Raw genomic sequence first — 115,343 nt, 5'->3', positions numbered from 1 at the left:
AGGTGCCATTATCGATTCCCTCGTGAAAGTGCGGCGCGGTAGGATAGCTCGTGTAACGCGGCACGGCGCCCGAATATTTGCGAAGAAGTTCGGTTTTCATCCCCGGATTTGCCTTTTATCAAGAAAATGTCGATTTCCTCCCCTTGAGTAACGGCTGCGACAGTTTGCAACTTTGACTTCAATCAAATTGCACCTTAAGTTCTTGCTAAAGTAGACGCGGGGGCGACGACTACGCGGCGCAAGCCTTCGAAAAGACCGGATTTTACACCTGCGGTCGCATTCGTCCCTTAAAGCCAGCATCGGAAAAGGCTGATGGACACGCTACAGAAGACCATCCACAATTCGGAATATCCCGTCGTATGCCGCTCCTGCGAGGCGCGTCACGGTGGTCTTTGCAGCACGTTGACGCCGCAGCAGCTCTGCGACCTCAACCGTCATTCCAGCCGTAAGAAGCTGGAAGCGGGCAACGAGCTGCTTGCCCAGGGGGAGCTCGTCAGCTCCTACGGCAACATTCTCAACGGCGTGGTGAAGCTCTCGAAGATGATGTCGGATGGCCGCCAGCAGATCGTCGGCCTGCAATTTGCACCGGATTTTCTCGGCCGCCCGTTCATGGCGGAAAGCAAGATGACGGCGGAAGCCGCAACCGATGTGGAAATCTGCCTGTTCCCGCGCCGCATCGTCGACCGCATGGTTTCCGAAGTGCCGGATATGGAACGCAAGCTTCACAGCCAGTCTCTGAAGGAACTGGATGAGGCGCGCGACTGGATGCTGACACTTGGCCGAAAATCGGCACAGGAAAAGGTTGCCAGCTTCCTTTATATGATCGCCACGCATATCGATCCGGAAAAGGACGATAAATCAACGTTCGACCTGCCGCTATCGCGCGCAGATATAGCCGATTTCCTTGGTCTCACCATCGAAACAGTTAGCCGGCAAATGACTAAGCTGCGCAAGGAAGGCACGATCAGCATCGAGAACAACCGTCATATTACAGTGCCGGACCTCGATATGCTCAGCGAAGCCGCCGGAAACGACTGACCGGCGTCTTTCAACTTTTCATCGTCCCTGCGGCGCTGACGTTCCGATGTTGATGTACGGCGCCCGCGCCTGCGCGGGTGCGAGCGCAAAACCGGCAAGAACCAGCAAAGCAGCGATGCATCTCATGATATTTCACCCTGTCTACCGCTTTTTCAGCGGCCTGTTTGTTATGACCGCATCATAAGCGGCAAAGCGCATCCATCCGCTTAACATCTTCAGTAAGCATATGGTTCAAAGGCAGGGTAAATAAGGGGTTATGAGAGCGGCTTGGTAATAGAATGAAGCACAAGGATTGCCGTTATCCTCGGCCTTGTGCCGAGCGAATCTCGAGATCCACAGGTTGTCGATTCTCGGTAAAGGCCCCAGAACGACGAACGGAAAACCTCACTGCGTGACAGGCGTCGCAACTGGCTTCTGGTTTTCGCCAAGCGCCCGCAATTCCGCGACTCGGCGTTTGTATTCAGCTTCCGAAATCTGGCCGTTGCGGCGTGCAGCACCCAGGCGCGACAGGTTCGATTCCATTTTGGACGCCTCGTCATCCCCCATCTGGCTGCCGGCAGCCGTAATCGGCGCTGAAAAGCTTGGATAGGTGCCGGTATCGCGTCTCTGGCTCACCACATTGTCGCTGACGGGGCGCGGGCCGACGATTTGGGCTTGCGGGTGGGGCATATGGGCCGGTGCGACGATCGGTGCCGGGGTCTTGCAGGCGGCAAGTACTGTAACGAGCGTGGCGCCGGAAAGCGAAAGAAGGGCGATCCTTCCAGCGTTTTCCGCAAATCTTCCCCATGTACCCATGTGCTTGCCCATCGTCATGTTCCGCCTGTAAGGATATCGCCGATATCGAATTCGACTGCGGTTCGGCTCTTCGTGGCCTCCCCTTGCTGGTGGAACTTGTATTCGTTTTCATGCAGAATGTGCAAACACAAATTTGGTGGAGGACAGCGCATGGCAGGTGTTGACGGCGGGGCAGAGAAAAAGGGTGGCAAAACGCCCGGTTTCGACGCTACATCCGCCGAGGCTTACCTGATCCGCGACCCGGAAGCCTTTGCGGTCAACATCGCCCGCGCGCTGGAAAACCTCGGCAAAGCCGCGTCCGAATGGCTGGCACCCCGCGAACGCGGTGAAATTCCGCAGACCAGCGCCGATCCGATGACCGACATCGTCAAGACGCTGTCCGACGTCGCCGAATATTGGATGGCTGAACCGAAGCGCTCGCTCGAAGCGCAGACCTATCTGCTTTCCAGCTATTACGATCTGTGGACAAAATCGGTGGCGCAGTTTTCGGAAGATGCCGATTCCCGCTCGGAAAAAGCCGCGGAGACCGGCCCGGCAGAGCGAAAGAACAGGCGTTTTGCCGACGCGGACTGGCAGGCCAATCCATTTTTCGATTTTCTCCTCAAAGCCTATCAGACCACCGTCGGTTTTGCCGACCGGATGGTTATGGAAGCCGAAGGGCTGGACGAGCACACCCGCACCAAGGCGTTGTTTTACATGCGCCAGGTGACGGAAGCCCTCTCGCCGGCCAACTTCGTCTTCACCAATCCGCAGGTCTTCCGCGAGACGGTCGCGTCCAGCGGCGCCAATCTCGTCAAGGGCATGGCACAGCTTGCCGAAGATGTCGCGGCCGGCCACGGCCATCTGAAACTGCGCCAGACCGATTACAGCAAATTCGTCATCGGCCAGAACATCGCCATCACACCAGGCAAGGTGGTTGCCAAAAGCCCGCTCTGCGAGATCATCCATTACGCGCCGACGACGAAAAAGGCCTTCAAACGGCCGCTGCTCATCGTGCCGCCGTGGATCAACAAATTTTATATCCTCGATCTCAACCCACAGAAATCCTTCGTTAAATGGTGTCTCGATCAGGGTCACAGCGTGTTCATGGTCTCGTGGATCAACCCGGACGCCAGGCTGGCCGACAAGGGTTGGGAGGACTATATCCGCGAAGGTATCGATTTTGCCCTCGACACGATCGAGGAGCAAACCGACGAAAAGGAGATCAATGCCATCGGCTATTGCGTCGGCGGCACGCTTTTGTCTTCGGCCCTGGCATTGCATGCGCAGGAAGGCAATGAGCGCATTCGCAGCGCCACACTTCTCGCCGCCCAGACGGATTTCATCCACGCGGGCGACCTCAAGGTCTTCATCGACGAAGGCCAGCTCGCCGCGCTCGACAGGCACATGCAGGCCGTCGGTTATCTCGATGGCTCGATCATGGCCACAGTCTTCAACATGCTGCGCGCCTCCGATCTCATCTGGCCCTATATGGTCGATAATTATCTGCGCGGCACGGAACCCCTGCCCTTCGATCTCCTCTACTGGAATTCCGATTCGACCCGGGTGACCGCTGCCTGCCATTCCTTCTATCTGCGCAATTGTTATCTCGACAACAATCTCGCCCGCGGGCTGATGCGCGTGGCGGACAAGCGGATCAACCTCGGCGACATAAAAATCCCCGTCTATGATCTCGCCACMCGCGACGACCATATCGCGCCAGCGAAATCGGTCTTCAAGGGGGCGGCACTGTTCGGCGGCCCCGTGGAATTCGTGCTCGGCGCTTCCGGCCACATAGCCGGTGTGGTCAATCCGCCGCAATCCGAAAAATACCAATATTGGACAGGCGCATCACCATCCGGAGACTTCGATGCCTGGCAGGCCGCAGCTACGGCGCACAAGGGATCATGGTGGGTGCACTGGCAAAACTGGATCGAAAGCCAGAATGGCGAGAAGGTAAAGGCAAGGGCCCCGGGAGACGGCAAGCGACCAGTGCTCGGCGATGCACCCGGAACCTACGTCCTGTCCTGACCCCGCCCCCACCTCTCACCTTTCAGGCCACATGCTCTTCACGCCCCCACTCGTACCCGCAACGCTGATCGCCCGCTACAAGCGTTTCCTCTTCGACGCCGTTCTGGAGGACGGCACGGCGATTACAGGCTCCTGCCCCAATACCGGCTCCATGCGCGGATTGACCACGCCCGGCTCGCGTATCTGGATGTCCGAGCATGACAGCCCAACCCGCAAGTACCGGCATATGCTGGAAATGGTCGAGGCCGATGGCACCGTGGTCGGCATCAATACCGGCATGCCGAACCGGCTGGCGGAAGAAGCGATCCTCAATGGCCGCATCCCGCAGCTTGCCGGCTATTCGACGATCCGGCGCGAGCAGAAATACGGCCGCAATTCCCGCATCGATTTCCTGCTTTCCGAAATTGGGCGGCCGGATGCCTACGTGGAAGTAAAAAACGTGCATTTCATGCGCGAAAAAGGTCTGGCCGAATTCCCTGATACCGCCACCAAACGCGGCGCCAAACATCTGGAGGAGCTGGGCGACGCAGCAGAGGCCGGTCACCGGGCGGTGATGCTCTATCTCATTCAGCGCAACGATTGCGACCAGATGCGCATCTGCGATGATCTGGATCCAGTCTATGCGCTGGCGTTTCAGCGGGCCACGTCGCGCGGCGTGGAGGCCTATGCGGTGAAATGCGACGTTTCCCCGGCACAAATTTCAGTCACAGGAACGGTTAAGATGGACGAATGGCGTCCGGCTGTTTTATGAACAGGGACGTAAAGAGACAGAAAGCACTATGATGGTCACCTATATCGACGCAGCCTCCGCCCCCCTCAAGAATACCGGCGTCATCCGCCTTTATACCCCTGAGGATTTCGACGGGATGCGCAAGGCGTGCCAGCTGACGGCGCGTTGCCTCGACGAACTGGCGGCAATCGTCAAGCCGGGTGTGACGACTGATGCCATCGACCGTTTCGTCTTCGAGTTCGGCGCCGACCATGGCGCTTTGCCGGCAACACTGAATTACCGCGGTTATACGAAATCCGTCTGCACCTCTATCAACCATGTGGTCTGCCACGGCATTCCGGACGCAAAGCCGCTGCGCGAAGGCGAAATCGTCAATATCGACGTGACCTATATTCTGGACGGCTGGCACGGCGATTCGAGCCGCATGTATCCGGTTGGCACGATCAAGCGCGCAGCTGAACGTCTGATGGAAGTGACCTATGAATGCCTGATGCTCGGCATCGCGGCAGTGAAACCGGGTGCGCGCACCGGCGCGATCGGCGCGGCTATTCAGGCCTATGCCGAGGCGGAACGCTGCTCGGTGGTGCGTGATTTCTGCGGCCACGGCGTTGGACGCCTGTTCCACGACACCCCCAATATCCTGCACTACGGCCGCCCGGACGAAGGCCCGGAGATTCGCGAGGGAATGATCTTCACCATCGAACCGATGATCAACCTCGGCAAGCCGCATGTGAAGGTACTTTCCGATGGCTGGACGGCAGTAACGCGCGACCGCTCCCTTTCCGCACAATACGAACATGCGGTCGGCGTAACCGCGACCGGTTGCGAAATCTTCACACTGTCGCCGGGCGGCTTTGACCGTCCGGGCCTGCCGCCACTCGCATAAGGCCAGACCGCCATGGCAAAACGCCCTGCCCCGCCTTCCGCCGATCTTCCATCGACCTCCGGCTTTCAGGCGGGAAACGGCGATCTGTTCGACGGAACGGATGAGCGCGGCTTCTTTGCCGAACCGCGAAGTGCGGTGAAGAAGACCTCGGAACACCCCGCAGCCGTTGCGGAGCCGGAAGCGGAGATCGCACACTATCACGGCCATCGGGACAGGTTGCGGGCGCGTTATCGCGACGGCGGCGATACCGCCCTTGCCGATTACGAACTGCTGGAGCTTCTGCTTTTCCGGCTGATACCGAGGCGTGATACCAAACCCATCGCCAAAGCGTTGATCGCCCGCTTTGGTACTCTTGGCGGTGTGCTTGGCGCGCCGCTGCCGCTGTTGCAGGAGGTGAAGGGCGTGGGTGAGGCCGTGGCGCTCGATCTGAAGCTCGTCGCCTCCGTTTCCCAGCGCATGCTGAAGGGCGAAATCCGCAACAAGCAGATTCTCGGCTCCTGGTCTTCGGTCATCGACTATTGCCATGCCGCCATGGCCCATGAAACCCGTGAGCAATTCCGCATCCTGTTCCTCGACAAGCGCAACGTCCTGATCGCTGACGAGGTGCAGGGTCAGGGAACCGTGGACCACACGCCGGTTTACCCGCGCGAAGTGGTGCGCCGCGCCCTTGAACTTTCCTCTACGGCTTTGATTTTAATACATAATCATCCGAGTGGAGACCCTACCCCCTCGCGTGCCGATATCGAGATGACCAAAACCATCATCGATACGGCAAAGCCGCTGGGGATAGCGGTGCACGACCACATCATCATCGGCAAAGACGGCCACGCCAGCTTCAAAGGGCTTCGGCTGATCTGAAATCCATGGGTATCAACGCGAAGGCTTTTCCTGGCCTGCAACCCATAAGAGCGACATCAATACAAAATTAACACCTATAAATTAGCATTTCCGAAAATAAGAATAAAGGCATCTGACTTTGGTGCCTGAAGAAACGGGGGTGCTTTATGCGTAATGGAGTGCATTTCCTTCGTGATCGATCCGGCTCGTCCGCTGTCGAGTTCGCCATCGTCGCGCCGATTTTCTTTCTCGTCCTGCTGACCATGATTGCCTACGGTATCTACCTGATGGCCGCCTATTCTGTGCAGCAGATCGCCGCCGACGCGGCAAGGACGGCTGTTGCCGGACTGAATACGACCGAGCGCCAGCAGTTGGCCCGTGATTTCGTCACCAAAAGTGACCTCAGCTACGCCTTCATGGACAAGACGCGTTTCACGGTCAATGTCGCCACCGATCCCGCCAATGCCAACCAGTTCACGGTCAAGGTGGAATATGACGCCCGTGATCTGCCGATCTGGAGCCTCTACAGCTACACCCTGCCCGAGCCGGTCATCCGGCGTTTTTCCACAATCCGGATCGGAGGAGCATGACATGCAAAATATCTCTTCTTTGCTTCCCCGTTTCCTGAAGGATCGCACAGGCAACATCGCCATCTCGGCCGGGCTTACCGCACCGCTTTTCATCGGCATATTGGCGCTTGGCGTCGATTATGGCTATCTGACCCTGCAGAAGCGGCAATTGCAGCAGACCGCCGATCTTGCGGCCATATCAGCGGCGGCCAATGCCGCTGATCCCGAAAAGGCGGTCCAGCAATATTTCGCCCTCAACGGCATGAATCTCGGGGTCAAGACACCGAATGGCCTCTTGACCGTGGACGGTCTTCAACCTTTCGACCCCTTGAACGAATTTGCCAAGAGCAACGGTTATGCCGAAGTCGTCAAAGGTCACTATGAGCCGGACGCGACCCTGCCTGTCGGCCAGCGTTTCGTCGAAAATGCACTTCCCACCAATGCGATGAAAGTGAATATCGTCGAAAAGGGCCAGATATTCTTTGCCTCCGCCTTCACCACGCCGCCCAAGATTTCCGCGGCCGGAACGGCCTCATCCCAAAAGATCGCGGCATTTTCGGTGGGCTCGCGACTGGCGAGCCTCGATGAAGGCGTTTTGAACAGCCTGCTCGGCGGCCTGCTCGGCACCACGGTCTCGCTCAAGGTTATGGATTACCAGGCGCTTGTGGCTGCTGATGTCAACGCGCTGCATGTCGTCGAAGCGCTGGCTGTCGATCTCAACCTGACAGCCGGCACCTACAAGGATGTCCTGAAGACGGAAATCACCTACGGCAAATTCCTGGACGCGCTGACGAAGACCACCGGCCTGCAGCCGGCTGTGGCCAACATTCTGAAGACGCTGGCAAAAACCGCTAACAAGAGCAACATCAAGCTCAAGCTTGAAGAAATCCTCAATCTCGGCCCGTTCTCGGACAAGCTGATCGGTAGCGGCGAAAACCTCAAGGTCACCGCAGGCGTCTTCGATCTTCTCAACGCCGCCGCCGTGGCAGGCAATGGCGGCAACCAGCTGGCGCTCAACCTCAACGCCAATCTCCTCGGTCTCGCCTCGGTCAAGACGACGCTCGCCATCGGTGAGCCACCCGTCGAAACGCCGTMGCTTGCCGTCGGCGGCCAGGGCACCGTGGTGCGCACCGCACAAACCCGGCTGGCGGTCAGTGTCGTGGTTGACGGGCTTCAGGCGATTGCCGGTCTGAAGGTCAATATTCCGCTCTATGTGGAAGTCGCCCATGCCGAAGCGCGGCTCGCCGACATTCGCTGCACGGGCGGCGGACAGGGTACGGTCGATGTCGAAGTCGTTCCCGGCGTCGCAGAAATCGCGCTTGGCAATGTCGATACCACGGCCTTTGCCAATTTCGGCAAGGATCCGCGCGTCACCAAGACCGCGATCGTGGATTCGGCCCTGCTCGCCATCAATGGCAGCGCCCTCATCAATGCCACGAACATGACGAAGACCAAGCTGACCTTCACCCAGTCGGATATCACCCAGGCCAAGATCAAGAGTGTTTCCACCAAGGATACCGTTACCACTCTTGTCAGTTCACTGCTGAAGAACCTCAATCTGGATATCAGGCTTCTCTTCCTAAACATCGATCTGGGAGGTCTGGCGGGCATCCAGTCAGCGCTTGCCAACACGCTCGCGGCAGTCACGGCGCCCGTGGATCAGCTGCTCTACAACGTGCTGCTGGTACTCGGCGTCAAGATCGGCGAAGCCGATGTGCGCGTCACCGACGTTCGCTGCCAGCAGCCGGCACTCGTCCAGTAATCAGGCCGACAACCATAAAAAAAGCCGCCGGCAGTATCCGGCGGCTTTTTTGTTTTATCTGCCTCTGTCAGGCACTAGCAATTGCCAGACGCTTCTCGTCCCGGCCGCTCTTCATGCGCTCGGACAGAAGGAAAGCCAGCTCCAGTGCCTGATCGGCGTTGAGACGCGGATCGCAATGGGTGTGGTAACGATCCGACAGCGAATCCGCCGTCACGGCGCGCGCGCCGCCGGTGCACTCGGTCACGTCCTTGCCGGTCATCTCGATGTGGATGCCGCCCGGATGTGTGCCTTCGGCACGGTGGATCTGGAAGAAGCTTTCGACTTCCGACAGGATGCGCTCGAACGGACGCGTCTTGTAGTGGTTGAGCGTGATGGTGTTGCCATGCATCGGATCGCACGACCAGACGACCTTGCGGCCCTCTTTCTCCACGGCACGGATGAGCTTCGGCAGGCTGTCGGCAACCTTGTCGTGGCCGAAACGGCAGATCAGCGTCAGACGACCGGCCTCGTTTGCCGGGTTCAGCGCGTCGATCAGCTCGATCAGATTATCAGGCGTCAGCGATGGTCCGCACTTCAGGCCGATCGGGTTCTTGATGCCGCGGAAATATTCCACATGCGCATGGTCGAGCTGACGCGTGCGGTCGCCGATCCAGATCATGTGGCCAGACGTGGCATACCAGTCACCGGAGGTCGAATCGACGCGGGTCAGCGCCTCTTCGTAACCGAGCAGCAGAGCCTCGTGGCTGGTGAAGAAATCGGTTTCGCGCAGGCTAGGATTGTTTTCTGCGCTGATGCCGATTGCCTGCATGAAGTTCATGGTCTCGGAAATCCGGTCAGCCAGCTTGCGGTAACGATCCGCCTGCGGGCTGTCCTTGATGAAGCCGAGCATCCACTGGTGAACGTTTTCAAGGTTGGCGTAGCCGCCCATTGCGAAAGCGCGCAGCAGGTTAAGCGTCGCCGCCGACTGGCGGTACGCGTCGAGCTGTCGCTCGGGGTTCGGCACACGCGAGGTCTCATTGAACTCGATGCCGTTGATGATGTCGCCGCGGTAGGACGGCAGCGTCACCCCATCGAGCACTTCCACGTTGGAAGAGCGCGGCTTGGCGAACTGACCGGCAATACGACCGACCTTCACCACCGGCAGCTGCGCACCATAGGTCAGGACGACAGCCATCTGCAGGAAAGCGCGGAAGAAGTCGCGGATATTATCCGCGCCATGCTCGAGGAAGCTTTCGGCGCAATCGCCGCCCTGCAACAGAAAGGCGTTGCCGTCTGCCACATTGGCAAGCTGCTTTTTCAGGCGGCGGGCTTCACCGGCAAAAACCAGCGGCGGATAGGTCGCAAGCGTGGCTTCCGTCGCCGCAAGCGCTGCCGCGTCAGGATATTCGGGAACCTGCTGGATCGGTTTCTGCCGCCAACTGCCGGGTGTCCAATTCTGTGCCATGTCCTTACCCTTTTCTCGCCCGCGCATTTGTGCACGACCGCCTCGAAAAATTGAGCGGCTTATAGCTCCAAGCACAGGCTTTGCATAGCCGATGTCAGGGCCATCGGGCCCATTCCGCCCGTTTTGGGCGTTTAACGTGCATAAAAGTCAATTCAAACGATTTAACAAACCCGCCACCACCCGGAAAACAACGGTTTTCAAGTGGTGGCGAGCCAAGCGGAGACGTGATCACGTCGCGCAAGCGACGGCGTTACACGCGCTCGCCGTTCACCACGCGGTAGCTTGGCGAATACATCGTCACCAGTTCCTCGGCCGCTGTTGGATGAACAGCCATGGTGCGATCGAAATCGTCCTTGGTGCATCCGGCCTTCAGCGTGATGCCGAGAAGCTGCGCCATTTCGCCCGCCTCGTGGCCGAGAATATGCGCGCCGACGACCTTACGGTCGGCGGCATTGACGATCAGCTTCATGATCGTCTTCTCCTGACGCCCGGACAGCGTTGCCTTCATCGGACGGAACTGCGCGCGATAGACTTCCAGTTCCGGGTATTTCTTGCCCGCTTCCTCTTCAGAAAGTCCAACCGTGCCGATTTCCGGCTGCGAGAACACCGCAGTGGCAATAAGCTCGTGGTCCGGCTTGGTCGGGTTGTTCTTGTACTCGGTTTCGATGAAGCACATGGCCTCGTGGATCGCCACCGGCGTCAGCTGTACCCGATCGGTGACGTCGCCCAGTGCGAAGATACTAGGAACGTTCGTGCGCGAATACTCATCGACGATGATTGCGCCGCGCGCATCCACCTTCACACCGGCATTTTCAAGGCCTAGACCAGGCGTATTCGGATCGCGACCGAGCGCCAGCATCACCAAGCCGACATGCAGCGAGTTGCCCTGCTTCGTCCGTGCCACAAAGCCGCCCGCACCGTCCTTGCTCACTTCCTGAATGACGTCTTCAAGAATGATACGAATGCCCTTGGCTTCCATCGCTTCATGAAGGCCCTTGCGCATATCGTGATCGAAGCGCGAAAGGATTTCCTTGCCGCGATAGATCAGCGTCGTTTCGACACCGAGTCCGTGGAAGATATTGGCGAATTCCACGGCGATGTAACCACCGCCAGCGATCAGGATCGATTTCGGCAGCTCTTCCAGGTCGAAAGCCTCGTTGGAGGAGATCGTCAGCTCGTGGCCGGGCAGCGCCTTGTGTTCGTTCGGCGTACCGCCAACGGCAATCACGATACGCTCGGCCGTGAAGGTCTCACCAGTCTTCGTCAGCTTCACGGTATGCGCATCGACAAGCTCTGCACGGCTGTCGAAAATATCGGCCTTGGCGTTATCCAGACCCTTGCGGTACAGCCCTTCGAGACGGGTGATTTCCCTGTCTTTCGCTTCAATCAGTTTTTTCCAGTCGAAACGACGCTCGCCAACGCTCCAGCCGAAACCTTCGGCATCCTCGAAATGCTCCGGAAATTGCGAGGCATAAACGAACAGCTTCTTCGGCACGCAACCACGGATGACGCAGGTTCCGCCGTAACGGTATTCCTCGGCAATTCCCACACGCTTGCCGAGTGAGGCGGCAACGCGAGCGCTGCGAACGCCGCCCGAGCCGCCACCGATAACGAAAAGATCGTAGTCATAAGCTGTCATAGTCAAAACCCCTGATCAAAACCACGTGCCATCGGCCTCAAGGCGGGCTGTGGCGTATTCATGGCACATATAGGTGCTGCGACGCACAAATGAAAAGCCCGACCTTGCGGCCGGGCTTTGAATATTTCTGAACGTGAGCTTTGGGACCCGACGCTCTATCTATTTCACTCAGGGCTTGTGAGCCGGAGCGCCACCGGTGTTGCCCTGATCGGCCGGAAGCGGCTTCAGATCAGCGCCGGCCACCTTCTGCAATTCGGTCATGCTGGAGGTGTTCAGATCGCGGTTGATGCCCGCGGCCCAGATGTCGGCAGCCTTCATCAGTTCGCGCGTGGCGATAGGGCCGTCCTTCAGAAGCTTCTTGCCGGCTTCGCTGCTGTAGAAGGTGGAGATGGCGTTCAGCTCTTCGACGGAGAAGGCGCGCGCGTAGGTGAGTGCTGCCTCGCGTTCCAGATCGGCGCGGCGCGGCGCAAGCTCAAGTGCCTTGGCGTCGACAGTCGCGGTGATCGCGTCCTGCACATTCGGCGATGCCTGAATGAGTTCGGCCTTCAGACGTTCTGCCAGACCCGGCAGGATATCATCGAAACGGTCAGTAACGCCAAGAGAGGCGATCGCCTGCCGTGCGGCGGCGATATGCGCTTCCGAAATTTCCTGAGCGCGTGCGGCAGTACCGAACACGATGCCGGAAATGAGGATCGAAGCAGCGGCAGCTTTGCCCAGTCCCGCTAGTTTGATCATGAAAATCTCGCTCCTGTTATACTGCCTGCATCACGCGGGCGCCTTCAGGACCCGCAATGATGGCAAGCGATGCCAAATTTATGAAAAGTCCGTGCTCGACAACACCGGGGATAGTGTTCAGCTCGCGTGCAAGCGCTTCTGCATCAGGAATACGGCCAAAAGATGCGTCGAGAATGAGGTGTCCACCATCCGTCATGAAGGCGCCGTCGCCCGACGAACGCATCGTCAGGTCGCCCGACAGGCCGGACCGCGCCGCCAGTTTCTCGATGGCTATCTGTGTTGCCACCTGACCGAACGGATTGATTTCGATGGGAAGCGGAAAGGCGCCAAGCGTCTCCACAACCTTGCTCTGGTCGGCGATGACGATCATGCGGGCGGATGCCGCCGCCACGATCTTTTCGCGCAGAAGCGCACCGCCACCACCCTTGACGAGTCGCAGGCCGTGATCCACTTCGTCCGCGCCATCGATGGTAAGGTCCAGTTCCGGCAACTCATCGAGGGATTTCAGCGGCACACCAAGCTCCACGCAAAGGCGCGCAGTACGCTCGGATGTCGGCACGCCTTCGACCTTCAGGCCTGCAGCAACCTTTTCCGCAAGAAGCCTGACGAATTCCTCAGCTGTAGAGCCCGTGCCGATACCAAGTCGCATCCCGTCTTGCACATGGGACAATGCGGCCTCGGCGGCCTTGATCTTCATCTGGCGGGCATCCATGTGCCTGAAACTCCGGTAGCTTTGTCGTCGCCGTGCTGTTTACACGGGTCGAAAGCCAAACGAAAGCATTTTTGCAGGCAACGAACAGAACGTTGTGGCGCGGTTGCAAAGACAAAGCCGTTTGCCTAGGCTTGGCCACAACGAACGCACCGATATCATCGCCAAAAGCATTCTCTCAAGAGGCCAGTTCCCGTGACATCCCGCCCGCTCTCCCCGCTCGCCATCTTCGACCTCGATGGTACGCTCGTCGACACCGCCGCCGATCTCGTTTCGAGCCTCAACCACACCATCGCCGCAGCTGGTCTTGCCCCCGTTACCTATGACGACCTGACGCATCTCGTCGGCCAGGGCGCGCGCGTGATGATCAAGCGGGCCTTCGCGCTGCGTCAGGTAGAATTGCCGGAAGCCGAACTGGAGCCGCTGTACGAGCGTTTCATTGACCATTATCGCGCGGAAATGCCCGGCGACAGCCGCCCCTACCCCGGCATCGTCAGCGTACTGGATGCGCTTTCGTCAGCTGGCATCACGCTCGCGGTCTGCACCAACAAGACCGAAATCCTCGCGCTCCCGCTGCTCGAAAAACTGGATCTCACCCGATATTTCGCCGCCATCACCTGTGGCGACACCTTCCCCTTCCGCAAGCCCGATGCGCGCCATATTCTCGGCACCATCGAAAAGGCTGGCGGCGACCCGCAGCGCTCGATCATGGTGGGTGACAGCATCAACGACATTCTCGCCGCCAAAAATGCGGCCGTCCCATCGATCGGCGTCACCTTCGGTTATTCGGATGTGCCGATGGCCGAACTCGAACCGGATGTCGTGATAGATGATTTTGCAACGCTAACGCCAGATCTGGTGGGAAGGCTGCTGACAGAACGCAACGCCGCTGCATAAATCGGAACACTCACAGGCTCGTCATGGTCGATCGCAATTTCCTTTTCCCTCGCACCGCCGTCGGCATTGTCGCTGTCGGCGATTCTGGCGAGGCCCTGCTTTTGAGGGCAATGCTGGAAAGCCTAGGCGCATCGGTAAGGCTTTATCTCCCCGGCACGCCGGAAGACATTCTGGTCTGCTTGAAACAGCCCGATAACCCGCCGCCCTACCTCATCATCAGCGGTCATGGCGATGAAAACGGCCTAGTCGTCGGCGAGTGCGACCCGGAGATAACCCGAACAGAACTGAAAGACGGCAGCATGCACGCCGACATTCTCTCTGGTAACATCGACCTACGGGACACAGTGGTGTTCAGCACCGCCTGCTGCACGGGTTCGCAGGATTTCGCCAAAGTATTCATCGAAGGTCGAGCACACGCCTACATAGCCTCACACGGCTATCCCGATGGTGCGGCAACGCCGCTTTTCGTTCATCTATTCTTTTACCAACTCCTCATCCGCAAATCATCGCTGGAAGATGCGCTGTTGAGCGCAAACGTGCTCGACGGCGATGGCGAACTGGCATTCAAGCTTTTTACGGCATCGTCGCTACGATAGTAACTGGCAGTCGCAGAAACAAAAAAAGCGCCGTTTCCGGCGCTTTCTTTTTCTCAATGAGATTTCTATCAAATCGACGCGGCCCGCGCCTTCGTCGTTACCGCGAACGCCTTCTGGACGTAGCTGTCACGGTCGTAGACGTCGTCGAAGAACTGCACCTTGCCGGCCTTGTCCGGCCAGGCGGTAAAATAGGCCACGTAGACCGGTATCTTCACCGGCACCTGCACGGCGCGGTTCTTGCCCGCTGCAATCTGCTCGTTGACCTTGTCGACGCTGGTGCCAAGAACCGCCGCCGCCATGCGGCGCGGGTCGACCAGACGGATACAGCCGTGGCTCAGCGCCCGCATGTCGCGGTTGAAGAAGCTCTTGGCAGGCGTATCATGCATGTAAATGGCATGCGCATTCGGGAACAGGATTTTCAGGTCGCCCAGTGCATTGTCGCTGCTTGGCGGCTGACGCACCGAAACGGCATTGGTCGAGCCGAACCAGTTGACGCTGGTGGAAGAAACCGCACGTCCACCCACCTGTACCTCATAACCAAGTCGGTCGAGATAGGACGGATCGCGGCGCAGCTTCGGCAGCATCTCGTTGACGATGATCGACTGCGGAACGCCCCAATAGGGGTTGAATTCGACGGTCTGGATTTCGTCCTGAAAGAAGTAGGTCTGGTTGGCCTTGGAGCCGACCACCACCTTCATGCCGAACTGTTCCTGTCCGTCATTGTGGTAATAGGCCATGAAGGCGGGCTGGTTGATCAAGACGTAGCGCTGGCCGAGATCGGCCGGCAGCCAGCGGATCTGCTCCATCGCCACCTGCACCTTGGCAATCCGGGCGTCGTTGCTTTCGCCGACCATGGCACGCACGGTCGCGCGGCCGATGACGCCGTCGGCCTTCAGGCCGTTTTCGCTCTGGAATGCCTTCACCAGATCAACGAGATCAGGCGTATAATCCGGCGTCTGCTGGTAGCCGGAAATGATCGCCGCATGTTCCGCCTTGAAGGCAGGCGAAGCGCGATGTTCGATTGCCTTGACGACGCTCGCCATGTCGCCGCTGCTGTTGCCGGGTTTCAGCACCAGATCGGCGGGGACCTTGACCGTGTTGGCCGCATCACCCTCGCTGCGCAACCGGGCCAGTTCGGCCTTCAGCGCCAGATATTCGGCGTTCGAAGGTTCACGGCTGCGCAGATAGGCTGCGATATCCGGGCTGAGGCCTGCAAGCTTCAGCACGGGCGCAAGGTTCACCGTCTTGCGCTTGAAATCGTGGTAACCGGACAGCCGGTTCGGATCGACACGACCACGCGTCGTATCCTGCACATAGGCCAGGACCTTGGCGGAAAGCGCAAGCTCGAACTGCATCTGCGCGCGCTGATAGGCGTCGGAGGTCGATGCGGAAGCCACTTCCACCGGCGTGCCGGATGCGTTCGCGCCGGCGCTGATGCTGGCGGTTACGTCCTTTGCGGGTACTGAAATGCTGTAATCGGCCGGATCGAGGCCGCTTTCGCCAACAGTCTCCAAAAACGCCATGACGGCGTTCGCGCGGGCAGTCAGCTCGCCTTCCGAAACCCAGAGCGCCTTGCCGCCGGCACCGTAATAGGCTTCCAGAGCCTTGCCGATTTCGGGGGTGGCGCTGAACTTCACATTGGCAAGACCCTCGCCGAAATTGGCGGTGTTCACAGCGCGTGCGGTATCAGCCTTGTAATCGTAATAACGTGGACCGGAAACACGCGGCAGAGGCTCGGGATCGGATGCATCGGCGCTCGGTCCGACCGTCGGCGGCGAGGTGACGATACCGGCTGGCGGCATTTCACCGCGATCGCGCGCAACCTTGCCAGGCCCGCCACGCAAAAGGTCCATCAGCGTTACCGCGCCGGCACTGCCGGGAAGAGCGGTGGAAACGGAAAGACCGAGAGCCAGCACCAGCGCTGCCGATGTTTTTCCAGATGTGACTTGCAATTTGATCCTCGTAGCACCCAGCGCCGCCAACGAAGACGGAGCATCCAGTTTCATGCTTGTCTAGCCGATAGACGGCCCGTTGAAAAGAAAACGCCGAAGTCCAGAACGCACCCGAAATGAACCTCATATTACGGCCAAAACCGTAAAAACGTAATTTCCAGAATTGGCGAGAATGGTTAAATTTGTATTTATTTCATTCACTTTGCCGTGGTTGGCCAAGCTGTTCCAAGCCGATGAAACCCCGGTTTTCCGGGCTTTCATCGACGTAGTAAAAATGACACGCCAAGGTCTTTTTCTTAACCGGGCAGGATGAGCGCCAAAATCGCCCTGTCCCAAGGGAAATATCTGCCAGGCATGCCTCGCAACGCTTTCATTGCCAGCGCGATGATTCTATATATCGGCGCGCGCAAGGCGGGCGAAGTGCCGTTTTGGCGGAGGAAAACGAGTAAAAAGGCAAGATTGATGACAGCCACACGGACGGAAACCGATACATTTGGACCCATTGAAGTTCAGGCCGATCGCTATTGGGGCGCGCAGGCGCAGCGCTCGCTCGGCAACTTCAAGATCGGCTGGGAAAAGCAGCCCGCCTCTGTCGTTCGCGCGCTCGGCATCGTCAAGCAGGCCGCCGCCCGTGCGAACATGGCGCTTGCAGGCCTCGACAACAAGGTAGGCGACGCCATCATCGCAGCTGCACAGGAAGTCATCGACGGCAAGCTGACCGAGCATTTCCCGCTGGTCGTCTGGCAGACCGGTTCCGGCACGCAATCCAACATGAATGCCAATGAGGTGATTTCCAACCGCGCAATCGAGATGCTCGGCGGCGAAATGGGCACCAAGAAGCCGGTTCACCCCAACGACCACGTCAATATGAGCCAGTCCTCGAACGACACCTATCCGACGGCGATGCACATCGCCTGCGTGGAAGAGATCGTTCACCACCTGCTGCCGGCCCTCAAGCACCTGCACACGGCGCTGGAAGCCAAGGTCAAGCAGTTCGAAAAGATCATCAAGATCGGCCGCACCCACACGCAGGATGCCACGCCGCTGACGCTCGGCCAGGAGTTTTCCGGTTATGCCGCGCAGGTCGCCTCGGCGATTGCCAATATCGAACTCACCCTGCCTGCACTTTCCAAGCTTGCCCAGGGCGGCACGGCGGTCGGCACGGGCCTGAACGCCCCCGTCGGTTTCGCTGAAAAGGTTGCCGAAGAGATTTCCAAGATCACCGGCCTGCCGTTCGTGACGGCGCCGAACAAGTTCGAAGCGCTTGCCTCGCACGATTCCATGGTGTTCTCGCATGGCGCGATCAATGCCGCAGCAGCAGCCCTGTTCAAGATCGCCAACGACATCCGCTTCCTCGGCTCCGGCCCGCGCGCCGGTCTTGGCGAATTGTCGCTGCCGGAAAACGAACCCGGCTCATCGATCATGCCGGGCAAGGTGAACCCAACGCAGTCGGAAGCGCTGACGCAGGTTTGCGCCCACATCTTCGGCAACAATGCAGCGCTCTCCTTCGCAGGCTCGCAGGGGCACTTCGAACTGAACGTCTATAATCCGATGATGGCCTACAACTTCCTGCAGTCGGTCCAGCTTCTGGGCGATGCCGCCGTCTCCTTCACCGACAACTGCGTCGTCGGCATCGAAGCCCGCGAAGACAACATCAGGAAGGGCGTTGAGAACTCGCTGATGCTCGTCACGGCTCTCAACAGCAAGCTCGGCTACGACATCTGCGCCAAGATCGCCAAGACCGCGCACAAGAACGGCACGACACTGCGCGACGAGGCCGTCGGCGGCGGATACCTCACGAACGAGGAATTCGACCAGTATGTGCGCCCGGAAAACATGATCGGCCCGAAGTAAGCCGGTCGAGATTATCGCTGGAATAGAGAACGGGCCTTCGGGCCCGTTTTTTGTTTGTTCGATTGGTCATAGCATTGGGATGTCCCGGTACTGACCACTCTTGGTGTTTTTAAATCGTCCCCGTAAGCTGTTCTTCCGGAGAGAATGCCGAAACCAGGTGCACGATTGAGGATGACATCATGATCTGCCGCCGCAGCCTGCTTCTTGGTGGTGCCTTCCTCGCCACGGCCATGAAAGTCCCAAGTCTGTTTGCGCAAGGCGATCGGCAATGGATTTCGCTTTGGCCCGGCCCGCCTCCGGGAGGCGGTGGTCCGAACGGCGTCCCGGATATAAGCAAAAAAGGCGCTGTCACCAACATTGCCGTACCGAGCCTGGAGGTTTTCGCTCCCGCAAAGCCAAATGGTTCCGCAATGATCATTGCAGGTGGCGGTGGATATAAACGCATCGAGGAAGGCAAGGAGTCCTATCCCGCCGCACGCTGGCTCGCGGCCAGAGGCATTTATGCTTTTGTCCTCACCTATCGTCTGCCGATTGAAGGATGGGCTGCTGGACCGCTGGCACCGCTTCAGGATGCGCAGCGCGCATTTCGTCTGGTGCGTGCACGCGCTTCGGACCGGCAGATCGATCCGCACAGGATCGGCGCACTTGGTTTTTCTGCGGGCGGGCACTTGATGGGGTTGGCCGCCGCTCGCTCGGCTTTTGCGTCTTACGAAGCAGTCGATGACATCGACAGGCAATCAGCCCGGCCGGATGTTGCGGCTCTGATCTATCCGGTCATCACGCTTGCAGCGCCCTATGACCACACATCGACCCGGAGGTCACTTATCGGCAGGCACCCGACAGAGGAGGCAACACGAGAGTGGTCAGTGGAAAGCCATGTGAGCAAAGATTGCCCTCCGGTCTTCCTCACGCAGGCGGATGACGACCGGATTTCCAATCCCGCCAATAGCCGTATCATGCAGCAGGCGTGCGATAAGGCGGATGTGGATGTCGAATTTCACCCAATCATTTCTGGCGGCCACGGCTTCGGCATGGGCAAGCCCGGAACCCCCACGCAAGAATGGCCTAGATGGTATGAGGCATGGCTGAGGAAGCACAACCTTCTGGCCTGACGCTTTCTGTGCGCACCCCAATAAAAAAGGGCCGCAAAAGCGGCCCTCTTCATCTCATTCAAACCGTCAAACCAGCCGGCTCTGCTCCACCGCCGCTTCGACGAAGCTGGCAAAAAGCGGATGCGGATCGAGCGGGCGGCTCTTGAGTTCCGGGTGGTATTGCACACCGATGAACCAGGGATGGTCAGGATATTCCACCGTTTCCGGCAGCACACCATCAGGAGACATGCCCGAGAAGACGAGGCCGCACTCTTCCAGCCGGTCCTTATAGTCCACATTCACCTCGTAGCGGTGGCGGTGGCGCTCGGAAATATCCGTGGAACCGTAGATTTCGGAGATCTTCGTGTCTTTCTTCAGCGCTGCCTTGTAAGCGCCGAGACGCATGGTGCCGCCGAGATCGCCCTTGGTGGAGCGCTTCTCCAGCTCGTTGCCCTTTACCCACTCGGTCATCAGGCCAACGACGGGTTCAGCCGTCGGACCGAATTCGGTGGAGGAGGCATTCTCGATGCCGGCCAGATGACGCGCCGCTTCCACGACTGCCATCTGCATGCCAAAGCAGATCCCGAAATAGGGCACGTTGCGCTCACGGGCGAACTGCGCCGCCATGATCTTGCCTTCCGAACCGCGCTCGCCGAAACCGCCCGGCACCAGAATGCCGTTGACCTTTTCGAGATAGGGCGTCGGATCTTCCTTTTCGAAGACTTCCGACTCGATCCACTCCAGCTTGACCTTGACGCGGTTGGCAAAACCACCGTGATGCAGCGCCTCGATCAGCGACTTGTAGGCGTCCTTGAGGCCGGTATATTTGCCGACGATCGCAATCGTTACCTCGCCTTCCGGCGTGCGGATACGGTTGCAGACCTCTTCCCACTGTTCCAGACGCGGCTTCGGCGCCGGTTCGATACCAAAAGCGGCCAGCACTTCCGAATCGAGACCTTCATTGTGGTAGGCGATCGGAACGTCATAGATGTTGGCAACATCCAACGCCTGAATGACGGCGGAAGGACGCACGTTGCAGAACAGCGAAAGCTTGCGGCGTTCCGCTTCCGGGATTTCCCGGTCGGCGCGCACCAGCAGAATGTCGGGATGAATGCCAAGCGCCTGCAGTTCCTTCACGGAATGCTGGGTCGGCTTGGTCTTCAATTCGCCGGCCGCCGGAATGTAAGGCATCAGCGTCAGGTGAACATAGATTGCGGTGCCGCGCGGCAGGTCGTTGCCGAGCTGGCGGATCGCCTCCATGAACGGCATCGCCTCGATATCACCCACCGTGCCGCCGATTTCACAGATGACGAAGTCGTAATCGTCATTGCCTTCGGTCACGAAATCCTTGATCTCGTTGGTGACATGCGGAATGACCTGAACGGTCGCGCCGAGATAGTCGCCGCGGCGTTCCTTGTCGATGATGTTCTTGTAGATGCGGCCAGTGGTGATGTTGTCGGTCTTGGTCGCAGAACGCCCCGTAAAGCGTTCATAGTGGCCAAGGTCGAGGTCCGTCTCGGCACCGTCGTCCGTCACAAACACTTCACCGTGCTGTGTCGGGCTCATCGTGCCGGGATCGACGTTCAAATAGGGGTCAAGTTTGCGAAGCCGCACCCGATAACCACGGGATTGCAGCAATGCTCCGAGTGCCGCAGCTGCGATGCCCTTACCGAGAGAGGAGACCACGCCGCCTGTGATGAATACATATCGCGCCATGGGATTCACCGGATACCTTTTTACCTCTGATTCCGCCAGCCCAAATTTCATGCTGTTGCAAATTCGCTGTTGACGAATTGGCAATGGGATGTGTCGAAATGCGAACAAAAGAAAACCGGCAGGCTTTTGGCCTGCCGGAGCGTTAAATCATAACCGGGCTTATTGACCGGTCGGAACTGCGTTCGGATCGGCGGGCTTGGCCGGCGCCGGAGCGGCTTCACCAGCAGTGGCCGGTGCAGGCGTGGTCTGCGCAGGTGCTGCAGCGCCGCTGTTGGTCGGAACGCCATTCTCAGCCGGAGCCGGCGTTGCCGGCGTCTGTGCCGGGCCGAGCGTGTCGAGAATGCCGTTGCCCTGACCCTGCGTGGCCGGAATACGGTTCAGAATATCCGTCGGGCGCGATTCGTACCGGGTCAGAAGACCAAGTCCGAGCGACGTCACGAAGAACAGCGCGGCAAGGATACCCGTCGTGCGGGTCAGCGCATTGGCCGTTCCGCGCGCGGACATGAAGCCCGAACCGCCGCCGATGCCGAGGCCGCCGCCTTCGGAACGCTGGATCAGAACCAAGCCGACAAGCGCCAGCACGATCATGAGGTGAATAACAATCAAAACGGTCTGCATGACAATCCATTCCATGCCCCGCGCGGAGCACTACAAAGAAGGTTTCGCGGCTCTTTACATGAGGCGAAGGCTTATTCCAAGCCCCTTTCCCGCCACTGTGGCAGGAAAGCGTGTCTCAAGCCGTCAGTTGCTCGTATGCCGCATAGATGGAAAGGAAGTCGGAGGCTTTCAAGCTCGCGCCGCCGATCAGTGCGCCGTCGACATTCTCGACACCCATCAGTTCCAGCGCATTGGCAGGCTTCACCGAGCCGCCGTAAAGAATCCGCATGGTCTTGCCTTCATCACCAAAGCGCTTGACCAGCTCGTCGCGCATGAAGGCATGGGCCTCGCGCACATCCTGCGTGGTCGGCGTCAGACCCGTGCCGATGGCCCAGACCGGTTCATAAGCGATGACGGTGTTTTCGGCGGTTGCCTCGTCCGGAAGCGATCCGGCGAGCTGGCGCTTGAGGATATCGAGCGTCTGGCCCGCCTTGCGCTCATCCGCCGTCTCGCCAATGCAGACGATCGCGATAAGATCGGCCTGATGGGCGGCAACGGCCTTGGCACGGACCAGATGATCCGTCTCGGCATGGTCGGTGCGACGTTCGGAGTGGCCGACGATGACATGGGTGCCGAAGCAATCGGCAATCATCTCGGCGGAAATGTCACCCGTATGCGCGCCGGAAACATTCTGGTGGCAATCCTGTCCGCCAATCATCAGCGGGCTGTCGTCGCAGAGCGCGGTTGCCACATAAAGAAGCGTCGATGGCGGGCAGATCAGCGCATCCACCTTTTCGGAAAGCGCGCCCTTGACGCCCTCTGCCATGGCCTTGATCTGATCGAGCGACGAACGGGTGCCGTTCATCTTCCAGTTTCCGGCTACAAGCGGTCGAACATTCGGCGTCATGCGTATCCCATTCCCTTTGTCTCGGAGAGCCGCTTGCGCGAACACCCCTTACCTCAGCCGCCAAGCGGCCCCTAATCGCGACAGAAACCCTGCCGGAAATCCCGGAATATTTCCTTAAACGCAGCTGATGACAATTGGTACAAAAAAGCAGTCATAAGCTTCAAAACGTCGGTCAATTTGCCGAAATTCGCGCCTGTCGAACCAAAACTGGACCTCATCGGCTCAAAATCCAGTTCAAAACCGCCCGCCAGTCGGTCATGCGCACCGGCGTTCCATGCGTGCCTGTCTCAAAAAGCGTGAAGCGCGCCGGCTCTCCCGCCTTCAGCAAGGTGCGGAAGATGGTCGCCTGACTGTCGGCGGAATAGACCTTGTCGGCGCTGCCATGGGTGAACCACACCGGCTTTTTGGCTTTCGCAAAGGCGCTCTTCGGAAAATCGGGATCGACCGCGCCGCCAAGGATCGCCATGCCCTTGAGATTGCCGACCGTCGCCTTGTCGCGGCTGATGCCGTAGCAGATGAAGCTGCCCATGGAGGCGCAGGCCAACACCACCGGCTTGCCGCCGGATTTGCTAGCAGCATAGGCGATCAGCGCGGAAACGTCGGCAACGCCATTGGCATCGAAGGATCGTACGCTCGGCACATAATAGGTGCCGCCATTGGCGACAGCCAGATTTTTCAGCCGGTTGAAATTGCCACCGAACGTATAGTCGTTCATGCCAAGCCGCCGGTCGCCGCCGCGCCCGTGAATGAAGATCACGGTGAAGGCCTGCCCGGATGATGGCCCGACGCGGCCCACCTCAAGCGCCCTGCCCTCAACCGCCACGGATTCCATCGCCTGCGCTGTCTTGGGCGCCATATCCACATATTGCCGCTTCACCCGGCGTTCCGGTACCTCGTCGCGGCCGTTGATATCGCGCATCTCCTGATAATCGATCACCTCAGATGCGCCGCCATCGGCCGTGGAAAGCACTGTCTGGTTGGAAAACAGCTCGTCCTTGAACGGCCGCAGCGGCCCGTCCGCCGCCCCGGCACCGCCCGGCATCGCCGCAACAGTCAGGCAGAAAAGAGTACAAAACGTGAAATGAGCTGTGGACATGACTTGGTTAACCGTTCATTCGTGGCTGCGAGACTTGCCATTGCCAGGGCGGCAGCGCAATCCTCCTGTTGCGAAACCCTGACATAGTCGTGGCATAGGGTGCGCCGCGTTAGGCCACACGCCCTGCACGTTTGGCGCTATACTCGCCCCTATTGGCATACTGATTCGCTTGGCGAAATTCTGACGACACGCTTTTTTGAACCTTGGACATGATGGACGATAGCAACGATCTCTTCTCCGGTCTTCCGGTGGCACCAAACAGCGAAACGGAAAAGAACGAGGACACGGCAAAACCCGTGAAGGCCCCGGTGTCCGCAGCCGCGAACGTGAACGTGCAGCCGAAACCAGCAGCCGTTGCGGCCGTCACGACGCCCCCAACGCCCGTGTCCCCCTCCGGTGACGATTACGGTGCCTCGTCGATCCGCGTGCTCGAAGGGCTGGAACCGGTGCGCATGCGACCCGGCATGTATATTGGCGGCACCGACGAGAAGGCGCTGCACCACCTCTTTGCCGAAGTCATCGACAACTCCATGGACGAGGCCGTCGCAGGCCACGCCAATTTCATCGAGGTCCATCTCGATACCGAGGGTTTCCTGACCGTGACCGATAACGGACGCGGCATTCCCGTGGAAAACCATCCGCAGGTTCCGGGCAAGTCGACGCTCGAAGTCATCATGACCAAGCTGCATGCCGGCGGCAAGTTCGATGGCAAGGCCTATGAAACCTCCGGCGGCCTGCACGGCGTCGGCGTTTCCGTGGTCAATGCGCTGTCCGATCTTCTGGAAGTGGAAGTCGCCCGTAACCGCAAGCTTTACCGCCAGCGCTTTTCGCGCGGCGCGCCGATCGGCGGTCTCGAAGAACTGGGTGACGTGCACAACCGTCGTGGCACCCGCGTGCGTTTCCATCCGGACCCGCAGATCTTCGGCGATCACGCGAAATTCGAACCGGCCCGTATTTTCCGCATGGCCCGCTCCAAGGCCTATCTCTTCGGCGGCGTCGAAATCCGCTGGAGCTGCGATCCCGGCATGGTGCCCGCCGGTGGCGAAATCCCCGAAAAGGCCGTTTTCCATTTCCCCGGTGGTCTGAAGGACTACCTGGCCGCCACGCTCGGCAAGGAATTCACTGTCACCCGCGAGATTTTCTCCGGCCGCACCGAAAAGACCGGTGGCCACGGCGCGCTGGAATGGGCTGTGACCTGGTATGGCGGCGACACGCAGATCCATTCCTATTGCAACACCATCCCGACGCCTGAAGGCGGTACGCATGAGGCCGGTTTCCGCATCGCGCTCACCAAGGGCCTGAAGAACTATGCGGAGCTGACCCAGAACAAGCGCGCTAGGGAAATCACCACCGATGACGTGATGATCTCGGCAGCGGGCATGCTCTCCGTCTTCATCCGCGAGCCGGAATTCGTCGGCCAGACCAAGGACAAGCTCGCGACCGTCGAAGCCCAGCGCATCGTCGAAAACGCGCTACGCGATCCCTTTGACCATTATCTCACCGGCAATCCGGGCGAAGCGGCGAAGCTGCTGGACTGGGTGATCGAGCGCGCCGAAGAACGCCTGCGCCGCCGCAAGGAAAAGGAAGTCAACCGCAAGACGGCGGTGCGCAAGCTGCGCCTGCCCGGCAAGCTGGCGGACTGCTCGCAGAACACGGCTGAGAATGCCGAGCTTTTCATCGTTGAGGGTGACTCGGCTGGCGGCTCGGCCAAGCAGGCGCGCAACCGCGCCAATCAGGCCATCCTGCCGCTGCGCGGCAAGATCCTCAACGTCGGCAGCGCAAGCCGTGAAAAACTCTCCGCCAACCAGCAGATCGCCGATCTCATCCAGGCGCTGGGCTGCGGCACGCGCACCAAGTACCGCGAAGAGGATCTGCGTTACGAACGCATCATCATCATGACGGATGCCGACGTCGATGGCGCCCATATCGCCTCGCTGCTCATCACCTTCTTCTATCAGGAAATGCCGGAACTCATTCGTGGCAACCACCTCTATCTCGCGGTGCCGCCGCTCTACGTCATCCGTCAGGGTGCCAAGAGCGCCTATGCCCGTGACGACGCCCACCGCGCCGAATTGATGGAAACCGTCTTCAAGGGCAAGAAGGTCGAAATCGGCCGCTTCAAAGGCCTTGGCGAAATGATGGCGGCCCAGTTGAAGGAAACCACCATGGATCCCGAAAAGCGCACCCTGCTGCGCGTCGAGATCGACGACGTGGATTTCGAAGGCACCCGCGAAGCGGTGGACAATCTGATGGGCACCAAGGCGGATGCCCGCTTCCGATTCATTCAGGAACGCGCTGCCTTCGCGGATAATCTGGATATCTGATCAACCGTCCCGGCCAGCCATGCGCCAACCGGGACGATTTGAGTCATGCCGCCGCCACATCTTCGCGAACGTCCAGAACGCGGTCGATCAAACCCCATTCCAGTGCCTCTTCCACCGTCATGAAACGGTCGCGATCCATTGCCGCTTCAAACTCGTCATAGCTGCGTTTGCAATGCTCGGCATAAAGCCGCGTCATTCGGTGCTTTGTCTGCCTGATTTCTTCAGCATGGATGAGCATATCCGACGCCTGCCCCTGAAACCCGCCGGACGGCTGGTGAATGAGGATGCTGGCGTTGGGCAATGCCGCCCGCGCGCCCGGTTCGCCCGCCATAAGCAGGAACGAGCCCATCGAACGGGCGGTCCCCATGCACAGAGTATGAACCGGCGCGCGGATGTAGCGCATGGTGTCATACATTGCGAGACCGCTGGTCACGACGCCGCCTGGAGAATTGATGTAGAGATGGATCGGCTTTTTCGGGTTTTCCGCCTCCAGAAACAGCAGTTGCGCGCAGACAAGCGCGGAAACAGCGTCGTTGACCTCACCGTTGAGAAAGATGATCCTTTCCCGCAACAGCCGGGAATAGATGTCGAAGGACCTTTCTCCCCTTGCGGATTGTTCAACTACCATAGGGACGAGTTGCATCGCTTCGCGCATCGGCGAACTCCTGTCGTTTGAAAATGTAAGGAAATGTGGTGGATCAGGCGGCGAGCTTGATGGGCGAACGGTTGTGGTTTGCGGCGGCCTTTGTCATCCGACCGGAACTGGTGATGGGCAACTCATGAATGACCCGCAGGCTGGTGCCGCCGCTCGCGTTGGGTGCAATCCTGAAGGTGACGGTGCTTTCCAGAAATGGCGGAACGTCATCCCGCATCCTGTAACAGACCTCCTTCCCCGGGGTGATCCTAATCGCCTCGGGTTCAGCTAAAGCCTCCTTCGGCAACCAGTGTTCACGGAAGGCCGGAATGCTGATCGCACGCCAGACTTTTTGCGGCGGCTCATCGAGATCATATTCCAGCTCGATACCGGGTTTCGGTGCTGCGGGCAGTTCCCTGTTCATTGATCCATATCCTTCAGCAAGAGCTTCAGTGCTTCTACGCGCTGCGGCCAGTAGGCGCGGTATTTGCCAAGCCATGTCGCAATCCGTGTCAGCCCATCCGGATCGACCTCGTAATTGACGAAACGACCCTGCCGCCGTTCGACGACCAGCCCCGCCCCCCGCAGCACAGCAAGATGCTGCGACATGGCCGGCTGGCTGATATCGATACCCTCACGCAAGGTGGAAGCGTTCTGGGCACCATCCGCGAGCTTTTCGAAAATAGCGCGTCGTGTCGGATCGGCCAGCGCCCGGAAAATATCATTCTCTGTCATGACAACAGATAAGCATAGACTTATGTGATTCACAAGTCCCGCCTCCTGCATTCGCTTCGCAAGGCAGGCTTTTTCGCTCCCGCACCCTCTTCTGCCGTGAACGCTTTATGTGCTCGCGCGTTTTCACCCGGCCTGATAACCTTCAGGCCGGGAGTGATCAAAACAAGTGACTGCATTTACGGTCTTTATCGCCATGGTGCTGCTGGTCGTCGGACCAGCCCTGTTTGTTGTCATCAGCAAGCAGCGGGAAAAGGCCATTCCCAAACGCCCCTCAACTGCCCTGCCCGTTGCCGAGGATGCGACCGGGCTCGACCGCCACTGGCAGTCAATAAGGAACGGCTGGAACGAGAAAAACGCGCTCTGCCTGCTACATTCCAATCTGGATGCCTTTGCAGTGCGCATGGCAGCGGCGCGGGCGGCCGGACGCAGCCTTGATCTGATGTATTACATGTGGAACGCCGATCTGACCGGTCGGCTGATGATGCGCGAGGTCATTGCCGCGGCAGATCGCGGCGTGCGCGTGAGGCTGCTTCTGGACGATCTCGGCGTCTCGATGTCTGACCGCATTTTCCACGCCATCGACAGCCATCCCAATATCGAGTTGCGGCTGTTCAACCCAACCAGGGCGCGGGAAAACATCTTGTATCGAAGCCTGGAACTGGTCCTCCGGTTCCGAAGCGTCAACCGGCGCATGCACAACAAGGCGTGGATTGCCGACGGACGCGCCGCGATCGTTGGCGGCCGTAATATTGGCGACGCCTATTTCGATGCCGCCGAACGGGCCAATTTCCACGATTTCGACATTCTCGGTTTCGGCAGGATCGTTGCGGATGCCACCGAAATCTTCGACGACTACTGGAACAGCGCCGTTTCCGTTCCCGTGCGCTCGCTTCTGGCTCGCAGGCCGAGCAAGCTTGCCAGGTTAAGGCGCGAGCTTGCTGCGCTGCCGAAAAGCGAGGCTGCCAAACCCTATCTCGAGCGCGTCGAAAACCAATATGGCAGCGGTCATTTCCTGATGTCGGACCGCCTGCATTGGGTCGATGAAGCCGACGTGCTTGCCGACCCGCCGGAAAAAGCAGCGGGAAAACGCCGCAACGGCCACAACTTCCTGATGGAGAGCCTGCTGCCGCTGATGCAGGCGGCAAATGACAGCCTGCACATCACCTCCCCTTATTTCATTCCCGGCAAACAGGGCTTGGACATTTTTGCAAACCTTGCCGAGCGCGGCGTCTCGGTTGCCATTCTCACCAACTCGCTGGCTGCAACAGATGTTGCCGCCGTTCACGCCGGTTACGCACGGTATCGAAAGCCGCTTCTGCTGGGCGGGGTGCGACTGCATGAACTGCGTGCACAGGCGGACCAGCCAAGCTTTACGCTTCGCGGTTCAGGACAGGCGAGCCTCCACACCAAGGCTTTTTCCCGCGACGGCAAGACCGGCTATATCGGCTCGCTCAATTTCGATCCGCGCTCTGCTTCTCTCAATACGGAAATGGGCGTCGTTTTCACCTCAGCCCCGCTGGTTGCGCGCATGGACGAGATATTCAGCGAAGAGATCCGCCGCTCAATGAGCTTCGAGCTGGATATAGACAACGGCAATCGCATCGTCTGGATGACCGAAGAACACGGCCAGCCGAAGACATACAGGCGTGAACCGGACGCTGCCATCAGCCGCCGGATCGTCGCGGGCATCATGCGTTTCCTGCCGCTCGAGTCTCAGCTTTGACTTATCGCGGCTTTGACAACGAAAAGTCCGGTCAGGCCGCCGGTCTCACGCCAGCCTTGGCCAGCTGTATCTGCACCAGCGTGTCGAGGTTCTGGTTGACGCGGCAATAAAATTCCTCGTCGATGAAGGGCCGCAGCATGAAATCGTTGCCACCCGCCTTCAGGAACCGCGCCGACAAAAGCCGGTTGGTGGAAGAGGAAACGCCGATGATGCGCAACTCGTGCGAACCGCGTACGGTGCGGATGCGCCGTGTCAGTTCGAAACCGTCAATATCGGGCATATTGTAGTCGGTCACCACCAGCCCGATATCGGGATTGGCCTTCAGGATTTCGAGCGCCTTCGCACCGCTATCGGCAAGGCTGACGCGGAAATTATAACGCTTGAGGCGGCTGGAAAGCAGCGCCCGCGCCGTTGGGCTGTCATCCACGATCAGCACATGGTGGCGGTGGTTGGTGAGGAACCGACAGATGGATTCCGTCAGCATGTCCACGGCAAAGATATTGTCTTTCAGAATGTAGTCGACCACATTCTTGGCGATCAGCGTTTCGCGGGTCGCCTCATGGAACGTGCTGGTGAAAACGATGGTCGGGATCGAAAGATCGATCAGATATTCCAGCGCCTCGCCATTTTCCGCCCCCGGAAGATTGATGTTGGAAATCGCAAGCGTCACGGGTTCGGCCGAGTGTTCGTAGCACGCCTGCAACTCCTCGAAGTTGCGGCACACCTCCACGGAAACGCCCAGCAATTCTTTCAGGCGCATGCTCACCATCTGGGTGAACACATTGGTATCTTCCGCAAGCAAAATGCGGCAATTGGTAAATGGCACACCCGAATATTGCATGCCCGTGATGCCCAGAAAATTCATTTTGTCCCAGTCCCCCGTCGTCTTTCACGGGAAATTAGCAGGCGTATTTTTCAGAATGATTAATAACACTTTTGCCCGAAAATAGTCGGCATACATGCTTACCCAAAAGAAAACACGGCCCCCGAGGGAGGGCCGTGTTTCGAATGCTTCCAGGAAAATCCCTCAGGCGCGCAGCAGCGCGTTTTCCGTATCGAAGGGGCTTTCTTCCACCACCTCGGCGTCATAAAGCGTGCCAAGAATGCGGATTTTCAGCTTTGTGCCAATCGTGGCATATTCGGGTTTCAGCATGGCAAGCGCAATCGATTTTCCGATACGCCAGCCAAAGCCGCCGCTCGTCACACGGCCGGCAAGTGCGCCATCTGCATCGAAGATAGCTTCAGAACCACGGGCATCGACATCCGTATTGCCCGAAACGGTCAGCGTCGAGAATACCGATTTCAAGCCGGCTTCCTTGTATGCCACCAGCGCGTCGCGGCCGATGAAGTTTTTCTCCGGACGCAGGAAACGGTCGAGACCGGATTCATAGGCGTTATATTCGACCGAAAGCTCGCGGCCCATGTTGCGATACGACTTTTCAAGCGACATCGACACCATCGCACGAATACCGAATGGCTTGATGCCAAATTCGGCGCCCGCTTCCATCAGCCGGTCGAAGATGTAGTTCTGCATTTCGATAGGATGGTGCAACTCCCAGCCCAGTTCACCGACGAAGTTGACGCGCAGCGCATGCGCCGTCGCCACACCCACGGAGATCTGCTTCGCCGTCAGCCACGGGAAATCCTTGTTCTCGAGGCTGGTACGGGTCAGCTTCTTCAGGAGATCGCGCGACTTCGGACCGGCAAGCACCAGCACGCCGTATTTCTGGGTGATGGGCTGCAGCACGACGGAACCGTCGGTGGGCGCAAGCCGCTGGAGCACGTCATGATCGTGCGCCTCAAGACCACCGGCGGACACCAGATAGAACCGGCCCGGTGCCCATTCATAGACGGTGAACTCCACCTTCACGCCGCCATTCGGCGTCAGAAGGTGCGTCAGCGCAATACGGCCGCGCTTCTTCGGCACGATATTGGCGAGAATGCTGTCCAGCCAGGCGCGCGCGCCTGGACCGGAGACTTCCATCTTGGCGAAGGCCGACATGTCAAGCACGCCGACATTCTGGGTGACGTTCTTCACCTCGTTGCCGACATGTTCGAAATAGTTCGAGCGGCGGAACGACCACTTCTCAACGATACGGCCATCATCCAGTGGCGGCGCATAGTTGTGGCTGGTGATGACATCCGCACCGACGCCGAGGTCCTCTTCGCGCAGCGCATAACCTTCCGGCGCATACCAGTTGGCACGTTCCCAGCCGTAAACGGAACCGAACACGCCGCCAAGCTTCTTCAGACGGTCGTAAACCGGCGTCGTCTTCAGCGGACGGGCAGCGGAACGTTCTTCATCAGGGTAATGCATGGTGAAGACGTTGGCATAGGCTTCCTCATTCTTGGCAATGAGGTAACCTTCCGTAGCGTGAGGGCCGAAGCGGCGCGGATCGACACCCATCAGATCGAGTGTCGGCTCACCATCGACGATCCATTCGGCAAGCTGCCAGCCAGCACCACCGGCAGCGGTGATGCCGAACGAGTGGCCTTCATTCAGCCAGAAATTCTTCAGGCCCGGTGCCGGACCGACGATCGGGTTGCCATCAGGCGTATAGGCGATAGCGCCGTTATAGACCTTCTTGATACCGACTTCACCGAAAGCCGGAACGCGCACCATCGCCGTTTCGATATGCGGCATAAGGCGGTCGAGTTCCTCCTGGAACAGCTCATATTCGCTATCGTCAGAGGGACCGTCGACATAACAGACCGGAGCGCCGACTTCGTAAGGGCCGAGGATCAGACCGCCGGCCTCCTCGCGCATGTACCAGGCCGAATCCGATTCACGCAGAACGCCCATTTCCGGCAGACCCTGACGGCGGCGCTCCAGAATGGCCGGGTGCGGCTCGGTGACGATATATTGGTGCTCAACCGGGATGACCGGAATATTGATGCCGACCATCTCGCCGGTCTTGCGGGCAAAGGAGCCGGTGCAGGAAATGATATGTTCGGCGATGATCTCGCCCTTATCCGTCGTCACCTTCCAGTGACCGTCTTCCAGCTGCTCGATGGCGGTGACGGTGGTGTTGCGATAGATGGTGGCGCCACGGTCGCGCGCGCCCTTCGCCAGCGCCTGCGTCAGGTCGGCGGGCTGGATATAACCATCATCGGGGTGCTGGATGGCGCCCAGCAGGCCGTCCGTCTCGCAAAGCGGCCAGATTTCCTTAACCTGCTCCGGCGTCAGCATGTTGACCCGCACACCGATGGTCTCGGCAATGCCGGCATAATACATATATTCGTCCCAGCGATCCTTGGTGCGGGCGAGACGAATGTTCGAGACCTTGGAGAAACCGACATTCATGCCGGTCTCTTCCTGAAGCTCCTCGTAGAACTTCACCGAATACTTGTGGATCTGGCCGACCGAGTAGCTCATGTTGAACAGCGGCAAAAGACCGGCTGCGTGCCAGGTGGAACCGGAGGTCAGTTCCTTGCGCTCGATAAGGACGCTGTCGCTCCAGCCCTTCTTGGCAAGATGATAAAGCGTCGAAACGCCGACGACGCCGCCACCGATCACCACCGCCCGTGCATGTGTCTTCATTTACAGAACCCCTAAAAAGCGCCGGCATTGCCTGTCGTGCTGCCAAATCGATGGGATGGAATATGAAGCGCCCGGCGGCCGTTCAGCCGCCTGATTGCGACATGGCCATAGGGTGCTGCGACAGGGGAGAAAATGCCGTCGCTGGAGGCGGGTTTCAAACCACAGTCGCCTTTTGAAGACGACGGTGGCGCACATATCCTGCGCATTTGCCAGAAACGGAAAAAACATACCGAAGAGAAAAATAGCCAGTCTCATTTCGCAACCACCTGCGAAGATGCACAAATCTTGGCGCGGTCTTTTACGTCCTTGCCAGCGGCAGCTTTTGCCGCGGCGTCCAGCCATGCGGGCGTGCTGTTGCGCATACCGATGGAAACGCTGTTGAAGCCTATGACGAGCGGCCTCGCAAACTGGCTATCGGAAAAGAGGCCGGAACTGTTCGTGCTGCGAATGGTGTTGTCATTGCCGGCCATGTTTTCGGCCGCCGGCTGCTGGCCCTGCGGGCCTGTGGTCGCGGCAACGTCCGCACCATCCACAGTCTTCTGGACGTCGCGTTTGTTTCCCCCCGGCGTCTCATCCGCCACAATGCAAATCGGGCGCGAGGATAACTCCCCGCGCCCGTCAATGCCCGTATCGGCTGCGTCGCCGCAGCCGCGGTAGCCGCAGATTAACTGTCCTTGCCGGCCGCCTTCAACGTCGCCTTCGGCTCCACCACGGTTTTGTCACCCGCCTTGCCCGGATCCTTTTCCGGTGCAGTTGCCGCGGCAGGCGCCGCCGCGCCAGTATGCGCCGCCACCGCCTTGTCACCCTCTTCCGAAAGCAGCGCCGCCAGCATTTGCGGATTTGCATCACCTTCCACGTGGATGTTGAGGTTACGCTGCGGGAACGGGATGGCGATCCCCTCTTCGCGGAAGCGTTTCAGGATTGCGATCCTCAGCGCGTTTTTCACGCCAAGCCCATTCGAAAGATCGGCGAGGTGGAAACGCAATTCGAAATCCAGCGAGAAGTCGCCGAAACGAAGGAATTCCACGTGCGGTTCGGGGTTGCGCAGTACGGGCGGCTGGGTGCGCACCAGTTCCAGCAGAATATCCATCACCTGCTGCGGATCGGATTCATAGGCAACGGAGACGGGAATTTCCGCTCGCATGATACGGTTGCGGTGTGTCCAGTTGCCGACCGAGGAATTGATGAATTCCGAGTTCGGTACGATGATCGACTGGCCGCGGAAGGTTTCAATCTCGGTCGCGCGCACCGAAAGCCGCTTGACGGTGCCTTCCGTCGTGCCTGTCACCACCCAGTCACCCACCTTGAAGGGACGCTCGACCAGCAGGATGAGGCCGGAGACGAAGTTCGAGACGATGTTCTGAAGGCCGAAACCGATACCGACCGAAAGGGCAGACGCCACCAGCGCCAGGCTGGAGAGGTTAAGACCGGCGGAAGAGACGCCGAAAATGGCCGCAACCGCGATGCCGAGATAACCGATACCGGTCTTGACCGAGTTGCGCACGCCCGCATCCACCTGCCCGCGCGCCATGACGTTGTTGTCCAGCCACTTCTGGAACCAGCGTGTGATGATGTAGCCTATGGCAAACACAAGGACGCCGCCGAACAGGCCGATCAGCGAGATGGAGGCATTGCCGACAGTGATGCCGGTCAGCAGACGATAGGCCCAGCTTTCGATATCGCCCGGCTGGAACCCCCAGGAAAACAGGATGAGCGGCACGCCGAAGGCGAGTGCGATGACATAGATGCCGAGCCCCGCCGCAAGACCGGCCTGATCCAGCGCAACCGGGCCGAGACCGTAGCGCCGCCCGAGATAACGACCGGCCAGGGATTCGGAAAAGGCGCCCTGTCGCGAAATCGCCTTGCCCGAAAGAATGCCGATATACATTGTTGCGAGCACCGCACCGGTGGCGACGATCTGCGTGGCAAGGAACCGCGCCAGCCCCACATAACCCGTCAGGCAGGCACCGATGAGAACAAGCCCGCCGACCCTGAGCAGAATGACCAGCCAGCGCGGCAGGCGCTGGTTGCCGGTCTCGTAGTCCTGCCCCTCACCGATCACCGGGCGCAGGAACGACACGGTGAGCAGGATGATGCCAATGATGATGGAGGCAATGAAGCTTTTGGCAACGGTGACGATCAGCGGCGAATAGAGCGTCTCGCTGATCGTGCCGAACAGATAATCGAGACCGTTGACGAGCGCCATCAAAAGCACGGCGGAGGACAGCGTGTGCGCTCCGCGATTGGAAACCTGCAACAGACGCCATTCCGGCTGCGTCGGCGCAAAGATAGCGTAGCTCAGCCGCGACACAAAATAGACGAAGCCCGTAACTGCCATGGCCCCGAACAGGATCGGCGCGATATCGGAACGAAGCACGTTGAAATTATCGAGGAAAAACGCCGAGGTCACCAGAAAGAGGAAAAGCGACAGCGACTGCACCATGGTTGACCAGAAGGCCACCGAAAGCCGCCGCAGATAGGAAGGCTCGCCGGTAAAGGCCCGCCTTTCCATGCGGCTGCCGAAAAAGCGATAACCGCCCACCAGAAACAGCAGCGCCGCCATGATCGACAGCATCACCGCCCCGAACATCGGCAGGCGTTTGTAGTTCCAGACGAAACCCGCCCAGCTGCTGAAGGCGTTGTTGAGATTGGTCAGCTCGCTCACGAAGGCGGAAGAGGCGTCGCCCAGCGTCTGGGAAGAGACTTCGGTGCGCTTGAACAGGGTCGCGGCAAAAAGCGCCCGGCGAACTGCCGTTATGTTGTTGGAAATCTGCGCGGCGTTGGTGGCAGTGCTCTCCACCTCGCCGGCAATGGCATTCACCTCGGCACGCTCCGCCGTCAGCCGGGAGCGCTCCTCCGTCACCATGCTCGCTTCGGGTGGCTGTCCTTCCGCCGGGGCAGCGCCAAGCGCGTCGAGACGCGTCTTTATCTGGTCCAGGCGGGTCCGCAGCTTGGTGTTGGCGGCGGCAGCATCGGCTGCAATGGTATCGGCGCGTCCCTTCAGGTCCACCAGCTGCACGTCATCGCTGCCGCCCGCCTCCACCTGTTTGGCGATTGCCGAAATGTCGGCCTTCCACTTTTCCAGATCCGTGCGCGCCTGCTCGACGATGGAAGCCTGGATAGCGACTGGTGCGGCCGCTGGCGCATCCTGCGCCGACGCCAAGGTTACGGACGACAGAAAGCTGCCAAGGAGGGAGAATACCGCGACCATTATCGCAGCCATGGCGGCCTTTCGCCGCCGGCCGGATAAAGGCCCGCCGAACATCCGCCTACCGTCAATCATTCCGCCAAACATCAACCGCACATCCATGCCTTTCATATCTTCACCCAGCATCAGGCTATTTATCGCCTGCCGCGCGGAAATCCACCCGCAAAAAGCGAGGTTTTCGGGAGTTTACCTTGCTTTTCACCCGGAGAATCATCACCTTCAATAGTGCAGCAATCATGGGAGGAAATCATGGAATCTGCTGGTATTGGCTGGATCGCAGCTATCATCATCGGTGGTGTCGCCGGGTGGCTCGCCGAACAATTCATGAAAAGCAATATGGGTGTTTTCATGAACATCCTACTTGGAATCGTCGGCGCCATCGTCGCCAACGCCATTCTCTCGGTATTCGGAATCGTTTTGACCGGATGGATCGGTTATCTCATCGCCGGCTTCATCGGCGCCTGCATCCTCATCGTTATCGGCAGAGCCTTCCGGCGAGGATAGCAAAAGGAAAAAATCCGTAAAATCCCGGATTTCCAGCCTTTTCCAGCGCGACTGAAATTTTTTCGTCACAAAAATCGAAGAAATTTCATTTCCGCGCTGGACAAGCCGAAACTTCCCCTTTATAGCCCCCCTCACACCGCCACACGGTGTCGGTCGGGTGATTAGCTCAGTTGGTAGAGCAGCTGACTCTTAATCAGCGGGTCGTAGGTTCGAGCCCTACATCACCCACCAAATTCTTCAAAAATGACAAGACGTTGCGGTGCTAAGTTAAAGCATCGCCTTCGGCGCCGGGCACTGAAAAAATAGTTCGCATTCGGCGAGCCTGAACATGCGGCCGCGACAGCGGACCTAACTCTCAAGAAAACCTACAACTTCGTTTCGGGTATGATTTTTGTCCCGATAAAACGTGGCCCCAAGGGCCGCCCGGCAATACGGCTTGCGAATTCCTCGGTAAAAGGAACAGGCGTTGCCCGCTTCACCGCGTCGATGGCGGAATCGATAAAGGCTTGCCGTCTTGGACTGTCTTCCTGCGGGCGCGCGGCTGTGACGACCACTTTACCCCTTATCTGCCCATCCTTATGCAGAATGAACTGCAGCGTCACGACAAGCCCCTCCGTGTCTTCCGGCGGCACCCAGCATGCGTAAATCGCATCGAACATTTCTTTGAGGTTGCTGACCGGAGCAGGATCGTTGCAGACCCGCGACTGGCCCAAAGCCTGCGTCAGAAAACCCGCGTACAGGGTGGCCAGTGCCACGATAGCCGGCAGCTTGAGGCCGCAGAAGAATAAAAACGAACGCTTGATCAAATCCATTATCCTCTGTCGGAAAGCGATCAGCCTGGCCCATCCACCAATTAACGTCATTTTTTGAAAGAATATTTTTGTCAGTAAAAACTCTTCTCTGATTCAGCAATCGATATATACAAAATAATAAAGTCCACGACACACACAGAAAAATCATAAATAAATCAAAATAAAACTCAAAATAAATGAAAAAACAATTTAAAATAATAAAATAGTTTCAAAATAGAAAAATAATATATTTGTTTCATAAAAATAAAATTACAAATAAAGGCAAAAATTCGAAATATTTATTTATATATATTTGTAATATTTAAAATATACTGGATATCTCGAAAATTTACCCATAACGAACCCTTCGCAATTTAACCAAAACCCGCAGTTTGCATTGCAAGCCACTGGTTTGGTTGTATGCATTGCCCAGCCAGAACGATGGCGCAAAAGGGGGATATCATGAAATCAAAATGGGTAACGGCGGTATTTTTCGGGGCTACGTTGACGGTTGCGGGTGCAGCGCAGGCGGACGACCTCGTCTTTTCGCTGAAGAACGGAACGAACTCCGTTCTCAATGCCTTCTACACCTCGCCGGTCGGCGTCGATGACTGGGAAGACGACGTTTTCGGAAAGAAGGCGCTTGGTCCGGGCGAAACGATGGAGATCACCATCGCCGATGGCCGCCGCGTGTGCAAATACGACATGCGTTTCGAATTCCAGGGCGATGAGCTGGAAGACCTCGAGGATACGCAGAACCTGTGCGAACTCGGCGAGTATACCATCACCGAGTAAGAATCCGGCAATAATGGCCCTGCCCGATCATGGCGGGGCCTGCACCAACAAGCGGCCTTCAAAAAAATCAGCCGCTCCCGCAACGCCGGTTTTGCAACACATCTACTGAAACAACGAAATATCAGCGCGGCAGTGCCACCCGCTCCGCAAAGCGGTCTTAATCATGCCTATGATTGTCGTGATGAGATTGATCGTCAACATATTGCTTTTCGCCCTCGGCGCAGTCGGAAGCGGCGTATGTGCGTTTCTATTGTCGGGGACGCTTGCCGATTCCGGATTTCTCGGTTCCTGTTTCGAGGGAAGTTGTGCCTATGCGGCGCTTTTCATGGTGCTGCCAGTCACATGGTTCGTGCTTTTTGCGCTTTATGTCATGGCATTGCTGGTCTGGAGACGAAAACCTTTCCGGAACGGAAGGCTCTGAAATAGGTAAGACGGCGCCGTCACTACCGGACGTTCGTTGACAGCCATCGAGACTTGCCGTTAACGTCCCGCCTGCTGGGGGATTCGCTGCCATTGATATACGGGCCTGCCCGATATCATAGGCCTCTGAATGTGCATGTTTCCGATTTGCGCGTCGCTTAACGACGTGCATGGCGGAAAACAGGGAGACCAAACGATGCGGGCCGCAATTAATTCTCCATCGCTTTCTATCGATACCATGGACTATCAGGCCGAGTGCCAGTTCGCGCTGGAGCCCTCCATTCAAGGGCTGATCGAAAAAGCGGAAGACGCTGGCTGGAACCGCCAGCAGGCCGCGCTTGCCATCGTCGCGATCGCCAGTGAACATCTGAGTGACCTGCTTCCAGGCGTCACCGTACCCGATCAACGCCCCCTGTCCTGACAGCCTCCCGCCCGCCGGAGCTGATCAGCACCCGGCATGATTGCCAAAGCATCCCGAAAATTGATTGAGCAGGCCGGAGTATCCCCCGTCGCGCCCGCACGGGCCTTCGATGCTCCGTCGCAAGCGCGAGGGGAGAAAACGCTCCAGGCAGAGCCCTACCCCCCTCAACGCAGCCCGTAGTGTCCCCGTCACAGACCATCTCCAGTGCATTTTAGCTGCCCTTTGAGTATCGCTGCCACAGTGTTGACATAAGTGACCGATAATGAGAACATAAAGTGAACATTATGGAGGTCAGCGATGAACGCAGCAGACGCAACCATAGAAAATGCCCTGTCCGTGGTCGCCCGCTCCCGCGATATGCGCGAGCGCGCGCTTGAAAGGCGACGGGAATTGCAGCGGCGAACGGAAGTCATCATCGCCCGGCCGCTCTACGTGCTGAAAAAGAATGAAGGCCCGAAGCAATTGTCGCTGAAACTCGACAGCTAGATGGCAAAAAGCAAATCCCGTGCGGATTACCTCACACACGGGATTTTCAGAATGAAACGATCATTGTCTTGTCTTATTGCATGCGTTGCATTGCGGCTTCGGGTTCGCCAGTCGTCGCAACCGTTGCCGCCGGAAGGCGATCGGTCTTTTTCAGTATGACGATGGGCTTGTCCACCGGATCCGTCGGCGGAACGATGCTTGCAGTTTTGAATTCACGGTCGACAGCAGGAACGGAAGCGTTGATCTTTTCATGACCTGCGCACTCCGCCAACGCTGCACTGGCGGAAAAACCAAGTACAGCGGCGATAATGAGAACTGATTTCATGTCATTCTCCCTTCGCTTTCGTGGCGATCTCCCAATCTAAGGGGAGACGGTCCGGATTGAAAATCACACTTTAGAGACATCTAAAGCTCTCTGTCATTGCGGCAGTCGTCATCGGTGGGCCATGGGGCAATGGGTCAGGCGTGCCGCTTTATTTTTTCCGCAGATCCAGCGGATTTTGGCAAAGCGGCCTACGGAATATCATCGCCACATAACTTCCCTTCAGGGAAATGAGGCTAGGCTTGTAAGTTGTGGCCTGTGCCGCGTTGGCGGCCTTTATCGTTCGTCCATCTGGAGAATTATGCTGCATGGCACGCCTCCTTCCATGAGCGATAACGAAAAAACAGCGGTCTTGTTCCGCAGCGGCGAAACGGCGGACAATTGAAAAGATAAGGCACCGCCGCGTGCTTCGTCTCCACGCCGGTGATACGGTGGCACGAATAGTCGCATGAAGGCGAAGTCTCGCCGCATAGCTCCGGCCTCGCCGCCTCATCCCGCTCCCGCTGAGAAGAGCGCTCCCAAACCCAACCATGACCCAAGGCTTGAAATTTTGCCCGAAACCGCTATATGGCTTTGCGAGAGGACGACCTCGGCCATTATGGCGACAGCATGCGGGACGGCCCGGTCACATACCGGAGAATAAATTGCGTTCCCTGCCCGATCGTATCCGCCACGCTCTCAGCTTCGAAATCATCGGCCTTCTGCTGGTCGTGCCGCTGGGTGCATTCGTATTTCACATGCCCATGGAAGATATCGGCATTGTCGGTCTGGTCAGCGCCACGCTCGCCACCGCCTGGAACTATCTTTACAATCTCGGCTTCGACCATGCCATGCAGCGCCTGAAAGGCACGACGCTGAAGACGCCCGCTATCCGCGTCGCCCATGCCCTGCTGTTCGAACTGGGTCTGCTGATCGTGCTGATGCCCTTCATCGCCTGGTATCTCAGCATCAGCCTTGCCCAGGCGCTGGTGATGGATATTTCATTTGCGCTATTCTACGTAGTCTATGCCTTCGTCTTCAACTGGGGCTACGACCGGCTTTTCCCGCTGCCGGAATGGCGGTCGCAGGACGCCGTCTGATCGACGGCGGCACCGGCGTGTGCGTCAGGGTAGCGAAGCCGTGAAAAAGCGGATGACTTCGCTGTTCAGTCGACGATGAAACTCCGCCCGGTCAAACCCCGGAATATCGCCGCATATCTCGGCCAGGGCTTTTTCCATCTCGGCGGGGCAAGGTGTTATGAACGAAAAATGCCCTGCCCCTTTCACCGTCTGATAGTCCGGTTTTGCCGGTAGGTCGTCGCGCAGCCCTAAAATATCCTCCGGCGCCACACCGTCGCCGCCGCGCTCTGAACTCCAGAGCTGAACGGGGATTTTGATATCTCGCAGATCGGCCCGCCCTGGAAAGGCGTTGAGGGGGTCTGCAACAACCACAGCCTTCACCCGCGCATCGTAGACCCGGTCCTCAGGCGAAGCAGACCTTTCCAGCATCTGAGCACACACCGCCGCCTGCCCATCAGGGCACGGCAATCCGGTATTTGGAAAATCCGGAACGCCGCCGGCAAGTACCAGCGCCGTATAACCACCGCGTGAAAATCCGAACACCCCGATCCTTCCAGCATCGATAAAACGGGCATCGTTCCAGTTCGCCAGCATATGGTCGAGCAGGCGGACGATATCGGCCGGTCGTTCGGTCAGCGCGGAAAGATCGCCTGCCCGCTTCATGTCAATGGCGTTATCGCCGGGATGATTGATCGCCGCGACGATGAAGCCGGTATCCGCCAGCGCCGCCGCGGTATCCCGATGGCTGAAATACGTACCGCCGAAACCGTGGGAGATGATGACGAGCGGATATTGCCCATCGACAACAGGGCAATCACGCACCGCTTGCAGAGCGAAGGGGCCGATGCGGGTCTCCACCGGAGTCGCCGCGCAGGGCGACCACACCGCCGCCCTCATGGAAGGCTTGCCGCCTGCCGAGGGAATCTCGATCAACCGAAGACCGGCTGCCAGAACGGTGCCCGTTCCGCACATGGCGGAAACAAGGGAAAGGCAAAGCAACACCAGAAATCGCATGACGGACCCGCGGATCGGAAACATTGAATGCAACGCCGTCACCAACAGGCCTCGCCCGCAACATAGAGCAATCTCTTGTAGCGGAAATGACCGTCGTCAGACTTAGAGCGACTTCAGCGTCCAGGCCACGATTTCGCGGGTGGCGGCGGCGAAAGCCTGGTCGAGCGCTTTGACGAAATTGGCATTTCCGGAACCGCTGACGCGTGCGCTGGCGCGGAATACTTCCTGCGCCTTTACCGTGCCGTTGCGATCGTTCAAGAGCTTCACCGAAATCTCGATATCGGCGGTGTTTTTTGCCGTATCGATTTCGAAGGTGCGAATATCGCTGACCACCTGGTAATCGATCGCCAGCCCCTGCCCCGGCCGGCCGACGCCACCGAGCTTGCCGGTATCCTCGAATGCTTGCACCAGCTTGGATTGCACCATGCGCGGCAGGCGGTCGCTCCATTGCGAATTGCCGAGATATTGCACTTCCGAGCCGGAAAGGCGCACCACGATGTTTTCGCTATCAAGCGCTTTCAGCGCCGTCGGATCGGCGATCAGCAATTGCCGGCCTTTGAGCGACGGCCCCTGCGTTACAGTCGCCGAAGAGACGGAAAGGTCGAACGTATCGTTCGATGGGGTTCCCGCACAGCCCGCCATCGCAACCGCAAGCAGCGGAGCCAAAAGCAGGGCACGGCGCTTATGGCCGTTCATCAATCGTGTCATTGGCCCATACCCCTTTTAGCGCCTTGTTCTGCCGTCATATTGTTTCACGGTTTCGCCGCCGAAAATCAACCGCTGCGGATCGCGGTCGATATTGGTGATCGCATTGTTGAGATTGTCGACCGTCTGCCGCGTGCTGCCGATAAGCGCCTGGAAATCCTTCAGGCCCGAACTGGAGAAGCGCGTTAGATTGTCTGCAATCGGCCCGATTCGGGCATTGAGATTGTCGGCTACGGCCTTGAACGAGGTCAAAGTCTCGCGCGCCTTTGCAAACAGCGAATTGGCATCGTCGGTTCCAAGCATCCCGTCCACCTTGGCAAGAATGCCATCGACACGGCTTGAGGCAAGGTTCAGCTTGCGGCCCATGTCGGTGAAATCGGAGACCGCCTGGTCGATATCGGCCCGGCGCGCACCGACATCGTCGGCAATTCGCTTGAAGTTCGCCACGGCATCACGCGCATCGGCAGTCGCTGCGGAAACATCACCCACCACGGTGCTGACCTTTGCGGGATCGACCGACGCCAAAAGCTCATCCGCGCGCTTCACCACCGTCTGCACTTCCATGCTCGCCGCCTCGAAGTTGCGCGCCGTGCTCTGCACCGTTTCCATGATGCCCTGAATATCGCTCGAAGCGGAAGCGACGTCCTTCGTCACCTTGTCGACATTAGACAGGATGGAATCGATCTTGCCGGCATCCACCGCCTTCACCAGATCTTCGACAGCAGTCAGTGTGCCGTCCAGGCGTACCGAGACCGATTGAACGGTGGTGGAAAGCGAACTGAGGCTGGCGATGAAACTCTTGATACCATCGGAATTTGCGGCCAGCGCATCGGAGAATTTCTCGGCGTTACGCACCGTCTGCGTCAGCGGCCCGCGGGCATCCTGCACGAAGCCCTGCAATTCGCCGATGGCGCCATCGGCGCGTTTCAGGATCTTGTCGGCGGTGGCAAGAAGGTTGGTGACGCTGGAAAGATCGGCCGTCAGCTCGGCGGGAACGCCGCTTTCGACGGATTTCTGCAGAATGCGCTCACCATCCTTGTTGCCGCCGGAGAGCTCGATATAGGCAGCGCCCGTCAGGCCCTGAATTTCAAGCACGGCGCGGGTGGAGGGGAAAACCGGCGCGTCCGCCTGCACTTCAGTAAAGGCGATGGAATAGGCCGGATCGTCGCGGTCGATCGCAAGACCGCGCACCGTGCCGACAGGAATGCCGTTGAAGCGTACCGGAGAGCCGACGGAAAGGCCGTTTGCCGAGCCGGGAATACGCACCACGAGCTGCGCCGTCGGTCCACCCCGGCCGAATTCTGCCATCCAGTAAACGAAGCCGAATGCGGCGGCGATCACGATCAGCGTGAAAATTCCGACTATGGTGTAGTTCGCCTTGGTTTCCATGCTTCTTGTTACTCCACCGGATTTTCGTGTCTGTCGTCCGGAAGAACGACAGAGCGCGCCCGTTTGCCACGGAAATAGGACTGCACCCAGGGGTCGTCACAGGCAAACATGTCCTGCAAGGTCCCTTCCACCAGCACCTTCTTCTGCCCTAGCACCGCAATGCGGTCGCAGACGGAGAACAGGCTGTCGAGGTCGTGCGTCACCATATACACGGTCAAACCGAGCGAATCGCGCAAGCGCGCGATCAGCATATCAAATTCCGCCGCCCCGATGGGATCGAGGCCGGATGTCGGCTCATCGAGGAAGACAAGGTCGGGATCGAGCGACAGCGCGCGCGCAAGCGCCGCACGCTTGATCATGCCGCCGGAAAGCTCCGACGGGTATTTGTCACCCGCATCGGGCTTCAGGCCCACCATCTCGATCTTGAGATAGGCAAGCTCGTCCATCAGCTTTTTCGGCAGGTCCAGATATTCCCGCATCGGCAGCTGGATGTTTTCTTTCACCGTCAGGCCGGAAAACAGCGCCCCCTGCTGGAACAGCACGCCGAGCCGCTGGTCTAGCATCATGCGGTCGTCTTCGCTGGCCTTGTCGTAATCGGTGCCGAGAATGCGGATTGCACCCGCCTGGCGTGGCAAAAGCCTCAAGATCGCACGCATCAGGACGGATTTACCCGCGCCGGATGGGCCGATGAAGCCAAGGATTTCACCGCGATAGACATCCAGATCGAGATTCTCAAGCACGTTCCTGCCGTTGAAACCGACAGTCACACCCTCGACGGAAAGAACCGTCTCACGGCCGTCCTTAGCAGTTTTTGTCTCTTGCGGCTTCTGGTCCAAAGTTTCCAACGCGCCCTCCTTAAAAATCGATGGCTGCGTAGAAGATGGCAAAAAGGCCATCCACCAGAATGACGACGAAGATCGATTTGACCACCGACGACGTGACGTGTTTGCCGAGCGATTCCGCCGAACCGCCGACCTTCATACCCTCAACCGCCGCAACGATGCCGATGATCAGCGCCATGAACGGCGCCTTGATCATGCCGGCGGCGATGGTCGATTCCTCAACCGCGCCATGCAGACGCGACAGAAACACTTCGAAGGTGATGCCGGAATAGAGAAGTGTGACGATGGCGGCGCCGAAAAGTGCGGCGAAATTGGCAAGGATGGTCAGAAGCGGCAGTGCGATTGTCAGCGCCACGAGACGCGGAAACACCAGCACGCCAACGGGGTTGAGACCGATCACCTTCAGCGCGTCGATTTCCTCGCGCATCTTCATCGAGCCGATTTCCGCCGTGATCGCACTGCCGGAGCGACCGGCGATCATGATCGCGGTCAGAAGCACGCCGATTTCTCGCAATTGCAGAATGCCGACGAGATCGACGACGAAAACTTCCGCGCCGAAATACCGCAGCTGGAAGGCGCCCTGCTGGGCGATGATGGCGCCGATCAAAAACGACATCAGCATGATGATCGGCACGGCGCGCACGCCCATATGGTCGATCTGGTTGACGATGGCCGCCGGCGAGACGCCACGGCCGCGCCCGAGCTTCATCTGCGCGCCGCGCACGGCAGAACCCAGAATATACATGCCCGCGAGGAAATCCGCACCATTCTGGACGACAGCTTGTCCGATCGGCGAGAAGAAGCGTTCGGCAAGTCCCACCTTGGCGGCAGGCTCACCCTCCATCGCCGCTTTATCCGGCAATTGGCCGATCAGATCCTCGATTCGCTCGTTTCCGGTAAGCGTGACGGTAACGCCCTTCGCTTCCATATCTTCGCGCAATCGCCGGATGACCCAGGCGCCGGTCGTGTCGATTGCCTCCACCGAGGAAAGATCGATCTCCACCGGACCGGCAGGGCCGCTTTTCTCGATGTTTTCGAGGCGTGCAAAAATGCCGGAAAGATTGCTGTTACGCCAGGAACCGCTCAAGGCATACCGCTGGCCGCCGCCGGAGACGGCGTCGTCTTCGGTGATTGCGGCCGGGTTCGCCTGTTGCCGTATATCCTGTTCTTGCATAATGCTCCGAGCGAGTGCAGCCGTCACGAGATTCTTAAAGGTTTCATAACGGTTTGGCCTTCGGCAAGCCACAGTGACAGCCGACAATTCGCGATAAATTTGGCGTCATGTGTCTTTTAACGCCTGTCAGGAAGTGAAAAAACATGCCCCGTTACCTTCAAGCCACAACAGAACGTTTCGCCGTTGCTGGCAGCTTCACTATTTCACGCGGCACTCGCACACATGCGGATGTCGTAACGTGCACCATCCGCGATGGTTCCTTTACCGGCAGAGGTGAATGTGTGCCCTACCCGCGTTATGGCGAAAGCATCGAAGGCGTTATCGCCGATATCGAAGCAATGGCTGAGCAGATTGCCAGCGGCCTGACACGGCATGAATTGCAGCAGGTGATGAAACCCGGCGCCGCCCGCAATGCAGTGGATTGCGCACTATGGGACCTCGAAGCCAAGATGAGTGGCAAAAGTGCTGCCGAACATAGTCTCGGACACGCGGCAAAACCGCTCGTTACCGCCTATACCATCTCGCTTGCCGACCCCGAGACCATGGCGGCTAAAACGGCGGAAAACGCTGGCCGCCCGCTGCTGAAGATCAAGACAGGAACGGCGGATGACGAGGCGCGCCTGCGGGCCGTGCGCACCGCAGCACCTGACGCGCGCATCATCATCGACGCCAATGAGGGCTGGAACGACGATAATATCGAATATTATCTGAAACTCGCAGCGGAACTGAACATCGCACTCATCGAACAGCCGCTTCCCGCCGGCAAGGACGCCATCCTGGCCCGCATCGACCACCCGGTCCCCATCTGCGCCGATGAAAGCGTGCATTCCACCAAGGACCTCGCCGACCTGCGCGACCGTTACGATGCGATCAACATCAAGCTGGACAAGACTGGCGGTCTCACGGAAGCACTTGTCATGAAGGCAGAGGCGGAGCGGCTAGGCTTCATCATCATGGTCGGCTGCATGCTCGGCACCTCGCTTGGCATGGCCCCCGCCGTTCTGGCCGCCCAGGGAGCCGCCTTCTCCGATCTCGACGGCCCGCTGATTCTCAGGCAGGACCGGCAGCCGGGCCTCGTTTACGAGGGTTCGCTGGTTTATCCGCCGCAGCCGGCGTTGTGGGGATAAGAGCCGTCGTTCGGGTTTCGTGTGAAAGCACTACGCCGCACATCGCAATAGTCTTTGCAGTATCACGTAAACTGTATGACCAGCCTTGCCTCACACTCGGCGTCATCCTCGGGCTTGTCCCGAGGATCTATCCACGTCGCGCGAAATCAATCGGTTGCAGATCCTTGAGACAAGCCCAAGGATGACGACAGAGAGCTGAACCATCCCGCGCTTAGGGATCGGCCTGCCTGTTGAACAAACCCCAATCAGGCCGCGTGCTTGCCAATCAGACCTGGAATATCCACCGGCTCCATCTCGTCCGATGTCTGCGAAGGGACATCGCTCGTCTGCATCCAGGTGATCAGCTCGAAAGTGCCATCGGCATTTTCGGCAATCGCCGTGCAGCTTTCCACCCAGTCGCCGGTGTTGATGTAGCGGATGCCGTCCATGTCTTCCATCACGGCGTGGTGGATATGGCCACAGATCACACCATCCACATTGTTGCGGCGCGCCTCGTCGGCCACTACGCGCTGGAACTCGCCGATGAAGTTGACGGCGTGTTTGACCTGCAATTTAGCCCAGGCCGAGAACGACCAGTAAGGCAGGCCGATGCGGCGGCGCACCGCAGCAAGGACGATGTTGATCGCAATCGCCGCGTCATAGGCCCAGTCTCCGAGATAGGCGAGAAGGCGGGCATTGCGCACCACCACATCGAACTCGTCGCCATGGATGATGAGGTATTTCTTGCCGTCTGCCGCCTCGTGGATCATGCGCTCGGCCACTTCGATACCGCCGAAATGCATGCCCGGAAACTCGCGCAGAAATTCATCGTGGTTGCCGGGAATGTAAACGATGCGCGTTCCCTTGCGGGCCTTGCGCAACAACTTCTGCACCACGTCGTTGCAGCCCTGCGGCCAGTACCAGCTGCGGCGCAGGCGCCAGCCGTCGATGATGTCACCGACCAGGATGATCGTATCGGCCTCGTGATGTTTCAGGAAGTCGAGCAAAAAATCCGTCTTGGCCGCCTTGGAACCGAGATGGACATCCGAAATGAAAAGCGTTCTGAACTGTCTGGTTTCAATTTGACCGGCCACGGATTTAATCCCCTTGTTCGGTTGCGTCCCTGCGGCTTTCTTCCCTCTCAGAACCAGACTCGTGTTGCAGCAACATGACAGTGGCCGGTTTTTGTATGGAATATGACTGATGGCATCACGAAAACGCGAATAAGCCATGCCCGCATTTGCATAAGGGGGCGGCAAATAACGGCTGTACCACGGGAAAGTTTGTTGTATTCAGAGGGCCGGAATTGAACCAGACATGACGGTGGAAGACATGACCTCTCACGATAAGAACAACACGCCCGCCAACACGGCAAAGGCCGACATCGAGGAACAGGCGCTCTTTTTCCACCGCTACCCGCGCCCCGGCAAGCTGGAAATCCAGGCCACCAAGCCCCTTGGCAACCAGCGCGATCTGGCGCTTGCCTACTCGCCGGGTGTCGCCGCCCCCTGCCTCGCCATCCATGAAAATCCGGAAATGGCAGCGGAATATACCGCCCGCGCCAATCTCGTTGCAGTGATTTCCAACGGTACGGCAGTGCTTGGCCTTGGAAATATCGGCCCGCTTGCGTCCAAGCCTGTTATGGAGGGCAAGGCTGTCCTCTTCAAGAAATTCGCCGGCATCGACGTTTTCGATATCGAGATCGATGCGCCCGGCATCAACGACATGGTCTCCACCATCGCAGCGCTGGAACCCACCTTCGGCGGCATCAACCTTGAAGACATCAAGGCGCCCGAATGTTTCGAGGTGGAGCGCCAGCTGCGCGAGAAGATGAACATCCCGGTCTTCCACGACGATCAGCACGGCACGGCGATCATCGTCGCCGCCGCCGTCACCAACGCGCTGGAACTGGCCGGAAAATCGCTTTCGAGCGTCAAGATCGTTGCGTCAGGCGCCGGTGCGGCAGCCCTTGCCTGCCTCAATCTGCTTGTCGCCATGGGCGCAAAGAAAGAAAACATTTGGGTCCACGATATCGAGGGCCTCGTTTATGACGGACGCAACTCGCTGATGGACGAGTGGAAGGAAGTTTACGCGCAAAAGACCGACAAGCGGGTTCTGGCCGACTCGATCGACGGCGCGGATGTCTTCCTCGGTCTTTCGGCGGCAGGCGTGCTGAAGCCGGAACTTCTGGAGCGCATGGCGGAAAATCCGCTGATCCTGGCGCTTGCCAACCCCAATCCGGAAATCATGCCGGAAGTGGCCCGCGCTGCCCGCCCGGATGCGATGATCTGCACCGGCCGTTCGGATTTCCCGAACCAGGTCAACAACGTGCTCTGCTTCCCCTATATCTTCCGCGGCGCGCTGGATTGCGGCGCAACCACGATCAACGAGGAAATGAAGATGGCCGCCGTGCAGGCCATCGCCGAGCTTGCCCGCGAGGAAGTCTCGGAAGTCGCCGCCAAGGCCTATAGCGGCGAAACGCCGATCTTCGGCCCGAACTACCTCATTCCCTCGCCTTTCGATCCGCGCCTCATCCTTCGCATCGCGCCGGCCGTTGCCCGTGCTGCCGCCGCAAGCGGCGTCGCCGCCCGGCCGATCAGCGATTTCGAAGCCTATCTCGACCAGCTGAACCGCTTCGTCTGGCGTTCCGGCTTCATCATGAAACCGGTCTTCAACGCCGCCAAGGTTGCCGAAAAGAAGCGCATCATCTTTGCTGAAGGCGAAGACGAGCGCGTGCTGCGCGCCGCCCAGGTGCTTCTGGAAGAAGGCACCGGCATCCCGATCCTCATCGGTCGCCCGCAGATCATCGAAACGCGCCTGAAGCGCTTCGGCCTGCGTATCCGCCCGAATACCGATTTTGCGGTGGTCAATCCCGAAGACGATCCGCGTTACCGCGACTACGTCGATGATTATTTCGCCCTCGTCGGCCGCGCTGGCATCAACCCGGAGGCGGCCCGCACCATCGTGCGCACCAACTCCACGGTCATCGGCGCGCTGTCGGTGAAGCGTGGTGAGGCGGATGCGCTGATCTGCGGTCTGGAAGGCCGTTACGACCGGCACCTGCGCGACGTGAACCAGATCATCGGCAAGCAGGAAAGCGTTCGCTCTTTCGCAGGCCTCAGCCTGCTCATCACCCAGCAGGGCGCGCTGTTCCTCACCGACACCTTCGTCAACAACGATCCGACCTCCGAAGAAGTGGCTGAAATGGCCATTCTCGCGGCAAAGGAAATCCGCCGCTTCGGCATCACGCCGAAGATCGCGCTCGCCAGCCACTCCAATTTCGGGTCGCGCGATTCGGAAAGCGCCCGCAAGATGCGCCGCGCCCTGAAGATCGTGCAGGCAGCGGCACCCGAATTGGAAGTGGACGGCGAAATGCAGGGCGGCTCGGCACTTTCGGAAGCGCTGCGCAAGCGCGCCATGCCCAACAGCGTGCTGACCGGCGAAGCGAACCTGCTGGTCTTCCCGAACCTCGATGCCGCAAACATCACGCTCGGCGTCACCCGCACGCTGACGGAGGGCCTGCATGTCGGCCCCATCCTGCTTGGCACGGCTCTTCCCGCCCATATCCTGTCGCCCAGCGTCACCTCGCGCGGCGTTGTCAACATGGCGGCCTTTGCCGTCGTGCAGGCATCGCACCCTTCGGTGTGATGAAGGCGTATTAACGCAGTTTTGAACATGCTGTTGCCGCATTGCGGCAACAGCTTATGTTATCTTCCTGAAACACGGATTTCCCGAAGCATAACACCCTCGCCACCGGCCGGGGACATCGAACGGATCGCACCATTGACCCGGCGCCGCAGCATTATCGGCCTCCTGCTTCCCCTTGTTTTCATCGCCCCGGCCGCTGCTTTCGCGGATCAGGTCTGCGATACGCTTTATGCGCAGCTGCGCGAACCGCCGCGTGTCATCGGCAACACAGCCGAGGTGCGGCGTTACGCCAATGCGCTCACCCGCCAGAACATCGAGATCCGCAGGATCAGGAACGATCTGCGCCGTTACGGCTGTTCATCCGCAAGCGTCACCGTTTATGGCAGCCCGAATGCCGAACTCTGCGCGGAAATCAGCGACGCGATGGCGGATGCGCAGAGCGAACGCGATGCCATCATCCGTGACCGCGACTATGCCATGGCGGCCCAGGGCAACGTTGATGGCGACATCAGACGCCAGCGCATTCTCGCCGCCCTTGACGCCAATGGCTGCAGCGCCATTCCGGAAACGGAAGCGCGCCAGCCGACGGCCCCCGATGTGGCACGTTACCCCGACGCCTTCGGCCAACAGAGCAATCCGCCGGGACAGGCAGGGCTTTCGCCCTACCCCAATGCCGCTGCGGAAGGCGGGCTCAGGACGCTGTGCGTGCGCACCTGCGACGGCTCGTTTTTCCCCATCGCTTCCAATGCCTCGCCGCTCGATTTCCGTGCGCAGGCCGAACAATGCCAGAAAATGTGCCCGGGTACGCAGACGGAGCTTTATTTCCACTCCATGACGGAGCAGGAAACGGCTGACATGGTCTCGGCTGAAACAGGAAAGCCCTACAAGGACCTGCCGACCGCCTTTGCTTATCGAAATGCCTCAACAAAAGCCCCAGGCTGCGCCTGCAACATGGCCGCCTATCACGAGGAGATGAAGCAGCAGGAGGCTGCGCGGCCGGAAGCTGAGAAACCCTATTCCAGCATCACGACCATTCCATCACCGCAAGGTGACACCCCCAAAAAACCCACCGAACTGCAGCAGGCCGCAAAGCCGCCGGAACAACCGGTTCCGGAACGCGACTATGACCCGAACAACAGCAGGGTCCGCGTCATCGGCCCTAAATTCCTGCCCGACCAGACAGGCCGGATCGACCTGAAGAACCCGGCGCTGAAGGGCATTCAGCCGCAGCAATAGCTCCCATCAAGCACGCGGTATGGAGTTGGCAACGCTCTATCTCACTCACAAGGCGGTCGCGTGTTCTCTTTACCGCCCGCCCCAGCGATTGCGAAACACCAGCTCCTCCAGCGGCACGCGCTGGCGCCACCCCTTCACCGCCAGTTCCGGCTCGGTATAAAGTGTATCGACGCGGCCGAGGCATAGCCAGGCGACGATCTCGATGTGGTCGGGGATCTCCAGAATGGTGCGAATGTCGCTATCGTGGAAAATGCTGACCCAGCCGACGCCGATGCCTTCGGCGCGCGCTGCAAGCCAGAGGTTCTGGATGGCGCAGACGGTGGAATAGACATCGGTGCGCGGATTGTGGGTACGGCCCAGCACCACCTTGCCGCCACGCGTCGGATCGCAGGTGACGCAGATGCTGAGCGGCGCCTTGCGGATGCCCTCGAGCTTGAGGCTGCGGTAAAGCGCCTGCTGCTCCCCCTCGAACATCGCCGCCGCCTCGCCATTGGCGCGGCTGAAGGCAACCCAGGCTGCCTGCCTGACCGCACCGTCAGTGACGAGCGTGAAATTCCACGGCTGCATGAAACCGACCGAGGGCGCGGAATGCGCCGCCTTCAGCAAGCGCTCGACCACATCTTCCGGCAATGGATCCGGAAGGAACTGGTCGCGCACATCACGGCGGGTTTCGATGGCACGGTAGATCGCCTCTCGCTCTCCCTCGGAAAACGGGTAGGCGGGCGAAAGCGCGTGATCGAATGCATTGGCGTCGAGCGAACTGGTCGCGAGTGGATCGGTCGGCATCGTCTATCCCCAACAATGCTGGCGCGCCGCCACGAAAACCGGCTCCGGTTTTCACCTGCACGACGCGCTGCTGCAACAACCTGCCGCCGTCCACGCGGTCTGGTCTATCCTGTCAGGCCGGTCTTCTGACTCGGCTTCATCCGCCCACTTTCGCCTTCCCGAATGGATTCAGTGGCATCAAGAAAAAGGGCATCCGCCTCACAGCGCTGGGCACGTTCCGGTCTTGCACCGGATTCCCGATTCTCCCGCCGTAAAGGGCGGGCACCTGACGAAGAAGCTTATGAGCAACAAAGATTGCAAATACAAGTATCTTGCGCAGCGATGCGGCAATGTGACCGTGGCCACCTCACCTGCGTATTGCGGCCTTCAGCCGCCTCGCAGACGCGCGCCGGCTGAAGCACCCCCTACCGCATCACCCAACGGGAAGATACCGCACATAAGCGAACTCATCCCCGTCCGGTGACCAGTTGGGCGAATTCATCGTTCCCTGCCCGCCGAAAAGGTCAAACAGCGTTTCGGCATTGCCGCCATCCATATCCATCAGCCGCACGCGCACGTTGAGGTCGCGCGGATGGTCGAAGACATCGGCGTCGTAGGAGACGAAGACGACTTTGTCACCGCTGGGAGACGGATGCGGGAACCAGTCGCCATAGACGCTGTCGGTGATACGCTCGACGGCCGAGCCATCCACCCGCACGCGCCAGATCTGCATCTGGCCGGTGCGGCTGGAGTTGAAATAGATCCATTCTCCATCCGGCGAATAATCCGGCCCGTCATTGCGGCCCTCACCATGGGTAAGGCGTGTCTCAACGCCGCTGTCTATGTCCATGGAATAAATATCGAAAACCTGATCGCGAATGCCGCAATAGGCGAAACCTTTCCCGTCCGGTGACCAGCCGTGCCAGTAGGACGGAAGGTTCCTAGTCATCAGACGCGGCGTTCCGCCCGTCGAAGGCAGCAGATAGATGGCACTCTTGCCGAACTCCACCTTGTCGGAAATGGCATAAAGCGAACCGTCAGGCGAAATGCCGTGGTCATTGTTGCAGATTGTCGCAAAGCCGGTATCGACCTTGTCCGGCGAAGGGTCGCCGGCAAGTGACAGGCGGTAAAGCAGGCCATCGCAGTTCAGAAGCAGGTATTTCCCGTCCGGCGACCAGTTCGGAGCCTCGAACAGCTCCGGCGTCTGCCAGACCACCCGCATCTGCCGAGTGCGGATGTTGAAGATTTCGATGGAACTGCGCATGCTGCCTCCCGGGCCTGTCGATCGTCTGGCGTGGAGCGTTGAATGGCACAAACATTCCGTTTGCATCCGCCACCGCCGTGATTATGATCCTATTGCCGCAGGCACCGCCCTGCAAATTCAAATAGGAAAAAACAGCAGCGTTCCGGCACCGCCCGCACCCCTGCCCGTTTCTCCCAGATCCGAGGTTCCGCGATGAACAACATCGCCGATCACGGCATCCGCTTCGGTCGGATCGCCGCAATGCTTCCTGTCAAGAATATCGAGAAGGCCCATGACTTTTATGTCCGTGTGCTGGGCTTCGAAAAGACCTTCGAAAACGGCAACCCTGTCGGTTTCCTGATCCTGAAACAAGGTAATGCAGAGTTGCACCTGACATTGCAGTCGACGCACAAACCGGCCCCCTTCAATGTGGCGCATATGCTGGTCAGCGACGCCGACGCGCTGCACGCGCTTTGCAAAAGCCACGGGCTTCGCATCATCAAAAGTCTGCAGGACAAGGATTATGGCCTGCGGGCCTTCGTTTTCGAAGACCCGGATGGCAACCGCATCGATGTGGGGCAGGTTATTTAACGAGATAGGGAAACGGCGCGGCGTGTCCGCGCCGTTGGAGGAAAAGGATGCTTCTTTGACATCGATATATGGCGAAGTCGCAGCATCTGCACTCCGTCACCCCGAACTAGATTCGGGGTCCAGCAAGCTCCCCCATGCCCTCCTTCGACTACCTGTCCCTGAACCGGTTGGTAATCGGATAACGGCGATCGCGGCCGAAGTTCTTCTTGGTGATCTTCACCCCGGGCGCGGATTGGCGGCGTTTGTATTCGGCGAGATAGAGCAGATGCTCGATCCGGTGCACCGTCGCGATATCATGGCCACGCGCGAGGATTTCCTCGACCGACATTTCCTTTTCCACCAGGCACTCCAGAATATCGTCCAGCACCGGATAGGGCGGTAGCGAATCCTGGTCTGTCTGGTTGGGTCGCAATTCAGCGGATGGCGCCTTGGAGATGATATTGGCGGGGATCACTTCGCCGGATGGCCCGAGCGCGCCCGGCGGCACATGGGAATTGCGCCAACTGGAGATGGCGTAGACCTGCATCTTGTAGAGGTCCTTGATGGGATTGAAACCGCCATTCATGTCGCCATAAAGCGTCGCATACCCCACCGACATTTCCGACTTGTTGCCTGTTGTCACCACCATCGAGCCGAACTTGTTGGAAACAGCCATGAGAATGGTACCGCGTGTACGGCTCTGCAGGTTTTCTTCGGTAATGCCTTCTTCCGTGCCTTCGAACATTTCCGAAAGCGACGACAGGAACCCATCCACCGGTTCGGCAATGGGCACGATATCGTAACGGCAGCCAAGTGCCTTGGCGCAATCGGCTGCGTCCTTCAGCGAATCCTCGGAGGTGTAACGATAGGGCAGCATGATGCAGCGCACCCGCTCTTCGCCCAGCGCATCAACAGCAAGCGCAGCGCAGATCGCCGAATCGATACCGCCGGAAAGGCCGAGAACCACGCTCTTGAAGCCGTTCTTGTTGACGTAATCGCGAAAGCCCAGCATGCAGGCCCGGTAATCCGCCTCCTCGCCTTCAGGGATTTTCGAGAAAGGACCGCTCTCGCAGCGCCAGCCTTCTGCGGTGCGTTTCCAATCGGTGACGGCAAGGGTCGCCTCGAACTGGCTCATCTGGAAGGCAAGGGTCTTGTCGGCATTGAAACCGAAGCTCGCGCCGTCGAAAACCAGCTCGTCCTGCCCGCCAAGCTGATTGGCGAAGACCAGCGGCAAGCCGCTTTCGATTACTTGCTTCAGCGCCACCTGATGGCGCACATCCAGCTTGCCGCGATAATAGGGCGAACCATTCGGCACCAGCAGGATTTCCGCCCCGCTTTCGGCAAGCGTTTCGCACACACCCATGTCGTTCCAGATTTCCTCGCAGATCGGAATGCCGATCCTGACACCGCGGAAATTATAGGGACCGGAGATCGAACCTTCGGCGAAAACACGTTTTTCATCGAACTCGCCGTAATTCGGCAGGTCAATCTTGTCACGCAGCGCGATGATCCTGCCGCCATCCAGAAGCGCAACCGAATTGTGCCGGCCCGTTTCACCCTGACGCGGAAAACCGATGACGACGCCCGGCCCGCCATCGGCGGTTTCCGCCGCCAGTTCTTCCACGGCCTTCAGGCACGCTTTCAGAAAAGCCGGCTTCAATACCAGGTCTTCCGGCGGATAGCCGGATATGAACAGCTCGGTCAGAAGCAGGAGATCGGCACCCTGCGTCGCCGCATCGGCCCGTGCTTCACGCGCCCTGGCGAGATTGCCCGCCACGTCGCCAACAGTCGGATTGAACTGCCCGACGGCAATTCGAAGATGGTTTTTGATGTCGTGTCTGTCGCTCATGGCTTTTCAATACCGCGCCCGTGCCCGCTCCGCAACGCGGCAATTGCATGCCGCACCACCTTGATAGGATGAAGCCGCAACCGGCATTCACGCTAAGGTTATCACCGCACCGGCCACACTCCGCAAAGTTCATGTCGCGTTCATCGCGCTTATGTGACAGTTACATGACAGTTTTGCGACGCCCCGATTCACCTCCCCGAATTGCGCGGTGTCGCCTCGTAATACCGGAGTATGAGTTTGAGAAATTCGGCGCCAAAAACAACGGCTTCCGAAAAGGCTGATTTTGTCTTTTCGCCTGCATGGACGCGGAGCCTTTCCAAGCTTTCGGGTAAGGCCTACACGCTTGCCAATCTGACATTTTCGTCGGTCGTGCTTGTCGTCGCGCTGGAATGGATCGCCCGCGGTTCGCTAGTTGATGTCGGCACCTTCCTCACCTCATCCGCCCGCCCCGGCATGACCACCATCGCCGCCGTGCTGCTGCTGCTCGTAGCGCTGGATTCCATCCTCGGCCGCCGTTACCTGTCGCTCATCGCCGTTGCGCCGCTTTGCGCGCTGACAGGGCTGATTTCCGCGCAGAAACAGACCTATCTCTCCGATCCGCTTTATCCCTCCGACCTGCTGTTCGGCCGGCAGATCCTCGAGCTTCTGCCCACCATGCTGAAAGCCCAGCCGCTGACGGCCGTGCTGGTCGGCCTTGGCCTTTGCGCCACGGTTGCGGCCCTTTCCACCCTGTGGCTGCTGGCGCGGCGTTATTCGCCGGGCTTGAGCTGGCGCGAACGCGCCGCAGGTCTTGTGCTGGCGCTGCCGCTTCTGGCCGGCCTCGCCTCGCTCATGGACTATTCGCATTATTCGTGGGTGCGCGATCGTCTCAACATCATCCCCATGATGTGGGATCAACAGGAGAATTACCGCCATAACGGTTTCCTGATGGCCTTTGCCTTCAATATTCCCATGGCCAACGTCTCGGCGCCGCAGGGTTACGGCCAAAACAGCATCGCAGACCTGACCTCGGAACCCGCCGCCTTTGCCGCCAACACGGGCGATTACCCTGATGTCATCATGTTGATGAGCGAATCGCTGTGGGATCCGACACGGCTTGAAAACGTGAAGCTCTCTGCCGATCCGATGCCCAACATCCGCGCCAAGCAATCCGGCAACGTGTTCTCGCCGGAATTCGGCGGCATGACGGCGAATGTGGAATTCGAGGCGCTGACCGGCTTTTCCAACGCCTTCCTGCCCTATGGCAGCATTCCCTACCAGCAATATATCCGCCGCCCGGTGCCCTCGCTTGCCAGCTTCTTCCGTGGCGAAGGGTATTCGGCAATCGCCATGCATCCGTTTCAGGAATGGTTCTGGAACCGCAAGGAAGTTTACAGGAATTTCGGCTTCGAGGAGTTCCGCTCGGAAGAGACATTGCCGCCCATGGAAAAGCGCGGCAACTTCGCCTCCGACGACGCGCTGATGGACCAGATCATGGTGGCCGCGGACGATGCGCGCAACCCGCTCTTCCTCTTCGCCGTCACCCTGCAGGGACACGGACCTTACGAGGCGGGCCGTTATGCCAGCGACACCATCGGCGTAGAGGGCGATCTTTCCGCTTCCGCATCGCAGGCGCTTGGTACCTATGCGCAGGGCGTGGCGGAGGCCGACGACGCCCTTCTGAAGCTGATGCGCTGGGCAAAAAAGCGCGAGCGCGAAACCATCATCGTGCTCTTCGGCGATCACCTGCCGCCGCTTGGCCAGACATTCGTGGAAAGCGGCTACATGCCGGGCATGGTGGCCAGCCGCCGCGCGCCGCTGGAAGTCATGAAAAAGGAACACGAGACGCCGCTCGTCGTCTGGTCCTCGAAGACGGGCGTGCGCAAGAATATCGGCACCATCAGCCCGGCGCTGTTGCCCTATCACGTACTGAAAACAGCCGGTTTCTCAGACCCCTTCTATACGGGGACTTTGGGTGAAGTGCAGGATGCGTTTTCCGTCGTCGACCGGCATATGCTCGTGGCAACGGATGGCAAGGCCCTGCCCGACTGGTCGATTTCACCCAATTCCATTCCGGACGTGGTGCGCAATTATCGCCTGCTGCAATTCGACATGATGTTCGGCGAGCAATATGGCCGAGAGCGCTTCTTCCCCGGCTTCAACTGGGTAAATGACGCTACACCCTCCGTCTGATGGGGCTGGATGTCTAAACGGCATGGCAGCGGAAATCGTTTGAATTCCTTTGCCATGCGGGTTTATCTCGACAGGGCCGTAACGAACCATCAGCACCACGAGAAGCACCGTGTCAGACATCTCCGACTATATCGTTTCGCACTTCAAGCGCTCCTCCCGGGAAATCGGCGAGGTCGAGCGTCGTATTCTGGAACTGTCGCACCAGAAAAAGCTGGTCTCGACCGACACCAATGCGGAATTTTCCGCCGGGGCAAACCTGGGCGACAGGCTGGCCGACAGCATTGCAAGGGTTGGCGGCTCCTGGGGATTTATCCTCAGCTTCTGCTTTTTCCTGGTGTTCTGGGCAATCATCAACACCATCGTGCTGACGACGCGGGCCTTCGACCCCTACCCCTTCATCTTCCTCAATCTTCTGCTCTCCATGCTCGCGGCCATTCAGGCGCCGATCATCATGATGTCGCAGAACCGGCAGGCCGCCCGCGACCGCTTCGAGGCCGCCAAGGATTATGAGGTGAACCTGAAAGCCGAGCTTGAGGTGCTGTCTCTGCACGAAAAGATCGACGTGAAGGTACTGGCCGAACTGGCAGCACTCAGGCAGGACCTCGCTGCCCTTCACCGCCATGTGACCCGGAAAGGAGACTGACGAGAAAGAACCGGCGCGCGAAAATCCATCCCCGCTTTTCCCCGCCCCGCCTTACCCTGTTATCTTGAATGCAGTCCTGCCGGGTAGACGCCAGACGTGGCGTAAACCGAAGGACGGTCCTGGTGGTGGGAACGGTGGCACGTTCATGGTGACAGGACCATTTCGCAAAAGGCCGTGCACTGCCTCTTGCGAAATACGGCTTTCTGGAATGCCCGGTCGCGCAAGCATCCGTCCACTCCAACCCCAATCAGCGCGTGACCGGGCAAAACCCGTCTGAAACTACGAAAACCCGACGGCGAAGGCCGTGCCGGGCGCAAAGGCGCATCTTTGCGTCGCAAAACGACAAGCGGGCAAAACGGTTACGAATCCGTCAGATTATTGCGCTACAGATTGACGCAGGCGTTTGTTGCATTGCACTCTCGTGTGCAAGGCTGACAAGGGAATCACTTCCCCTGGTCAAAATGGCATCACGACCATTTCGCGGCAGCGCCATCCCGGATGCGACATCCGGTCATTGCAATACATTCTGTTCCGGGGTTTTCATGTACCAGTTCGATCTGATTGTTATCGGCAGCGGTCCGGCGGGAAGACGCGCCGCCATCCAGGCCGCCAAGCTCGAAAAGAGGGTTCTGGTCATCGAGAAGGGCAGCCGCGTCGGCGGCGTTTCGGTGCACACAGGTACCATCCCTTCCAAGACATTGCGCGAAACCGCGCTCAATCTCACCGGCTGGCGCGAACGCGGTTTTTATGGCCGCTCCTACCGCGTCAAGCAGGAGATCGACGCGGACGATCTGCGCCGCCGCCTGCTGATCACGCTCGACCACGAGGTCGAGGTGCTGGAACACCAGTTCGCCCGCAACCGCGTGCAGCACATTCGCGGCACGGCAAGCTTCGTCGATGCCAACACGGTGAAGGTGGTGAAGAACGACGGTGAAGTCATGAACGTCACCGGCGCTTCCATTCTGCTCGCCATCGGCACGCGGCCCTACCGGCCACCGCATATTCCCTTCGACGGCGCGGCAGTGCTCGATTCGGACGAGATACTCGAGATCAAGGAACTGCCGCGCTCCATGGTCGTTGTCGGCGCGGGCGTCATCGGCATCGAATATGCCACGATCTTCAGTGCGCTCGACACGCAGGTAACGGTGGTTGAACCGCGCGAAACCATGCTGGAATTCATCGACAAGGAAATCGTCGAGGACTTCACCTATCAGTTGCGCGACCGTAACATGAAGCTGGTCTTCGGCCAGAAAGCGGAAAAGGTGGAGCGCGACGACAGCGGCAAGTGCCTCGTTTCGCTCAGCAACGGCCGCGTCCTTAAAGCCGAGACGGTGTTGTTCGCCGCCGGACGCGTCGGCGCAACCGATACGCTCAATCTTTCCGCCTGTGGGCTGGAAGCCGACAGCCGCGGCCGCCTGAAGGTCAATCCCGAGACCTTCCAGACAACAGTGCCGAACATTTACGCCGCCGGCGATATCATCGGTTTCCCGAGCCTCGCCTCCACCTCGATGGAACAGGGCCGTATCGCCGCCCGCCACGCGGTCGGTGCACCGGCCGGTGAACCGCCGCAGTTCTTCCCTTACGGCATCTATGCCGTTCCGGAAATCTCCACCTGCGGCCTGACGGAAGAAGAAGTCACTGAACGCCACATTCCCTATGAATGCGGCATCGCCCATTTCCGTGAAACCTCACGCGGCCATATCATGGGTCTCGACAGCGGGTTGCTGAAGATGATCTTCTCGCTGAAAACCCGCCGTCTGCTCGGCGTCCACATCGTCGGCGAAGGTGCCACCGAACTGGTGCATATCGGCCAGGCGGTGCTGAACCTGAAGGGTACGGTGGAGTATTTCGTCGAGAACACCTTCAACTATCCCACGCTTGCCGAGGCCTACAAGATTGCCGGTCTCGACGCGTGGAACCGCATGGGTGAGCTGAAGAAGGATTGAGGTTGGCTGTTGCGGGTGGAGATCGTTTGCAATGTGCGCAAACCTCTCCTCCGTCATGCTCGGGCCTGCCCCGAGCCTCTGCAACGTCGCGATTTTATGCGACGTGATTAGATCCATGGGACAAGCCCAAGGATGACGCCGAATGCGACGCAAGAACGTCCATCACTTTCTGCTCATCCATACGATAACCGGTGACGCCCCTCACCACCGAATACTATACCGCGCACTCACACCCGGCCGAAAATGATCCGCATATCCCTGATCGAGCGTTCCGCGCACTGTCAGGTGATCGCCGATCTTCTGCTCCACGGCCACGCCGCTGCTGAACTCGTTGAAGCTGTTGCGGCTTGCCCCCGTCAGCACGAAAGCCGTGCCGGTTTCCGAGCGGGAAAGACGCAGCGACTGCGATACATCCAGGCCGTTCCATTGCTGCGCCGTGCCGTCATAACGCACCGTGAAATTTCGGTTGGCCTCGATATCCAGTTCCGGCGTAACGATGCGTTTCTGTCGCGACGTCATGGAAACGCTGCTCGACCCCGTCAACGCGTTGAAGAGGACACCGACATCACGGGCAAGCGAAACACCGGGCAGCTGCTCCGCCAGCAGCGTGACATTGCCCCACAACCTTACTGGCGTATCCACCACCTGCCCCGTCCTGGAGGCATTCATGCCCATTTCCAGCCCCGCCCGGATCGGCGTCTCGACCGGCAGCTTCGCGCCGATACGCGCCGTATAGGAACGATCGGAATTCTTGACCGGCTTCCAGATCAAACCAGCCTCATCGGCATGGGCGTTGGTGCCAATCGCGGCGAACAGAGAGAACAACAGGGCGAAGCCCGTTCGTGGCGACATATCTTGTCCCCTGGCAAATTAAGGGCGCACCGGGTGAACCCGGCAGGCACGGTAAAAGCTTAAGGCCAAAGGTTTTGGCAGCGATGATAGCCGCGCGTTGGCGGCCATGTTTCCTTGACGGCTGCACAGGCAGCCAAGGCAAATCATGCTGCGCAGGGTGCCAGATGAACGGGAGATGAACAAGAGCAGATGCAGCAAAAAATCATGCTGCACTGCATTGTGATCAAAACGAAGGTGACGGGAAGATCAGCGTCTTAATTTCCTGCCTTCGGAACATTGCAACGAGCCAGAATATCATCCACCACCACTCCCAAAGACCTCGATGAATCAATGGCAGATGCACGGACTGGAAGGTCTTCTTTCGTTGCGTGGAGTTGCAGGACAAATTGTCTTTCGGCCAGATTGCCACCGAACTCATCCTCGGGCCTGGCAGCCAGCCGTCTTTGTAAGGTCGCTGCATCGACATCCAGAACGAAGACCTCATCGAACAGATCTACAAAGCGTCGAAAATTTCTCGATCCGCCACAGAAGAAGGTGACCGCGTGCTCTTGATCAGCCACAAGCTGCCGAACTTTTTCGACATTCCAGATGTGATGTCGGTGACGGAAGGCGATTTTTGTGTCGTCGCTCTGAAACAGCGCGACATCCATGGGTTCGCCCGTTTCGGGGTCGCCTTTGTAAGCCAGTTCACGGTCGCCGTGAATCACATGAAAGCCGCGTTGCTGAAGTTCCGTTGCAACCGAGGTTTTACCAGCCCCGGAGACACCCTCGATCAAATAATTTCTTCTGCCCATCGCCGCGACTGCCCAACGCCCTGTCATGCCTTCTGAAGATAATAGTCGAGAAAGACTTGAAGATGTCGGAGTGTCGAATTCTCCGGTTCATGTAATGCGAAATTGCGGTCGCTTGACGACTCAACGTTTTCCCACTGATAGTGACAAAAAGGCGAAGCCTGCGCCTAACCTCCCAGACCTTCCCCAGCATGGTCTTGAACGGAGGCAAAGGGACTGTCGTTGTCTCAGGCTACTGTCTTGGTCCGATCGTTTCGGGCGGGTTGCTGGGGAATCGCGTCCGGGACGTGAAAGGCCTGATCATGACGCAAAATAATAATTTCAAACGCCGCGTAAGAGCTCGTGCAGCGAAAACCGGCGAGTCCTATACGGCGGCGCTCAAGCATATCCGCCGAACTCCCGACATGCCAGTTAGCCCTTCTTTACGAATGGCTGTCGCGCAAACGTCGCTGGTCGACGACCCTCGTATGGTTTCGGCACTGAAAGCAGCCGGGCAAGAAATACGTCGCCTCATGTGCGATGCCCATAAGGCCGGCGCCCGTCTCATCCATTTCCCGGAAGGGGCAACGTGCTGGCCCAATAAACGCATCATGTCCGAAACTGGGCCGAGAGAAATCGGGCCTTCCGACTGGACGCGCTTTGAGTGGGAAACTCTGCGCAGAGAACTGGAAGCGAGCAGAAAACTGGCGCGAAGGCTGAAGCTTTGGACGATTCTCGGGTCCGTCCATCAGCTTACTGCGCCACATCGACCGTATAACAGCCTGTACGTCATCTCCGATCGCGGGAAGCTTATAACTCGCTACGATGAGCGCCTGCTGTCGAACACCAAAATCTCGTTCATGTACTCGCCGGGAACTGTACCGGTGACGTTTGAAATCGATGGCTTCCGTTTTGGTTGCGCGCTCGGCATGGAGGCGCACTACCCAGAAATATTCATGGAATACGAGACGCTGAACGTCGATTGCGTGCTGTTTTCCACCGCAGGTGATGGCCCGTCCAATGCCCCGGCATTTGCAGCCGAAATATTGGGGCATGCGGTGAGCAACACCTATTGGGCCAGCTATTCCACCCTGGCGGCTCAGAGTACAGCTGCTCCCTCGGGAATCGCCGCACCGGATGGCCGTTGGGTGGCGCAATGCCCGATGAACGGTTTACCGGCTATCGCAATAGCAGACATTGCTATCGATCGTGAAAATCCCGCACGACCATGGCGGCGAAAAGCCCGCAGCGATCTATATGCGCCTCATCAGGTGAATAATGATCCCAGAAGCGATAGCCGGGAGCAATTTTAACAGGCGAGATCGGTCAGCGGCGCGGTTTGGGCCCGCTGGCCACCGCGCAAGGCGGATGGACCGCATCGCCCAGACGAAACAAAAAAGGCCGCAGCTTTCGCCACGGCCCTTCCATTCATTCAGCTTTCGCCAGCCAAGATTATTCGGCGTCGGCCTCAGTGGCCTTCTTCTTGGCCGGAGCCTTCTTCTTCGGAGCGGCTTCTTCGCCTTCAGCGGCGTCGTCAGCCTTGGCAGCAGCCTTTTTCTTGGCAGGCGCCTTCTTCTTGGTTTCAGTTGCTTCTTCGCCGTCGTCAGCCAGAAGCTCTTCCTTGGAAACGGTCTTGTCCGTTACCGAGATTTCGGTGAGCAGCTTGTCTATGACCTTTTCTTCGAAGATCGGAGCGCGCAGCGAAGCGGAAGCGCCGGGGGTGTTGCGGAAGAAATCGAGGATTTCCTTCTGCTGGCCGGGGAACTGCTGCAGCTGCTGGAACAGCGCGCGCTGCATTTCTTCTTCGGTCACTTCGACGCCGGCCTTTTCGCCGATTTCGGAGAGAACGAGGCCGAGACGAACGCGGCGTTCAGCGAGCTTGCGATATTCTTCGCGGGCTTCTTCTTCCGTGGTGTCTTCGTCAGCGAAGGTCTTGCCGGACTGGGCAAGATCGGTGTTGATCTGGCGCCAGATGTTGTCGAATTCGGCATCGACGAGGCCAGCCGGCGTGTCGAACTTGTACATTTCGTCGAGCTGGTCGAGAATCTGACGCTTGACCTTCTGGCGGGTTACGTTGCCGTACTGGCTTTCGATCTGGCCGCGAACGATTTCCTTCAGCTTTTCAGCCGATTCCAGACCGAGCTTTTCCGCCAGTTCGTCGTTGATTTCAACAGCAGCGGCAGCAGCAACTTCCTTGACGGTGATGTCGAAGTTGGCTTCCTTGCCTGCGAGGTTCGCAGCCGGGTAGTCGGCCGGGAAAGTCACGGTGATGGTCTTTTCGTCGCCGGCCTTGACGCCAACGAGCTGGTCTTCGAAGCCGGGGATGAAGCGGCCAGAACCGAGAACCAGTTCAGCGTCTTCAGCAGCGCCGCCATCGAAGGCTTCGCCGTCAACCTTGCCGAGATAGTTCATGGTGACGCGGTCGCCCTCGGCGGCTTTGCCCTTCTTGGCTTCAAAGGTACGGGCGCTCTCAGCGATCTTGAGGATCTGCTCGTTGATTTCGTCTTCGGAGACTTCAACAACTTCGCGGGTAACCTTGATGCCGTCATTGGCCTTCAGTTCGATGGCCGGAATGATTTCGTAGGCAACGGTGAATTCGAAATCGGTTTCAGCCGAAAGGATCTTTTCGGCTTCCTGCTCGTCTTCGGTCATGGAGATGGCCGGCTGCGTTGCAGACTTCTCACCGCGGCTGGAAAGGATTTCGGAAGGCTTTTCACGAACCAGCTCGTTGACGAGGTCGGCCATGATGGACTTGCCGTACATCTTCTTCAGATGGCCCATCGGCACCTTGCCGGGACGGAAACCGTTGATGCGAACCTTGTCCTTGGCGTCAACCAGGCGCTCGTCCAGACGGGCCTTCATGTCGGCAGCCGGGATAACGACCTTGAGTTCGCGCTTCAGGCCTTCAGCCAGCGTTTCGATAACCTGCATTTTCTCAAACCTTCACATCATGGCGGCGGTGCTCAGACAGCCGTTGGTTTACTTTCGAGCACTGCGCCGGAAACGTCGTTCCCCGGCCGTGGCTTCCATTATTTCTTCACACAAGCGCCTGCCGGACAAAATTGCGCTCGCGCCGGAGACAAGGGCGCGAAGGGGATGATGAACCCCAAAGCTCCCTGCATCACTAAGGATGCACTCTGGCACAAGCGTGGCACAGCCATGCTTTACTTGTGGTGCGGGTAGAGAGACTCGAACTCCCACGCCGAAGCGTTGGTACCTAAAACCAATGCGTCTACCAATTCCGCCATACCCGCACGTTGGGCGGCGGTATGTCACAATGTTCTGGAAGGGTCAAGCACGCCTTATCGCCGCGTCCCGTTTCGCCCGGACTTTTCTTGGGTCCCCGCCCCAGCCGCAAAAGCCGGCCGGTACGTTCTTGTCGTTTCGTGCCCGCACGAAAGGGAACGGCGCGCCCGCAGACGATGACACGAGGGGCCGCAAAGCTGCGCACGCCGTCTCACTCTTTCCCGTCCGGCTTCACATGTTCCGACAGGAAAAACGCGCAACATTTATGCGGCTACAGGACATTATATATAGGACACGCCGCCCGTCATTTTACGAGAATGCGCGCCTCCAGCCGAATCCCTTATACGAACGACCTTTGCATCCCCATCCTTGCCTCTGCCCTGCCCGACCCCTGGTATTCAGCCGGACCGCACGGCTTGGCAGCGACAGATGCCGCCAAGTTCACTAAAAGCACACAAATTGGTCACAAATTATGCAGTAGCCGCCGCAATTGGGGTCATTTGTCGGTTTGCTTTGCGTTCCATGCATAGGTGGCATCTTGCTTTGTCTGTTTTTGTTTTTATTAAACCGATTATATTCATGGTCATACAGAGATCGAGTTCAGCCCCGAGCCTAATCCTCCCAAGACGGGCCGGAAATGCTGGACAGCACGAAGAGGAAGATGACAATGAACATTACACGCTCGCTCACCAACTGGCGCAAGTATCGTCAGACCGTAACCGAACTCGGCCGCATGACCGACCGCGAACTGAATGACCTCGGCATTGGCCGTCAGGACATCCGTCGCGTCGCACGCACCGCCGTCGGCATCTAATACGCTCCGCCGCTTGAAGCGGCGGATGCGAGACGACCCTCCCAAAAGGCCAGAGGCTCCCGCCTCCGGCCTTTTTTTCGTTCTGGCACCCTCTCGGGATCGAGCCGCGCCGCCCACCGGCATGTGCGCGTGACAAACAGATGAAAAATGCATCGACTAGGCGGCTGCATCCGGCATGTCTGGAGAGCCCGAACGCCCTTCAAGCACCGCTGAGGGGAGCAAAAACCCTGTCCAACACCGCCAATGGCCGCAAACCCCTTCAAAACCGCCCGAAAGACAGGCATTTCCGCTCATATTTTGCTCATACGGTAGTCAAAGCCGCAAATTTAGCCGACATAGTGCACAAATGCATGGCAGTCGCCTAAATTCTGCACTGCACAACATGGCTCAATGTCTATATATAAAACCTCAACAGCCGAGAGCACAGAAACACTGAGCCGGCCGACGAAATCAAAGAAAGATTGAGGAAACGATCATGAACCCTATCCGCATCGCAAAGAACTGGATCTCCTACCGTCGCACGATCAACGAACTTGGCAGCCTGTCCAACCAGGCCCTGAGCGACATCGGCCTGACACGTTACGACATCCGTAACGTAGCTTCCCGTTCGTTCCGCTAAGGCGTAAAAGATCGTCCCGCTGCCCGACCTCCAGGGCGCGACGATTGAGCGACAGGTAAAAGAAAGCGGCGCCTCTGGCGCCGTTTTTGATTCTGGCGGTATTCGCCGGAGATTTTTGCCTTACAAGCATAGAGACCACATTCCCTCCGCCCCTATCGTCCCACCCGCAAAAACATTTGGCTGTCGCAGCCATGCATGGTAGTGCATCGCCCTGAAAAACGCGTCCTTCGGGACCCGCGCGGAACAATCACTCGAAAGACAGCCGCCGGAGGGGAGCTTTTGCCCCCACGCGGCCTATGGGCGCCAGCATGCAAGACAAGACCTATTCTCCCATTCACGTCGTGGGCGGCGGACTGGCCGGTTCGGAAGCCGCCTGGCAGATCGCTGAAAGCGGCGTTCCAGTCATCCTGCACGAAATGCGCGGCGTGCGCGGCACGGAAGCGCACAAGGGCGATACTCTCGCGGAACTGGTCTGTTCCAACTCCTTCCGCTCCGACGATGCGACCGCCAATGCAGTGGGCGTCATCCATGCGGAAATGCGGCTTGCCGGCTCGTTGATCATGGCCTGCGCCGACAGGCATCAGGTACCTGCCGGCGGCGCGCTTGCCGTCGATCGCGACGGATTTTCTCAGGCCGTAACAGACCGGCTCGAAAGTCACCCACTGGTGACGATCCTGCGCGAAGAGGTTTCCGGCCTGCCGCCGAAGGAATGGGGCAGCAGCATCATCGCCACCGGCCCGCTCACCTCGCCGGATCTGGCGGCGGCGGTTCAGGCCGAGACGGGTGAGGATGCCCTGGCATTCTTTGACGCCATTGCCCCCATCGTGCACCGCGACAGCATCAACATGGATATCTGCTGGTACCAGTCGCGTTACGACAAGGTTGGCCCCGGCGGCACAGGCAAGGACTACATCAACTGCCCGATGAACGAGGAGCAGTACAACGCCTTCATCGACGCGCTGATCGCCGGCGACACGGTGGGTTTCAAGGAATGGGAAGGCACACCCTATTTCGACGGCTGCCTGCCAATCGAGATCATGGCTGAACGCGGCCGCCAGACGCTGCGCCACGGCCCTATGAAACCGATGGGCCTGACCAACGCCCACAACCCCACCGTCAAGGCCTATGCCGTGGTCCAGCTTCGCCAGGACAATGCGCTCGGCACGCTTTACAACATGGTGGGTTTCCAGACCAAACTGAAATACGGCGCGCAGGCGGATGTATTCCGCATGATCCCGGGTCTAGAAAATGCGGAATTCGCCCGTTTGGGCGGCCTGCACCGCAACACCTATATCGATTCCCCCATCCTGCTCGATCCATCGCTGAAGCTGAAATCCCGGCCTGACCTGCGTTTTGCAGGCCAGATCACCGGCTGCGAAGGGTATGTGGAAAGCGCCTCCGTCGGACTTCTGGCCGGACGCTTCGCTGCCGCCGAACGGAAAGGCGAGACCCCGAGCCTGCCGCCCGCAACGACAGCCCTCGGCTCACTTCTCAACCACATCACCGGCGGGCATCTTTCCTCGAATGATGAGCCGGGCAAACGTTCCTTCCAGCCGATGAACATCAATTTCGGCCTCTTCCCGGAACTGGAGCCAGGCTCCATCGTCAAGCCGGAAGGCGTGAAACGTTTTCGCGGCAAGGACAAGACAATCATGAAACGCCAGCTCGTTGCAGCGCGGGCGTTGAGGGATTGTGCAACGTGGTTGAACGGGGGCGAGGTCATCCTAGAAACCGTCACCGATCATTATCGCTGAAACGCCACGGCATTGGCTAGGGTGAAGCCCCTGACCAATGCCGTCAGCGAACATTCCAGAAAAGCCAGTCCGACTTTCCCTTCTGATATTTGTAGTGTCGGGAGAAATACGGGTTTACCGCCGTCACGTATTCGAACTCGATATCCGTATTGCCCAGCAACGAAATGAGCGGGCGGTATTTGTAACGCCCCGAAATTACGATTACCGCTTCTTCGGTCTTGAAGTTTCCTTGCGTCAATATCTTGTCCCACTTCACGTTTTCGGCGTTGCCAAAAAAATTGTATGGGGCGAACTCGGTCACGGCGACCCCACCCACAAGCTTGGCGCTTCTGAGCGTCAGATCAAGCTTTTCAGATTCGAGCGGGCGCCCGGCAGCCATGACAAAGGATTTGACGCCCGTCCTGACGCGCTCCTCAAATTCCGGGAATCGGGCCGACCAACGGGCCGTATTGTCCACAACTGTTACGAAACGGTCATAGCTCATCCAGCCACGCCCGATTTCGATCACCATCGCCAGTACTAGAATGAGCAAAGGCATCAATAGCGCTAATTCCACCGCGGCAACGCCAGAGCGCGAACTTATCAGCGAGATGGATAGATATTTCAATCTCTTACCAATCATTCCGTCACCCGAACTGCGGTGATCGCCAGAGAGAGATTTTGCAATTGCGGCTTGCCCCCGGAACTGGGAACGAGCAGATGGGTGGTGGGAAGAATGAATTTCCAGTCATACCCCAGCGCCAGAAGATATTGCCCGGCGGCCTTGCTTGGCGCCTCGAATTTGTTCTCGACCGGAAATGTCACCGGTGTAGTAGCAAGGTTGGCATCAGCAATGGCAATGAGCGATATTTTCAGATCATCTTCAGTTGTCGCGAGCAGGAAATTCGAGGCAATAACCTTCCTGAACTCCGCCGCGGTGACGGACGTTCGGCCAGCCGCCGCCTTGCGCAGATATTCAGTCCCGGCAGTGGCCGCCGTCGACATATTGAGGCTGAAGAAAAGCACGAGACTAACTTCGATGATACCGAAGATCAGCAGGAGATAGACCGGCAAAAGCAAACCAAACTCAACGGCGGTAGCCGCACGGATATCCGTGGCAAGCGACCGGATGAGACTGGGGAAGTCACGATGCGATATCTTAAAACGAGTCAAGATAAGTGACCTCGAATGCCGTTATGATGCCACCCAGACTGTCGCTCGTTCCAGCGGCGGCGATCGACAGCTTGTACAGCGAATAAGTATCGACAGTGACCTCGTAGCTTCGGCGCTCCCATCGAATTTCATTCGCCTTCTGGCTCATCTGGATAATTTTTTTCTCTACACCCATTTGGGGCCGCAACACCTGCAGCGAAATATCGATGTCGTTCGAGCCTTCGTAACTTTGGTTTCGCCCGTTGTACCAGACCGAGATTTCGTATTTGCCGGGATGCATTTCCACATATTTGAAGATCGAGCTGTTGGCGTCGCGTCTTTTTTGCCCTTCCCAGTGACTGTCAAGTTCGACAGCGTAGCGGGTTGGCGGTATTCGCTCATTTTGGCCGTTGCGCATCGAGGGCGTGTTGTTCTTCTCTTCTGTAGTACACTGCTGCTCCTGCTCGGAATTCAAGGCGTCCTTGCCATCCGTTTGCGCCTTGCTGCCGTTTTTCGAATCGTTGTTTTCTTTGGGAAGAGTAGCCTGTGACTTTGGGGTGCATGTCATCCCGGCGCTTGTCTCTTTCTCCTTTTCCTGATCCCCGTAGCCCTGCCAGCCATAGTTCTTCCGGCAATCCGCATTGCTCCAATCCTGAAGTTCGATGCCCGGCCCCGTACCGCCATCCCACCCCAGTTCGGCATAGGTATAAACACCCCAGCAACCGTTGGGTGTTTTGGCGGTTCTGCCGTTTTTCAGCATACGTTCCGTGCCGTTCAGCGTCTTTTCGAAGGTGTTGTTGACAACGACCTCACCGTCATGTGGATAAGGCGGTATACCGCCACAACGGTACGACAGCTGATAGTCCAGTTTTTCCGCCCCGAACATGCCAGCGAACACGGTTTTGTAGCTGAACTTTGCGTCTATATCCGTCGTCAGCCAGTCGATTTTAACATCGCGACTGACCACATCTTGTTTGGTGGAACGGATCAGTGCGTCGAACGTGTCGAGCACGTTTTTACGGCGCACCTCATCCAGGGGTACGTTCGTGCGCGTCGGTTTTGTCGAACGCTCACAGGCCTGTGCAACCACCCGCTTCGACTGGCTATAATATGCCAAAGCCCGGCCGCCTTCGAAAAGAAACCCGAAAAAAAGCAGGAAAACCGGCAACAGCAACGCCGTCATAATGGCGAAACTGGCCCTTCGGTCGTGCAAAAACGCCCCGAAAATCTCCGCCAGACCGTGCAGTTTTGTCTTAAAATTCAACATTTGAAAATGCCGTTTCATGAAATTGGCTATCACCCGCCTTAAAATAAATCGCCCAGTTTCCCTCCACGCATCCGGACAGACACAACGCCACAGCCGGAGGGAATATTGGGGCAGCAGCAAACAAACTCAGCAAAGGCTGATGCACCGCGATCATGGCGGCACGCGGCAAATGAGCCGAACCACTTGCAAGCAAGAGATGCAAAAACTAATAACAGCCGCCGAAATACAGCGCCGACTGCGGGTTATGCTCCATTCGAAATTCTATAGTGTGGTATAAACACCAAATTTGTAAATTAATGGTCACCTTTATTCCGAAAAATATATGTAAAAACATACACTTAAATCACGTATTCATAATTTAGAATAGCTGAAGTAAACCATATAAAGACAACGCGAAACATTGCCCTGATGGCAGGCCCGCGACGACGCGCAAATTCCTCACAGGTGTGAGGGGCATTGCCGTCTTTTGAACACGGCAAGACGGATTTGTACCTTGCCCCTGCCGCCAAGCTCGGGCAAAACAGCCCTTTCCAATCACGAGACCATGCCAGGAGATAGAATATGGACGTTCGCGCCGCAGTTGCCATTCAGGCAGGAAAACCGCTTGAGGTCATGACCGTTCAACTCGAAGGTCCCCGCGCTGGCGAAGTGCTGGTCGAGGTCAAGGCGACAGGTATCTGCCACACCGATGATTTCACTCTCTCCGGTGCCGATCCCGAAGGTCTGTTTCCGGCCATCCTCGGCCATGAGGGTGCAGGCATCGTCGTTGATGTCGGTCCCGGCGTCACCTCGGTCAAGAAGGGCGATCATGTCATCCCGCTTTACACGCCGGAATGCCGCGAGTGCTATTCCTGCACATCGCGCAAGACCAATCTCTGCACCTCCATCCGCGCCACCCAGGGCCAGGGCGTGATGCCTGACGGCACCTCGCGCTTCTCGATCGGCAAGGACAAGATCCACCACTATATGGGCTGCTCGACCTTCTCGAACTTCACCGTCCTGCCCGAGATCGCCCTTGCCAAGATCAATCCCGATGCGCCCTTCGACAAGGTCTGCTACATCGGCTGTGGTGTGACGACCGGCATCGGCGCCGTCATCAACACCGCCAAGGTGGAGATCGGCTCGACGGCAATCGTCTTCGGTCTCGGCGGCATTGGTCTCAACGTTCTGCAAGGCCTGCGTCTTGCCGGCGCTGACATGATCATCGGTGTCGATATCAACAATGACCGCAAGGCCTGGGGCGAGAAGTTCGGCATGACCCACTTCGTCAACCCGAAGGAAGTGGGCGACGACATCGTGCCCTATCTCGTCAACATGACGAAGCGCAATGGCGACCTGATCGGCGGCGCGGATTATACGTTCGACTGCACGGGCAATACCAAGGTCATGCGCCAGGCGCTGGAATCTTCGCATCGCGGCTGGGGCAAGTCTGTCATCATCGGCGTTGCCGGTGCGGGCCAGGAAATCTCCACGCGTCCGTTCCAGCTGGTCACCGGCCGCAACTGGATGGGCACGGCCTTCGGCGGCGCGCGCGGCCGCACAGACGTGCCGAAGATCGTCGACTGGTACATGGAAGGCAAGATCCAGATCGATCCGATGATCACCCACACGATGCCGCTCGAAGACATCAACAAGGGCTTTGACCTGATGCACAAGGGCGAGAGCATCCGCGGCGTCGTGGTCTATTGATCGGCTGACAAAATGGCAGGCGCGCACCGCGCGTCTGCCATATGAATTGACCGACCTTTCCGCTTACAGCCGTGCCGATTAACGGGACGGTAAATCTATCATCGTATGCCGATATTGCGCGGTGGAGTTGAAAAATCCCTCCCTGCCCGAAACGACGCCAGATAGCGGGAGCGACCTCTGAAAACCGTACCGATCGACAACGGAAACCGCGTCGCTGCCGTTGCACTTCTGGCGAAAGGTTTTCCGGAAAAGAGCGAGGCTTTCTGGGCGCTCGGCGTTTCCCTTATAAGCGACCATCATCAGCGGCAGGATCTCGGCCCCATCGGGCAATTGCTGATGAAGGGCGACGATGCCGTTGGCGTTCTTCTGACGATACGAAGCCGCCTGGCCGAGACCGGCAGGACAGTCGTCAACCTGTCCAGCTGGTATGTCGAACCTTCCAGCCGCTGGTTTGCACCGCGTATGCTGCAAATGGCGACATCCTCCGAAGAAGACATCTTCACCGATCTCACCCCGTCTCCAGAAGCCTGCAAGCTGAACGAGAGACTGGGGTTCACAACGATAACGAATTGCACGCTTTTTTATCCCCTGCCTTTAAAGGCATTCGGCCCGGCCAGGGTGCGGCTGCGCCCGCTTGCCGAAGTGCCCCAGGGCACGCTGTCTACCGCCACGCGCGACATGCTGGAAGATCATGCGCGTTTCGGCTGCATCGTGGCAGTCATGGAGGCGGATGGAAGCCATTATCCGCTGGTGTTTTTAAAAACCATAACCAAAAGGCTGCCCTCCGCCCGCCTCATCTATTGCGAGGACAGGCAAGTCGCCCAGAGGCACATTTCGGCAATTGCCCGCCATCTTCTGGGCAAAGGCCGGCTTGCATTGACCATGGCGGCTTCCGATGAGAAGCGAGACGCCGGCGGATTTGCCATACTCAAATCCTCGCCAATACAAGTAAAGGGAGCATGGAACCCACGGTTTATTAACGAAACATATTCAGAATTGGTGTTATTGCCACCCTGGGTATTGGGACGCTCTTAAAAGACGCGCGCTTAAACCTTGCCTGAAAAGAAGAAAATGCGCTTCGGCCGAGACTAGTCCCGACTGCGCGAACGAGCGGAGAATAAGCATGCTTTCAGCGAAACCCAGGGAAGTCGATGTCTCCGAGACCATCTATTCCTACCTCTCGCAGCGTTTCCCGGCTCATGCCCCGTTTTCCGCAGATACGCAATTGCTCGAAGGCGGCGTGATCGATTCGCTCGGTTTTCTCGAACTGATGATCTTTCTCGGCGAAGGTTTCGGCATCGTTCTCAATGATGAACATTTCACCCCGGAAAATCTCAGCACGCCGGCCGATCTGATTGCCTTCGTCACGCAGGAACGGCGCAGATGACAACCCACATCCTGCTGCACCACCTGCTCACCGCGCGGGCGGAAAGCGGCGATGAGGCGCTTGTCTACAAAGAAAAATCACTGAGCTATCGCGAATTTTCCGAAGCGGCCGCACGTTGTGCGGCGGCATTGCAGGAGGCCGGAACGGAGCGCGGCGACCGTGTCGTCATCTTCCTGCCGCGCGGCATCGAGGAATGCTGGTCGATCTTCGGCGTGAGCATGGCTTCCTGCGTCTTCGTGCCAGTCAATGCGCTTTTGAAGGCGCAGCAAATCCGCCATATCGTCGCGGATTGCGGCGCAAAAATCGTCATCAGCAGTGCTACGATGATGGATGAGCTGAACGCGGCTGTGGAAGACCTGCCCGAGGTCACTGTACTGCTGGCGGAACAAATCGACCGCCGCCCGCCCGTGCCTGCCAAAGTCTCCCCATCAATTGGCGAGGACCTTGCAGCAATCCTCTACACATCCGGCTCCACCGGCTCGCCCAAGGGCGTGATGCTGTCGCACCGTAATCTTCTGGCCGGAGCGCGCATCGTGCGCACCTATCTGGAGATCACCGGAAAAGACCGCCTTCTCTCCATTTTGCCCTTCAGTTTCGATTACGGCCTGAACCAGTTGCTGACGGCGGTTGAGCAGGGTGTGACCATTGTTATCTCCACCTTCAGGCTCGGCGACGACATTGTCAGGGACTTGCGCGACCATGCCATTACCGGGCTTGCCGGCGTACCAACCGTTTGGGCTATCCTGACGAGGGCCGCGCCGTTGCTGGCGAAAACGCCGTTGCCGCGGTTGCGTTACATCACAAACTCCGGCGGACGCGTGCCGCAGGAAACCGTGAGGGCGCTGCGCGAAAAGCTGCCGGACACCAAAATCTATCTGATGTATGGCCTGACCGAAGCCTTCCGATCCACCTTCCTGCCGCCTGATGAAATCGACCGCCGCCCGACTTCCATCGGCAAGGCAATCCCGGAATGTGAAATCTTCATCGTCACCGCCGAGGGACAGAGGGCAAAACCGGGTGAGCCCGGCATTCTCGTCCATCGCGGCCCGACCGTGTCGCTGGGTTACTGGAACCGGCCGGAAGATACCGCCAAGGTGCTGCGCCCTCACCCTTTCATTCCGGCTGCACGCGGCGGCGAGACCGTGTGTTATTCCGGCGATCTGGCGGTTGAAGACGAGGACGGCTTTTTCAGTTTCGTTGCCCGCAACGATGCGATGATCAAATCCTCAGGCTATCGCATCAGCCCGACCGAGGTGGAGGAAAGCCTGATGTCGACTGGCCTTTTCCAGCAGGTCGCCGTCATCGGCCTGCCGGACCCCTTTGCAGGCGAGAAGGTGCATGCCGTGGCAACCGCCGCCAACGAGAATATCGATACCTCGGCAGCTCTCAAAAAAGCTGCCGAAATGCTTGCCCCCTTCATGATTCCGCGCGCCATCGAACTGGTCGACCGGCTTCCGGTCACGGCCAATGGCAAGGTGGATTACCGCGCGCTGGTGCGCGAACGGACGGACAATGGCGCCCACGGATAAACCCCAAAGCCACGGCCCTGCCCTTGCCGCCGCGCAATTCGCAGTCGACGAAAACAATCTTGTCATCGGCGGCCTTGCCGTGCGCGATATCGTCGCTGAGACCGGAACGCCGTGCTTCCTCTATGATGCCAGCGCCATGCGCCGCGCCTATCGCGATCTCGCAACCGCGCTCAGTGGTTTTGCCGATATCTACTATTCGGTGAAAGCCAATCCCCTGCCCGCCATCATCTCGCTTTTCCGTGAAGAAGGCGCTGGCGCAGAAATCGCCTCCGTCGGTGAATATCGCGCCGCCATCAAGGCAGGTGTGCCACCGGAAAAGATCATCTTTGCCGGTCCCGGCAAGCGCCAAGCTGAATTGCTTGAGGTGATCGAGAGCGGTATCGGCGAAATCCATATCGAGAGCGCCGAGGAAATTGCCCGCATCGAGGCGATCGGCAAACCGGTCAAGGCTTCGATCCGCATCAATCCGGTGCCGGATGCGCAGGCAGGCGCCATGCGCATGGGTGGCAAGGCCACCGCCTTCGGTTTCGACGAGGAAGAACTCGAAAACGTCCTGCCGCTGTTCAGGGACATCAGGCATATCAATCTCGTCGGTGTCCATATTTACGGTGGCACGCAAATCCTCGATGCCGACATGCTTGTCTCCCAATGGAGACACTCCATTTTGCTTGCCGCACGCATGGCCGAAATGCTCGGCAGGCCCCTTGAAACCATCGATCTCGGCGGCGGTCTCGGCATCCCCTATTTCGACGGGGAGACGCCGCTCGATCTTGCAGCGGTCAGTGCCGCCATTCCCGACCTCAAGGCCTTGGTGCAGGCACATCCGCTGATCGCCGATGCCCATATCATTGTCGAACCCGGCCGCTTCCTCGCCGGTCCCGGCGGCATCTATGTGGCGGAAGTCAATTCGGTAAAGACCTCGCGCGGCACCACCTTCGTGGTGACGGATGGTGGCATGCATCACCATCTGGCAGCCTCCGGCAATCTCGGCCAGATCGTCAAGCGCAACTACCCCATCGTCGCACCGGCCATGATGCAAGCAGACTATGAGGAAACTGCAACCATAGTCGGCCCGCTCTGCACACCGCTCGACACGCTGGCACGCAATGCGGCCCTGCCGAAGCTGAAGGCTGGTGATCTCCTGGCAATCCTGCAATCGGGCGCCTATGGCGCCACCGCCAGCCCTTCGGGTTTTCTCAGCCATCCGGCGGCGAAGGAAGTGCTGATCGAGGATGGTGACATCGCCATTGTCACGTCGGCTCGAGATAGGGCTGGAGACAATATTGCTACCCTCACATCCGAAAATCCCCATCAAACACTAAGAATTTATGACATTCGCGAGGGCGTAATTGCAGCCGATCTTTACGATCTCCTTCATCTCCTCGCACCGGCCTCTCAAACGGCAACTTGGGTCGTTTCCACGGTCAAGTCTCTGCAATCCGCCGATGAATGGTTTGAGGTGGTGGGTGAGTCGCGAGATGACCTCGAGTTGTTGGCCCAGAAAGATGCGCGTATTTCAGGCGCCGTTCTGGCCGACCTCGCGAAGAAGGCAAAACAAGTGATATGGGGGCAGTTTACTGCCTTGTCGCCAGCCTTGGATCAGGAATGGGTGACCATTCGGGCAATCGACAGTAGCTTCTACGAAGTAACGACGCCTGACGGGAATGTGCAGGATAAAATTAAATCGTTCTTTCGGGATGTCCGACCTACAGATTCGCAATACCGGTAAACTGAGATGCAACGCACGGGATAATCACCCCCGTAACAGCCTGTCCCCAACCGCAAACTTGGATTTCAGCAGACACTCATCATATTCCGCCTCGGCATCGGAATCGAACACAATACCGCCGCCAACATTGAAGATCGCGCGGCCGCCATCGAACAGGGTCAGCGTGCGGATCGCCACCGAAAAACGCATTTCACCAGCTGGAGACATGAAGCCGATCGCGCCGCAATAGGCGTCGCGCGGCGTCTGTTCCAGTTCGCGCAGGATCTTCATCGCCCACATTTTCGGCGCGCCGGTCACCGAACCGCAGGGAAAAAGCGCCGCGAAAATATCCTCCACCGTCACATCAGGCAAAAGCTTCGCGCGCACATGGCTGACCATCTGGTGCACGGTGGGATAGGTCTCGATATCGAACAGTCGCGGCACATGGAGGCTGCCGACCTCGGTGATGCGGGAAATATCGTTGCGCAGGAGATCGACGATCATGCGGTTTTCGGCAAGCGTCTTTTCATCCTCAAGCATCGCCGCGATGATCGCCCGGTCCTCTTGCGCATTCGCACCGCGCGGCGTCGTTCCCTTCATCGGATGGGTTTCAATGAAACCTTGCCCGTCCACCGAGAAAAACAGTTCCGGTGAGCGCGACAGGATCACCGGTCCACCGAGATCGACCAGCGCGCCATATTTAACCGGCTGGCGCTCAACCAATGACCAGAAAGCCGTGAGCGGATCGCCGCTCCAGCGAGCATGAACGGGCATCGTCAGATTACCCTGATAACAGTCGCCGCGACGCAGATGCCCGTGCAGCCGCTCGAAGCGCTGGCAATAGTCTTCAAGGCTCCATACGGGCGCGGGATCGGACAGAAACGCATCGGCATCCGGCAGACTTTCGGGCCGCGCAAATCGCCCCTCATCCGGTTGTGGGCCGGAAAAGACGCCGAAGCGAAGGAACGGCACGTTGCGAGGCTCGGCAGCAAAGTCCGCAAGTTTCGGCTCGAACAGGAAACCCGCCTCGTAGGACATATAGCCGGCAAGGTATTTCCCGGCGCGGCGCAGCTGCTCCATGCGTTTCAGCGCCGCGAAAAACGCCTCTGGCTCATCCGCGACGATGATCTCCTCCGGCTCGGTGAAGGCTGTCACCGTGCCGGTCGTGTCATCCCGGAAAAGAACGTAAGGCGCATGTGCCAAGGAAAGCGTCCGAACAGGAGAAAGGGTCGGGAAAAATCAGATCGGGTCTATGTCGCCCCGCGCCCACATCTCTATGGTTTCCGCATAAAAATCAGCGAAACGGCCTTCCTCGATCGACTTGCGGATACCCTGCATCAGCTCCTGATAATAGGCAAGATTGTGCCAGGAGAGCAGCATGCCGCCCAGCGCCTCGTTGGAGCGCGTGAGATGATGCAGATAGGCGCGGGAGTAATCACGCGAGGCCGGGCAGTTTGACTGCTCATCGAGCGGCCGCATATCCTCCGCATGGCGGGCATTGCGGATATTGACCCTGCCGCGACGGGTGAAGGCAAGCCCGTGACGACCGGAACGGGTCGGCATCACGCAGTCGAACATGTCGATGCCGCGCGCCACCGATTTCAGAATATCGTCTGGCGTACCGACGCCCATCAGGTAACGCGGCTTTTCGGTGGGCAGCACCGGCAGCGTGATGTCGAGCATGCCCAGCATCACATCCTGCGGCTCACCGACGGCAAGACCGCCGACAGCGTAACCCTTGAGATCAAGCTGCTTCAGCCCTTCGGCGGAGCGAATGCGCAGATCCGGCTGGTCGCCGCCCTGCACAATGCCGAACATGGCCTTGCCGGGCTGTTCACCGAAGGCGACGCGGCAACGCTCCGCCCAGCGCAGCGACATTTCCATGGCGCGCTCGATTTCCTTGCGCTCGGCCGGCAGCGCGATGCATTCATCGAGCTGCATCTGGATGTCCGAATCTAGCATGCCCTGAATTTCGATAGAGCGTTCCGGCGACATATGGTGCAGCGAACCGTCCACATGGCTCTTGAAGGTCACACCCTTCTCGTCCAGCTTGCGCAGGCCGGAAAGCGACATGACTTGAAAACCGCCGCTGTCGGTGAGGATCGGATGCGGCCAGCGGATAAGCTCATGCAACCCGCCAAGCCTTGCCAGGCGCTCCGGGCCGGGCCGCAGCATCAGGTGATAGGTATTGCCGAGAATGATATCGGCCCCGAGCTCGCGCACCTGGTCGAGATACATGGCCTTGACAGTACCGACAGTGCCAACAGGCATGAAGGCAGGTGTGCGGATGACACCGCGCGGCATGGCGACTTCGCCAAGGCGGGCGCCGCCGCTCGTGGCTTTCAGGGTAAAGGTGAATTTGTCGTGCATCAGTTCTTCCGGAACAACAGGCTTGAATCGCCATAGGAATAAAAACGGTATCCGGTTTCGATGGCATGCGCATAAGCGGCACGCATCGTCTCGAGACCGCAAAAAGCCGAAACGAGCATGAACAGCGTCGATTTCGGCAGGTGGAAATTGGTCATCAGAATATCGACCGCGCGGAAACGGTATCCGGGCGTGATGAAGATGCCCGTCGCGCCCGACCATGGCTGAATAACGCCATTCTCATCAGTGGCGCTTTCGATAAGCCGCAGCGAAGTGGTGCCGACAGAAACGATCCGCCCGCCGCGCGCCTTGACGGCATTGAGCTTTGCTGCAGTCTCTTGCGAAACATGGCCGATCTCGAAATGCATCTTGTGATCGTCGGTATCGTCGGCCTTAACTGGAAGGAAGGTGCCTGCCCCAACGTGAAGTGTCACGAAATGTCGCTCGATGCCGGCTTCGTCCAGCGCCGCAAACAGATCGGGCGTGAAATGCAGGCCGGCAGTGGGTGCGGCAACGGCGCCCTTCTCGCGGGCATAAATTGTCTGGTAATCGGTCTGGTCCTGCGCATCTTCCGGGCGCTTCGCGGCGATATAGGGCGGCAAAGGAATATGGCCGACGGAGGCGATCGCCTCGTCCAGAACAGGTCCGGAAACGTCGAACAGCAGCGTGATCTCGCCCTCCTCACCCTTTTCCTCGACGGTGGCCTCCAGATGGGCAAGGCCGCAGGCATTGTCGCGCTCATAACCGAAACGGATGCGGTCCCCCTGCTTGATGCGCTTGCCCGGCCGCGCGAAAGCCTTCCAGCGCGACTGGTCGGCGCGCATGTGCAGCGTGGCTGAAACTGCCGTTTCAGGCGCACCTTCGCGCAGCCGCACGCCTTCAAGCTGGGCTGGAATAACGCGGGTGTCGTTGAATACCAGCGCGTCGCCGGGCTTCAGGAAGGAAGTCAGGTCGGATACGATGCGGTCTTCCATGTGGTTCGCATTCGGATCGACCACGAGAAGACGCGCACTATCGCGCGGGTTCGCCGGGCGAAGGGCGATATTGTCCTCGGGGAGATCKAAATCGAACAGGTCTACGCGCATTGCAATGGCTCTCGAAATATCAAAACCCGCCCTGCATGGCATGGGGCGGGTGGTGGGTGATGACAAGGCTTCCGACTACACTCGAAGTCATCCTCGGCTTGTCGCGAGGATGAGGTCTGAGAGGTTGGCGCCATCATCAATGTGAAACGCCCCGCAGTTTCCTGCGGAGCGGGTAAACACTTTATACGCTATTATCAGGCCGCCGAAGCAAGCTTCATCGAAACGATTGAATCGGGGTCCTTCACAGGCTCGCCGCGCTTGACCTTGTCGATGGCTTCCATGCCTTCGATGACCTGGCCCCATACGGTGTACTGCTTGTTCAGCCACGGCGAATCGGTGAAGCAGATGAAGAACTGCGAGTTGGCGGAGTTCGGGCTCTGCGAACGGGCCATCGAGCAGGTGCCGCGTACGTGGGAAATAGCCGAGAATTCAGCCTTGAGGTCAGGCTTCTCGGAGCCGCCCATGCCGGCGCGGGCCGGGTTGAAGCTTTCCGAACCCTTCTTGCCGAACTTCACATCGCCCGTCTGTGCCATGAAGTCTTCGATGACGCGGTGGAACACGACGCCGTCGTAAGCGCCTTCCGATACCAGTTCCTTGATACGGGCAACGTGGCCCGGAGCAACTTCCGGAAGCAGCTGGATCACGACCTTGCCGGTCGTCGTTTCCATGATGATGGTGTTTTCCGGATCCTTGATCTCGGCCATGATTATTCTCCTCTGTTCGGGCTCTATTGCCCTACCTTACTTCTTGCCGACGGTGACCTTGATCATCCGGTCGGGGTTGGAAACTTCGCCGTTGCCGCCGGCGCCACGCTTGATCTTGTCCACGGCTTCCATGCCGGACACGACCTTGCCGACCACGGTGTACTGGCCGTTCAGGAACGGACCGTCGGCAAACATGATGAAGAACTGCGAATTGGCGGAATTCGGATCGCTGGAACGGGCCATGCCGACAACGCCGCGCGTGAACGGTGTCTTGGAGAACTCAGCCGGAATGTCGGCCATGTCAGAGCCGCCGGTGCCGGCACGCTGGGCGTTGAAGCCCTTCTCCATGTTGCCGTACTGCACGTCGCCGGTCTGCGCCATGAAACCGTCAATGACGCGGTGGAAGGCCACGTTGTCATAGGCGCCCTTTTTCGCCAGCGCTTCAATCTGCGCCACGTGCTTGGGCGCGACTTCCGGCATCAGTTCGATGACGACGGGGCCGTCCTTCAGCTGGACGGTCAGGTATTCGGCAGCCGAAGCGAAGGTGCTGGCGGCAAGCGCGCCCGCAAACAGGGCGCCGGCAAAGGCAAATCGAACGAGTTTCATTGGATTGGCTCCGGAATGTGAGGCTGAAGTCAGCGCTTCAGCTTGGCGTTGAGGGCTTCAAGCACGGCTTTGGGAACGAAGGCATCCACATTGCCGCCCATGGCGGCGATCTGCCGGACCAATGTGGCTGTAATGGGTCGCGACGACGTACCCGCCGGCAGGAACACGGTCTGTATATCAGGTGCCATCTGGCGGTTCATGCCGGCCATCTGCATTTCATAATCGAGATCGGTGCCGTCACGCAGGCCGCGCAGAAGAAGGCGCGCGCCATGTTGACGGGCTGCATCGACGACCAGATTGTCGAAGGAAACGACCTCAACGCGCGCCGCCTCACCGGGCAGGCTTTCAGAAAGCGCCCGGCTTATCAGCGTCGCCCGCTCCTCGAAGCTGAACAGCGGTGCTTTTCCGGGATGGATACCGACGGCGACGATGACTTTGGACGCCACGTTCAGCGCCTGGATAAGCACATCCAGATGTCCGTTGGTCATCGGATCGAAGGATCCTGGATAAAAGGCAATCGTCATATCGCTCTCAAGTGGTGGGCGTTATGTGCCGCCTTTTGTCACGGAGATGGGCGCGGCGCAAGACTTTTACAACCCGGACGCCCTCCGGGTGCGGTCTGAACAACGGATGAATGCGCCGTTCAGTGCGGTTTCAGGGCTCATTTATATAAATACACGGCATCGGGAAACCGAAATGCCCCTCACCTCGTTAAGCCCCCGGAGAAATGAAAATGCTGGCCTTTATGATCGTCTTTTCGGTCATCGCATCATTCGCAGCCGAGTATCTTTTCCTCGAATGAGGCCAGTCGCCGGTTTCCTGAACGCCAGATGAACAAGCCATTCAAGGAAGTTTCACAGGCGCGATGCTAATCGATTTTTAAGGTTGACGCGGAACATGATTGGACGTGGCGCGTTAATATCAAACCAAAGGAACAGACAGATGTTTGTAAGAGAAAAACAGTCTACTTCGGCGAAAATCAGCGTTATCAGCACCGCCTGGACAGTACTGGTCATCGCAATGGTAGCAACAACGTTTAGCCTTTATGATCAGAAGCCTGCCGCCCAGGGACCGGACTATCCACAGATGACCGCCCGCTACCAGTCCATGACCTATTACTGATGAGGAACTAGGATTTCCTCGCTACCAACGGAGATGATATCATGTTCACTTTCCTGACTCTGCTTCTTGCCCTGATCAGCATTATGTTCGTGACGTCGATGATCTCCGCAGTCGCCGAGATGCGACGTGAAGACGAGGAATTCAAGGCCTCGGTAAGACGCAACCGCGCGTTCTGACCGCAACCATCAGACTTAGCCGTCTTTCAGAATATGATTCTCCGCAACCGCCTGGACGCTCCGGGCGGTTTTATTTTGCCGCCTTAAGGGCCAGTATGGCGAAGATGAAGGCGTAAAAACCTAGCCCCAATCACATAAGCGTTTTCAAAACCCCGTTTTTCCAAGGCAAATTCCCTTCAATTTCCCATTGGATTGATTTAAGGAACGCCGATACGTTGCGGGCCGGACGGCTGGCGACCGCAATGACGTTCCTGTGAGGTTTGCATAACGATGCTCGATTCCCTGAGAAATGCTTCTCGAACCATGGCAGCCAAGCTGCTGCTTCTCCTGCTTGTTGTTTCGTTTGGCGTCTGGGGCGTCTCCGCATCACTCGTCACCTCCAATTCGCATGCGGTCATGACCGTCGGCGACCAGACGGTCAGCCCGCAGGAATTCCGCCTCGCCTATCAGCGTCAGGTTTCCGATCTCAGCCGCCAGTTCGGCGCGAGACTGACGACCGAACAGGCCAAGGCCTTCGGCATCGACCGTCAGGTGTTCAGCCAGCTTGCGGCGGGTGCCTCGCTTGACGAACTGGCGTCGAAGATGAATCTCGGCCTTTCGGAAGACCGGCTCGCCAATCTCATCGCCGAAGACCCGGCCTTCAAATCGGTTAATGGTCAGTTCGATCGCACCCTGTTCACCGAACGGCTGCGCAACTCCGGCCTGCGCGAAGACGACTATATCAAGGAACGCAGCAAGGTCGCGGTCAGAAGCCAGATCGTTGAAGCCGTTTCCGATGGTTTCAAGGCACCGCAGGTACTGGTGGACGCACTCAAGCAATACCGCAACGAACAGCGCTCGGTCGATTACGTCATCCTGTCCAACGCCGTCATTGCGCCGGTCAAGGCGCCGGGCGACGACGTGCTTGCACCCTGGTTTGAAACCAACAAGGCGAAATATCGCGCGCCCGAGTTCCGCAAGTTCACCTATGTGAAGCTGGAACCATCGGACATTGCCGATCAGGCTTCGGTGACGGATGCGCAGATCGCCGACTATTACAACAGCCACAAGGACAGCTTCCGCACCGCCGGTCGCCGCACCGTCGAGCAGCTGACCTTCCCGGAAAAGGAAATGGCAGAAGCCGCCGCGGAGCAGATCCGCCTCGGCAACACCACCTATGATCAAGTGGTGAAGGATCAGGGCAAGACCGCCTCCGACGTGACGCTTGGCGAATTCACCAAGGACACGATCCCCGACCAGTCGATTGCCGATGCTGCTTTCGCCGTCCAGAAGGATGGCGGCGTGTCTCCGGTCGTGGCAGGGTCCTTCGGCCCGGTCATCCTGCGCATCACCGGCATCAAGCCGGAAACCACCCGCACGCTGGAAGAAGCGAAAGAGGACATCCGCAAGGACCTCGCCACCGCTGCTGCAGCCGAAGAAGTCACCAATGTGCATGACCGTTACGAAGACCTGCGTGCCGGCGGCTCCTCGCTTGCCGATGCGGCAAAGCAGCTGAACCTCAAGCCCGTCACCATCGACGCCATCGATGCCGCCGGTCTTGATGAAAAGGGCGACGCCATTCAGGACCTGCCCTCGCCGCAGCTTGCCCAGGAAGTCTTCAAGACCGAACCCGGCACCGAAGCCCTGCCGATCAATCTCGGCCGCGAAGGCTACATCTGGTTCGACGTCGATCAGATCATCCCCGCCCGCGACCGCACGCTTGCCGAAGTGCGCGACGATGTCGTGGCCGACTGGACGGCAGAGCAGCAGCGCACGGCGCTTGCCACCAAGGCTGACGAGCTGAAGGCACGCGTTGAAAAGGGCGAGACACTGGCAGCGGTGGCTGGCGAACTCGGCCTTGCCGTCGAGCAGAAATCCGGCCTGCGCCGCACCAGCGAGGACGCGATTTTCGGTCGCCAGACGATTACGGCGGTATTCTCCGGCGCTGAAGGCATGACAGGCACCGCGGCAGACGCCGATGGTTCCAGCCGCATCCTCTTCAAGGTCACGGCAGTCGACACAAACGCGCCTGCCGATGCGCTTGCCAATGACGATCAGCAGTTCGCAGCCATTGCCCGCGCGGCAGGCGACGACATGCTCGACCAGATGGTCAACCGCCTGCAGAACGACTACGGTGTGACCATCAATCAGGCCCTCGCCGATCAGGCGATGGTCGGCTTCTAACCGGGGGGCGGAAACGATGGCCGAACTGAAACCGCTGATCGCAAAGGTCGCAAACGGGGAAAGCCTGAACCGTGAGGAATCGCGGGCCGCTTTCGACATTCTGATGTCGGGCGAAGCAACCCCGTCGCAGATCGGCGGTTTCCTGATGGCACTGCGCGTGCGCGGCGAGACGGTGGACGAGATTGTCGGCGCCGTCTCCTCCATGCGCGCGCGCATGCTGCCGGTTTCGGCCCCCGAAAACGCGATCGACATCGTCGGAACCGGCGGTGACGGCATCGGCACCTACAATATCTCGACGCTCGCCTCGATCATCGTTGCCGGCACGGGCCTTCCCGTTGCCAAGCACGGTAACCGGGCGCTAAGCTCCAAATCCGGCACGGCGGATGCGCTGTCCGCACTCGGCGTGAAGCTGGATATCGGCCCTGACCTTATCGCCCGCTGCATCAGTGAGGCGGGACTCGGCTTCATGTTCGCGCAGCTGCACCATTCCGCCATGCGCCATGTCGGTCCAAGCCGCGTCGAACTTGGCACGCGCACCATCTTCAACCTGCTCGGCCCGCTTTCCAACCCGGCGGGCGCGAAGCGCCAATTGCTCGGCGTCTTTTCGCCGCGCTGGCTGGTGCCGCTTGCCGAAGTGCTGCGCGATCTCGGCTCGGAAAGCATCTGGGTCGTACATGGCGACGGCATGGATGAAGTCACGACGACAGGCGTCACCCATGTGGCGGCGCTTGAAAACGGCAAGATCCGCACCTTCGACCTGACGCCGAAGGATTTCGGTGTTGAACCCGCTTCCATGGCAGACCTCAAGGGTGGCGACGGCATTGCCAATGCAGCGGCACTTCGCGAGGTTCTGTCCGGCAAGCGCAACGCCTATCGCGACGTATCGCTGTGCAACGCCGCGGCAGCCCTTGTCATTGCCGGCAAGGCCGAAACGCTTGGCGAGGCGATGACGACCGTGAGCCAAGCGCTCGACAGCGGCGCGGCGGCAGCAGCGCTCGACCGCCTGGTCGCTGTCTCCAATGAAACAGTCTCCGGGCAGGCCGACCACTAAAAGGAATGAGAGCGAAACCATGAGCGACATTCTGAAAAATATCGAGATCTACAAGCGCGAGGAAATTGCCGCCGCCAAGGCCAGGGTTTCACTTGCCGATCTCAAGGCGATGGCCGCAGGCCAGACTGCGCCGCGCGGTTTTTACAAAGCGCTGCGGACAAAGCAGGCTGAGGGCAAATTCGGTCTGATTGCCGAAATCAAGAAGGCCAGCCCCTCCAAGGGGCTGATCCGCCCGGATTTCGATCCGCCGGCACTGGCCGCCGCCTATGAGGCTGGTGGCGCCGCCTGTCTTTCCGTGCTGACGGACACGCCGAGCTTTCAGGGTGCGCCGGAATTTCTGACGGCTGCCCGCAATGCCTGCGCGCTGCCTGCGCTGCGCAAGGATTTCATGTTCGACACCTATCAGGTGCATGAGGCCCGCGCCTGGGGCGCGGACTGCATCCTGCTCATCATGGCGTCTCTTTCCGACGATGAGGCGAAACGCCTTGAAGACGAGGCTTTTTCACTAGGCATGGACGTACTGGTCGAGGTGCATGATGCGGAAGAAACCGAACGGGCGCTGAAGCTCGCCTCGCCGCTTCTCGGCATCAATAACCGCAATCTGCGCACTTTCGAGGTCAGCCTCGAAACCAGCGAGAAACTGGCTGGCCTCGTGCCCGCCGACAAGCTGCTGGTCGGCGAAAGTGGCATCTTCACCTATGGGGATTGCCAGCGCCTCGAAAAGAGCGGCATCAGCACCTTCCTCGTCGGCGAAAGCCTGATGCGCAAGGACGATGTGACAGCAGCTACCAAAACCCTGCTAACCGGCCAATCCGGCGTTCTGGCGGCGGAATGATGCGCCGATGAGCGAGGCGACAAAGCTCACCCATATCGATGCGAGCGGCGAGGCCCATATGGTCGATGTCGGCGACAAAGCCGAGACCGTCCGTGTCGCCGTTGCCGAAGGCTTCGTGAAGATGAAGCCGGAAACGCTGGCGCTCATCCGCGATGGTAATGCCAAGAAGGGTGACGTCATCGGCACAGCCCGGCTCGCGGGCATCATGGCAGCCAAGCAGACGGCAAACCTCATCCCGCTCTGCCACCCGCTGATGCTGACCAAGGTTGCGGTGGACATTACCGAAGACGCTGCCCTGCCCGGCCTGCGGGTGGAGGCAATGGTGAAGCTTTCCGGCAAGACCGGCGTGGAGATGGAGGCGCTGACCGCCGTGTCCATCGCCTGCCTGACCATTTACGATATGGCCAAAGCCGCCGACAAGGCGATGGAGATCGTCAATATCCGCCTTCTCGAAAAGAGCGGCGGCAATTCGGGCGATTTCCGGCGACAGGAGACCTGAATGAAGCCACTGCTGCCCGTGGATGAGGCCGTAACGCGCCTTCTGGAGGCGGCGGTTCCTGTGGTTGACAGCGAAACCCTTCCGCTCGCCGAATGCGATGGCCGCGTCCTTGCGGCTGACCTTGCGGCGCGTCTTACCCAGCCGCCTTTCGATGCCTCGGCCATGGACGGCTATGCGCTGCGCAGTACCGATGCGCCACAAATCGGGTCAGTCCTCACCGTCATAGGCCAGGCTGCCGCAGGCCACGCTTTCGCGGGCACGGTGGGTAAAGGCGAGGCCGTGCGTATCTTTACCGGCGCACCGGTGCCAGCGGGTGCGGATGCCATTCTCATTCAGGAAGATGCCGAGCTTCTCGGCGAGGGCAAAATCCGCACCGCTTTCGACATCACCGCCGGGCGCCACATTCGCCCGCGCGGACAGGATTTTGCCGAGGGCGACACCGTTTTGAAGTCCGGCCGCGAACTCTGCTTCACCGATCTCACCGTTGCGGCGGCGATGAATCACGCAACGCTTGCAGTCTATCGCAAGCCACTGGTCGCCATCCTTGCCACCGGCGACGAATTGCTGCCGCCCGGAAGCACGCCCCTTCCCGCCCAGATCATCGCCTCGAACACCTTCGGTGTCGCCGCACTTGCGCGGGCAGCCGGTGCGGAGGTTCTCGATCTCGGGATTATACCCGACAACGACACGCTGATCCGCGCCACCATCGGCAAGGCTGTCGCGGCAAAGGCCGATGTGCTCGTGACGCTCGGCGGCGCCTCTGTCGGCGACCATGATCTCGTTCAGGCGGCGCTTAAGGCCGAAGGCATGCAGCTCGATTTCTGGCGCATTGCCATGCGTCCTGGAAAACCGCTGATGGTGGGCACCATCGATGCCATGCAGGTTCTGGGCCTGCCAGGAAATCCAGTCGCGAGCCTCGTCTGCGGCCTGCTGTTCCTCGAGCCACTGCTCCACAGAATCGCCCGCCGCATTCCGCCGCAACGCGTCACCACAGCCCGAACCGCCACACCGCTGAAGGCGAACGATCACCGGCAGGATTATCTTCGCTCCCGTTTCAGCGCCGATGACAACGGCGCTCTGGTGGCGCAAGCCTATGCCAAACAGGATTCATCCATGATGAACATACTGGCACATTCAGACGGCCTGATCGTGCGCCCGCCAAATGCGCCGGCAGTTGACGCAGGTGCGGAATGCTCGGTGATACGGCTTAGAGCCTGACGGGACATATTCCGGCGGCGCACAAAACAACGCATTGTTTCAAAATCTTGCGCAATTTCCACCGCAAGTAGTCACAGAAATGAGACGAACTGCAGCCACTCCTGTTGAGACGACGTAATAAAAACTGTAACGTTGCTGTATCCGGACATGCGCGAAGAAGTTCGTTACTTATAAGCGGCGTCTCGCCAGATGAAAAACTCCGTGCCTCAACCATCTCCCGATTATCACCCTACGTTGTTGCGCCGAAATAAATCACCCTAAAATCACTATCGGGATTGACAGAATAAATACGAAGCTGGCACCAAGACAAGCAGTAGAAATCAAAAAACTCCGGAACTTCCTCGAAATGAGAATTACTTATAATTATCAGCTAAATAAGATAAAAATTGCCGAAGATCAAATTTCAGGGAACAAAAATTAGTTTCCCATAAATTAAGCTTTTCAAAACGGCCTACATAATAATAATCATAGTCGATAAGCAGACTCACTGGAGTTTCTTGATGAACACGGCATCCACGCCCAAATCCACGGGGCCCGACATCGCCGGGCAGATTGCCTACGCCATGCGGAGCATGGGTGTGTCGCCGATCCCGCGCAACTATAGCCTTTTTTACGAAGCCTATATTGGCTCGAACCCGGCGCTGACGAGAGATCTGGCGGCACTGGGAAACCGGGTGACGCAGGAGGATCTGGACGAATTGTCCGCGCGGTACGGGGAAGGCAATCCCATTGCCTCGATCGACGACGCGCACGAGAAGCTGCGGCGTGAACTGGAGGCACTTCTCGGAACGCTGAGGCGCGAACAGTCCTCCATCGAGAACTACAACAGAATTCTCGGCGAGACCCGTCAGCGCATTGACGACAAGACCGTATCGAGCACCAATATCCTGAAAAATGCGGTCTCGCTGCTGGCCGAGGCCACCGGCTCGAAAATCATCGATGGCGAAAAGGCGTTCAACGACGTCAACCGCCATGCCGAGGAAATGCAACAGGTGCGTCTGGAGCTGGATGAATACAAGCGCATCGCCAATACCGATTCGCTGACGCGCCTTTCCAACCGTCGCGCTTTCGATGACAGGCTGGCCTCCGTCTACGACAGCTCCATCGGCCTGCAATATACGACGCTCATCCTGCTCGACATCGACCATTTCAAGCGGATCAACGATACGTTCGGCCACCCGGTCGGCGACAAGATACTGGCCACAGTCGCCTCCGTCATCCGCGCCAATGTCCGCAAGGACGGCTTCGTCGCCAGAAGCGGCGGCGAGGAATTCGCCATCATTCTTGATGGCAACACGCCGGAAGAAGTCATGGTGATCTGTGAGCGCATCCGCCTGTCGCTGGAAAGCACACCGTTCCGCAATTCAAGATCGGGCGCCGACTACGGTACGGTGACGATCTCGATAGGCTTCGCCTCCGCCTCGCAGGCAAACAATCCGGGCGAACTTTACGGACATGCCGATATGGCACTTTACCACGCCAAGGAAACCGGCAGGAACCGTTCCGTCATTTACGAGGACGGCATGCAGAAGAACTATATCGGCAAGAACTGGCTGATTTATCGGACGTGAGAAGGATGGCGCCGGTTAGTGAGCATATTGAATGCAGTGCTCCCTCCGCCCCCACGCCCTGTTGCGTGAGCACCTGTTGCTGCGGCAAAAGACACGTCACCACATGGTCTTCGCCGCCCGAACCGCCCATTCGCGGTCATAAGTCTCCTGATCGAACTCCGCCTTGGCGGCTTTGAGCAGGCTGCCGGGTGTGGGCAGTGACGCGGGTTCCACGAAGTTATCGGGGTTCCACAGTTCCGAGCGCATCAAGGCCCTCGCGCACTGGAAATAGACCTCGTCGATTTCGACCACAATGACGGTGCGCGGGTGTTTTCCGTCCATTTCGAAGCTTTGCAGCAGATCGGGTGCGACCGAAACGAGAGCGCGGCCGTTGATGCGCATCGTTGTATTCGAGCCCGGGATCAGGAACATCAGCGCCACGCGTGGATCGCGCACGATGTTCAAAAGCGAATCGATGCGGTTGTTGCCGCGCCAGTCGGGCAAAAGCACCGTCCTGTCGTCGGCCACCCTTACCACACCGCCCTTGTCGCCGCGCGGCGAACAGTCCATGCCTTCCGGCCCGACAGTCGCCAGCGCCAGAAATGGCGAAGCCTCGATCATCTGCCGGTATTCGGCGGTCAGCGTGGCTGTCACCTTCGCGATAGATGCCTCGCTTGTGCCATCGTAAATGGCCTTCAATTCCTCAACCGTGCGAATGACCGTCATTGTCCGCTCCAACTCCTGCAATCAATCTGCCCCACCCATAAATCAGGGCGCGTTATTCCTCTGCCGCTTCCGCTTTTTCCCGCTCCGCCCGTTCGCGCGCGGTGCGTGCAGCAACGAGGTCCGCCGGCTGGGCATTGCCGCGGATCAGCGACCGGCCCGCATAAATGCCGCCGACGACTTCCATCGCGAAACGTTCCTCGTCGCGGTCGCGGAATTCCTCCACCAAGCGGGCAGCATCTTCCCGCTCCTCGCCCATGGCGCCAAGCACTTCCTCGCTGAAATTCATCGCCGATTCCAGCGTCTCGCGGATCTGGTAATCCACGCCGGCCTTCACAAGATCGATTGCGTGGCCACGGTCATAGGCACGGGCAAGAACGGGAACCAGCGGAAACTCATGCTTGACGATCTCCGCGATCCGCACAGCGGCTTCCTTGTCGTCGACGCAGATCAGCACGGCACGCGCGGTGCTTGCCCCGGCGGCATGCAGGATTTCCGCGCGTGAACCATCGCCATAATAGACCTTGAAACCGAATTCCGCAGCATCGCGCACAAAGTCGGCATCCTTGTCGATCAGCGACAGCGTGTAGCCACGCGCGAGAAGCGGCTGGCTGACAATCTGGCCGAAACGCCCGAAACCGATCAGCAGAATGCTGCCCTCGACATTTTCCGGCACATCGAGATCATCGGTCTTGGGAACGGCCGCCGGCACCAGCCGGTCGTGCAGAATGACCATCAGCGGCGTCAGCACCATCGAGATGATGATGGTCGCCGTCAGGATGGCGTTGGCTTCGCGGTCGAGGATGCCGGCGCTGACAGCGGCGGAATAGAGCACGAAGGCGAATTCGCCACCCTGCGCCATCAACACGGCCCGCTCCAGGCTTTCGCGCCTGGTGGTGCCGAGCGCCCGCGCCACGCCGTAGATCAGGAATGCCTTGAGCAGCATGTAACCTGCGACGCTGACGACCACGAGCTGCCAGTTCGACGCAATGACGGCAAGATCGATCGCCATGCCGACGCCAAGAAAGAACAGGCCGAGCAGAATGCCGCGAAACGGCTCGATATCCGCTTCCAGCTGATGGCGGAACGACGATTCGGACAGTAGCACACCAGCCAGAAACGCGCCCATCGCCATGGAAAGACCGCTGACCTGCATCAACAGCGCCGAACCGAGCACCACCAGCAAAGCGGCGGCTGTCATTACCTCGCGCGCACCGGACGCCGCCAGCAGGCGGAAGAACGGGTTGAGAAGATAACGCCCGGCCAGAATGAGCGCGCCGACGGCGGCAAGCGCGATGCCGACGGAAATCCAGCGCTCCGAGGGTGTGACGTGCTCACCACCAGCACCGAGGAAGGCAACGAGCGCCAGAAGCGGCACGATGGCGAGATCCTCAAACAGCAGGATGGCGATGATGCGCTGGCCCTTGAGGCTGGACATGCTGTTGCGTTCCTGCAGCATCTGCATGACGATTGCCGTGGAAGTCAGCACGAAGCCGGTACCGGCGACAAATGACATGATGAGCGGAAAGCCGAGACTGACGCCAACCATCGTCAGACCCGCCATACAGACCAGCACCTGCAGCGCGCCAAGCCCGAAAATATCCTGCCGCATGGACCACAGCCGTGACGGCTGCATTTCAAGGCCGATGATGAACAGGAACATCACCACGCCGAGTTCGGCGATATGAAGGATCGCCTGCGAATCGGAGAAGAAACCGAAGCCATATGGCCCGATCACCAGGCCGGCGGCCAGATAACCCAGCACCGAACCGAGGCCTATGCGCTTGAAAATCGGCGCGGCCACCACGCCCGCCGCCAAAAGCACGACCACCTGGGCCAGATCATTTCCGTTCGCTTCGACCGCCACACATCACCCCGTTTAAATTGATAGAACGAGGGTGTTCCCTCCCTCACTTCCTAGCGCATCAGTATGAAAATCGAAAATGATTTTACAGAAGGACGATACGCAGATTCAACGGGTTATTTGTCCATAAGGCATGTGGGCTTCAGATGCCGCTGCCCTTCTCCCCTCATTTCTGTGCTTGTCACAGGAATGAGGGTGGGGAGTATCCGCAGGCCTTGCGCCCGCCTACCGGGATAGCGGTTCCCTGCTCAAGCCCTTTTCGGCGAGCTGTCGCTCATAATCGGCAAACGATGCGTCGCCGGTCTCTCCCAGTTCCTTCAGATATCTCCAGGTAAAGATGCCGCTGTCATGGCCGTCGTCGAAGACGATGCGCACGGCATAATTGCCCGTCGCCATCATGGAGCGGATCGTCACGTTGCGCTTGCCGGGAACAGTGACCTTCTGGCCCGGCCCGTGGCCCTGCACTTCCGCGGAGGGTGAAAGCACGCGCAGCATCTCGGCGCCAAGCCGATAGACGCTTCCATCATCGAAGGAAACGGTCAGTTGCCGCCGGTCTTTCGACACAAGCAGTTCAGTCGGCCAGGCATCACTCATTTTTCACTTCCGCAAGCTCGTCTTATGCGTCAGAATTACGGACTTGCCTCGCGATAGGCAAGTCACTACATCACCTGTAAAGCACATGCCCGGCAATCTTGTGCCCGGCGCATCGCGCAGTGAGGACGGAGACGTGAACAGTTTCCCCGGATCGCTCGAAAGAGCGCAGTCCCTGACGGAAAACAAAGCACCGATGGTGGACCCTTTCGGTCGGTCCATAACCTATCTGCGCGTTTCCGTGACAGACCGCTGCGATTTCCGCTGTACCTACTGCATGTCCGAACACATGACCTTCCTGCCGAAGAAGGACCTTCTGACGCTGGAGGAACTCGACCGGCTCTGTTCCGTCTTCATTCAACGGGGCGTGCGCAAGCTGAGGTTGACCGGCGGCGAGCCGCTGGTGCGCAAGAACATCATGATGCTGGTGAGGAACCTCGGCCGCCATATTGGCACCGGCGCGCTGGATGAGCTGACGCTGACCACCAACGGTTCGCAGCTTGCGAAATTCGCCGCTGAACTCGCCGATTGCGGCGTGCGGCGCATCAACGTCTCGCTCGATACGCTGGACCCGCAGAAATTCCGCGAGATCACCCGCTGGGGCGATATCGACCGTGTGATGGAAGGGCTGGATGCCGCGCAGGCCGCCGGCATCAAGATCAAGCTCAATGCCGTCGCGCTGAAGGACTTCAACGAGACTGAAATTCCCGAGCTGATGCGTTTCGCCCATGGTCGCGGTATGGACCTGACTGTCATCGAGACCATGCCGATGGGCGAGATCGAGGAAGATCGTACCGATCGCTACCTGCCGCTTTCCAGGCTGCGCGCCGATCTGGAACAAAGCTTCACACTTGTAGACAACGACTACCAGACCGGCGGCCCTGCCCGCTACGTGACGGTGAAGGAAACCGGTGGCAGGCTCGGTTTCATCACACCCATGACCCATAATTTCTGCGAAAGCTGCAACCGCGTCCGCCTCACCTGCACCGGTACGCTCTATATGTGTCTCGGGCAGGACGATGCCGCCGACCTTCGCACGGCGCTGCGCGCTTCCGACAGCGACGCCTATCTCTCGGGCGCCATAGACGAGGCCATTTTGCGCAAGCCGAAAGGGCATGATTTCATCATTGACCGCACCCACAAGCGCCCCGCTGTCGCCCGCCATATGAGTGTGACCGGCGGCTGAACCTGTTTCTCGTCCACCCACCCATTTAAGCGGTTGAAATGCCGGCTTGGCCGTGTCAGGTCTCTTGGCATGGAGGAATGCGCGGTCCCGCCCGGCGGGCGACCCCTGAGAGGAATTTGGGGTTAGGCTGCGCATGGTCTGGGACAGTATGAAATGGCATTGACGGACAATACGCGCGGCGCCCTTCTGATGGCGCTCGCCATGGCAAGCTTTACGGCCAACGACGCCCTGACGAAATCCGTCACCCCCTACATCAATACCGGCCAGATCATGTTCGTGCGCGGCATCATGACGGTGGTGCTGATTTATATCGCCGCCCGGCACTTCGGCGCGCTCCGGCCGCTGAAAACCCTGATGCGCCCCATCATCATCCTGCGCTGTCTCTGCGAAGTGACAGCCGCCGTTCTCTATCTGACGGCGCTCGGACTCATAGAATTTTCCAACGCCTCGGCCATATTGCAGTCCCTGCCGCTGATCGTCACGCTGGGTGCCGCACTGTTCCTGCGCGAGCCCGTCGGCTGGCGGCGCTGGGCGGCGATCATCGTCGGCTTCATTGGCGTGCTCGTCATCATCCGGCCCGGCCCGGAAGGCTTCACCTCAGGCGCGCTGCTGGTCGTCGCCTCGCTGGCGGTCACCGCCGCGCGTGATCTTCTGACCCGCAAGATGTATGCGGATGTCCCCTCGCTTGCCGTCACCTTCGTTACCGCCTCCGTCAACATGGCGGTGGGTGGCCTGCTGATCCAGCCCTTCGGCGGCTGGCAGCCCATGAACTTCATGATCCTGTCGCATCTGGCCGGTTCTGCCGTTCTGGTGCTGGTCGGTTACCAGGCAATCATTCTGGCAATGCGAACCGGTGAAATCTCCTTCGTCGCGCCGTTCCGTTACACCAGCCTGCTCTGGGGTTTCATGATCGGCGTGTTCTTCTTCAACGAAAAGATCGACAGCTTCACGATCGTCGGCGCCGTGATCGTCATCGGCTCGGGCCTCTACACCTTCTACCGTGAAAGCCTGCGCAAGCGCTCGCAGATGGCCAAGCGCTCCGCCGCCACGCCCACTGCCGCGACCACCGTGCGGCCAGCTTCCGTAACGAAAGCTGCCTTTACGGAAAAAGCGGGAGAATGACATGAAAAACGCCCGCTTTCTGGATCGCACCACCCCGCCCCACATCATCACGCTCGTCGTTATCGCCGGCGTCGCGGCGCTTTGCATGAACCTGTTCCTGCCCTCGCTTGCAGCGATGGCGCTCGATTTCGAGACCGATTACGCCGTGATGCAATTTGCCGTGTCCGGCTATCTTGCCGCTACAGCCTGCCTGCAACTCCTCATCGGCCCGCTATCCGATCTTTTCGGACGCCGGCCCGTCATGCTTGCCAGCATCGCGATGATGATCGTCGCCACGCTAGTCTGCATGCTGGCGCCAGATATCACCGTCTTCATGTTCGGGCGTGTGGCGCAGGCGGCCGTCGTTTCCGGTTTCGTGCTGGCGCGCGCCATCGTGCGCGACATGGTGCCGATGGAACAAGCCGCTTCGATGATCGGCTATGTGACCATGGGCATGTCAGTGGTGCCGATGGTCGGCCCCACGGTTGGCGGTCTGCTCAACGATATCTCCGGATGGCAATCCAGCTTTGCGCTTCTTGCCCTGCTCGGGGTCGGCATTCTGGTGCTCGCCTGGTTTGATCTCGGCGAAACCAATCACAACAGATCGGCAAGCTTCTCGCAGCAGTTCCACGCCTGGCCGGAACTTCTGCGCTCGCCACTCTTCTGGGGATATGCGCTGACCTCGACCTTCTCGTCGGGCATGTTCTTTTCGTTTCTCGGCGGCGCCCCCTTCGTCGGCAGCGTGCTTTATGGCCTTGCCCCGGCCATGCTCGGCCTGCAATTCTTCTTCATGGCCAGCGGCTACATGCTCGGCAACTTCGTCTCCGGCCGTTATGCGAGCCAGATCGGCATCACCCGCATGATGCTGTCGGGCAATGTCGTCGCCATCGCCGGCATTGTCGCAGCCATAGCGCTGATCTCCACTGGGGCGGAAAGCCCCTATGCGTTTTTCGTGCCGCTTGCGCTCATTGGTGTCGGAAACGGTGTGACACTGCCAAGTGCCAATGCAGGCATGGTCAGCGTCCAGCCGCATCTGGCAGGCTCCGCCTCCGGTCTCGGCGGCGCCATGACCATCGGCGGCGGTGCGGCACTTTCCGTGCTTGCCTCCTCGGTTCTGTCCAAGGAGGACGGAACCTGGCCGCTTCTTCTCGTGATGCTGGCGACCGGCCTTGTCGCCCTCCTCACCACCTATATTGTAAGGCTGCAGGAAAAGCGGCAATGACGGCGCGATTTGAAATACCCGGTCTTGTGCTTGCCGGCGGCCTGTCGCGACGGATGGGCACCAACAAGGCGACCGTGATGCTGGGCGACGAACCGCTGCTTTCCCATGTCGTGCGCCGCATCGCGCCACAGGTGTCAGATGTCACCATCAATGCCGCGAATGGCTGGGCCGAAAGCTTTGGCCTGCCGTTGCTGCCTGACACCGTGAACGGCCATGCCGGGCCGCTCGCTGGCGTTCTCGCCGGCATGCGGCATTTCCAGAACCATCACGCCCGGAAAAGCCACTTCCTGACAGTGCCCGCCGACAGCCCGTTCTTTCCCGAAGATCTCGTCGACCGCCTCTGCGAACACATGGCCGAAGACGCAATCGTCATCGCCGCCTCCAGCGGCCAGTTGCACCCGGTTTTCGCGCTATGGCCCGTGGCGCTCGCGGACGATCTGGAGGAATGGCTGAAGAACGATGCAAACCGGCGCATCCGCGCCTATCTTGCACGACACGTCACGATCGGTATCGCCTTCCCGCCGCTGGAAACGGCCAAGGGCAGCCTCGATCCGTTCTTCAACATCAACACGCCGGATGAACTGGCGCTCGCTCGAAGCTATCTGGAGAGCATGGAACCATGATGAGCCAAAAGGTCTTCGGTATTGCCGGCTGGAAAAACTCGGGCAAGACCGGCCTTGCGGTCCGCATCGTCACCGAGCTGACGGCGCGCGGCTATCGGGTCTCGACCATCAAGCATGCCCATCATGATTTCGATATCGACAAGGTTGGCGCCGATAGTTGGCGTCACCGTCAGGCGGGCGCGCACGAGGTCACCATCGTCTCCGGTACCCGCTTTGCCATCATGCATGAATTGCGCGGCGAAGCCGAACCGTCCTTTAAGGAAATCCTCGCCCGCCTCGCCCCTTGCGATCTCGTACTGATCGAGGGTTACAAATACGAGCCGGTGCCGAAGATCGAGGCGCGCCGACTGGAAGCTGCCAAGACCGAACCGCTTGCCGGAAGCGATCCGCACATCATCGCAATTGCCGCCGACCACGCGGTGACCGACACCACCCTTCCCGTCTTCGATCTCGACGATACCGCCACGATTGCGGACTTCATCGAGAAGACGGTTGGGTTGGTGAGGGCGTAACTGCCGTTTCGGCAAACTCTTCTCCTCCGTCATCCTCGGGCTTGACCCGGGGGCCCGCAAACCGACCGCACCATGGATCCTCGGGTCAAGCCCGAGGATGACGTCGAATGTGTGAGGACGCTTGGCCTACCCCCAAAAATGAAAAAGCCGGGCGTTCGGCCCGGCTTCATCATTCCTTGAGACGCAATACCTATTCAAGGAAACCGGAGGGGTTCACCGGCGTCGCATCCTTGCGAACTTCGAAGTGAACCTGAGGACGTTTGGCGCTGCCGGTCATGCCTGACGTGGCAATGGTCTGGCCGCGCTGAACCTTCTGGCCGCGCTGCACGTCGAGATTGGCGGCGTTGCCGTAAACGGTGACCTTACCGTCGTCATGACGGACGAGAACCGTGTTGCCGAGCTGCTTAAGGCCATTGCCCGCATAGATGACCACACCGTTTTCGGCGGCCTTGATTGGCGTGCCTTCCGGAACGGAGATGTTGATGCCATCGTTGCGGCTGCCTTCGACGTTGTCGCCGAAATTGTTGATGACGGCGCCACGAACCGGCCAGCGATATTTGCCGATGCCCGTGGATTCCGGAGCGAGCGAGGCCATATCGGACTTCTTCTCGATATCGCCGACGCTTGCCGTTGCGGCAGGAGCGGACGGTACGGTCGCAGCTGCGGCAGGAGCCTTGTAGGGTTCCGGCTTGGCGGATGCGGTTTCCACTGCCTTGGCCGCTTCCTTTGCAGGTACGGAGGCTGTCTTGATGGCGTCGGTCGAAGCACCCGGCATGGCGAGTGTCTGGCCGACACGGATGCTTTCGGTGGAAATGCCGTTCGCGGCCTTGAGGGCTGCAACCGAAACGCCGTTTTCACGAGCGATCTTTGCCAGGCTGTCGCCCGGCTGAACCTTGTAACCACCGGCTGGCGGCATAGGCTTGCCACCGGGAGGTGTGAGCTTGCCGTTTTCGGCCGAAACCTTGTCGCGGGCAACACTCTGCGAGGGCAGCACGGCTACCTTCTGGTCTGGACCACGCAGCGGGTTCGGCTCGTCGCCGTTGCTGTTGAGCGCAATGTCACCAGCCGCAGCCTTGGCGGCATTGCGGACCTGACCGAATTTCGGAATAAGGATCGACTGGCCAGCCTGCGCGGACGCCGCGGTCTTCAGACCGTTGACCCGCAGCAGTTCCTTTTCGGGAACGCCGTAGCGGTTGGAGATAGTCGCGATGCTTTCACCCGGACGCAGCGTTACCGAAGAGGCGCCATCCGTATGCCAGCCGTTCTTGTCGGAACGGACGGTTGCGGTGGTGAGATTGTCGGCAACGGGAGCGGCAGCCTGCTGTGCAGGCGCTGCGAGAGACGGAGCGGCTGGTCGTTGTGCGGACGGGAAAGGCTGGGCCATGGCTTCGTTGCGGGTCGACGGGTCGCGGCTTGCCACCGCCGGCGGAGCCGACAGCTCGGAGCGCTGCACCGGAGAGGCCGAAGCCGAACGGGCCGTCGAAGGCTGAACGCCACCGCCATAACCGCCGGAAGACGGATAGGAGTTGGCCGCCATGTTCTGATTGGCGTAGCCGCCCTGGGGTGCCGCAGAGGCATAACCACCGTTCATGTCGCCTTGCGGGACCGGGGCCTGCCCATAAGCACCGCCGCCCTGGCGGGCTGGAATTGACGCTGTCGTCATCCGATCCGGTCCACTGGAAAAGAGGCCGCTGAACCGCGTTGCATCCGAGCTACAGCCCGTTGCGACGCTTGCCAGCAATGCCGCTGCGAACATTTTTGCGACTGATTTTCCGATTTTAGACGAATGTCTCATACGCATAACTCGATCTACACTGACGCCAACCCGCCGCATCGAGGTCGATCCGGCACAAATTTCACTTCTTGCAAGGCCCATTTCCCGATCCCGGGAAAACCATGCGTCGATGTTTATGATTAAAGCGCGTTAGTGTTACCACGCCGTTAAAACGTTAAGCCGCTCGGCGCTTTTTTGACACTTCGATAACCATGACGAAAACGGCACGTGTCATGTCGGAACAATATTATTATGGAAAATCAGTTGGTTGTGATGATTTAGAACATTCTAAGACGAAAATTAATCGCCTTCGATATTTTCATTTTGTCACAAATGCCGCGCAATATGGCTGCCAAGCGGCAGATAGGGCGTCTCGAACAGCTCTTCCTTCTCGAAGCGGCTGCCGGTCTTGGAGAAGCGCGTCATCATGCAGCGCCCGTCTTCCAGAATGATCGGCGCGATCATCATGCCGCCGGAGACGATTTGCTCGGCGAAAAAGCGGGGCATGGTGGTAAAGGCGGCGGTGGCGACGATTCGGTCGAAGGTGCCCTCGCCGACCAGACCGTTGCTGCCATCCGCCTGGCGGATGACGACATTGCGGATGGAAAGATCGTCCAGACAGTTCTGCGCCTGCTGCACCAGCGTCTTGTATCGCTCCAGCGAAAAGACCCGCTCCACCCGGCGCGCGATGATCGCCGTCATGAAACCGCTGCCGGTGCCGATTTCCAGCACGCGCTGGCCCGGCTTCAATTGCAGGCGGGCCAGGATTTTCACCGCCATGTCAGCGCCTTCCATGAAGGCGCCGCAGTCGATCGGGATTGTACGGCTGGAATAGGCATCAGCGGCGAATTGCGGCGGCACGAATTTGGAGCGCGGCGTCTGTTCGACCGCCGTCAAAAGGTCGAGATCGGAAATCCCCTCGCCCCGCAAGCGGAGAACGAGAGCGGCAAAACCTTCCTTTTCAACCATTGCGGATTTCAATCGGCGACTCCGAATCCAAGTGCTTGCGCAACCCGATCCTTGACCGTGTAATCCGTAAGGTCAAGCTTTAGCGGCGTGACCGAAATCTTGCCGTGCTTCAAAGCGTGGATATCCGTGCCCTCACGGAAGGTGCCGAGGCGTTCGCCAAAGCGCAGCCAGTAATAAGGAAGACCGCGGCCATCCTGGCGTTCTTCTACCGTCAGGCCGAAATCGAGCTTGCCCTGCCCGGTAACGGAGACACCCTGCACATCATCAGGTGCGCAATTGGGGAAATTGAGATTGAGGAAGGTGCCATCAGGCAATTCCACATTCATCAGCTTGCGCAGCAGATCCGGCGCATGGGTCTCGGTCACCTCCCACGGCACGACGCGGCCTTCGGAATGGCTGAAAGCCTGGCTGAGTGCGAAGGAGCGTACCCCTTGCAGCGTACCTTCAATGGCGCCGGCAATCGTGCCGGAATAGGTGACATCGTCAGCCATATTGGCGCCGGCATTGACACCTGAGAGTACGAGATCGGGCTTTTCCGGCAGAACTTCACGGATGCCCATAATGACGCAATCGGTCGGCGTACCGCGCAGCGCGAAATGCTTGTCGGAAACCTTGCGCAGCCGCAGCGGCTCGGATAGAGTAAGGGAGTGAGCAAGACCGCTCTGGTCGGTCTCGGGCGCCACGATCCAGACGTCATCGGACAGCGTGCGGGCGATACGTTCCAGCACCGCCAGCCCTTCGGCATGGATACCGTCGTCATTGGTCAGCAAAATCCGCATGTTTCTCTCTCCGCTTTTCATATCTTCCGGGACGGAGCATCCTCCCCACCGGCAGTGAGGTGTGCAGTTCTCTCAACGTCATCCTCGGGCCTGTCCCGAGGATCTAATCACGTCTAAATTAATCGACAGGTTGCAGATCCTCGGGACAGGCCCGAGGATGACGTCGGCGTATTGGAAGATTCTCCTTCCAATAGCACGACGCTGCGCTCCCTCAGGCCGCCTTCTCGATCCGTGTCAGACCGCCCATATAGGGCAGCAGCACGTCTGGAATTGTGACAGAACCGTCGTCGTTCAGGTAATTTTCGAGAACGGCGATCAGGCAGCGGCCGACGGCGGTGCCGGAGCCGTTCAGCGTGTGCACGAACTTCGTCGCCTTGTCGTCCTTGCCGCGATAACGCGCATTCATGCGCCGCGCCTGGAAATCGCCGCAGACGGAGCAGGACGAAATTTCGCGGTAGGTGTTCTGGCCGGGCAACCACACTTCCAGATCGTAGGTCTTGCGCGCGCTGAAACCCATATCGCCGGTGCACAGCGTCATGGTGCGGAAATGCAGGCCAAGACGCTTCAGCACTTCTTCGGCGCAGGCCGTCATGCGCTCATGCTCGGCAACAGCACTTTCCGCGTCGGTGATGGAGACGAGTTCGCATTTCCAGAACTGGTGCTGGCGCAGCATGCCGCGTGTGTCACGGCCGGCAGAGCCCGCTTCCGAACGGAAGGACGGCGTAAGTGCCGTAAAGCGCAGCGGCAGCTTTTCCTGCTCGAGAATTTCGCCGGAGACAAGGTTGGTCAGCGTCACTTCCGCCGTCGGGATCAACCAGCGGCCATCAGTGGTCTTGAACAGATCCTCGGAAAACTTCGGCAATTGGCCGGTGCCGAACATCGCCTCATCGCGCACCATCAGCGGCGAAGAGACTTCCGTGTAGCCATGTTCCGAGGTGTGCAGGTCGATCATGAACTGGCCGAGCGCCCGTTCCAGACGCGCCAGCTGGCTGGTCAGCACGGTGAAGCGCGAGCCGGAAAGCTTGGCAGCCCGCTCGAAATCCATGTAGCCGAGCGCTTCGCCAATCTCGAAGTGCTCCTTTGCTTCATGGTTCCAGCCGGGCTTCTGGCCGACCACGCGGGTCACCACATTGTCGTGTTCGTCCTTGCCGTCAGGAACATCGTCGAAAGGCATGTTGGGCAGGCGCGACAGGGCGTCGTTAAGCTCGGCGGTGACCTGGCGGTCCTCCTCCTCGGCGCGCGGCATGTTTTCCTTGATGTCGGCGACTTCCGCTTTCAGCTTTTCCGCCAGCTCCATGTTCTTCTGCGCCATGGCGGCGCCGATGTCCTTGGAAGCGGCATTGCGACGCGACTGCATGTCCTGCAGGGACTGGATGACGGAACGGCGCTTTTCGTCGAGAGCGATCAGGCTGCTTGCGGCAGGCTCTGCGCCGCGCCGTGCAAGTGCTGCATCAAAGGCTTCGGGGTTTTCGCGTATCCATTTAATGTCGTGCATCGTCGTTCCAGACTATTGTTGGTCGCTCGCGTTTTATCAGCAAAACGCCGGGCGAAAGGCCCGGCGCGAGGAGATTTGATGAGCAGGAAGACCGTGGCGAAGCGTCAGGTCTCTTCCAGCTCCGTGCTTTTGGATTCCGCAGCACGTTTCCTCTCCACGAGTCGAGCCATGTAGATGGAAATCTCGTAGAGAATGATCGCAGGTAGCGCAAGACCGATCTGGGACATGGGGTCTGGCGGCGTCAGCACGGCCGCAACCACGAAGGCCATGACAATGGCGAACTTGCGCTTTTCCCGCAGCCAGTCGCTGGTCAGAATCCCGACCCGCGCCAGAAGCGTGGTGACGACAGGCAGCTGGAATACCAGGCCGAAGGACAAAACCAGCGTCATGATGAGGCTGAGATATTCCGACACCTTCGGCATCAGGGAAATCGCCACCTCGCCATCTACTGGCAATTGCTGCATGGCGAGGAAGAACCACATGACCATGGGCGTGAAGAAGAAATAGACGAGCGCCGCGCCGATGAGGAAAAGGATCGGCGACGCGATCAGGAACGGCAGGAAGGCCGCGCGCTCGTTCTTGTAGAGGCCCGGCGCCACGAATTTATAGAGCTGCGAGGCAATCACCGGAAAGGAGATCACCATGGCACCGAACATGGCAACCTTGATCTGCGTGAAGAAGAATTCCTGCGGCGCCGTATAGATCAGCGATGATTTCGCCACATCCAGCCCCGCCCAGATGACCGCCCACTTATAGGGAATGACGAGCAGGTTGAAGAGATGCTTGGCAACGGCGAAACAGGCGATGAAGGCGACGAAGAACGCGCCGAGCGACCAGATCAGCCGCGTGCGCAACTCCATGAGATGTTCGATAAGCGGCTGCGGCTTGTCCTCGATGTCCCCGCTCATGCTTCATCCTTTTTGGGCTTTGCAGCCTTGGTTCTTGCCGGTTTGGCCGGCTTGGCATCCGCAACGGCAACCGCCTTCTCAGCTGCCGCTTTCCTGACAGCAACCTTTTTGGCGACAGCCTTCACGGTCGGCTTCAAGACAGCAGCTTCTTCAACAGGCGCTGCGGCAGGCTTGCTGCGGGTGGTGCGTTTCGGCTTGGCGGCAACCGCTTCGGCTTCAACGGTCGCGACAGATTTCGCACGCGCACGCTTCGGCTTTTCTTCCGCAGCAGCAACCGCAGTAACCGGCCCAGATGCAGAAGGCGTGGGAACGACCGCAGGTGCCACATCCGGAAGCTTCATCTCGGGCTCGGGCACGCTGACAAGAGGAGCAACCGGCTCACTTGTTGCAGGTGCTGCTGTCGACGACATCGCATCGGGAGCGGCTGTCGCCTTCTGGAGATCAGACTTGATTTCGTTGCCGAGCTGGCGAAGCGGGTTCATAGCATCGCGCAGGGAATTCGTCGGGTTGAGATTGCGCACATCGGAGATTGTCTGCCGCACATCGTCCATGTCTGCCTCTTTCAAGGCCTCGTCGAACTGCGTGCGGAAATCCCCCGCCATCTTGCGAAGGCCGGCCATCGTCTTACCGAAGGCGCGGATCATGGGCGGCAAGTCCTTGGGACCGACGACCACGATCAAAACGACCGCGATCACCAGAAGCTCGCTCCAACCGATATCAAACATCAAAACGCTCCCGAGACCCTAGCGCCAGTCTCAAAACAAGCAGGTTCAAGCCGCTTACTTGATCTCGTCAGCCTTGTGGTCAACAGTCTTCGCGTTGACATCGGCCGGCGGCGGAGTCTGATCTTCGTCAGCCATGCCCTTCTTGAAGCTCTTGATGCCCTTGGCGACATCGCCCATCAGTTCCGGGATCTTTCCGCGTCCGAAGAGAACGAGAACGATCACCAGCACGATCAGCCAATGCCACACACTAAAAGAACCCATAACTGAAACTCCTGAATTTCGCTTTCAGACGATGTAAGACGTTTGAAAGGCTTTTTCAAACAACAAATCGTTGCTTCAACAGGCTGTGGGCATAAAGTTTTCGTGCCTTGTCATCCGCATGAAGACGATATCAATCGTCGCCATCGCCGCCACCAGGTGCAAGCAGGCCCAACTCTTCCAGATCGAGCTGCGTGATCGGGTCTTCGTCTTCGCGCAATTCGTCGCTCATCATCGGCAAAGGCACGCCGAAATTGGAAGGAATACGGCCCGAAAGCAGGCCCGCACCCTTCAGTTCCTCAAGGCCCGGCAAGTCCCGCAATTCCTCAAGGCCGAAATGGTCGAGAAACTCCACCGTGGTGCCGATCGTCACCGGCCTGCCCGGCGTGCGCCTGCGGCCCCTGAAACGCACCCAACCCGCTTCCATCAGCACATCGAGGGTACCGCGTGAGGTTTGCACGCCACGGATTTCCTCGATTTCGGCGCGTGTCACCGGCTGATGATACGCCACAATCGCCAGAACCTCCAGCGCCGCACGCGAAAGCTTCTTAGGTTCCTTTTCCTCAGAATGGACGACGAAGGAGAGATCGCCGGCCGTGCGGAACGCCCATTGCCCGCCCACCTGCACCAGATTGACACCCCGCTCGCCATAAGCGGCCTTCAGCCCGTGGAGTATGGCAACAACATCCATGCCGCGCGGCAGCCGCTCGGCAATGAAGGCAACTGAAACCGGTTCGGCCGAGGCAAAGACCAGCGCCTCGGCAATGCGCTCGGCTTCCTTCAGCTGACGCTCGGAAAATACCGCGGGCTCGGCCCCAACCACATCCGCCGCCCCATCTGCCACGATGGCGGCTTCGCCGGTCTCGTCGTCATGCGTCATTATCAGTCCTTTCCGCATTCGGCGCGCGGTCATCTCGCTCGCTCCTGCGCATATAGATGGGCTGGAACGCGCCCTCCTGCCGGATTTGCAGCGATCCCTCGCGCACGAGCTCCAGCGAGGCAGCGAAAGCGCTGGCGATTGCCGTCACGCGCATCGCGGGGTCAGGCACATATTGCAGCAGATATTGGTCGAGCACCGTCCACTCGCCGACATCCMCGAGCAGACTGTTCAGAAGCTCCCGGGCTTCCACAAGCGACCAGACCTGCCGCTTTTCAATCGTGACCTGGGTGATGGCCTGCCTTTGCCGCAGATTGGCATACGCACTCAGGAGATCGTAGAGGTTCGCCTCGTAAGCCGAGCGGTTGATATGCGGAATATGCTCCGGCGCGCCACGGGCGAAGATATCGCGGCCAAGCTGGGCGCGGTTGACGAGGCGTTCAGCCGCCTCCCGCATCGCCTCCAGACGTTTCAGCCGGAAGGCCAGCGTCGCGGCCATTTCTTCGCCGGAGGGGCCGTCATCCTTCGCCTGCTGCGGAATGAGAAGCTTGGACTTGAGGAAGGCAAGCCAGGCCGCCATCACCAGATAGTCGGCAGCAAGCTCGATGCGCACGCGGCGGGCTGTTTCCACGAATTGCAGATATTGCTCGGCAAGCGCCAGCACCGAAATGCGCGACAGATCGACCTTCTGCGTGCGGGCAAGGTGTAGCAACAGATCGAGCGGGCCTTCGAAACCCGCGACATCGATCACCAGCCCGGCCTCGCCCGTCAGCCGCTCCGGCGTCACATCCTGCCAGAGCTTGTCCATAGGCGTTGAAGTGCGAGACTTGTCTGCTGCCATTGTTCCATCCGCCGGGCGTCCGGCCTGTCGTCCCGAGTACCGGGCCGCCGCCCGATTGTCAGGAAACGGCCCACATGGCGTTGAATTCGGCTCTCAGTTCAGCTTCGTCGGAGGCATCAGTGGCGGGAAAACCCGCTTCCACGGCCCGCACCCGCTCCAGCGAACGGCCGGAAAGAACGGGAACCTCCTTCACGACCTCAAGCATTTCACTCATCACGCCGTTGCAATGCAAGACTATATCGCAGCCACCCGCAACAATATTCGCGGCACGCTGGCCAAGCGTGCCCTTCAGCGCATTCATGGAACTGTCGTCGGACATCAACAGACCGTCAAAGCCGATTCGCCCACGAATGATCTCCTCGATCACCTTTGGCGAGGTCGTTGCCGGACGCTCCCGATCGACGGCATTGAACACCAGATGCGCGCTCATCGCCATCAATTCACGGTTCAGCGCGCGGAATGGCACAAAATCATGGGCGTCCAGCTCGTCCAGCGGCACATCGACAACAGGCAATTCATGGTGCGAATCCACCATGCCGCGACCGTGGCCCGGCATGTGTTTCATGACAGGCAACATGCCGCCCGCCTTGAGACCGTCAGCCGCCGCCTGCCCCATCTCCGCCACCATGGTCGGGCTGTAGCCATAGGCCCGGTTGCCAATGACGTTGCTGGCGCCTTCCACCGGCACGTCGAGCACCGGCAGGCAATCGATATTGATGCCGAATTTCATGAGATCGAAGGCATGCAGACGCGACATCAACCACGCCGCGCGCAGCCCTTCCTCGCGGTCGCGCTCATATATTTCGCCGAGAATGCGGGCATTCGGATAGGCCTGCAAAAGCGGAGGCTTGATGCGCTGAACGCGCCCGCCTTCCTGATCGATCAGAACCGGGGCATCCGGCCGCGCGACGGCATCGCGCATTGAGGCGACGAGATCGGTAATCTGTTGCGCATCACCGATATTGCGCCCGAACAGGATGAAACCCCAGGGCCGCTCATTGCGGTAAAGGGCAATCTCGTCAGCGGAAAGCGTAAGCCCGCCGCATCCGAGGATCATAGCTTTGCAATCGGTCATGATGTCACGCTCACAGAATGGGGAAATGGCCTTATACCGCAAGGCGTCGGGGATAAGTCGACAACCCCTCCGCCGTCATGCTCGGGCCTTTCCCGAGCATCTGCAACCTAACGGTTGGCGAAACGTTGGCAGATCCTCGGCACGGGGCCGAGGATGACGTCGAATGTGAGGAAAGCTTTTCCCCACTGCGAGGGCTGCCTTAGACGGCAGCCCCAATCTTCACTCAACCGGATCAGCCGCTATCAGCGCGCCACCAGGCAGCTGCCGCCAGCTGCGCGGAACTTTTCGCACAGCGCCACGGCTTCGTTCTTGTCCCCCGCCGGGATGCGGACGCGGTAGAACGTGCCCTTGCCGGCGATCTCAGCGGCCTTGATGTCGACGCCCCGACCAGAAATGACCGAACCGAACTTGGCCGACATGTTCTGGTAGGACTTCTGGGCCTCCGCCTGGCTGGGCAGGGACGCGATCTGGATGTAATAACCACCCGAAGACGGCGCGCTCGTTGCTGCGGGCATGGCGGCGGCTGTCTGCTGCTGTGCAGCCTGCGGCTGGGCCGGAGCAGTTGCAGCAGGACGGACGTTGCCCTGATTGGTCACCGTTGCCACCACATTGGAAGGCTGTGCAGACGGACGCGCCGAAGGAACGGGCGCAGCCGACTGCGAGGCCGGTGTGGAGGAAGCGGCTGGCGTATTGGCCTGCGGGTGTTCAGGCGCAACCGGAACACGCGAAGCGGCGATGACGGCGGGAGCACCCTCACCCGGTTTGGCTGCCTGCGGTGCAGCAAGCTCCGCGACCTTGTCGGCCTTCGGTGGCTGGGCAGCAGGCGCATCGACTTCCTGTGCAACCAGCGTACCATCAGGCTTGACGATCATGGTACGGACCTTGCGCGGCGAAACGCCCGTCGCACCGGCACCTTCGTTCTGGCTGGCCTTTTCTTCCGGCGAAAGCAGGCGCGGATCTTCAGTCTCGCCAACCGGCGTGCCGGTGGCTTCCATGTCCGCGTCGTTTTCACCTTCCAGCGGCAGCTGTTCGGGTATCAGCGTACGCTGGACCACATCGACAGGCTTTTCGTTGCTGGAGATCAGCGCCGGTTGCTTCGGATCGGCAGCGCTACCACCGGCCACGCGGTCGTAAACCGCCTTGTCTTGATTGGGCACGACGCGGCCACCCGGATTTTCCGGCACCACCTTCATCGGGTCGTTATCGGCGGAAATGATGACCGGCGCGCCGTTGGAGCCCGCACCGGACGAACCGCCCGACATCAGCGCGTAAACACCACCACCGACAAGCACCAGACCGATTGCTGCGGCAACCGGCATGATCCAGCGGCGACCGCCGCGTTCTTCTTCTTCGCGATAGGCCGGCTGATGGTCGACATAGGTATTCTCGGCATCGCGCGGCGCATTGCCACGCGAGGCAGCAGCCTCCTGCATGGAGCGGCGGAAATCTTCTTCCAGCGCCCGCTCAAATTCGTCGACCTCCTCCGGACCCTGTGCCTGAGGACGCGCCTGCGGGGCAGCAGCCCGGTTTTCCGCATGTTTGTGACGGTCAAGACCACCGGCAACCGCCGGGGCAAACAGCGTTGCGAGCTCGGTGTCGATATCGAGGTCTTCTTCGTGACGACGGGCGACAGGCTTGGGTTCGAAAACGCCGACCGGCAATTCCGGCACGTCCATCTCGGTAATATTTTCCGGATGTTCTTCCGTCTCACCGATCTGCGAGGGATCGAAAGGCAGGCTTTCCAGCGTTTGTGGTGCAACCGGCTGCGGTGCGGCTGCGACCGGACGCGGCTGAACCGGAGGGGCGGCCACCGGAATTGCAGCAACCGGGGCCGGGCGCGGCTGAGGTGCTGGCTGTTCCCGCACCGGCTGCGGCGCGGCGGCAGCAACCGCTACCGGAGCGACCGGCTGCTGGCGAACGGGCTGCGGCACAGGCGCAGGTGCAACTTCCGCTGCAGCGATTTCGGACAGGTCGAGGTCAAGATCGAGATCATCAAGCGCAAGCTCGAAGTCATCGTCGTTGAAACCTGCGAAATCCCCAAAGTCCGGCTCCTGAACGGGCGGCTCTGTTACGGCCGGGGCTGCCTTTACAGGGGCTGCGGCAACCGGCGCCGTGGCAACCAAAGGCGGCTCCACTCTTGCAGCCGGAACGATAGGCGCAGCCTGTGCGATGGGGGCATCCTGAACGACAGGCTCTTCGCCGCGTCCGGGAATGGAATATTTCGCAACGCCGTAGATCAGCTCGTCCATCGGCGAAAGATTTGTTTCAACCGGCTTTTCTGCAACCGAAGGCGCAAAGGTAGGTGCAGTTTCTTCCGCCTGAACGAAGACGGGCTCAGGCGCCGGAACTGGTTCGGCCTGTGGCTCGATCCGGGCTGCAGGCAGCGCTTCGGCCCTCGGCTCGATCCGCTTGGGATCACCTGCCGCAACATCGCGGCGCGCGCCGAAATTGGCAAGCGGCAGACGCAGGCTGGAAAATTCCAGCGAAGAACGGCCACCATGCGAAGGCGGACGCACGGAAATCGGTGCAGGCGCTTCGGCGACGGCGATCTCTACCTCATCCGCAAGATCGAAAGCCTGCGGCTCAGGCGCATGGCTCTGATCGGAATGCGCAATATTGCTCGAAACATCGGCCGGAAGCTCAGGCATAGCGTGCCAGGTGCTTTGAGCCGGCTCGACAGCCTGCGGCTCTTCCCATGCTGCCTGCTGGTAAACCACCGGCTCGGCAGGGCGCGACTGGCGCGAATGCACATCGAAAACCTCGGCAACCGCACCGGCATCGTCACGGAAATCCGCGCGGATGTCCTGCGTCGACGTCTCGACGTAATTGTGAATGTAGGCCTGATCGGCCTCGGGAAGTGGCTCCTGGCTCACTTCGGGTGCGGGGCTTGCCTCGAACGCGGGTTCGTCCGCTGGCGCAAGCTCAGGCTCACGTCGGGCGAAAACCGATTCGACGCGCTGCATGAAGTCGCTGGGGTGGATGCCCGCACGCACATCGTTTGCCGGGTCAAGAACGACCGGATCGGCATGCGGCGCATCGTAAACCTCGAACTCTCGAAGCAACTCGTCTTCGAGATTGAATTCGGGTTCGCGGCGGGTTGCCGCAGAGCCGGCGCGTGGCGCAGCTTCGGAACCCGCATGCGAAGGACGCTCATCGAAACCGACGATACGCGCCAGTTCTGCCAGAGGATCGTTGTCAGCGAACCCTTCAGACCGGGCGTCCCGGTTATACGCGACATTTTTTTCGACCATTACGTGTTCCACCATCTACGCATTGCAGCTCTTGCCAGCGTATTGTGAGCAAATAATGGTGATATGTTATCGCATCTCGTCAGGCGCGTCCGCTCCTAAAAGCGTAAGACCAGACTTCAAAACATTCGCGACAGCATTCACCAGCCCGAGTCTGGCAATGCTCAATTCTCGGTTTTTATCGTTAATAAAACGTAATTCCTGATGGTCTTTACCTTTGTTCCAGTGTCCATGGAAGGAACTGGCGAGATCATAGAGGTAAAAAGCAAGCCTGTGCGGCTCGTGCGCAAGGGCTGCGGATTCGATCAGGCGCGGGTACTCAGCAAGCTTTGCAACCAGCTGCAACTCGTTGATATCGCTAATCAAAGCAACGGAAGACGACATGTCGTCCTGCGAGAGCGCAAGACCCGGAAACGCTTCCTGCGCCTGGCGGAAGATGGACATGCAACGGGCATGCGCATATTGCACGTAAAAGACCGGATTATCCTTCGATTGTTCGGTCACTTTCGCAAAATCGAAGTCCAGCGGCTCGGAATTCTTCCGATAGAGCATCATGAATCGCACGGGATCGCGACCTACTTCGTCCACCACATCGCGCAGCGTGACGAAATCGCCTGAGCGTTTCGACATCTTCACCGGCTCGCCATCGCGATACAGCTTCACGAGCTGGCACAGAAGAACCGTCAGCTTCGACTTGCCTTCCGAGACGGCGCGCGCAACCGCTTCAAGCCGCTTCACATAGCCGCCGTGGTCGGCGCCGAGCACATAGATCATCTCGGAAAAACCGCGATCGAACTTGTTCTTGAAATAGGCGACGTCGGCGGCAAAATAGGTGTAGGAACCGTCCGACTTCATCAGCGCACGGTCCATGTCGTCGCCCACCTCGGTGGACCGGAACAGCGTCTGCTCGCGGTCTTCCCAGTCTTCCGGCAACTCGCCCTTCGGCGGCGGCAAGGTGCCCTTGTAGACGTGGCCCTTGAAGGTGAGATCGTTGATGGCCGAGAGAATGGGGCCGCCATTGCCCTCATGCAGCGTGCGCTCCGAGAAGAACACGTCGTGCTTGACGTTCAGCGTCTCCAGATCCTCGCGGATCATCACCATCATTGCGGCGATCGCCTTGTCCTTGACGATAGGTAGCCACTTTTCCTCGGGCATGGCGCGCAGCTTGATGCCATATTCATTCGCCAGCGCCTGGCCGACTGGAACGAGATAGTCACCGGGGTAGAAGCCCGACGGAATGGCGCCGATATCTTCGCCAAGCGCCTCGCGATAACGCAGGAAGACCGAACGCGCGAGCACGTCGATCTGCGAGCCGGCGTCGTTGATGTAATATTCCTTGGTCACGCCATAACCGGCGAAGGCGAGCAGGTTCGCCAGCGTGTCACCCACGACAGCACCACGGCAATGGCCGACATGCATCGGACCGGTGGGGTTGGCGGAGACATATTCGACGTTGATCTTCTGGCCCGTACCGATCTTCGAGCGGCCGAAATCGATGCCCTGCCCGATCATGTCGGCAAGAAGACGCTGCCAGTAACCGACAGAGACCTTGAGATTGATGAAGCCGGGACCAGCGACGTTGACGCTATCGACGTCGCCATCTGCCTGAAGTGCTGGCACGATGAGTTCGGCCAGCGCCCGGGGATTGGTGCCGAGCGGCTTCGCCAACACCATAGCGGCATTAGTTGCGACATCGCCATGGCTCAGATCGCGCGGGGATTCGACCGTAATTCGACTGAAATCGACCTTTTCGCGGTTCTCTTTCACGAGATCGAGAGTCTCGAGCGCGTTTTTGATCCTGGTATCGAAATCGGCAAAAATGTTCATCGTTCCAACCTGCGCGAAGGGCTTCTGTTCATGTCCGGCCATCATAACCGGGTTGGCTTCGCGATCGCCCGCTGCCCTATCGCAAATCGGGGGTGTGGTCAAACAGCCGCTGGTGGGCGCGCAGTGCATAACTGTCGGTCATACCAGCCAGATAATCCCCCACATGGCGGGCTTTTGCGGCCTTGCTCATACCGGAAATGCTGTCCACCCAGTAGTGACTCTGCATCTCTGCCGGCACTTCCATATAACGGTGGAAAAGGTCGGTAACGATCTGCGTAGCGCCGGCGCGGATGCGCATGATTTCCGGATGCCGGTAGATATGGGCAAACAGCAGTTTCTTGATCTGTCTGTCGGTTTCAGCCATTTCCGGCGAGAAAGTCGCGACGGTAAAATCGGCGGCGCGGATATCGGCCGCACTCTTCGGTTTCAGCCGGGAAAGATTCTGCTGCGCGACCCCGATTACATCCTCGACCATATGGGTGATCTGGCGACGCATGATTTCATTGGCGAAGCGTTCCTTGTCGAGCACGGGATATTTCGCACGTACCTCAGCCATCAGCTTGCTGAGGAAAGGCACCTCTTCCAGCATCTCGAAGCTCAGATAACCGGCACGCAGGCCGTCATCGATATCATGGGTATTATAGGCGATGTCGTCGGCAATAGCCGCCATCTGTGCCTCAAGGCTGGCATAGCTGCCGATTTCCAGATCCTGCAGTTCGCAATATTCGAGGATGGGCAGCGGAACCGGGCCCTTCACGCCCTCGCCCTCGGCATTGACCAGCGGGCCATTGTGCTTCACCAGCCCCTCCAGCGTCTCCCATGTCAGGTTGATGCCGTCATATTCGGCGTAGCGGCGCTCCAGCTTGGTGACGATGCGCAGCGACTGCGCGTTGTGATCGAAGCCGCCATAGGGCAACAACACCGCATCCAGCGCATCCTCTCCGGTATGGCCGAACGGCGTGTGGCCGAAATCATGCACCAGAGCCACGCCCTCGGCCAGATCCTCGTCCAGCTTCAGAGCGCGTGCGAGTGCGCGGGCAATCTGCGCCACCTCAATCGTGTGGGTGAGCCGGGTGCGGTAATGGTCGCCGTCAGGGCTGATGAAAACCTGCGTCTTGTGTTTAAGCCGGCGAAAGGCCGTGGTGTGGACGATGCGGTCCCGGTCGCGCTGGAACTCCGAGCGCGTCAGGCTCCCCTCCTCGGCAAAAAGACGCCCGCGCGTGGTCCATGGATCAGAGGCGAAAACCGCCCTCTCGCCACTTCCGAAACCCAATGCGCGCTGGTCTATAATCATTCATCCACCTGTACTGTTCTCTGGCCGGGACTTCCTTTGACCCGAAGTCCATGGCCTTTGACCATTGACCTTTTCATCCACCCTTCATACCTATCGCAAAGGTCGGCGCAAAGCATCATCGCTGCAAAGGCCGTTGCGGACATCGCTATAGACCGTTTATTTGACTGGTTTATAATGGTGGCGAC

The 115,343-nt window shown here is 59.0% G+C and carries 104 protein-coding genes, 2 tRNA genes, 1 pseudogene and 1 riboswitch (1 of these 108 running past the window's edge); of the genes and pseudogenes, 49 read left to right on the top strand and 58 right to left on the bottom strand.

Annotated elements, in window-relative coordinates:
- On the bottom strand, positions 1–100 hold the start of the coding sequence (gene hemN, locus AC1DCP_RS06625) for an oxygen-independent coproporphyrinogen III oxidase (RefSeq protein WP_025593527.1). The gene continues 1,250 nt to the left of window position 1, outside the view; only the first 100 of its 1,350 coding nucleotides appear in the window; it begins with the start codon at positions 98–100; the stop codon falls past the left edge of the window.
- A 212-nt stretch (positions 101–312) separates the two neighbouring features.
- Here hemN and fnrN point away from each other — a divergent pair, with 212 nt between their 5' ends.
- Positions 313–1,038 carry a transcriptional regulator FnrN gene (gene fnrN, locus AC1DCP_RS06620; protein WP_003515395.1) on the top strand — a complete coding sequence of 242 codons (726 nt, stop codon included), beginning with the start codon at positions 313–315 and terminating at the stop codon, positions 1,036–1,038.
- A 384-nt stretch (positions 1,039–1,422) separates the two neighbouring features.
- Here fnrN and AC1DCP_RS06615 read toward each other — a convergent pair whose 3' ends face one another.
- Positions 1,423–1,845, bottom strand: coding sequence for a hypothetical protein (locus AC1DCP_RS06615; RefSeq protein ID WP_476774192.1), 423 nt, complete (start codon positions 1,843–1,845; stop codon positions 1,423–1,425).
- Between the two features lie 138 nt (positions 1,846–1,983).
- On the opposite strand from AC1DCP_RS06615, the gene AC1DCP_RS06610 reads away from it, so the two are divergent.
- The 6 genes from AC1DCP_RS06610 (at position 1,984) to AC1DCP_RS06585 (ending at position 8,627) form a co-directional block, all read left to right on the top strand.
- Entirely contained in the window at positions 1,984–3,843 is a 1,860-nt protein-coding gene (locus AC1DCP_RS06610) for a PHA/PHB synthase family protein (protein ID WP_065687340.1), read from the top strand.
- Between the two features lie 31 nt (positions 3,844–3,874).
- Positions 3,875–4,594 (top strand): DNA/RNA nuclease SfsA, encoded by a 720-nt coding sequence (gene sfsA, locus AC1DCP_RS06605; RefSeq protein ID WP_065687339.1) that lies wholly within the window; start codon positions 3,875–3,877, stop codon positions 4,592–4,594.
- Positions 4,595–4,625: 31 nt separating this feature from the next.
- On the top strand, positions 4,626–5,459 hold the full coding sequence (gene map, locus AC1DCP_RS06600) for a type I methionyl aminopeptidase (RefSeq protein WP_025593534.1): 834 nt from the start codon (positions 4,626–4,628) through the stop codon (positions 5,457–5,459).
- Between the two features lie 12 nt (positions 5,460–5,471).
- Positions 5,472–6,317, top strand: a complete 846-nt coding sequence (gene radC / locus AC1DCP_RS06595; RefSeq protein ID WP_013636211.1) for a RadC family protein — start codon at positions 5,472–5,474, stop codon at positions 6,315–6,317.
- 146 nt (positions 6,318–6,463) lie between these two features.
- A complete protein-coding gene (locus AC1DCP_RS06590; protein ID WP_003515401.1) occupies positions 6,464–6,886 on the top strand; it encodes a TadE/TadG family type IV pilus assembly protein in 423 nt (140 codons plus the stop codon).
- Position 6,887: 1 nt separating this feature from the next.
- The gene (locus AC1DCP_RS06585; RefSeq protein WP_476774191.1) at positions 6,888–8,627 is read left to right on the top strand and encodes a TadG family pilus assembly protein; all 1,740 of its coding nucleotides are present in this window, start codon (positions 6,888–6,890) and stop codon (positions 8,625–8,627) included.
- Positions 8,628–8,694: 67 nt separating this feature from the next.
- Here the strand turns inward: AC1DCP_RS06585 and AC1DCP_RS06580 are convergent, their stop codons facing one another.
- The 4 genes from AC1DCP_RS06580 to rpiA all read right to left on the bottom strand — a co-directional run bounded on the left by AC1DCP_RS06580 (position 8,695) and on the right by rpiA (position 13,157).
- Positions 8,695–10,071 carry a class II 3-deoxy-7-phosphoheptulonate synthase gene (locus AC1DCP_RS06580; protein WP_065687336.1) on the bottom strand — a complete coding sequence of 459 codons (1,377 nt, stop codon included), beginning with the start codon at positions 10,069–10,071 and terminating at the stop codon, positions 8,695–8,697.
- 250 nt (positions 10,072–10,321) lie between these two features.
- Positions 10,322–11,710, bottom strand: a complete 1,389-nt coding sequence (gor, locus tag AC1DCP_RS06575; RefSeq protein ID WP_065687335.1) for a glutathione-disulfide reductase — start codon at positions 11,708–11,710, stop codon at positions 10,322–10,324.
- A gap of 168 nt (positions 11,711–11,878) precedes the next feature.
- Positions 11,879–12,445 (bottom strand): DUF2059 domain-containing protein, encoded by a 567-nt coding sequence (locus AC1DCP_RS06570; RefSeq protein WP_013636215.1) that lies wholly within the window; start codon positions 12,443–12,445, stop codon positions 11,879–11,881.
- A 16-nt stretch (positions 12,446–12,461) separates the two neighbouring features.
- On the bottom strand, positions 12,462–13,157 hold the full coding sequence (rpiA, locus tag AC1DCP_RS06565; RefSeq protein ID WP_003515412.1) for a ribose-5-phosphate isomerase RpiA: 696 nt from the start codon (positions 13,155–13,157) through the stop codon (positions 12,462–12,464).
- Positions 13,158–13,349: 192 nt separating this feature from the next.
- Between rpiA and AC1DCP_RS06560 the strand changes: the two genes are divergently transcribed.
- Both AC1DCP_RS06560 and AC1DCP_RS06555 read left to right on the top strand, forming a co-directional pair.
- A complete protein-coding gene (locus AC1DCP_RS06560; protein ID WP_112152868.1) occupies positions 13,350–14,051 on the top strand; it encodes an HAD family hydrolase in 702 nt (233 codons plus the stop codon).
- Between the two features lie 23 nt (positions 14,052–14,074).
- The gene (locus tag AC1DCP_RS06555; protein ID WP_065687333.1) at positions 14,075–14,647 is read left to right on the top strand and encodes a hypothetical protein; all 573 of its coding nucleotides are present in this window, start codon (positions 14,075–14,077) and stop codon (positions 14,645–14,647) included.
- A gap of 68 nt (positions 14,648–14,715) precedes the next feature.
- On the opposite strand, the gene AC1DCP_RS06550 is transcribed toward AC1DCP_RS06555, so the two are convergent.
- A complete protein-coding gene (locus AC1DCP_RS06550) occupies positions 14,716–16,653 on the bottom strand; it encodes a L,D-transpeptidase family protein (protein WP_013636218.1) in 1,938 nt (645 codons plus the stop codon).
- A gap of 408 nt (positions 16,654–17,061) precedes the next feature.
- Between AC1DCP_RS06550 and fumC the strand changes: the two genes are divergently transcribed.
- Positions 17,062–18,453, top strand: coding sequence for a class II fumarate hydratase (gene fumC, locus AC1DCP_RS06545; RefSeq protein ID WP_041694538.1), 1,392 nt, complete (start codon positions 17,062–17,064; stop codon positions 18,451–18,453).
- A gap of 179 nt (positions 18,454–18,632) precedes the next feature.
- The gene (locus AC1DCP_RS06540) at positions 18,633–19,565 is read left to right on the top strand and encodes an alpha/beta hydrolase (protein ID WP_065687332.1); all 933 of its coding nucleotides are present in this window, start codon (positions 18,633–18,635) and stop codon (positions 19,563–19,565) included.
- A gap of 66 nt (positions 19,566–19,631) precedes the next feature.
- Here AC1DCP_RS06540 and AC1DCP_RS06535 read toward each other — a convergent pair whose 3' ends face one another.
- The 4 genes from AC1DCP_RS06535 to AC1DCP_RS06520 form a co-directional block, all read right to left on the bottom strand.
- Complete coding sequence (locus AC1DCP_RS06535) at positions 19,632–21,269, bottom strand: CTP synthase (protein ID WP_476774190.1); 1,638 nt, start codon at positions 21,267–21,269, stop codon at positions 19,632–19,634.
- Positions 21,270–21,419: 150 nt separating this feature from the next.
- A complete protein-coding gene (gene secG / locus AC1DCP_RS06530; RefSeq protein ID WP_112152900.1) occupies positions 21,420–21,878 on the bottom strand; it encodes a preprotein translocase subunit SecG in 459 nt (152 codons plus the stop codon).
- 115 nt (positions 21,879–21,993) lie between these two features.
- Positions 21,994–22,764: a triose-phosphate isomerase gene (gene tpiA, locus AC1DCP_RS06525; RefSeq protein WP_003515430.1), complete on the bottom strand. Its 771-nt coding sequence runs from the start codon at positions 22,762–22,764 to the stop codon at positions 21,994–21,996.
- Between the two features lie 214 nt (positions 22,765–22,978).
- Positions 22,979–23,860, bottom strand: coding sequence for a dienelactone hydrolase family protein (locus tag AC1DCP_RS06520; protein WP_065687331.1), 882 nt, complete (start codon positions 23,858–23,860; stop codon positions 22,979–22,981).
- 209 nt (positions 23,861–24,069) lie between these two features.
- On the opposite strand from AC1DCP_RS06520, the gene parE reads away from it, so the two are divergent.
- Positions 24,070–26,184, top strand: a complete 2,115-nt coding sequence (gene parE / locus AC1DCP_RS06515) for a DNA topoisomerase IV subunit B (protein WP_065687330.1) — start codon at positions 24,070–24,072, stop codon at positions 26,182–26,184.
- A gap of 43 nt (positions 26,185–26,227) precedes the next feature.
- Here parE and AC1DCP_RS06510 read toward each other — a convergent pair whose 3' ends face one another.
- The 3 genes from AC1DCP_RS06510 to AC1DCP_RS06500 are packed head-to-tail and all read right to left on the bottom strand — an operon-like array spanning position 26,228 to position 27,553.
- Positions 26,228–26,839, bottom strand: a complete 612-nt coding sequence (locus AC1DCP_RS06510; RefSeq protein WP_013636224.1) for an ATP-dependent Clp protease proteolytic subunit — start codon at positions 26,837–26,839, stop codon at positions 26,228–26,230.
- 43 nt (positions 26,840–26,882) lie between these two features.
- Entirely contained in the window at positions 26,883–27,242 is a 360-nt protein-coding gene (locus AC1DCP_RS06505) for an SRPBCC family protein (protein WP_065687329.1), read from the bottom strand.
- On the bottom strand, positions 27,239–27,553 hold the full coding sequence (locus AC1DCP_RS06500) for an ArsR/SmtB family transcription factor (protein ID WP_065687328.1): 315 nt from the start codon (positions 27,551–27,553) through the stop codon (positions 27,239–27,241). Before AC1DCP_RS06500 ends, AC1DCP_RS06505 begins: the two co-directional genes overlap by 4 nt.
- Positions 27,554–27,719: 166 nt before the next feature.
- Between AC1DCP_RS06500 and AC1DCP_RS06495 the strand changes: the two genes are divergently transcribed.
- On the top strand, positions 27,720–29,276 hold the full coding sequence (locus AC1DCP_RS06495; RefSeq protein WP_003515446.1) for a phospholipase D family protein: 1,557 nt from the start codon (positions 27,720–27,722) through the stop codon (positions 29,274–29,276).
- A gap of 31 nt (positions 29,277–29,307) precedes the next feature.
- Here the strand turns inward: AC1DCP_RS06495 and AC1DCP_RS06490 are convergent, their stop codons facing one another.
- The 4 genes from AC1DCP_RS06490 to AC1DCP_RS06475 all read right to left on the bottom strand — a co-directional run bounded on the left by AC1DCP_RS06490 (position 29,308) and on the right by AC1DCP_RS06475 (position 36,151).
- Complete coding sequence (locus tag AC1DCP_RS06490; RefSeq protein WP_003515447.1) at positions 29,308–30,141, bottom strand: response regulator; 834 nt, start codon at positions 30,139–30,141, stop codon at positions 29,308–29,310.
- Positions 30,142–30,303: 162 nt separating this feature from the next.
- Entirely contained in the window at positions 30,304–32,817 is a 2,514-nt protein-coding gene (locus tag AC1DCP_RS06485; RefSeq protein WP_003515448.1) for a GcvT family protein, read from the bottom strand.
- Between the two features lie 251 nt (positions 32,818–33,068).
- The gene (locus tag AC1DCP_RS06480; protein ID WP_236736186.1) at positions 33,069–33,398 is read right to left on the bottom strand and encodes a hypothetical protein; all 330 of its coding nucleotides are present in this window, start codon (positions 33,396–33,398) and stop codon (positions 33,069–33,071) included.
- Positions 33,399–33,481: 83 nt separating this feature from the next.
- Entirely contained in the window at positions 33,482–36,151 is a 2,670-nt protein-coding gene (locus tag AC1DCP_RS06475; protein WP_065687326.1) for a mechanosensitive ion channel family protein, read from the bottom strand.
- 123 nt (positions 36,152–36,274) lie between these two features.
- On the opposite strand from AC1DCP_RS06475, the gene AC1DCP_RS06470 reads away from it, so the two are divergent.
- Together AC1DCP_RS06470 and AC1DCP_RS06465 are read left to right on the top strand one after the other, a co-directional pair.
- On the top strand, positions 36,275–36,529 hold the full coding sequence (locus tag AC1DCP_RS06470) for a GlsB/YeaQ/YmgE family stress response membrane protein (RefSeq protein ID WP_003515453.1): 255 nt from the start codon (positions 36,275–36,277) through the stop codon (positions 36,527–36,529).
- Between the two features lie 155 nt (positions 36,530–36,684).
- A tRNA-Lys gene (locus AC1DCP_RS06465) sits at positions 36,685–36,760 on the top strand.
- A gap of 134 nt (positions 36,761–36,894) precedes the next feature.
- Here AC1DCP_RS06465 and AC1DCP_RS06460 read toward each other — a convergent pair.
- Entirely contained in the window at positions 36,895–37,341 is a 447-nt protein-coding gene (locus AC1DCP_RS06460; protein ID WP_065687325.1) for a hypothetical protein, read from the bottom strand.
- Between the two features lie 441 nt (positions 37,342–37,782).
- Between AC1DCP_RS06460 and AC1DCP_RS06455 the strand changes: the two genes are divergently transcribed.
- From AC1DCP_RS06455 to AC1DCP_RS06440, 4 genes are all read left to right on the top strand, one after another.
- Positions 37,783–38,115, top strand: coding sequence for a hypothetical protein (locus AC1DCP_RS06455; RefSeq protein WP_025593566.1), 333 nt, complete (start codon positions 37,783–37,785; stop codon positions 38,113–38,115).
- Between the two features lie 169 nt (positions 38,116–38,284).
- Positions 38,285–38,536 (top strand): hypothetical protein, encoded by a 252-nt coding sequence (locus tag AC1DCP_RS06450; RefSeq protein ID WP_003515464.1) that lies wholly within the window; start codon positions 38,285–38,287, stop codon positions 38,534–38,536.
- Between the two features lie 195 nt (positions 38,537–38,731).
- Positions 38,732–38,956, top strand: coding sequence for a hypothetical protein (locus AC1DCP_RS06445; RefSeq protein ID WP_065687324.1), 225 nt, complete (start codon positions 38,732–38,734; stop codon positions 38,954–38,956).
- 297 nt (positions 38,957–39,253) lie between these two features.
- Complete coding sequence (locus tag AC1DCP_RS06440; RefSeq protein WP_003515469.1) at positions 39,254–39,442, top strand: hypothetical protein; 189 nt, start codon at positions 39,254–39,256, stop codon at positions 39,440–39,442.
- A 73-nt stretch (positions 39,443–39,515) separates the two neighbouring features.
- Here AC1DCP_RS06440 and AC1DCP_RS06435 read toward each other — a convergent pair whose 3' ends face one another.
- On the bottom strand, positions 39,516–39,767 hold the full coding sequence (locus AC1DCP_RS06435) for a hypothetical protein (protein WP_003515471.1): 252 nt from the start codon (positions 39,765–39,767) through the stop codon (positions 39,516–39,518).
- Between the two features lie 641 nt (positions 39,768–40,408).
- Here AC1DCP_RS06435 and AC1DCP_RS06430 point away from each other — a divergent pair.
- Positions 40,409–40,843 (top strand): PACE efflux transporter, encoded by a 435-nt coding sequence (locus AC1DCP_RS06430; RefSeq protein ID WP_003515473.1) that lies wholly within the window; start codon positions 40,409–40,411, stop codon positions 40,841–40,843.
- Positions 40,844–40,867: 24 nt separating this feature from the next.
- Here AC1DCP_RS06430 and AC1DCP_RS06425 read toward each other — a convergent pair whose 3' ends face one another.
- The 5 genes from AC1DCP_RS06425 to AC1DCP_RS06405 form a co-directional block, all read right to left on the bottom strand.
- On the bottom strand, positions 40,868–41,836 hold the full coding sequence (locus AC1DCP_RS06425; RefSeq protein WP_025593568.1) for an alpha/beta hydrolase family protein: 969 nt from the start codon (positions 41,834–41,836) through the stop codon (positions 40,868–40,870).
- Between the two features lie 102 nt (positions 41,837–41,938).
- Positions 41,939–42,544, bottom strand: coding sequence for an ABC-type transport auxiliary lipoprotein family protein (locus AC1DCP_RS06420; protein ID WP_019566194.1), 606 nt, complete (start codon positions 42,542–42,544; stop codon positions 41,939–41,941).
- A 15-nt stretch (positions 42,545–42,559) separates the two neighbouring features.
- Entirely contained in the window at positions 42,560–43,930 is a 1,371-nt protein-coding gene (locus AC1DCP_RS06415) for an MCE family protein (RefSeq protein WP_065687323.1), read from the bottom strand.
- An 8-nt stretch (positions 43,931–43,938) separates the two neighbouring features.
- Complete coding sequence (locus tag AC1DCP_RS06410; RefSeq protein ID WP_003515481.1) at positions 43,939–44,775, bottom strand: ABC transporter ATP-binding protein; 837 nt, start codon at positions 44,773–44,775, stop codon at positions 43,939–43,941.
- 10 nt (positions 44,776–44,785) lie between these two features.
- Complete coding sequence (locus tag AC1DCP_RS06405) at positions 44,786–45,946, bottom strand: ABC transporter permease (protein WP_003515483.1); 1,161 nt, start codon at positions 45,944–45,946, stop codon at positions 44,786–44,788.
- 143 nt (positions 45,947–46,089) lie between these two features.
- Between AC1DCP_RS06405 and dgcA the strand changes: the two genes are divergently transcribed.
- The gene (gene dgcA, locus AC1DCP_RS06400) at positions 46,090–47,073 is read left to right on the top strand and encodes an N-acetyl-D-Glu racemase DgcA (RefSeq protein WP_065687322.1); all 984 of its coding nucleotides are present in this window, start codon (positions 46,090–46,092) and stop codon (positions 47,071–47,073) included.
- Between the two features lie 245 nt (positions 47,074–47,318).
- Here the strand turns inward: dgcA and AC1DCP_RS06395 are convergent, their stop codons facing one another.
- Positions 47,319–48,155 carry a UDP-2,3-diacylglucosamine diphosphatase gene (locus AC1DCP_RS06395; RefSeq protein WP_025593573.1) on the bottom strand — a complete coding sequence of 279 codons (837 nt, stop codon included), beginning with the start codon at positions 48,153–48,155 and terminating at the stop codon, positions 47,319–47,321.
- A gap of 229 nt (positions 48,156–48,384) precedes the next feature.
- On the opposite strand from AC1DCP_RS06395, the gene AC1DCP_RS06390 reads away from it, so the two are divergent.
- Positions 48,385–50,700, top strand: coding sequence for an NADP-dependent malic enzyme (locus AC1DCP_RS06390; RefSeq protein ID WP_003515491.1), 2,316 nt, complete (start codon positions 48,385–48,387; stop codon positions 50,698–50,700).
- Positions 50,701–50,835: 135 nt separating this feature from the next.
- On the top strand, positions 50,836–51,936 hold the full coding sequence (locus tag AC1DCP_RS06385) for a DUF2865 domain-containing protein (RefSeq protein WP_065687407.1): 1,101 nt from the start codon (positions 50,836–50,838) through the stop codon (positions 51,934–51,936).
- A 69-nt stretch (positions 51,937–52,005) separates the two neighbouring features.
- Here AC1DCP_RS06385 and bluB read toward each other — a convergent pair whose 3' ends face one another.
- A complete protein-coding gene (gene bluB, locus AC1DCP_RS06380; RefSeq protein WP_025593576.1) occupies positions 52,006–52,722 on the bottom strand; it encodes a 5,6-dimethylbenzimidazole synthase in 717 nt (238 codons plus the stop codon).
- 98 nt (positions 52,723–52,820) lie between these two features.
- Positions 52,821–53,006, bottom strand: a riboswitch (cobalamin riboswitch).
- 128 nt (positions 53,007–53,134) lie between these two features.
- The gene (locus AC1DCP_RS06375) at positions 53,135–53,965 is read right to left on the bottom strand and encodes a TolB family protein (RefSeq protein ID WP_065687321.1); all 831 of its coding nucleotides are present in this window, start codon (positions 53,963–53,965) and stop codon (positions 53,135–53,137) included.
- A 192-nt stretch (positions 53,966–54,157) separates the two neighbouring features.
- Here AC1DCP_RS06375 and AC1DCP_RS06370 point away from each other — a divergent pair, with 192 nt between their 5' ends.
- The gene (locus tag AC1DCP_RS06370; RefSeq protein ID WP_065687320.1) at positions 54,158–54,535 is read left to right on the top strand and encodes a VOC family protein; all 378 of its coding nucleotides are present in this window, start codon (positions 54,158–54,160) and stop codon (positions 54,533–54,535) included.
- 148 nt (positions 54,536–54,683) lie between these two features.
- Here AC1DCP_RS06370 and AC1DCP_RS06365 read toward each other — a convergent pair whose 3' ends face one another.
- Positions 54,684–56,363, bottom strand: coding sequence for an NAD+ synthase (locus tag AC1DCP_RS06365; protein WP_065687319.1), 1,680 nt, complete (start codon positions 56,361–56,363; stop codon positions 54,684–54,686).
- Positions 56,364–56,594: 231 nt separating this feature from the next.
- Here AC1DCP_RS06365 and AC1DCP_RS06360 point away from each other — a divergent pair, with 231 nt between their 5' ends.
- The 3 genes from AC1DCP_RS06360 to sthA all read left to right on the top strand — a co-directional run bounded on the left by AC1DCP_RS06360 (position 56,595) and on the right by sthA (position 61,124).
- A complete protein-coding gene (locus tag AC1DCP_RS06360) occupies positions 56,595–58,535 on the top strand; it encodes an LTA synthase family protein (RefSeq protein WP_065687318.1) in 1,941 nt (646 codons plus the stop codon).
- Between the two features lie 109 nt (positions 58,536–58,644).
- Complete coding sequence (locus AC1DCP_RS06355; protein ID WP_065687317.1) at positions 58,645–59,178, top strand: DUF1003 domain-containing protein; 534 nt, start codon at positions 58,645–58,647, stop codon at positions 59,176–59,178.
- Positions 59,179–59,720: 542 nt separating this feature from the next.
- On the top strand, positions 59,721–61,124 hold the full coding sequence (gene sthA / locus AC1DCP_RS06350; RefSeq protein ID WP_065687316.1) for a Si-specific NAD(P)(+) transhydrogenase: 1,404 nt from the start codon (positions 59,721–59,723) through the stop codon (positions 61,122–61,124).
- Between the two features lie 201 nt (positions 61,125–61,325).
- Here sthA and AC1DCP_RS06345 read toward each other — a convergent pair whose 3' ends face one another.
- Both AC1DCP_RS06345 and AC1DCP_RS06340 read right to left on the bottom strand, forming a co-directional pair.
- The gene (locus AC1DCP_RS06345) at positions 61,326–61,976 is read right to left on the bottom strand and encodes a hypothetical protein (protein WP_003515508.1); all 651 of its coding nucleotides are present in this window, start codon (positions 61,974–61,976) and stop codon (positions 61,326–61,328) included.
- 254 nt (positions 61,977–62,230) lie between these two features.
- Positions 62,231–62,770: an AAA family ATPase gene (locus AC1DCP_RS06340; protein WP_476774189.1), complete on the bottom strand. Its 540-nt coding sequence runs from the start codon at positions 62,768–62,770 to the stop codon at positions 62,231–62,233.
- Between the two features lie 299 nt (positions 62,771–63,069).
- Between AC1DCP_RS06340 and AC1DCP_RS06335 the strand changes: the two genes are divergently transcribed.
- Positions 63,070–64,059, top strand: coding sequence for a carbon-nitrogen hydrolase family protein (locus tag AC1DCP_RS06335; protein WP_080580983.1), 990 nt, complete (start codon positions 63,070–63,072; stop codon positions 64,057–64,059).
- A gap of 139 nt (positions 64,060–64,198) precedes the next feature.
- On the opposite strand, the gene tig is transcribed toward AC1DCP_RS06335, so the two are convergent.
- Positions 64,199–65,677: a trigger factor gene (gene tig / locus AC1DCP_RS06330; RefSeq protein ID WP_003515514.1), complete on the bottom strand. Its 1,479-nt coding sequence runs from the start codon at positions 65,675–65,677 to the stop codon at positions 64,199–64,201.
- Positions 65,678–65,917: 240 nt separating this feature from the next.
- Positions 65,918–66,000: transfer RNA gene (locus AC1DCP_RS06325), tRNA-Leu, on the bottom strand.
- A 659-nt stretch (positions 66,001–66,659) separates the two neighbouring features.
- Here AC1DCP_RS06325 and AC1DCP_RS06320 point away from each other — a divergent pair.
- The 3 genes from AC1DCP_RS06320 to trmFO all read left to right on the top strand — a co-directional run bounded on the left by AC1DCP_RS06320 (position 66,660) and on the right by trmFO (position 69,179).
- A complete protein-coding gene (locus AC1DCP_RS06320) occupies positions 66,660–66,806 on the top strand; it encodes a DUF1127 domain-containing protein (protein ID WP_003502992.1) in 147 nt (48 codons plus the stop codon).
- Positions 66,807–67,281: 475 nt separating this feature from the next.
- Entirely contained in the window at positions 67,282–67,425 is a 144-nt protein-coding gene (locus AC1DCP_RS06315; RefSeq protein WP_003515516.1) for a DUF1127 domain-containing protein, read from the top strand.
- Between the two features lie 296 nt (positions 67,426–67,721).
- Complete coding sequence (gene trmFO / locus AC1DCP_RS06310; RefSeq protein WP_025593591.1) at positions 67,722–69,179, top strand: methylenetetrahydrofolate--tRNA-(uracil(54)-C(5))-methyltransferase (FADH(2)-oxidizing) TrmFO; 1,458 nt, start codon at positions 67,722–67,724, stop codon at positions 69,177–69,179.
- Between the two features lie 43 nt (positions 69,180–69,222).
- Here trmFO and AC1DCP_RS06305 read toward each other — a convergent pair whose 3' ends face one another.
- The 3 genes from AC1DCP_RS06305 to AC1DCP_RS06295 are packed head-to-tail and all read right to left on the bottom strand — an operon-like array spanning position 69,223 to position 71,595.
- Positions 69,223–69,801: a TadE/TadG family type IV pilus assembly protein gene (locus AC1DCP_RS06305; RefSeq protein ID WP_013636251.1), complete on the bottom strand. Its 579-nt coding sequence runs from the start codon at positions 69,799–69,801 to the stop codon at positions 69,223–69,225.
- Positions 69,798–70,331, bottom strand: a complete 534-nt coding sequence (locus AC1DCP_RS06300; RefSeq protein WP_038491175.1) for a TadE/TadG family type IV pilus assembly protein — start codon at positions 70,329–70,331, stop codon at positions 69,798–69,800. The genes AC1DCP_RS06305 and AC1DCP_RS06300 overlap by 4 nt, the downstream gene beginning before the upstream one ends.
- The gene (locus tag AC1DCP_RS06295; protein ID WP_236759150.1) at positions 70,318–71,595 is read right to left on the bottom strand and encodes a pilus assembly protein; all 1,278 of its coding nucleotides are present in this window, start codon (positions 71,593–71,595) and stop codon (positions 70,318–70,320) included. The genes AC1DCP_RS06300 and AC1DCP_RS06295 overlap by 14 nt, the downstream gene beginning before the upstream one ends.
- Before the next feature lie 543 nt (positions 71,596–72,138).
- Between AC1DCP_RS06295 and AC1DCP_RS06290 the strand changes: the two genes are divergently transcribed.
- The 5 genes and pseudogenes from AC1DCP_RS06290 to AC1DCP_RS06270 form a co-directional block, all read left to right on the top strand.
- Entirely contained in the window at positions 72,139–73,266 is a 1,128-nt protein-coding gene (locus AC1DCP_RS06290; protein ID WP_013636254.1) for an S-(hydroxymethyl)glutathione dehydrogenase/class III alcohol dehydrogenase, read from the top strand.
- Positions 73,267–73,602: 336 nt separating this feature from the next.
- Complete coding sequence (locus tag AC1DCP_RS06285; protein WP_367078747.1) at positions 73,603–74,301, top strand: hypothetical protein; 699 nt, start codon at positions 73,603–73,605, stop codon at positions 74,299–74,301.
- Positions 74,302–74,389: 88 nt separating this feature from the next.
- A complete protein-coding gene (locus AC1DCP_RS06280; protein WP_003515534.1) occupies positions 74,390–74,653 on the top strand; it encodes an acyl carrier protein in 264 nt (87 codons plus the stop codon).
- Positions 74,650–76,182: an AMP-binding protein gene (locus AC1DCP_RS06275; RefSeq protein ID WP_065687310.1), complete on the top strand. Its 1,533-nt coding sequence runs from the start codon at positions 74,650–74,652 to the stop codon at positions 76,180–76,182. Before AC1DCP_RS06280 ends, AC1DCP_RS06275 begins: the two co-directional genes overlap by 4 nt.
- A pseudogene (locus tag AC1DCP_RS06270) lies at positions 76,166–77,434 on the top strand (type III PLP-dependent enzyme); the annotation flags it as partial. The gene AC1DCP_RS06275 and the pseudogene AC1DCP_RS06270, both read left to right, overlap by 17 nt.
- A 501-nt stretch (positions 77,435–77,935) precedes the next feature.
- On the opposite strand, the gene AC1DCP_RS06265 reads toward AC1DCP_RS06270, so the two are convergent.
- The 6 genes from AC1DCP_RS06265 to coaD all read right to left on the bottom strand — a co-directional run bounded on the left by AC1DCP_RS06265 (position 77,936) and on the right by coaD (position 83,176).
- Positions 77,936–79,093, bottom strand: a complete 1,158-nt coding sequence (locus tag AC1DCP_RS06265; protein ID WP_065687309.1) for an aminodeoxychorismate synthase component I — start codon at positions 79,091–79,093, stop codon at positions 77,936–77,938.
- A 36-nt stretch (positions 79,094–79,129) separates the two neighbouring features.
- Positions 79,130–80,260, bottom strand: coding sequence for a tRNA guanosine(34) transglycosylase Tgt (gene tgt / locus AC1DCP_RS06260; protein WP_112152871.1), 1,131 nt, complete (start codon positions 80,258–80,260; stop codon positions 79,130–79,132).
- Positions 80,260–81,342, bottom strand: coding sequence for a tRNA preQ1(34) S-adenosylmethionine ribosyltransferase-isomerase QueA (gene queA / locus AC1DCP_RS06255; protein WP_476774188.1), 1,083 nt, complete (start codon positions 81,340–81,342; stop codon positions 80,260–80,262). Before queA ends, tgt begins: the two co-directional genes overlap by 1 nt.
- Before the next feature lie 194 nt (positions 81,343–81,536).
- Positions 81,537–82,046: a peptidylprolyl isomerase gene (locus tag AC1DCP_RS06250; RefSeq protein ID WP_003515547.1), complete on the bottom strand. Its 510-nt coding sequence runs from the start codon at positions 82,044–82,046 to the stop codon at positions 81,537–81,539.
- A 36-nt stretch (positions 82,047–82,082) separates the two neighbouring features.
- Positions 82,083–82,652, bottom strand: a complete 570-nt coding sequence (locus AC1DCP_RS06245) for a peptidylprolyl isomerase (RefSeq protein ID WP_112152872.1) — start codon at positions 82,650–82,652, stop codon at positions 82,083–82,085.
- Between the two features lie 29 nt (positions 82,653–82,681).
- The gene (gene coaD, locus AC1DCP_RS06240) at positions 82,682–83,176 is read right to left on the bottom strand and encodes a pantetheine-phosphate adenylyltransferase (protein ID WP_003515552.1); all 495 of its coding nucleotides are present in this window, start codon (positions 83,174–83,176) and stop codon (positions 82,682–82,684) included.
- A gap of 418 nt (positions 83,177–83,594) precedes the next feature.
- Between coaD and AC1DCP_RS06235 the strand changes: the two genes are divergently transcribed.
- The 8 genes from AC1DCP_RS06235 to AC1DCP_RS06200 all read left to right on the top strand — a co-directional run bounded on the left by AC1DCP_RS06235 (position 83,595) and on the right by AC1DCP_RS06200 (position 91,287).
- Positions 83,595–83,774, top strand: a complete 180-nt coding sequence (locus tag AC1DCP_RS06235) for a hypothetical protein (protein ID WP_003515553.1) — start codon at positions 83,595–83,597, stop codon at positions 83,772–83,774.
- A gap of 41 nt (positions 83,775–83,815) precedes the next feature.
- Entirely contained in the window at positions 83,816–83,950 is a 135-nt protein-coding gene (locus tag AC1DCP_RS06230) for a hypothetical protein (protein ID WP_003515556.1), read from the top strand.
- A gap of 270 nt (positions 83,951–84,220) precedes the next feature.
- Positions 84,221–86,113, top strand: a complete 1,893-nt coding sequence (locus AC1DCP_RS06225; protein ID WP_013636263.1) for a peptidylprolyl isomerase — start codon at positions 84,221–84,223, stop codon at positions 86,111–86,113.
- A 16-nt stretch (positions 86,114–86,129) separates the two neighbouring features.
- Positions 86,130–87,164, top strand: a complete 1,035-nt coding sequence (trpD, locus tag AC1DCP_RS06220; RefSeq protein ID WP_013636264.1) for an anthranilate phosphoribosyltransferase — start codon at positions 86,130–86,132, stop codon at positions 87,162–87,164.
- Between the two features lie 19 nt (positions 87,165–87,183).
- A complete protein-coding gene (gene trpC / locus AC1DCP_RS06215; RefSeq protein WP_112152873.1) occupies positions 87,184–87,999 on the top strand; it encodes an indole-3-glycerol phosphate synthase TrpC in 816 nt (271 codons plus the stop codon).
- 7 nt (positions 88,000–88,006) lie between these two features.
- Positions 88,007–88,498: a cyclic pyranopterin monophosphate synthase MoaC gene (gene moaC / locus AC1DCP_RS06210; protein WP_065687307.1), complete on the top strand. Its 492-nt coding sequence runs from the start codon at positions 88,007–88,009 to the stop codon at positions 88,496–88,498.
- Positions 88,499–89,716 carry a molybdopterin molybdotransferase MoeA gene (locus AC1DCP_RS06205; RefSeq protein ID WP_065687306.1) on the top strand — a complete coding sequence of 406 codons (1,218 nt, stop codon included), beginning with the start codon at positions 88,499–88,501 and terminating at the stop codon, positions 89,714–89,716.
- 500 nt (positions 89,717–90,216) lie between these two features.
- A complete protein-coding gene (locus tag AC1DCP_RS06200; protein ID WP_476774187.1) occupies positions 90,217–91,287 on the top strand; it encodes a GGDEF domain-containing protein in 1,071 nt (356 codons plus the stop codon).
- Positions 91,288–91,383: 96 nt separating this feature from the next.
- On the opposite strand, the gene AC1DCP_RS06195 is transcribed toward AC1DCP_RS06200, so the two are convergent.
- From AC1DCP_RS06195 to AC1DCP_RS06185, 3 genes are all read right to left on the bottom strand, one after another.
- On the bottom strand, positions 91,384–91,992 hold the full coding sequence (locus AC1DCP_RS06195; protein WP_013636268.1) for a pyridoxamine 5'-phosphate oxidase family protein: 609 nt from the start codon (positions 91,990–91,992) through the stop codon (positions 91,384–91,386).
- A 52-nt stretch (positions 91,993–92,044) separates the two neighbouring features.
- The gene (locus tag AC1DCP_RS06190) at positions 92,045–93,856 is read right to left on the bottom strand and encodes a monovalent cation:proton antiporter-2 (CPA2) family protein (RefSeq protein ID WP_013636269.1); all 1,812 of its coding nucleotides are present in this window, start codon (positions 93,854–93,856) and stop codon (positions 92,045–92,047) included.
- Between the two features lie 222 nt (positions 93,857–94,078).
- The gene (locus AC1DCP_RS06185) at positions 94,079–94,447 is read right to left on the bottom strand and encodes a gamma-butyrobetaine hydroxylase family protein (RefSeq protein WP_003515573.1); all 369 of its coding nucleotides are present in this window, start codon (positions 94,445–94,447) and stop codon (positions 94,079–94,081) included.
- Positions 94,448–94,532: 85 nt separating this feature from the next.
- Here AC1DCP_RS06185 and moaA point away from each other — a divergent pair, with 85 nt between their 5' ends.
- The 5 genes from moaA (at position 94,533) to mobB (ending at position 99,088) form a co-directional block, all read left to right on the top strand.
- Positions 94,533–95,630, top strand: a complete 1,098-nt coding sequence (gene moaA / locus AC1DCP_RS06180) for a GTP 3',8-cyclase MoaA (protein WP_019566166.1) — start codon at positions 94,533–94,535, stop codon at positions 95,628–95,630.
- A gap of 153 nt (positions 95,631–95,783) precedes the next feature.
- Positions 95,784–96,752, top strand: a complete 969-nt coding sequence (locus AC1DCP_RS06175) for a DMT family transporter (RefSeq protein ID WP_065659332.1) — start codon at positions 95,784–95,786, stop codon at positions 96,750–96,752.
- Between the two features lies 1 nt (position 96,753).
- Entirely contained in the window at positions 96,754–97,953 is a 1,200-nt protein-coding gene (locus AC1DCP_RS06170; protein WP_065687304.1) for a multidrug effflux MFS transporter, read from the top strand.
- A complete protein-coding gene (gene mobA, locus AC1DCP_RS06165) occupies positions 97,950–98,576 on the top strand; it encodes a molybdenum cofactor guanylyltransferase MobA (protein ID WP_025593629.1) in 627 nt (208 codons plus the stop codon). The genes AC1DCP_RS06170 and mobA overlap by 4 nt, the downstream gene beginning before the upstream one ends.
- A complete protein-coding gene (gene mobB / locus AC1DCP_RS06160; protein WP_065660874.1) occupies positions 98,573–99,088 on the top strand; it encodes a molybdopterin-guanine dinucleotide biosynthesis protein B in 516 nt (171 codons plus the stop codon). Before mobA ends, mobB begins: the two co-directional genes overlap by 4 nt.
- A 190-nt stretch (positions 99,089–99,278) precedes the next feature.
- Here mobB and AC1DCP_RS06155 read toward each other — a convergent pair whose 3' ends face one another.
- The 13 genes from AC1DCP_RS06155 to AC1DCP_RS06095 all read right to left on the bottom strand — a co-directional run bounded on the left by AC1DCP_RS06155 (position 99,279) and on the right by AC1DCP_RS06095 (position 115,158).
- On the bottom strand, positions 99,279–100,844 hold the full coding sequence (locus AC1DCP_RS06155; protein WP_476774186.1) for a peptidoglycan DD-metalloendopeptidase family protein: 1,566 nt from the start codon (positions 100,842–100,844) through the stop codon (positions 99,279–99,281).
- A 345-nt stretch (positions 100,845–101,189) separates the two neighbouring features.
- Entirely contained in the window at positions 101,190–101,831 is a 642-nt protein-coding gene (locus tag AC1DCP_RS06150; protein ID WP_081308406.1) for a protein-L-isoaspartate(D-aspartate) O-methyltransferase, read from the bottom strand.
- Between the two features lie 8 nt (positions 101,832–101,839).
- A complete protein-coding gene (surE, locus tag AC1DCP_RS06145; RefSeq protein WP_003515592.1) occupies positions 101,840–102,610 on the bottom strand; it encodes a 5'/3'-nucleotidase SurE in 771 nt (256 codons plus the stop codon).
- Positions 102,611–102,821: 211 nt separating this feature from the next.
- The gene (serS, locus tag AC1DCP_RS06140; protein WP_065687302.1) at positions 102,822–104,105 is read right to left on the bottom strand and encodes a serine--tRNA ligase; all 1,284 of its coding nucleotides are present in this window, start codon (positions 104,103–104,105) and stop codon (positions 102,822–102,824) included.
- 104 nt (positions 104,106–104,209) lie between these two features.
- Positions 104,210–105,013 (bottom strand): twin-arginine translocase subunit TatC, encoded by an 804-nt coding sequence (gene tatC / locus AC1DCP_RS06135; protein ID WP_003515595.1) that lies wholly within the window; start codon positions 105,011–105,013, stop codon positions 104,210–104,212.
- Positions 105,010–105,738: a Sec-independent protein translocase protein TatB gene (gene tatB, locus AC1DCP_RS06130; RefSeq protein WP_065687301.1), complete on the bottom strand. Its 729-nt coding sequence runs from the start codon at positions 105,736–105,738 to the stop codon at positions 105,010–105,012. The genes tatC and tatB overlap by 4 nt, the downstream gene beginning before the upstream one ends.
- 54 nt (positions 105,739–105,792) lie before the next feature.
- On the bottom strand, positions 105,793–105,999 hold the full coding sequence (locus tag AC1DCP_RS06125; protein WP_003515599.1) for a twin-arginine translocase TatA/TatE family subunit: 207 nt from the start codon (positions 105,997–105,999) through the stop codon (positions 105,793–105,795).
- A gap of 130 nt (positions 106,000–106,129) precedes the next feature.
- Positions 106,130–106,876 (bottom strand): SMC-Scp complex subunit ScpB, encoded by a 747-nt coding sequence (scpB, locus tag AC1DCP_RS06120; protein WP_019566157.1) that lies wholly within the window; start codon positions 106,874–106,876, stop codon positions 106,130–106,132.
- Complete coding sequence (locus tag AC1DCP_RS06115) at positions 106,866–107,714, bottom strand: segregation and condensation protein A (protein ID WP_476774185.1); 849 nt, start codon at positions 107,712–107,714, stop codon at positions 106,866–106,868. Before AC1DCP_RS06115 ends, scpB begins: the two co-directional genes overlap by 11 nt.
- A 58-nt stretch (positions 107,715–107,772) precedes the next feature.
- Positions 107,773–108,789, bottom strand: coding sequence for a beta-N-acetylhexosaminidase (nagZ, locus tag AC1DCP_RS06110; protein ID WP_065687300.1), 1,017 nt, complete (start codon positions 108,787–108,789; stop codon positions 107,773–107,775).
- Positions 108,790–109,031: 242 nt separating this feature from the next.
- Complete coding sequence (locus AC1DCP_RS06105; protein ID WP_112152876.1) at positions 109,032–112,040, bottom strand: SPOR domain-containing protein; 3,009 nt, start codon at positions 112,038–112,040, stop codon at positions 109,032–109,034.
- A gap of 66 nt (positions 112,041–112,106) precedes the next feature.
- Positions 112,107–113,864, bottom strand: coding sequence for an arginine--tRNA ligase (gene argS, locus AC1DCP_RS06100; RefSeq protein ID WP_065687406.1), 1,758 nt, complete (start codon positions 113,862–113,864; stop codon positions 112,107–112,109).
- Between the two features lie 76 nt (positions 113,865–113,940).
- Positions 113,941–115,158: a deoxyguanosinetriphosphate triphosphohydrolase gene (locus AC1DCP_RS06095; RefSeq protein ID WP_003515612.1), complete on the bottom strand. Its 1,218-nt coding sequence runs from the start codon at positions 115,156–115,158 to the stop codon at positions 113,941–113,943.
- Positions 115,159–115,343: the final 185 nt, after the last annotated feature.

Source organism: Agrobacterium sp. 10T429 (assembly GCF_056393925.1).
This window is presented reverse-complemented; position numbering and strand designations above follow the sequence as displayed.

Coding starts and splice junctions, on each gene's coding strand:
- fnrN (WP_003515395.1), top strand. CDS start 313: ATGGACACGCTACAGAAGACCATCCACAATTCGGAATATCCCGTCGTA.
- AC1DCP_RS06615 (WP_476774192.1), bottom strand. CDS start 1,845: ATGGGCAAGCACATGGGTACATGGGGAAGATTTGCGGAAAACGCTGGA.
- sfsA (WP_065687339.1), top strand. CDS start 3,875: ATGCTCTTCACGCCCCCACTCGTACCCGCAACGCTGATCGCCCGCTAC.
- map (WP_025593534.1), top strand. CDS start 4,626: ATGGTCACCTATATCGACGCAGCCTCCGCCCCCCTCAAGAATACCGGC.
- radC (WP_013636211.1), top strand. CDS start 5,472: ATGGCAAAACGCCCTGCCCCGCCTTCCGCCGATCTTCCATCGACCTCC.
- AC1DCP_RS06590 (WP_003515401.1), top strand. CDS start 6,464: ATGCGTAATGGAGTGCATTTCCTTCGTGATCGATCCGGCTCGTCCGCT.
- AC1DCP_RS06580 (WP_065687336.1), bottom strand. CDS start 10,071: ATGGCACAGAATTGGACACCCGGCAGTTGGCGGCAGAAACCGATCCAG.
- gor (WP_065687335.1), bottom strand. CDS start 11,710: ATGACAGCTTATGACTACGATCTTTTCGTTATCGGTGGCGGCTCGGGC.
- AC1DCP_RS06570 (WP_013636215.1), bottom strand. CDS start 12,445: ATGATCAAACTAGCGGGACTGGGCAAAGCTGCCGCTGCTTCGATCCTC.
- rpiA (WP_003515412.1), bottom strand. CDS start 13,157: ATGGATGCCCGCCAGATGAAGATCAAGGCCGCCGAGGCCGCATTGTCC.
- AC1DCP_RS06555 (WP_065687333.1), top strand. CDS start 14,075: ATGGTCGATCGCAATTTCCTTTTCCCTCGCACCGCCGTCGGCATTGTC.
- AC1DCP_RS06550 (WP_013636218.1), bottom strand. CDS start 16,653: ATGAAACTGGATGCTCCGTCTTCGTTGGCGGCGCTGGGTGCTACGAGG.
- fumC (WP_041694538.1), top strand. CDS start 17,062: ATGACAGCCACACGGACGGAAACCGATACATTTGGACCCATTGAAGTT.
- AC1DCP_RS06540 (WP_065687332.1), top strand. CDS start 18,633: ATGATCTGCCGCCGCAGCCTGCTTCTTGGTGGTGCCTTCCTCGCCACG.
- secG (WP_112152900.1), bottom strand. CDS start 21,878: ATGCAGACCGTTTTGATTGTTATTCACCTCATGATCGTGCTGGCGCTT.
- tpiA (WP_003515430.1), bottom strand. CDS start 22,764: ATGACGCCGAATGTTCGACCGCTTGTAGCCGGAAACTGGAAGATGAAC.
- AC1DCP_RS06520 (WP_065687331.1), bottom strand. CDS start 23,860: ATGTCCACAGCTCATTTCACGTTTTGTACTCTTTTCTGCCTGACTGTT.
- parE (WP_065687330.1), top strand. CDS start 24,070: ATGATGGACGATAGCAACGATCTCTTCTCCGGTCTTCCGGTGGCACCA.
- AC1DCP_RS06510 (WP_013636224.1), bottom strand. CDS start 26,839: ATGCGCGAAGCGATGCAACTCGTCCCTATGGTAGTTGAACAATCCGCA.
- AC1DCP_RS06505 (WP_065687329.1), bottom strand. CDS start 27,242: ATGAACAGGGAACTGCCCGCAGCACCGAAACCCGGTATCGAGCTGGAA.
- AC1DCP_RS06500 (WP_065687328.1), bottom strand. CDS start 27,553: ATGACAGAGAATGATATTTTCCGGGCGCTGGCCGATCCGACACGACGC.
- AC1DCP_RS06490 (WP_003515447.1), bottom strand. CDS start 30,141: ATGAATTTTCTGGGCATCACGGGCATGCAATATTCGGGTGTGCCATTT.
- AC1DCP_RS06485 (WP_003515448.1), bottom strand. CDS start 32,817: ATGAAGACACATGCACGGGCGGTGGTGATCGGTGGCGGCGTCGTCGGC.
- AC1DCP_RS06475 (WP_065687326.1), bottom strand. CDS start 36,151: ATGCTGGGTGAAGATATGAAAGGCATGGATGTGCGGTTGATGTTTGGC.
- AC1DCP_RS06470 (WP_003515453.1), top strand. CDS start 36,275: ATGGAATCTGCTGGTATTGGCTGGATCGCAGCTATCATCATCGGTGGT.
- AC1DCP_RS06460 (WP_065687325.1), bottom strand. CDS start 37,341: ATGGATTTGATCAAGCGTTCGTTTTTATTCTTCTGCGGCCTCAAGCTG.
- AC1DCP_RS06455 (WP_025593566.1), top strand. CDS start 37,783: ATGAAATCAAAATGGGTAACGGCGGTATTTTTCGGGGCTACGTTGACG.
- AC1DCP_RS06450 (WP_003515464.1), top strand. CDS start 38,285: ATGATTGTCGTGATGAGATTGATCGTCAACATATTGCTTTTCGCCCTC.
- AC1DCP_RS06445 (WP_065687324.1), top strand. CDS start 38,732: ATGCGGGCCGCAATTAATTCTCCATCGCTTTCTATCGATACCATGGAC.
- AC1DCP_RS06440 (WP_003515469.1), top strand. CDS start 39,254: ATGAACGCAGCAGACGCAACCATAGAAAATGCCCTGTCCGTGGTCGCC.
- AC1DCP_RS06435 (WP_003515471.1), bottom strand. CDS start 39,767: ATGAAATCAGTTCTCATTATCGCCGCTGTACTTGGTTTTTCCGCCAGT.
- AC1DCP_RS06425 (WP_025593568.1), bottom strand. CDS start 41,836: ATGCGATTTCTGGTGTTGCTTTGCCTTTCCCTTGTTTCCGCCATGTGC.
- AC1DCP_RS06420 (WP_019566194.1), bottom strand. CDS start 42,544: ATGACACGATTGATGAACGGCCATAAGCGCCGTGCCCTGCTTTTGGCT.
- AC1DCP_RS06415 (WP_065687323.1), bottom strand. CDS start 43,930: ATGGAAACCAAGGCGAACTACACCATAGTCGGAATTTTCACGCTGATC.
- AC1DCP_RS06405 (WP_003515483.1), bottom strand. CDS start 45,946: ATGCAAGAACAGGATATACGGCAACAGGCGAACCCGGCCGCAATCACC.
- dgcA (WP_065687322.1), top strand. CDS start 46,090: ATGCCCCGTTACCTTCAAGCCACAACAGAACGTTTCGCCGTTGCTGGC.
- AC1DCP_RS06390 (WP_003515491.1), top strand. CDS start 48,385: ATGACCTCTCACGATAAGAACAACACGCCCGCCAACACGGCAAAGGCC.
- bluB (WP_025593576.1), bottom strand. CDS start 52,722: ATGCCGACCGATCCACTCGCGACCAGTTCGCTCGACGCCAATGCATTC.
- AC1DCP_RS06375 (WP_065687321.1), bottom strand. CDS start 53,965: ATGCGCAGTTCCATCGAAATCTTCAACATCCGCACTCGGCAGATGCGG.
- AC1DCP_RS06370 (WP_065687320.1), top strand. CDS start 54,158: ATGAACAACATCGCCGATCACGGCATCCGCTTCGGTCGGATCGCCGCA.
- AC1DCP_RS06365 (WP_065687319.1), bottom strand. CDS start 56,363: ATGAGCGACAGACACGACATCAAAAACCATCTTCGAATTGCCGTCGGG.
- AC1DCP_RS06360 (WP_065687318.1), top strand. CDS start 56,595: ATGAGTTTGAGAAATTCGGCGCCAAAAACAACGGCTTCCGAAAAGGCT.
- sthA (WP_065687316.1), top strand. CDS start 59,721: ATGTACCAGTTCGATCTGATTGTTATCGGCAGCGGTCCGGCGGGAAGA.
- AC1DCP_RS06345 (WP_003515508.1), bottom strand. CDS start 61,976: ATGTCGCCACGAACGGGCTTCGCCCTGTTGTTCTCTCTGTTCGCCGCG.
- AC1DCP_RS06340 (WP_476774189.1), bottom strand. CDS start 62,770: ATGGGCAGAAGAAATTATTTGATCGAGGGTGTCTCCGGGGCTGGTAAA.
- AC1DCP_RS06335 (WP_080580983.1), top strand. CDS start 63,070: ATGACGCAAAATAATAATTTCAAACGCCGCGTAAGAGCTCGTGCAGCG.
- tig (WP_003515514.1), bottom strand. CDS start 65,677: ATGCAGGTTATCGAAACGCTGGCTGAAGGCCTGAAGCGCGAACTCAAG.
- AC1DCP_RS06320 (WP_003502992.1), top strand. CDS start 66,660: ATGAACATTACACGCTCGCTCACCAACTGGCGCAAGTATCGTCAGACC.
- AC1DCP_RS06315 (WP_003515516.1), top strand. CDS start 67,282: ATGAACCCTATCCGCATCGCAAAGAACTGGATCTCCTACCGTCGCACG.
- trmFO (WP_025593591.1), top strand. CDS start 67,722: ATGGGCGCCAGCATGCAAGACAAGACCTATTCTCCCATTCACGTCGTG.
- AC1DCP_RS06305 (WP_013636251.1), bottom strand. CDS start 69,801: ATGATTGGTAAGAGATTGAAATATCTATCCATCTCGCTGATAAGTTCG.
- AC1DCP_RS06295 (WP_236759150.1), bottom strand. CDS start 71,595: ATGAAACGGCATTTTCAAATGTTGAATTTTAAGACAAAACTGCACGGT.
- AC1DCP_RS06290 (WP_013636254.1), top strand. CDS start 72,139: ATGGACGTTCGCGCCGCAGTTGCCATTCAGGCAGGAAAACCGCTTGAG.
- AC1DCP_RS06285 (WP_367078747.1), top strand. CDS start 73,603: ATGAAGGGCGACGATGCCGTTGGCGTTCTTCTGACGATACGAAGCCGC.
- AC1DCP_RS06280 (WP_003515534.1), top strand. CDS start 74,390: ATGCTTTCAGCGAAACCCAGGGAAGTCGATGTCTCCGAGACCATCTAT.
- AC1DCP_RS06275 (WP_065687310.1), top strand. CDS start 74,650: ATGACAACCCACATCCTGCTGCACCACCTGCTCACCGCGCGGGCGGAA.
- tgt (WP_112152871.1), bottom strand. CDS start 80,260: ATGCACGACAAATTCACCTTTACCCTGAAAGCCACGAGCGGCGGCGCC.
- AC1DCP_RS06250 (WP_003515547.1), bottom strand. CDS start 82,046: ATGGCCGAGATCAAGGATCCGGAAAACACCATCATCATGGAAACGACG.
- AC1DCP_RS06245 (WP_112152872.1), bottom strand. CDS start 82,652: ATGAAACTCGTTCGATTTGCCTTTGCCGGCGCCCTGTTTGCGGGCGCG.
- coaD (WP_003515552.1), bottom strand. CDS start 83,176: ATGACGATTGCCTTTTATCCAGGATCCTTCGATCCGATGACCAACGGA.
- AC1DCP_RS06235 (WP_003515553.1), top strand. CDS start 83,595: ATGTTTGTAAGAGAAAAACAGTCTACTTCGGCGAAAATCAGCGTTATC.
- AC1DCP_RS06230 (WP_003515556.1), top strand. CDS start 83,816: ATGTTCACTTTCCTGACTCTGCTTCTTGCCCTGATCAGCATTATGTTC.
- AC1DCP_RS06225 (WP_013636263.1), top strand. CDS start 84,221: ATGCTCGATTCCCTGAGAAATGCTTCTCGAACCATGGCAGCCAAGCTG.
- trpD (WP_013636264.1), top strand. CDS start 86,130: ATGGCCGAACTGAAACCGCTGATCGCAAAGGTCGCAAACGGGGAAAGC.
- trpC (WP_112152873.1), top strand. CDS start 87,184: ATGAGCGACATTCTGAAAAATATCGAGATCTACAAGCGCGAGGAAATT.
- moaC (WP_065687307.1), top strand. CDS start 88,007: ATGAGCGAGGCGACAAAGCTCACCCATATCGATGCGAGCGGCGAGGCC.
- AC1DCP_RS06205 (WP_065687306.1), top strand. CDS start 88,499: ATGAAGCCACTGCTGCCCGTGGATGAGGCCGTAACGCGCCTTCTGGAG.
- AC1DCP_RS06200 (WP_476774187.1), top strand. CDS start 90,217: ATGAACACGGCATCCACGCCCAAATCCACGGGGCCCGACATCGCCGGG.
- AC1DCP_RS06195 (WP_013636268.1), bottom strand. CDS start 91,992: ATGACGGTCATTCGCACGGTTGAGGAATTGAAGGCCATTTACGATGGC.
- AC1DCP_RS06185 (WP_003515573.1), bottom strand. CDS start 94,447: ATGAGTGATGCCTGGCCGACTGAACTGCTTGTGTCGAAAGACCGGCGG.
- moaA (WP_019566166.1), top strand. CDS start 94,533: ATGCCCGGCAATCTTGTGCCCGGCGCATCGCGCAGTGAGGACGGAGAC.
- AC1DCP_RS06175 (WP_065659332.1), top strand. CDS start 95,784: ATGGCATTGACGGACAATACGCGCGGCGCCCTTCTGATGGCGCTCGCC.
- AC1DCP_RS06170 (WP_065687304.1), top strand. CDS start 96,754: ATGAAAAACGCCCGCTTTCTGGATCGCACCACCCCGCCCCACATCATC.
- mobA (WP_025593629.1), top strand. CDS start 97,950: ATGACGGCGCGATTTGAAATACCCGGTCTTGTGCTTGCCGGCGGCCTG.
- mobB (WP_065660874.1), top strand. CDS start 98,573: ATGATGAGCCAAAAGGTCTTCGGTATTGCCGGCTGGAAAAACTCGGGC.
- AC1DCP_RS06155 (WP_476774186.1), bottom strand. CDS start 100,844: ATGTTCGCAGCGGCATTGCTGGCAAGCGTCGCAACGGGCTGTAGCTCG.
- AC1DCP_RS06150 (WP_081308406.1), bottom strand. CDS start 101,831: ATGGTTGAAAAGGAAGGTTTTGCCGCTCTCGTTCTCCGCTTGCGGGGC.
- surE (WP_003515592.1), bottom strand. CDS start 102,610: ATGCGGATTTTGCTGACCAATGACGACGGTATCCATGCCGAAGGGCTG.
- serS (WP_065687302.1), bottom strand. CDS start 104,105: ATGCACGACATTAAATGGATACGCGAAAACCCCGAAGCCTTTGATGCA.
- tatC (WP_003515595.1), bottom strand. CDS start 105,013: ATGAGCGGGGACATCGAGGACAAGCCGCAGCCGCTTATCGAACATCTC.
- tatB (WP_065687301.1), bottom strand. CDS start 105,738: ATGTTTGATATCGGTTGGAGCGAGCTTCTGGTGATCGCGGTCGTTTTG.
- AC1DCP_RS06125 (WP_003515599.1), bottom strand. CDS start 105,999: ATGGGTTCTTTTAGTGTGTGGCATTGGCTGATCGTGCTGGTGATCGTT.
- scpB (WP_019566157.1), bottom strand. CDS start 106,876: ATGACGCATGACGACGAGACCGGCGAAGCCGCCATCGTGGCAGATGGG.
- nagZ (WP_065687300.1), bottom strand. CDS start 108,789: ATGACCGATTGCAAAGCTATGATCCTCGGATGCGGCGGGCTTACGCTT.
- AC1DCP_RS06105 (WP_112152876.1), bottom strand. CDS start 112,040: ATGGTCGAAAAAAATGTCGCGTATAACCGGGACGCCCGGTCTGAAGGG.
- argS (WP_065687406.1), bottom strand. CDS start 113,864: ATGAACATTTTTGCCGATTTCGATACCAGGATCAAAAACGCGCTCGAG.
- AC1DCP_RS06095 (WP_003515612.1), bottom strand. CDS start 115,158: ATGATTATAGACCAGCGCGCATTGGGTTTCGGAAGTGGCGAGAGGGCG.